The organism is Turicimonas sp. TL08 (assembly GCF_054660695.1).
The window spans coordinates 1-110,046 of the sequence record NZ_BAAGDP010000011.1 but is presented as its reverse complement, the minus strand read 5'-3'; the positions used below and the strand labels follow the sequence as shown (position 1 = coordinate 110,046).

92 protein-coding genes, 5 tRNA genes and 2 pseudogenes are annotated in these 110,046 nt (G+C 44.8%); 50 read left to right on the top strand and 49 right to left on the bottom strand.

Going from position 1 to position 110,046, the window contains the following annotated elements:
- The 4 genes from ACYQ4O_RS07420 to ACYQ4O_RS07405 all read left to right on the top strand — a co-directional run.
- A partial coding sequence (locus ACYQ4O_RS07420) for an RNA-guided endonuclease InsQ/TnpB family protein (RefSeq protein ID WP_460175226.1) occupies window positions 1-788 on the top strand: 788 nt, incomplete at its 5' end.
- A 352-nt stretch (window positions 789-1,140) separates the two neighbouring features.
- Window positions 1,141-2,832 carry an ammonia-forming cytochrome c nitrite reductase subunit c552 gene (locus ACYQ4O_RS07415; protein ID WP_460175225.1) on the top strand — a complete coding sequence of 564 codons (1,692 nt, stop codon included), beginning with the start codon at window positions 1,141-1,143 and terminating at the stop codon, window positions 2,830-2,832.
- Window positions 2,833-2,968: 136 nt separating this feature from the next.
- Window positions 2,969-4,465 (top strand): MocR-like pyridoxine biosynthesis transcription factor PdxR, encoded by a 1,497-nt coding sequence (gene pdxR, locus ACYQ4O_RS07410; RefSeq protein WP_460175224.1) that lies wholly within the window; start codon window positions 2,969-2,971, stop codon window positions 4,463-4,465.
- On the top strand, window positions 4,462-4,968 hold the full coding sequence (locus ACYQ4O_RS07405) for a pyridoxamine 5'-phosphate oxidase family protein (RefSeq protein WP_460175223.1): 507 nt from the start codon (window positions 4,462-4,464) through the stop codon (window positions 4,966-4,968). Before pdxR ends, ACYQ4O_RS07405 begins: the two co-directional genes overlap by 4 nt.
- Window positions 4,969-5,223: 255 nt before the next feature.
- Here ACYQ4O_RS07405 and ACYQ4O_RS07400 read toward each other — a convergent pair whose 3' ends face one another.
- Genes ACYQ4O_RS07400 through ACYQ4O_RS07375 form a run of 6 tightly spaced genes read right to left on the bottom strand, consistent with a single transcriptional unit; the run spans window position 5,224 to window position 10,107 of the window.
- Window positions 5,224-6,252 (bottom strand): aldo/keto reductase, encoded by a 1,029-nt coding sequence (locus ACYQ4O_RS07400; RefSeq protein WP_460175222.1) that lies wholly within the window; start codon window positions 6,250-6,252, stop codon window positions 5,224-5,226.
- A gap of 42 nt (window positions 6,253-6,294) precedes the next feature.
- Window positions 6,295-7,320: an alpha/beta hydrolase gene (locus ACYQ4O_RS07395; RefSeq protein ID WP_460175221.1), complete on the bottom strand. Its 1,026-nt coding sequence runs from the start codon at window positions 7,318-7,320 to the stop codon at window positions 6,295-6,297.
- Between the two features lie 9 nt (window positions 7,321-7,329).
- The gene (locus ACYQ4O_RS07390) at window positions 7,330-7,869 is read right to left on the bottom strand and encodes a flavodoxin (RefSeq protein ID WP_460175220.1); all 540 of its coding nucleotides are present in this window, start codon (window positions 7,867-7,869) and stop codon (window positions 7,330-7,332) included.
- Window positions 7,870-7,885: 16 nt separating this feature from the next.
- On the bottom strand, window positions 7,886-8,509 hold the full coding sequence (locus ACYQ4O_RS07385) for a flavodoxin (protein ID WP_460175219.1): 624 nt from the start codon (window positions 8,507-8,509) through the stop codon (window positions 7,886-7,888).
- The gene (locus ACYQ4O_RS07380) at window positions 8,502-9,110 is read right to left on the bottom strand and encodes a hypothetical protein (protein WP_460175218.1); all 609 of its coding nucleotides are present in this window, start codon (window positions 9,108-9,110) and stop codon (window positions 8,502-8,504) included. The genes ACYQ4O_RS07385 and ACYQ4O_RS07380 overlap by 8 nt, the downstream gene beginning before the upstream one ends.
- Before the next feature lie 10 nt (window positions 9,111-9,120).
- Complete coding sequence (locus tag ACYQ4O_RS07375; protein WP_460175217.1) at window positions 9,121-10,107, bottom strand: cyclophilin-like fold protein; 987 nt, start codon at window positions 10,105-10,107, stop codon at window positions 9,121-9,123.
- A 110-nt stretch (window positions 10,108-10,217) separates the two neighbouring features.
- On the opposite strand from ACYQ4O_RS07375, the gene ACYQ4O_RS07370 reads away from it, so the two are divergent.
- Window positions 10,218-11,108, top strand: coding sequence for a LysR family transcriptional regulator (locus tag ACYQ4O_RS07370; protein ID WP_460175216.1), 891 nt, complete (start codon window positions 10,218-10,220; stop codon window positions 11,106-11,108).
- A 92-nt stretch (window positions 11,109-11,200) separates the two neighbouring features.
- On the opposite strand, the gene ACYQ4O_RS07365 is transcribed toward ACYQ4O_RS07370, so the two are convergent.
- From ACYQ4O_RS07365 to ACYQ4O_RS07330, 8 genes are all read right to left on the bottom strand, one after another.
- Window positions 11,201-11,277 (bottom strand) — tRNA-Val (locus ACYQ4O_RS07365).
- A gap of 300 nt (window positions 11,278-11,577) precedes the next feature.
- Window positions 11,578-13,677, bottom strand: a complete 2,100-nt coding sequence (locus ACYQ4O_RS07360) for a RelA/SpoT family protein (protein WP_308514162.1) — start codon at window positions 13,675-13,677, stop codon at window positions 11,578-11,580.
- A gap of 192 nt (window positions 13,678-13,869) precedes the next feature.
- Complete coding sequence (locus ACYQ4O_RS07355; RefSeq protein ID WP_308514161.1) at window positions 13,870-14,220, bottom strand: RidA family protein; 351 nt, start codon at window positions 14,218-14,220, stop codon at window positions 13,870-13,872.
- Between the two features lie 13 nt (window positions 14,221-14,233).
- Entirely contained in the window at window positions 14,234-15,607 is a 1,374-nt protein-coding gene (locus ACYQ4O_RS07350) for a PFL family protein (protein ID WP_066590592.1), read from the bottom strand.
- 28 nt (window positions 15,608-15,635) lie between these two features.
- Window positions 15,636-16,202 (bottom strand): glycine cleavage system transcriptional repressor, encoded by a 567-nt coding sequence (locus ACYQ4O_RS07345; RefSeq protein ID WP_308514160.1) that lies wholly within the window; start codon window positions 16,200-16,202, stop codon window positions 15,636-15,638.
- Between the two features lie 85 nt (window positions 16,203-16,287).
- Window positions 16,288-17,124, bottom strand: a complete 837-nt coding sequence (locus tag ACYQ4O_RS07340) for a TatD family hydrolase (protein ID WP_308514159.1) — start codon at window positions 17,122-17,124, stop codon at window positions 16,288-16,290.
- A complete protein-coding gene (locus tag ACYQ4O_RS07335; RefSeq protein WP_460175215.1) occupies window positions 17,108-17,800 on the bottom strand; it encodes an ABC transporter ATP-binding protein in 693 nt (230 codons plus the stop codon). Before ACYQ4O_RS07335 ends, ACYQ4O_RS07340 begins: the two co-directional genes overlap by 17 nt.
- Window positions 17,793-19,001 (bottom strand): lipoprotein-releasing ABC transporter permease subunit, encoded by a 1,209-nt coding sequence (locus ACYQ4O_RS07330; protein WP_460175229.1) that lies wholly within the window; start codon window positions 18,999-19,001, stop codon window positions 17,793-17,795. The genes ACYQ4O_RS07335 and ACYQ4O_RS07330 overlap by 8 nt, the downstream gene beginning before the upstream one ends.
- 132 nt (window positions 19,002-19,133) lie before the next feature.
- Here ACYQ4O_RS07330 and ACYQ4O_RS07325 point away from each other — a divergent pair, with 132 nt between their 5' ends.
- Together ACYQ4O_RS07325 and recJ are read left to right on the top strand one after the other, a co-directional pair.
- On the top strand, window positions 19,134-20,189 hold the full coding sequence (locus ACYQ4O_RS07325; RefSeq protein ID WP_460175214.1) for a hypothetical protein: 1,056 nt from the start codon (window positions 19,134-19,136) through the stop codon (window positions 20,187-20,189).
- Between the two features lie 3 nt (window positions 20,190-20,192).
- The gene (recJ, locus tag ACYQ4O_RS07320) at window positions 20,193-21,914 is read left to right on the top strand and encodes a single-stranded-DNA-specific exonuclease RecJ (RefSeq protein ID WP_460175213.1); all 1,722 of its coding nucleotides are present in this window, start codon (window positions 20,193-20,195) and stop codon (window positions 21,912-21,914) included.
- A 589-nt stretch (window positions 21,915-22,503) separates the two neighbouring features.
- Here the strand turns inward: recJ and ACYQ4O_RS07315 are convergent.
- Window positions 22,504-28,500 carry an autotransporter domain-containing protein gene (locus ACYQ4O_RS07315; protein WP_460175212.1) on the bottom strand — a complete coding sequence of 1,999 codons (5,997 nt, stop codon included), beginning with the start codon at window positions 28,498-28,500 and terminating at the stop codon, window positions 22,504-22,506.
- A 333-nt stretch (window positions 28,501-28,833) separates the two neighbouring features.
- On the opposite strand from ACYQ4O_RS07315, the pseudogene msrA reads away from it, so the two are divergent.
- The 6 genes and pseudogenes from msrA to ACYQ4O_RS07285 form a co-directional block, all read left to right on the top strand.
- Window positions 28,834-29,271 (top strand): annotated as a pseudogene (msrA, locus tag ACYQ4O_RS07310) (peptide-methionine (S)-S-oxide reductase MsrA); the annotation flags it as partial.
- A gap of 42 nt (window positions 29,272-29,313) precedes the next feature.
- Entirely contained in the window at window positions 29,314-29,775 is a 462-nt protein-coding gene (gene msrB / locus ACYQ4O_RS07305; RefSeq protein ID WP_460175228.1) for a peptide-methionine (R)-S-oxide reductase MsrB, read from the top strand.
- A gap of 271 nt (window positions 29,776-30,046) precedes the next feature.
- Window positions 30,047-31,151, top strand: a protein-coding gene (prfB, locus tag ACYQ4O_RS07300; protein WP_460175211.1) for a peptide chain release factor 2 whose coding sequence is annotated in 2 segments (ribosomal slippage) — window positions 30,047-30,127 and window positions 30,129-31,151 — 1,104 coding nt in all. Because the reading frame shifts where the segments join, the coding sequence is not laid out codon by codon here.
- A 1-nt stretch (window position 31,152) separates the two neighbouring features.
- A complete protein-coding gene (locus ACYQ4O_RS07295) occupies window positions 31,153-31,920 on the top strand; it encodes an SDR family NAD(P)-dependent oxidoreductase (RefSeq protein WP_460175210.1) in 768 nt (255 codons plus the stop codon).
- Between the two features lie 2 nt (window positions 31,921-31,922).
- Window positions 31,923-33,446, top strand: a complete 1,524-nt coding sequence (gene lysS / locus ACYQ4O_RS07290; RefSeq protein ID WP_460175209.1) for a lysine--tRNA ligase — start codon at window positions 31,923-31,925, stop codon at window positions 33,444-33,446.
- Window positions 33,447-33,448: 2 nt separating this feature from the next.
- Window positions 33,449-34,303 carry an NUDIX hydrolase gene (locus ACYQ4O_RS07285; protein ID WP_460175208.1) on the top strand — a complete coding sequence of 285 codons (855 nt, stop codon included), beginning with the start codon at window positions 33,449-33,451 and terminating at the stop codon, window positions 34,301-34,303.
- Between the two features lie 94 nt (window positions 34,304-34,397).
- Here the strand turns inward: ACYQ4O_RS07285 and ACYQ4O_RS07280 are convergent, their stop codons facing one another.
- From ACYQ4O_RS07280 to uvrB, 11 genes are all read right to left on the bottom strand, one after another.
- Window positions 34,398-35,081 (bottom strand): DUF7424 family protein, encoded by a 684-nt coding sequence (locus tag ACYQ4O_RS07280; protein ID WP_460175207.1) that lies wholly within the window; start codon window positions 35,079-35,081, stop codon window positions 34,398-34,400.
- A gap of 200 nt (window positions 35,082-35,281) precedes the next feature.
- Window positions 35,282-35,476 (bottom strand): Fe-S cluster assembly protein IscX, encoded by a 195-nt coding sequence (iscX, locus tag ACYQ4O_RS07275; protein WP_308514151.1) that lies wholly within the window; start codon window positions 35,474-35,476, stop codon window positions 35,282-35,284.
- A gap of 2 nt (window positions 35,477-35,478) precedes the next feature.
- Complete coding sequence (gene fdx / locus ACYQ4O_RS07270; protein ID WP_277037719.1) at window positions 35,479-35,817, bottom strand: ISC system 2Fe-2S type ferredoxin; 339 nt, start codon at window positions 35,815-35,817, stop codon at window positions 35,479-35,481.
- 2 nt (window positions 35,818-35,819) lie between these two features.
- Window positions 35,820-37,682, bottom strand: coding sequence for a Fe-S protein assembly chaperone HscA (hscA, locus tag ACYQ4O_RS07265; RefSeq protein WP_460175206.1), 1,863 nt, complete (start codon window positions 37,680-37,682; stop codon window positions 35,820-35,822).
- Window positions 37,683-37,686: 4 nt separating this feature from the next.
- The gene (gene hscB, locus ACYQ4O_RS07260) at window positions 37,687-38,187 is read right to left on the bottom strand and encodes a Fe-S protein assembly co-chaperone HscB (protein ID WP_460175205.1); all 501 of its coding nucleotides are present in this window, start codon (window positions 38,185-38,187) and stop codon (window positions 37,687-37,689) included.
- A 20-nt stretch (window positions 38,188-38,207) separates the two neighbouring features.
- Complete coding sequence (gene iscA / locus ACYQ4O_RS07255; protein WP_066595548.1) at window positions 38,208-38,531, bottom strand: iron-sulfur cluster assembly protein IscA; 324 nt, start codon at window positions 38,529-38,531, stop codon at window positions 38,208-38,210.
- Complete coding sequence (iscU, locus tag ACYQ4O_RS07250; RefSeq protein ID WP_460175204.1) at window positions 38,531-38,926, bottom strand: Fe-S cluster assembly scaffold IscU; 396 nt, start codon at window positions 38,924-38,926, stop codon at window positions 38,531-38,533. Before iscU ends, iscA begins: the two co-directional genes overlap by 1 nt.
- A 15-nt stretch (window positions 38,927-38,941) precedes the next feature.
- Complete coding sequence (locus tag ACYQ4O_RS07245) at window positions 38,942-40,150, bottom strand: IscS subfamily cysteine desulfurase (protein WP_277041059.1); 1,209 nt, start codon at window positions 40,148-40,150, stop codon at window positions 38,942-38,944.
- Between the two features lie 12 nt (window positions 40,151-40,162).
- The gene (locus tag ACYQ4O_RS07240) at window positions 40,163-40,636 is read right to left on the bottom strand and encodes an Rrf2 family transcriptional regulator (RefSeq protein WP_308514148.1); all 474 of its coding nucleotides are present in this window, start codon (window positions 40,634-40,636) and stop codon (window positions 40,163-40,165) included.
- 386 nt (window positions 40,637-41,022) lie between these two features.
- Window positions 41,023-41,523 (bottom strand): low molecular weight protein-tyrosine-phosphatase, encoded by a 501-nt coding sequence (locus tag ACYQ4O_RS07235; RefSeq protein WP_066595539.1) that lies wholly within the window; start codon window positions 41,521-41,523, stop codon window positions 41,023-41,025.
- Window positions 41,524-41,699: 176 nt separating this feature from the next.
- Window positions 41,700-43,745: an excinuclease ABC subunit UvrB gene (gene uvrB / locus ACYQ4O_RS07230; RefSeq protein WP_308514147.1), complete on the bottom strand. Its 2,046-nt coding sequence runs from the start codon at window positions 43,743-43,745 to the stop codon at window positions 41,700-41,702.
- Between the two features lie 358 nt (window positions 43,746-44,103).
- On the opposite strand from uvrB, the gene ACYQ4O_RS07225 reads away from it, so the two are divergent.
- Window positions 44,104-44,346 (top strand): hypothetical protein, encoded by a 243-nt coding sequence (locus ACYQ4O_RS07225; RefSeq protein WP_460175203.1) that lies wholly within the window; start codon window positions 44,104-44,106, stop codon window positions 44,344-44,346.
- A gap of 243 nt (window positions 44,347-44,589) precedes the next feature.
- Here the strand turns inward: ACYQ4O_RS07225 and potE are convergent, their stop codons facing one another.
- Window positions 44,590-45,897, bottom strand: a complete 1,308-nt coding sequence (potE, locus tag ACYQ4O_RS07220) for a putrescine-ornithine antiporter (RefSeq protein ID WP_308514145.1) — start codon at window positions 45,895-45,897, stop codon at window positions 44,590-44,592.
- Window positions 45,898-45,963: 66 nt separating this feature from the next.
- Complete coding sequence (gene speF, locus ACYQ4O_RS07215) at window positions 45,964-48,156, bottom strand: ornithine decarboxylase SpeF (RefSeq protein WP_460175202.1); 2,193 nt, start codon at window positions 48,154-48,156, stop codon at window positions 45,964-45,966.
- Between the two features lie 632 nt (window positions 48,157-48,788).
- Between speF and ACYQ4O_RS07210 the strand changes: the two genes are divergently transcribed.
- The 3 genes from ACYQ4O_RS07210 (at window position 48,789) to ACYQ4O_RS07200 (ending at window position 50,259) form a co-directional block, all read left to right on the top strand.
- The gene (locus ACYQ4O_RS07210; RefSeq protein WP_460175201.1) at window positions 48,789-49,991 is read left to right on the top strand and encodes an amino acid aminotransferase; all 1,203 of its coding nucleotides are present in this window, start codon (window positions 48,789-48,791) and stop codon (window positions 49,989-49,991) included.
- Between the two features lie 90 nt (window positions 49,992-50,081).
- Window positions 50,082-50,157, top strand: a tRNA-Asn gene (locus tag ACYQ4O_RS07205).
- A 26-nt stretch (window positions 50,158-50,183) separates the two neighbouring features.
- Window positions 50,184-50,259: transfer RNA gene (locus ACYQ4O_RS07200), tRNA-Asn, on the top strand.
- A 251-nt stretch (window positions 50,260-50,510) separates the two neighbouring features.
- Here the strand turns inward: ACYQ4O_RS07200 and ACYQ4O_RS07195 are convergent.
- The 4 genes from ACYQ4O_RS07195 to ACYQ4O_RS07180 form a co-directional block, all read right to left on the bottom strand.
- Complete coding sequence (locus ACYQ4O_RS07195) at window positions 50,511-51,041, bottom strand: YggT family protein (RefSeq protein ID WP_308513693.1); 531 nt, start codon at window positions 51,039-51,041, stop codon at window positions 50,511-50,513.
- A 79-nt stretch (window positions 51,042-51,120) separates the two neighbouring features.
- Window positions 51,121-51,690 carry a 1,6-anhydro-N-acetylmuramyl-L-alanine amidase AmpD gene (ampD, locus tag ACYQ4O_RS07190; protein WP_308513692.1) on the bottom strand — a complete coding sequence of 190 codons (570 nt, stop codon included), beginning with the start codon at window positions 51,688-51,690 and terminating at the stop codon, window positions 51,121-51,123.
- Window positions 51,680-51,937: a PP0621 family protein gene (locus ACYQ4O_RS07185; protein WP_460175200.1), complete on the bottom strand. Its 258-nt coding sequence runs from the start codon at window positions 51,935-51,937 to the stop codon at window positions 51,680-51,682. Before ACYQ4O_RS07185 ends, ampD begins: the two co-directional genes overlap by 11 nt.
- Window positions 51,938-51,946: 9 nt before the next feature.
- A complete protein-coding gene (locus ACYQ4O_RS07180) occupies window positions 51,947-52,774 on the bottom strand; it encodes a cytochrome C assembly family protein (RefSeq protein ID WP_308513690.1) in 828 nt (275 codons plus the stop codon).
- Window positions 52,775-52,839: 65 nt separating this feature from the next.
- On the opposite strand from ACYQ4O_RS07180, the gene ffh reads away from it, so the two are divergent.
- From ffh to modD, 12 genes and pseudogenes are all read left to right on the top strand, one after another.
- A complete protein-coding gene (gene ffh, locus ACYQ4O_RS07175) occupies window positions 52,840-54,222 on the top strand; it encodes a signal recognition particle protein (protein WP_460175199.1) in 1,383 nt (460 codons plus the stop codon).
- Between the two features lie 2 nt (window positions 54,223-54,224).
- Window positions 54,225-54,827, top strand: a complete 603-nt coding sequence (gene ruvC / locus ACYQ4O_RS07170) for a crossover junction endodeoxyribonuclease RuvC (RefSeq protein ID WP_460175198.1) — start codon at window positions 54,225-54,227, stop codon at window positions 54,825-54,827.
- A 1-nt stretch (window position 54,828) separates the two neighbouring features.
- The gene (gene ruvA / locus ACYQ4O_RS07165; protein ID WP_460175197.1) at window positions 54,829-55,395 is read left to right on the top strand and encodes a Holliday junction branch migration protein RuvA; all 567 of its coding nucleotides are present in this window, start codon (window positions 54,829-54,831) and stop codon (window positions 55,393-55,395) included.
- Window positions 55,396-55,407: 12 nt separating this feature from the next.
- Complete coding sequence (gene ruvB, locus ACYQ4O_RS07160; RefSeq protein WP_460175196.1) at window positions 55,408-56,445, top strand: Holliday junction branch migration DNA helicase RuvB; 1,038 nt, start codon at window positions 55,408-55,410, stop codon at window positions 56,443-56,445.
- Window positions 56,442-57,155 carry a hypothetical protein gene (locus ACYQ4O_RS07155; RefSeq protein ID WP_308513686.1) on the top strand — a complete coding sequence of 238 codons (714 nt, stop codon included), beginning with the start codon at window positions 56,442-56,444 and terminating at the stop codon, window positions 57,153-57,155. The genes ruvB and ACYQ4O_RS07155 overlap by 4 nt, the downstream gene beginning before the upstream one ends.
- Window positions 57,156-57,293: 138 nt before the next feature.
- Complete coding sequence (locus ACYQ4O_RS07150; RefSeq protein ID WP_460175195.1) at window positions 57,294-60,854, top strand: exodeoxyribonuclease V subunit gamma; 3,561 nt, start codon at window positions 57,294-57,296, stop codon at window positions 60,852-60,854.
- Window positions 60,851-64,402, top strand: a complete 3,552-nt coding sequence (locus tag ACYQ4O_RS07145) for a UvrD-helicase domain-containing protein (RefSeq protein ID WP_460175194.1) — start codon at window positions 60,851-60,853, stop codon at window positions 64,400-64,402. The genes ACYQ4O_RS07150 and ACYQ4O_RS07145 overlap by 4 nt, the downstream gene beginning before the upstream one ends.
- Window positions 64,392-66,320 (top strand): ATP-dependent DNA helicase, encoded by a 1,929-nt coding sequence (locus ACYQ4O_RS07140; RefSeq protein ID WP_308513683.1) that lies wholly within the window; start codon window positions 64,392-64,394, stop codon window positions 66,318-66,320. The genes ACYQ4O_RS07145 and ACYQ4O_RS07140 overlap by 11 nt, the downstream gene beginning before the upstream one ends.
- A gap of 384 nt (window positions 66,321-66,704) precedes the next feature.
- Window positions 66,705-67,325, top strand: a pseudogene (locus ACYQ4O_RS07135) (ATP-binding cassette domain-containing protein); the annotation flags it as partial.
- Window positions 67,315-68,037 (top strand): molybdate ABC transporter substrate-binding protein, encoded by a 723-nt coding sequence (modA, locus tag ACYQ4O_RS07130; protein ID WP_308513681.1) that lies wholly within the window; start codon window positions 67,315-67,317, stop codon window positions 68,035-68,037. The pseudogene ACYQ4O_RS07135 and the gene modA, both read left to right, overlap by 11 nt.
- Window positions 68,038-68,042: 5 nt before the next feature.
- Window positions 68,043-68,717: a molybdate ABC transporter permease subunit gene (locus tag ACYQ4O_RS07125; protein ID WP_308513680.1), complete on the top strand. Its 675-nt coding sequence runs from the start codon at window positions 68,043-68,045 to the stop codon at window positions 68,715-68,717.
- Window positions 68,717-69,556 carry a ModD protein gene (gene modD / locus ACYQ4O_RS07120; protein ID WP_460175193.1) on the top strand — a complete coding sequence of 280 codons (840 nt, stop codon included), beginning with the start codon at window positions 68,717-68,719 and terminating at the stop codon, window positions 69,554-69,556. The genes ACYQ4O_RS07125 and modD overlap by 1 nt, the downstream gene beginning before the upstream one ends.
- Before the next feature lie 148 nt (window positions 69,557-69,704).
- Here the strand turns inward: modD and hmpA are convergent, their stop codons facing one another.
- The 5 genes from hmpA to ACYQ4O_RS07095 form a co-directional block, all read right to left on the bottom strand.
- Window positions 69,705-70,868 carry an NO-inducible flavohemoprotein gene (hmpA, locus tag ACYQ4O_RS07115; protein WP_460175192.1) on the bottom strand — a complete coding sequence of 388 codons (1,164 nt, stop codon included), beginning with the start codon at window positions 70,866-70,868 and terminating at the stop codon, window positions 69,705-69,707.
- A 141-nt stretch (window positions 70,869-71,009) separates the two neighbouring features.
- Window positions 71,010-72,824, bottom strand: coding sequence for an ABC transporter ATP-binding protein (locus ACYQ4O_RS07110; RefSeq protein ID WP_460175191.1), 1,815 nt, complete (start codon window positions 72,822-72,824; stop codon window positions 71,010-71,012).
- The gene (locus tag ACYQ4O_RS07105; protein ID WP_460175190.1) at window positions 72,824-74,239 is read right to left on the bottom strand and encodes an ABC transporter permease; all 1,416 of its coding nucleotides are present in this window, start codon (window positions 74,237-74,239) and stop codon (window positions 72,824-72,826) included. Before ACYQ4O_RS07105 ends, ACYQ4O_RS07110 begins: the two co-directional genes overlap by 1 nt.
- Window positions 74,236-75,213 (bottom strand): ABC transporter permease, encoded by a 978-nt coding sequence (locus tag ACYQ4O_RS07100; RefSeq protein ID WP_277041080.1) that lies wholly within the window; start codon window positions 75,211-75,213, stop codon window positions 74,236-74,238. Before ACYQ4O_RS07100 ends, ACYQ4O_RS07105 begins: the two co-directional genes overlap by 4 nt.
- Complete coding sequence (locus tag ACYQ4O_RS07095) at window positions 75,213-77,450, bottom strand: ABC transporter substrate-binding protein (RefSeq protein WP_460175189.1); 2,238 nt, start codon at window positions 77,448-77,450, stop codon at window positions 75,213-75,215. The genes ACYQ4O_RS07100 and ACYQ4O_RS07095 overlap by 1 nt, the downstream gene beginning before the upstream one ends.
- A 243-nt stretch (window positions 77,451-77,693) precedes the next feature.
- Between ACYQ4O_RS07095 and ybgC the strand changes: the two genes are divergently transcribed.
- Genes ybgC through ACYQ4O_RS07070 form a run of 5 tightly spaced genes read left to right on the top strand, consistent with a single transcriptional unit; the run spans window position 77,694 to window position 82,038 of the window.
- The gene (ybgC, locus tag ACYQ4O_RS07090; protein ID WP_460175188.1) at window positions 77,694-78,101 is read left to right on the top strand and encodes a tol-pal system-associated acyl-CoA thioesterase; all 408 of its coding nucleotides are present in this window, start codon (window positions 77,694-77,696) and stop codon (window positions 78,099-78,101) included.
- Window positions 78,102-78,124: 23 nt separating this feature from the next.
- Window positions 78,125-78,805: a protein TolQ gene (gene tolQ, locus ACYQ4O_RS07085; RefSeq protein ID WP_308513674.1), complete on the top strand. Its 681-nt coding sequence runs from the start codon at window positions 78,125-78,127 to the stop codon at window positions 78,803-78,805.
- Window positions 78,806-78,817: 12 nt separating this feature from the next.
- A complete protein-coding gene (locus tag ACYQ4O_RS07080; protein ID WP_460175187.1) occupies window positions 78,818-79,237 on the top strand; it encodes a biopolymer transporter ExbD in 420 nt (139 codons plus the stop codon).
- Window positions 79,237-80,478: a cell envelope integrity protein TolA gene (gene tolA, locus ACYQ4O_RS07075; RefSeq protein ID WP_460175186.1), complete on the top strand. Its 1,242-nt coding sequence runs from the start codon at window positions 79,237-79,239 to the stop codon at window positions 80,476-80,478. The genes ACYQ4O_RS07080 and tolA overlap by 1 nt, the downstream gene beginning before the upstream one ends.
- A 33-nt stretch (window positions 80,479-80,511) precedes the next feature.
- Entirely contained in the window at window positions 80,512-82,038 is a 1,527-nt protein-coding gene (locus ACYQ4O_RS07070) for a mechanosensitive ion channel family protein (RefSeq protein WP_460175185.1), read from the top strand.
- A 44-nt stretch (window positions 82,039-82,082) separates the two neighbouring features.
- On the opposite strand, the gene ACYQ4O_RS07065 is transcribed toward ACYQ4O_RS07070, so the two are convergent.
- Complete coding sequence (locus ACYQ4O_RS07065; protein WP_460175184.1) at window positions 82,083-83,318, bottom strand: M20/M25/M40 family metallo-hydrolase; 1,236 nt, start codon at window positions 83,316-83,318, stop codon at window positions 82,083-82,085.
- A 215-nt stretch (window positions 83,319-83,533) separates the two neighbouring features.
- On the opposite strand from ACYQ4O_RS07065, the gene ACYQ4O_RS07060 reads away from it, so the two are divergent.
- Window positions 83,534-84,079, top strand: coding sequence for a methylated-DNA--[protein]-cysteine S-methyltransferase (locus ACYQ4O_RS07060; RefSeq protein ID WP_308513669.1), 546 nt, complete (start codon window positions 83,534-83,536; stop codon window positions 84,077-84,079).
- 81 nt (window positions 84,080-84,160) lie between these two features.
- Here the strand turns inward: ACYQ4O_RS07060 and ACYQ4O_RS07055 are convergent, their stop codons facing one another.
- On the bottom strand, window positions 84,161-85,906 hold the full coding sequence (locus tag ACYQ4O_RS07055) for a proline--tRNA ligase (RefSeq protein ID WP_308513668.1): 1,746 nt from the start codon (window positions 85,904-85,906) through the stop codon (window positions 84,161-84,163).
- Window positions 85,907-86,013: 107 nt separating this feature from the next.
- Between ACYQ4O_RS07055 and ACYQ4O_RS07050 the strand changes: the two genes are divergently transcribed.
- Window positions 86,014-86,553: an RNA pyrophosphohydrolase gene (locus tag ACYQ4O_RS07050; protein WP_308513667.1), complete on the top strand. Its 540-nt coding sequence runs from the start codon at window positions 86,014-86,016 to the stop codon at window positions 86,551-86,553.
- 16 nt (window positions 86,554-86,569) lie between these two features.
- Here ACYQ4O_RS07050 and proB read toward each other — a convergent pair whose 3' ends face one another.
- The 5 genes from proB to ACYQ4O_RS07025 all read right to left on the bottom strand — a co-directional run bounded on the left by proB (window position 86,570) and on the right by ACYQ4O_RS07025 (window position 91,247).
- Window positions 86,570-87,706 carry a glutamate 5-kinase gene (gene proB / locus ACYQ4O_RS07045; RefSeq protein WP_460175227.1) on the bottom strand — a complete coding sequence of 379 codons (1,137 nt, stop codon included), beginning with the start codon at window positions 87,704-87,706 and terminating at the stop codon, window positions 86,570-86,572.
- The gene (gene obgE, locus ACYQ4O_RS07040) at window positions 87,693-88,796 is read right to left on the bottom strand and encodes a GTPase ObgE (protein WP_302944741.1); all 1,104 of its coding nucleotides are present in this window, start codon (window positions 88,794-88,796) and stop codon (window positions 87,693-87,695) included. The genes proB and obgE overlap by 14 nt, the downstream gene beginning before the upstream one ends.
- 300 nt (window positions 88,797-89,096) lie before the next feature.
- A complete protein-coding gene (gene rpmA / locus ACYQ4O_RS07035) occupies window positions 89,097-89,357 on the bottom strand; it encodes a 50S ribosomal protein L27 (protein WP_277031075.1) in 261 nt (86 codons plus the stop codon).
- 26 nt (window positions 89,358-89,383) lie between these two features.
- On the bottom strand, window positions 89,384-89,695 hold the full coding sequence (gene rplU / locus ACYQ4O_RS07030) for a 50S ribosomal protein L21 (RefSeq protein ID WP_066595037.1): 312 nt from the start codon (window positions 89,693-89,695) through the stop codon (window positions 89,384-89,386).
- A 262-nt stretch (window positions 89,696-89,957) separates the two neighbouring features.
- Window positions 89,958-91,247 (bottom strand): ferric reductase-like transmembrane domain-containing protein, encoded by a 1,290-nt coding sequence (locus ACYQ4O_RS07025; protein WP_460175183.1) that lies wholly within the window; start codon window positions 91,245-91,247, stop codon window positions 89,958-89,960.
- A gap of 775 nt (window positions 91,248-92,022) precedes the next feature.
- Between ACYQ4O_RS07025 and ACYQ4O_RS07020 the strand changes: the two genes are divergently transcribed.
- Complete coding sequence (locus ACYQ4O_RS07020) at window positions 92,023-93,354, top strand: dicarboxylate/amino acid:cation symporter (protein ID WP_308513665.1); 1,332 nt, start codon at window positions 92,023-92,025, stop codon at window positions 93,352-93,354.
- A gap of 49 nt (window positions 93,355-93,403) precedes the next feature.
- On the opposite strand, the gene ACYQ4O_RS07015 is transcribed toward ACYQ4O_RS07020, so the two are convergent.
- Window positions 93,404-94,594: a M20 metallopeptidase family protein gene (locus ACYQ4O_RS07015; protein WP_308513664.1), complete on the bottom strand. Its 1,191-nt coding sequence runs from the start codon at window positions 94,592-94,594 to the stop codon at window positions 93,404-93,406.
- A 259-nt stretch (window positions 94,595-94,853) separates the two neighbouring features.
- Here ACYQ4O_RS07015 and ACYQ4O_RS07010 point away from each other — a divergent pair, with 259 nt between their 5' ends.
- From ACYQ4O_RS07010 to ACYQ4O_RS06995, 4 genes are all read left to right on the top strand, one after another.
- On the top strand, window positions 94,854-95,834 hold the full coding sequence (locus ACYQ4O_RS07010; RefSeq protein ID WP_308513663.1) for a polyprenyl synthetase family protein: 981 nt from the start codon (window positions 94,854-94,856) through the stop codon (window positions 95,832-95,834).
- A gap of 24 nt (window positions 95,835-95,858) precedes the next feature.
- Window positions 95,859-95,935: transfer RNA gene (locus ACYQ4O_RS07005), tRNA-Pro, on the top strand.
- Window positions 95,936-96,007: 72 nt separating this feature from the next.
- Window positions 96,008-96,084, top strand: a tRNA-Pro gene (locus ACYQ4O_RS07000).
- A gap of 111 nt (window positions 96,085-96,195) precedes the next feature.
- Window positions 96,196-96,573 carry a DMT family protein gene (locus ACYQ4O_RS06995; protein WP_066596006.1) on the top strand — a complete coding sequence of 126 codons (378 nt, stop codon included), beginning with the start codon at window positions 96,196-96,198 and terminating at the stop codon, window positions 96,571-96,573.
- 3 nt (window positions 96,574-96,576) lie between these two features.
- Here ACYQ4O_RS06995 and fumC read toward each other — a convergent pair whose 3' ends face one another.
- The 4 genes from fumC to ACYQ4O_RS06975 all read right to left on the bottom strand — a co-directional run bounded on the left by fumC (window position 96,577) and on the right by ACYQ4O_RS06975 (window position 101,205).
- A complete protein-coding gene (fumC, locus tag ACYQ4O_RS06990; protein ID WP_374041565.1) occupies window positions 96,577-97,989 on the bottom strand; it encodes a class II fumarate hydratase in 1,413 nt (470 codons plus the stop codon).
- A gap of 230 nt (window positions 97,990-98,219) precedes the next feature.
- Window positions 98,220-99,416 carry a cation:proton antiporter domain-containing protein gene (locus ACYQ4O_RS06985; RefSeq protein WP_460175182.1) on the bottom strand — a complete coding sequence of 399 codons (1,197 nt, stop codon included), beginning with the start codon at window positions 99,414-99,416 and terminating at the stop codon, window positions 98,220-98,222.
- 77 nt (window positions 99,417-99,493) lie between these two features.
- Entirely contained in the window at window positions 99,494-100,288 is a 795-nt protein-coding gene (locus ACYQ4O_RS06980; protein ID WP_308513660.1) for an ABC transporter permease, read from the bottom strand.
- Window positions 100,285-101,205, bottom strand: a complete 921-nt coding sequence (locus ACYQ4O_RS06975; RefSeq protein ID WP_460175181.1) for an ABC transporter ATP-binding protein — start codon at window positions 101,203-101,205, stop codon at window positions 100,285-100,287. Before ACYQ4O_RS06975 ends, ACYQ4O_RS06980 begins: the two co-directional genes overlap by 4 nt.
- A 273-nt stretch (window positions 101,206-101,478) precedes the next feature.
- Between ACYQ4O_RS06975 and hutW the strand changes: the two genes are divergently transcribed.
- The 9 genes from hutW to ACYQ4O_RS06930 are packed head-to-tail and all read left to right on the top strand — an operon-like array spanning window position 101,479 to window position 109,899.
- A complete protein-coding gene (gene hutW / locus ACYQ4O_RS06970) occupies window positions 101,479-102,870 on the top strand; it encodes a heme anaerobic degradation radical SAM methyltransferase ChuW/HutW (RefSeq protein ID WP_460175180.1) in 1,392 nt (463 codons plus the stop codon).
- A 4-nt stretch (window positions 102,871-102,874) separates the two neighbouring features.
- A complete protein-coding gene (locus ACYQ4O_RS06965) occupies window positions 102,875-105,016 on the top strand; it encodes a TonB-dependent receptor plug domain-containing protein (protein WP_460175179.1) in 2,142 nt (713 codons plus the stop codon).
- A 29-nt stretch (window positions 105,017-105,045) separates the two neighbouring features.
- Window positions 105,046-105,627, top strand: a complete 582-nt coding sequence (locus ACYQ4O_RS06960) for an MptD family putative ECF transporter S component (RefSeq protein WP_460175178.1) — start codon at window positions 105,046-105,048, stop codon at window positions 105,625-105,627.
- Window positions 105,605-106,375, top strand: coding sequence for an energy-coupling factor transporter transmembrane component T family protein (locus ACYQ4O_RS06955; protein ID WP_460175177.1), 771 nt, complete (start codon window positions 105,605-105,607; stop codon window positions 106,373-106,375). Before ACYQ4O_RS06960 ends, ACYQ4O_RS06955 begins: the two co-directional genes overlap by 23 nt.
- Window positions 106,375-107,799 carry an ABC transporter ATP-binding protein gene (locus tag ACYQ4O_RS06950; RefSeq protein ID WP_460175176.1) on the top strand — a complete coding sequence of 475 codons (1,425 nt, stop codon included), beginning with the start codon at window positions 106,375-106,377 and terminating at the stop codon, window positions 107,797-107,799. Before ACYQ4O_RS06955 ends, ACYQ4O_RS06950 begins: the two co-directional genes overlap by 1 nt.
- Window positions 107,800-107,813: 14 nt before the next feature.
- Complete coding sequence (gene hutX, locus ACYQ4O_RS06945) at window positions 107,814-108,317, top strand: heme utilization cystosolic carrier protein HutX (protein WP_460175175.1); 504 nt, start codon at window positions 107,814-107,816, stop codon at window positions 108,315-108,317.
- A 6-nt stretch (window positions 108,318-108,323) separates the two neighbouring features.
- Window positions 108,324-108,821 (top strand): flavodoxin family protein, encoded by a 498-nt coding sequence (locus tag ACYQ4O_RS06940; RefSeq protein ID WP_460175174.1) that lies wholly within the window; start codon window positions 108,324-108,326, stop codon window positions 108,819-108,821.
- An 8-nt stretch (window positions 108,822-108,829) separates the two neighbouring features.
- Complete coding sequence (locus ACYQ4O_RS06935; RefSeq protein ID WP_308513651.1) at window positions 108,830-109,498, top strand: MotA/TolQ/ExbB proton channel family protein; 669 nt, start codon at window positions 108,830-108,832, stop codon at window positions 109,496-109,498.
- An 11-nt stretch (window positions 109,499-109,509) separates the two neighbouring features.
- On the top strand, window positions 109,510-109,899 hold the full coding sequence (locus ACYQ4O_RS06930) for an ExbD/TolR family protein (protein WP_460175173.1): 390 nt from the start codon (window positions 109,510-109,512) through the stop codon (window positions 109,897-109,899).
- The last annotated feature ends 147 nt before the right edge of the window (window positions 109,900-110,046 follow it).

Here is a 110,046-nt window from a genome sequence, read left to right as displayed (position 1 = left end):
CAAGCATATCCGTTGGCGAAAATTGGATCAAGATTCCGAAGTGCAATCCGATAAAAGCCGTTATTCACCGTCCGATTCTTGGCATCGTAAGAAGCATCACGGTAACAAAGGATCGTGTAGGAGACTACTACGCCTCTGTTCTATGCGAAACAGGAGAAAAAGAACCCGAACCTATCAAGGTGCTTAAAGAATCAGCAATTAAAGGAATTGATGCAGGGATTAGAGTATTTCTTACAGATTCGGACAATCAGGAGATTGCGAATCCGAAGAATCTAACCTGTCAGCTGAAAGTACTCCGTAAGCTGAGCAAAGCCGTCTCCAGAAAACAGAAAGGAAGTCATCGAAGAAAGAAAGCAGTAGCGAAACTAAGCAAATTCCATCGACAAGTCTCTCGGAAAAGAGAGGATTTTCAGCATAAGGTCTCGAAGCAAATGGTTGACGAAATCCAAGCAGTCATTGCGGAGAGTTTAAAAATCAAGAATATGCTGCGCAATAAAAGGTTATCTCGTTCAATAGCAGATGCAGCGTGGGGCAATTTTTACAACAAACTTGCCTACAAATGCAGGAAAGCAGGAAAGCTGTTTGTACAAATAGACAGTTTCTATCCTTCTTCCAAAACATGTCCCCGCTGTTTGCATAAATTTGAAGGACTGACCCTTGCAATGAGGCAATGGGTTTGCCCTCATTGCGGACAGCATAACCAACGAGACTATGCAGCTGCATTAAACATCAAGCGGCAGGGCATAGTGCAGTTAAAGGCGGCTGGGCATACCGTCTTGCGGCAATAGCCGCAACTCATGGAGACACTGTAATTCCTTACGAATGTAAGGTTGGAGTCGATGAAGTGAGAAGCCTCGTCCGAAAGGACGGGGAGATGTCACAGGACCTTTTTATCTTCGTTAGTTCAGAATTGAGTTTCATTCTTGGCCAACCGTCCCCAGCCTCTGAATACTAAACTCTCCTCTCCATCACCGATGTCGGCCCTCTTAGAACTTTTTTGAGTATTTACCTTTCCTTCTACGCTTTGAGCTACAGGATTCTGGGAAAAAACCTAAAAGTGGACATAAATACCAGATTCAAAGTGGTATCAGAAAGCTTAACAGGCCTTAATAAAATGGTTTTGTGAACAAGGAGAAATAAATGAAATTTCTATCGACCACTACCTTATTAAGCTTTTCGATGTTACTTGCTACATCGGTTTTCGCTGCCGACAATACGGCAAATTCAAATTTCTTAAAAGAAGTAGACAAGAACCAATGTTTTGGTTGTCATAGCACTGCAATTAAAACGTTATCAACCCGAGGTGCCCACAAAAATTTAAACTGCACCTCTTGCCATGATATCGATGCAAACCACTTGAAGGCCCCTAGCGCAGACAACCGTCCTACGACGCACTTTGAATATGCGGCCTGCAGTCAGTGTCACCAGGAACAGCACAAAGACATTATGGATCCCAAGTACCACTATCAGTGGGCTTTGAACAATAAACCTCAGACGTATTCCGTCATTAGAGATATCGCCGGTGATAATTCCTTCAGAGACATTCAATATCGTTTGCCTAGATTTCACTCAAGCATCGTCACAGATTTAGCAAATATTCGTTCTGACGGTCGTTACGAATACAAAGACTTTTACAAAGACATGTCCAAGCCCGGCGCTCCTATGTGGGAGGCTTTAATTGACACCAGACCTCAAGAAGGTGATGCTATCAAGCCGTCAAAGACTCTGTCCCTAACATGGCGTCCGCATAAAGGAAGAGAGATTATGGGCCGCTCCGACTGTCTTAAATGCAAAACTAGCGACAATATGATGGATTTTGCATACCTCGGGAAAAAACATCCGAAAGCTCCTTTAGCTTTCAATGATCCGGATCACAAAGTATTGAAGACCGTCAACAACAGTTTTAACTGCATTACCTGCCATGATCCTCACTCCGCCGAACCAAGAATTGTTTTTGATCACTTGATAGAGGCCATGACCCATAAGGACTTCAAGGACTACAACTATCAAAAGAATGCCGGCAAGACAGGTTATCCGAAGATTGAAGTTTTCAATATGGGCGTAAGAGGCTATCCGAGAAAGATTGCTATTTTGGAAAAAGCTAATTCAAATTACATGTGCGGACAATGTCACCAAGGCCATAACCGTTCTGAAACTTTCTACAAAGATTCCGATGGTCAGCTTGCCCATCCAAAAGCGGCGATTGATCGAGAAGGATGGTCCGTGGGGACGTTCTTTGCAGCCGATCCAATCGAGCGTTGGAATATTGTCAGAGGCTTAGGACTGCATAATGGTATTGACAAAGAAACCGGTGTAAAAACAGTTTCTACTGACCATTATCACATGGAAACACTTGTTGGTTCTACACACGGTAAAGCCGGAGTGGGATGCACTGACTGCCATTTCGCGAAGAAAGAAAACGGTAAATTAGAACACCAGCCAAGCTTACCGAGCCTCAAATACAAGAACACATGCGCCCGCAGCGACTGCCACGGCAATCCGAATGGAGACAACTGGAGCGAAGGTCAAGCGGCTTATATGGTTGCGACTATCCAGCAAAGATACCGTATCCATAAAGAAAGACTCGAACGATACGGCGCCGCTGCTAGAAAACTGCTGATACAAGCGAAGAATGGCGACGTTAAGATACCGGAAGCTCAATACAAAGAACTTCAAGACGCCTACAGTCTGTATTTACACACTAGAGGTTGGTACTTCAGTGACTATTCCGAAGGAGTACATGATCCGAGGGGGTTTGAAAAGACTTCCTCCGAAGTAATCAAGAAATTAAGAACGGCCACAACCGAAGCCAATAAGGCCATCAAAGGCTAGGTAATCTTTAACTGAAGCGAAGTTTTATGCTTCGTTTCAGTTTTTTCTCACATTGGTGGTAAACAAAAGCATCGAGTGCTTTGATAATATTTTCTGTGCATCCTCTGTTAGAAGTTATTTGCTGACTCAGATTCCTATGACTCAAGCTATTAATCCATGTTTTCAGATTATTCGTATATCCAAAGAGAAAGGATCTCCTGCAGCTTATTATCAACTGTCAAAGAAAATCGAAAATCTGATTTCCGAAGGTTTTTTAAAAAGCGGAGATGAACTTCCATCTTCTCGAGTTTTGAGTTCTATTCTGAATTTATCTCGCACAACAGTCACACAGGCTTACAAGCGCCTATTAGAAGAAGGATGGATATTCAGTCAGAAAGGCCGGGGCTGTTTTGTCAGTGAATGCTCAATTGATTTGGATTTACATAAATCTTCCTTTGCGACGCTGTCCGGCAATATTAAGAAGCCTAAATTGCCAGTTAAAGCTGAAATTGCAAAACAAGCTTTACAGTTCCCAGTACAAAAGGAAGTACCTTTTGCTCTTATTGCGCCTGACATGGAAAGCCTGCCTGGTAAAGACTGGACAACAATCGTGGCAAGAGTTTCAAAAAGCCCTTGGATGCACAATGCCTACGCAGAACCGGGCGGTTATCGGCCGTTTAAAAAAGTCATTGCTGATTTGTTGAGAAGAAGCAGAGGGATCAATTGTTCCGGTTCTCAAGTAATTATCACATCCGGGGTTCAGGAAGACCTTTATTTAGCGTTACAAGCTCTGTTTAGTGAAGGCGCCAAAATCGCTGTTGAAGATCCCGGCTTTAGGCCTCATCGTGATTTAGTTGAATTTTTAGGGCACCGTCCTATTCCTATCCCGGTAAACGAGAACGGTATCAGCATCAATCAGCTTTCTAGCGATAAGGAGCTGGATGCTGTAATCGTCACACCGAGCTTTCAGTACCCGACAGGACATTTGATGAGTCTGGAGAGGAAACTGGAACTTATCGACTGGGCAAATTCTTGCGGAAAGTGGATTTTAGAAGACGGTTACGATACCGAACTTTTTACCGCTGACGAACCAAACCCTGCCATTGCATCCTTAGACAAGACAGGCTCAACCATTTACATGGGAAGCTTTACGAAAACAATATATCCTGGGTTCAACATGGGCTACATTGTTATTCCGGAACAATTAATTCCGGTTGTTGAAGGCATAAAAATGCTGACCCTCAGACATTCGAGTGAGGTCCACTCGGTAATCCTTACGGAATTTATTGAGGGCGGGTTCTATGAGGCTCATATCAGAAGACTCAAAAGAATGTATCAAAAGCGGCGCGAAACTTCTGTCCATTGCATCCAATCTTTTCTAAGCCAGTTTGGATCCCTGGAAGCTAATACCGGCGGTACGCATTTAACCTTTATCTTCAAACCTGAGTTAAAAATAAATGATGTCGAGTTAAACCTCTATTTACGACAAAATTATCATTTAGAAAGCCGACCTTTGTCCCCCTGTTATGTGGAGGATAAACCTCAGTCCGGTTTGATTTTAGGATACGCCCATTTCTCTGAACAGATATTGACTGACAGCTACCGTCGGCTAAGAGACGGCATCACAAACTTTCTTAAACGAGCCTATTTATGAGACAAGACATCGTCCGAAACAAACAAGTACTAAGTATTGAAGAATGTAAAGCCATACTGGATAGGAACATTCATGGCGTTATCGGTTTAAACGGAGATGACGGCTATATCTATACCGTTCCTGTAAGCTTCGTTCGGTATGGTGATCAGATATTTTTTCACGGCCGGCCCAAAGGCTATAAATCTGAGAGTTTTAAGCGAACCACTAAAACCAGTTTTTGTGTAGTTGATCAGAGCTTCGTAGTACCTTCTCTGCGAGCCAACGATTTCAGAAGTGTTATCGTTTGGGGACACCTCAAAAAAATTGAGACCGAAGAAGAAAAAGTCAAAGCATTACGAGCCTTGGCTCATAAATTTTGTTTCGGGATTCCTGACAATGAAGAAGAGATTCAATCTGCAAAGCAATATACAGAAGTGTACGCGCTCGTCATTGAATGCATGACCGGAAAGCAGGCTCTAGAAGAAGTGCGGCTTGCAGGCCAAAAACTCCGCGAGCAGAAATAGCAATGTTTCCATTTCCCGTCTTTGGAACTAACCACGGCCTGAGTGTCTGTAGTTGTATTCGATGCAATGGAAAATCTCTAGTAAAAATACTTCTCTGCTGTTGAACTTTTTGTTTTCTTATTCATAAGTAAACAGTTCCTGCCGGCGAAATCCGTTGTTCGAACCTCCTACCTGATGAACTCGGTTCTCCGGCAGCAACCGAAAAAAAGATTCAGCACTCTTGCAAGTATCCATAAGATCTTTCCTGAAATACGTCTAGCAAACCTGAGCGGCTTCAACTTTTCCGTATCTGCTTCCTACGACAGGCTGGCGCATAATTTCATCTTCGAGAGTTTTCCACTGGCGCTCGTCTATCGAAACGCATACCGAAGCAAAATTCTCTTTCATATGTTCTGTTCGAGTAGTACCTGGAATCGGCACAATCCAGAGCTTTTTAGAAAGAATCCAGCCCAGTTGAACTTGAGCGACGGACAGTCCGTGTCGATTTCCGAAATCCTTGAGCTTCTCGACAATCTTGTAATTCTTGCTAATCGCATCCGGCGTAAATCGCGGCAACGAAGACCGGTTGTCATTGACAGCGGCAAATGTCGTTCCAGGTGTAATAGATCCAGCTAAAAAACCTCTGTTTAACGGGCTGTAAGGAACAAAGCCTATACCTAATTCCTCTAATGTTGGAAATATCTTGTACTCAGCCTGACGCCACATAAGATGGTATTCACTTTGTACAACTGTGACGGGAAAAATCTTATGACTTCTACGGACAACATCTTCAGAGGCCTCACAAAGCCCGAAATATCTAACTTTTCCTTCTTTAACCAGGTCTTTCACCGTCTCGGCAACCACTTCCGGCGGAACTTTCGGATCGACACGATGTTGGTAAAAAACATCGATGACTTCTCTCTTTAGTCGTTTAAGAGAGGCCTCACAAACATTCCTAATTCTCTTAGGCGAGCTGTCCAGCGCTCCGTAAATCGGCTTTTCGTTTACGTCAAAGGCGTGACCAAATTTTGTAGCTACGAAGATGGATGAGTTGTCTCCGAGTGCTTCTCCAACCAACTCTTCATTATTGAAAGGACCGTAGATTTCAGCCGTATCAAAAAATGTACATCCGCAGTCTACAGCCTCCTTAAGAAGACGAACCATAGAAGCTCGCTCCTTGATCGGACCTCTATGGTGTGTCATTCCCATGCAGCCAAAACCTAGAGGACTGACGGTTAGAGCAGCCTCTCCTGAGCCGAGTGTTCTTTCAGTGATGTTTGTTAGTGTTTTAAAAATAACACTCATTTTCTTGACCTTATATTTGGAAACGGACATCTCCGTCTTCTTCTATTTGCTAATCAGGTTCTTCCTAAAGAAATCGGCTAATTTTGCAACAGTAGGCGCCACAAATTCTTCTTTGTCATACATAGCAAAGTGAGAGGCCCCGGGAACCACGACTAGCTCTTTTGGTTCTTTTGCTTTTTCGTAAGCTTCCTTGCTGAAGCGCAGCGTCTGTGCCTTTTCTCCAGCGATGATTAGGACAGGTCTGGGTGAAATAGCTTCCATGTGCTCAAGCGGATAATACCCAGCGAACAAGCCTAACGTTGCAAAATGAAATCTATTGGATGCATTGGGAGAGGCGCCCCGCTTCTCCCGATAGTAACTAAAGGCTTCTTTTGTGAAGTCATCGGTCTTATCCGTCCAGTCCTTTTTATCCGGGAGCAACGGAAAAACCTTCGGCTTTTCGCCTTTTTCAATCCGGCTCCATTCGTCAGCAACCGCGTTCAATGTATTTTGGAACTGCTCAAAGGAGACCTCAGCTCCTTCAATGCCGTGGCGCACGGCCCCTCCGATATCGTAGGCTACAACAGAAGCCGTAGCTTTGACCCGAGGATCGAACTGCGCCTCATGCAAGGTATAGCCGCCTCCGGCGCAAATACCTAAGGTACCCACCGCTCCGGTCCTTACTTCCTGACGATTTTCTAGGAAGCTCACTGCGCTTCTGATATCTCTCAGCCGTACTGAAGGATCTTCGTAATCTCTTGGTGTGCCGGTACTTTCTCCATAATGAGAGGCATCATAGGCCAAAGTAACAAAACCTTCTTTCGCCAATCTTTGAGCATAGAGACCTGCGGTTTGTTCCTTAACACCACCCCACGGATGACTCACCACGATAGCCGGATATTTTTGTGAGGCATCGTAATTAGCCGGAAGATACAAATTACCTGCGATTGTTTCCGGTCCGGATGCGAATTTTACAGAAGTTGATCCCAAAACATTAATACCGTCGGCAACGGTTTGCGCAGCCGCTGCTCCGGCCGCACAGAAGCCCACAGCTGAACAAAGAGCAAAATATCGAAGTTTGTTCCTCATGAATTCTCCTTAGATGGAAAGCCAATGTTTGAATTGCTTGGAAGCACCAAATCCGCTACCGTAAAATGCAATATTGCGATATTGATTTCCCGGCGCCAGTCGCTGAAGATCATCCAAAGTTGAGGCTTCTCCGCTGCCGCCGTGAGATGTGAACAGCATTAGAGTTTTTCCTCGAAGCTTCGTGTCTTGAAGAAACCTCTGAATTGGGTAACACAGATGTCCTCCCCACGTCGGAGATCCGATATAAATTACGTCATAGCTATCTAAATCTTTCTCAATCGGATAAATAGCCGGAAGAGTGTTTGCCGCACGCTCAGCTTTAAAGCGTTCGATTGTTGCGTCATAATCTGCCGGATAGGGAGAGGTGCTTTCGATTCTTATAGTTTCAGCTCCGGTTAGCTTCGCTAAAGTGTGTGCCAAAGTCTCCGTATGCCCAGATCTTGAATAAAAGACAATTAGACTTTTAAGATCTTTTCCAGCGGCGTAAGACGTAATCGAAGCGGAAAGAAAGCCCGTTAAGAAAGTTTGTAAGATACTTCTGCGATTCATTGATTTCTCCTTTGTGCTAGAAAGGTTGCTTTAATGCATACAAGGCCCACTCTTTAACTGTTTGTTCTGAATGTGCTAAATCGTCTCGGTTAATGGAAAGAGTCGGAAGAATTTTGGCATTCCGAGCGCACCGTCTAAGTTCTGCGCTTGTTCGAGCCAGTCCTCCTGTCCCATGAACGCAAAACGGAGCAATGATTTTTCCTTTAGTCGGAAGCATTTCCAGGAAACTGCAGACAGCCATCGGCAGCGTATAGCTCCAGTTAGGAAAGCCAAGAAAAAGGAAATCGAATTCAGGAAAAAGTTGTCGGCTGGATAATGCCGGACGATATTTACGCGTTTTTTCGTCAATGGCCTGGTCTAAGCATTCGTCGTAATTCACCGGATACGGCTCTTTGGCCAAAATAGGGAACACTTGTGCAGCAGTCGCCTCCCCTATCCACCTGGCCGCAATCGTAACTTGACCCGGAGCCTGTAGACTCGCACTCGTTGTTGCGTCGATGTCCGATGGTCTAATCTGTTCTTGGAACGTATTGTCATACCAGGAGTAATAGGCTACGAGAATCTTTCGTCCGGATCCCAAGACAATCGTTGGAAAAGCCGGTATAACTAATGCGGAAAGAATAAAGTGTCGCCTAAACATTGTTGGCCCTCCAAATTGGCAGTGTGTTCAAAAGAAGCCCAAAAAATACCGAGATAAACGGAACAAGGGTGACGAGAAAAAGTTCAGAATCATAATTTCGGAGCAAATCGACCATATTCATATCGAAGTCGCTGTATACAAAGTTCGGCAAACAATGCAAAGCGATGTATAAAGCTAGCATTCCCAAGGCAGCAAGACCGACTTTTACTATTCCTATTGCTTTGATCTTCTCTAGAGAAAGATGTACCCCAAAGTGAAAAAAAGAAAGTAAGAGAAAAACCATGCCCAGGCTATGATGCACGTCGATCATCAGTGCTTGTATTGTTTTGACTCTCAGCATAGGGAGGGCGTACCTGGAAAGAAGAGCTCCTGAGATCATCGTGAACAAAAATACAATCATTAAGGCAATTACAGAAAGGCTTTTAATCCTCAGGACCATGCCAAACCTCGGACAGACAGCAGAAAACCACCACTTCTGAGCCGCAGCGTGACACACGAAAACAGCGGCAGCAAAAAAGGCTAAATATTCATGCGCTTCTTCCTCGACCGCATTCATGCTCACGAGAAGCAGAATTAAAATCAGCATTGCGATTTTGAACATTACGAACCTCTTATTTCGTGAATTCAAAGACTTCGTAGGATTTAAGTTCGTTAAAAACAGACAGATCTGATGTGACTTTGCCCATTGGATAAACGGCCATACTCAAATGCGGCCGAGTACTTTGAGCATAGAAAATCGCAACTGTATCGTTTGTTGGGCAATAGGTTAAAGTGCCATCTTCAAAGGTGTACTGACCTTTAGAAACCGCATTGATTTTGCCGGGCATCGGTCCATAAAATTCCCGTCCGCCAAATTCTCCCATGCGTGCTTTCAGAGGAAGCTGCCGGTAAAACTCCATTGCCTCGGGAGTATTGTTCAGTTCTATGGTTAGATTTCTGCCTCCCACGGTGCATGAAATTTTTCTAAGAGAAGATGCCTGTGCATCCGGAGCAACGCGTTTTAACCAAGCAGAAACTCTAGTCGGAGCTGTATCTAAATCTGCTGAGGATAGTTGAAATCCATCCTTTTCAACTTGGCTTTGAGGCAAGAATCGGTTTAAGGAACCAAAAGCAGATGCACAGCCATAACCGTCATGAGTACAGAACGGAATCACACGCTTACCTTTAAGATCCTCTGTCGCCAAAAAGCTTACAACCGCTTGAGGAATTCTCATATTCCAGACTGGAAATCCTAAATAGATCGTGTCGTAAGGAGTTAAATCAGGTGCGGAAATGAGCTCTGGACTACTACCTCGGTTCTGTTCACTATGATTTCGTTCAATCGTTTCTTCAAAAGAATCCGGATACGGACTCTTCACTCTAATCGGATACACATCGCTTGAGTTGGTTTTGGCAATGATGTTAGCAACATAAGCTGATGAGCCGAGCTTGGAAGAAGGATGATAAGAGGCTTGAGTTACCGAGTCGACGGTTGGACTCACTGTATTCTCAAATTTAGAGAAATATACGACAGCAGTTTTGGCTTGTACCAAAGAACACATAAGAAGAGTCGTTAACGAGAGTACAACGGCTGAAGAGATACAAAGCTGTTTGTTCATGTCCATCACCTTTTAATTTGATAAACAAATTTTATAAATTCTCTTCTTTTATATCCAATACTTATTTATAATAGTATTTAATAAAATCTGTGCATGAATGGAACTTGAATATGGATTTACGTGTCCTCAGGTCTTTTATTACGATCTGCAAGCTCGGAAACATTACGAGAGCTTCCGAAGCGCTTTTTATTTCTCAACCGGCTTTAACTCGTCAGCTACAAGAATTAGAAGAAGAGGTTGGTACGAAACTGCTTAATCGAAGCACTCGCAACCTGACTTTGACTGAGAGCGGCTATCTCTTTTTACATCGGGCTGAAGAAATTCTTGCTCTTGCAAACCAAGCCAAACGCGAACTCTCTGAAAAAGGAGATTTTTTGCGAGGAATTGTTCGAATTGGAGTGGTGGAAACTTCGGCCATGGATTTTCTCACTGAGAAGATCGGAGAATTTACACGAGATTACCCGCACGTTTGCTTTGAAATTTACTCCGCCGACAGCGATGATTTAAAACGCTCTTTAGATGAAAACAAACTTGATATCTGCGTTCTCTTAGAACCGGTGGAAAGTGCCAAGTACATTCAAACTCCAATCCCGAGTAAGGATCGATGGGGTCTTGTAGTCAGAGAAATTGATATCTCTGAAGGAAAAACTCATTTTACTTATGAGGAAGTCAGCCAATTACCTCTCATCCTCCCAAGGCGCTATATCGTATTAGACGAAATCGCCAGTTGGCTTCATGTCCCTGAAAAAAAACTTAAGGTTGCGGCCTACCATAATTTACCTTCTAACGCACTTTCCATGGTGACGGCCGGCTTCGGTTCCCTTCTTTGCGTAGAAGGATCTTTCATCAATCGTGGAAAGCCTGGTCTGAAATTTCTTCCAGTAAAGCCTGAAAGAGCAGCAGGACATGTTGCTGTTAGAAAGAAAAACCGTTCTCTGTTCAAAGCCGCAGAATTCGTTTGGGAAATGCTGAAAAAATCAGGAAATTTTCCAGCGGCTTAAAATTTTTCGAGAAGAGGTTCCCGTCTTGACAATGCTCATTTTGTGCGCATAAGGAAAATCCGCAAGCTCCTGAAAGCCTGCGGATGGAATCTTGGTAGGCACAATTGGACTCGAACCAACGACCCCCACCATGTCAAGGTGATGCTCTAACCAGCTGAGCTATGTGCCTGAAGAGGTTTGAACTATACCAGTAGTTTTTTGACTTGGCAAGTCAAAATGAGAAATTTTTTCTAGACCGTTCATAACTATTTGTTTTATAATTAATGATTTTACATATTCTTGCATTTTAAGGATTGTATAACTGCATCTTTAAGAAATTTTTCGAGGTTTTGAGACAATATTTTCTATTGAATAAGCACAGACTCTACTCCTCCTCTTTTCTTCTCTAACTGTCGGCAGCAAGCCTGCTGTGCGACGGCGCTAAAAAGCCCGCGTAAAGCGGGCTGAAATTAATTCAGAAAATCGGATCCTATTTTCGGCGTGCACTTACCACGTTTTTAATTTCGCGAAGCGCATTCAAGGTTCTCTTCAAATCCTCCGAGTTCTTAATCTCAATAGTAAAGTTGAAATGCAAGTCTCCTTTGTTTCTCGAAGAGTTCATGGCAACTACCGGCTGCTTTTCCTTCGAAAATACTTCGGAAATATCCCTTAGCAAACCGACACGTTCAATGGCAATAATCAAAATCTCGACCGGGTAGCTTACATCGGTATCAGTTGTCCAAGACACTTCGATAAGTCTGTCATGGCCTTCATCATCAAGATTTCTGATATTGGGGCAGTCTGCGCGGTGTACTGTCACTCCCCGTCCTCTTGTCACGAATCCTACAATGGGATCCGGAGGAACCGGATGGCAGCATCTTGCTAATTGAGTCAGAAGAGAATCCACGCCGACAACGAGAACCTTTCCTTTATCGTGATGAGCTGTTTTCTTAGTTGTGGCGACCGTCTCTTCTTGTTTTTCCTCTACTCGCGGCGCCAGGACGTTTTCAATGGCTTTTTGACCTAATTCATCCTTACCTGCAGCTAAGCACAGCTCATCCACGCTGTCAAAGCCTAATTTCTTTGCCAGTTCTTCCAACTTAACCGCTGTTTTGCCTAAACGGGCAAGATCTTTGTCAATCTTTTCCCGGCCCGCAGTAATGGCTTGCTCCATTTCTTGAGCGTTAAACCATTGGCGCACCTTTGTACGGGAGCGAGGAGAAGCTACAAAGCCAAGTTCCGGGTTAAGCCAGTCTCTGCTAGGTGCCCCAACCTTCACGGTTATGATCTCAACCGTCTGACCGCTTTGAAGCTTCGTATTAAGCGGAACCATTACACCGTCAACCTTTGCTCCGCGACAACGGTGACCTAGCTCTGTATGAAGATGGTAGGCAAAATCAATCGGCGTACTGCCGGCAATCAAATCTAAGACCTTTCCCTGTGGAGTGAGCACATAAATATGCTCATCTTTAAGTTTGTCCGGAGTCGGAGTTTGCTGAACATCAGATTTCCAAGCCAACATTTGTCTGAGCCATGCCACTCGGTCTTCTTCATTTTCTCCGGCTTTTCGCTTAGAGCCTTCTTTATAGCGCCAGTGGGCTGCCACACCGAGCTCGGCGAACTCATGCATTGCGCGCGTACGAATCTGGATTTCCAAGGGCTTACCTTGCGAACCGACCACCACCGTATGCAAGGATTGATAGCCGTTTGGTTTTGGTTTGGCAATGTAATCGTCGAACTCTTTAGAGAGAACTTCGCTATTTTCTTGAATGAGAGAAAGTGTTTCATAGCACTTCTCAACGGAGTCAACAATGATTCGAACAGCCCTTACGTCATAAAGCTGCTCAAACTTCAGATTCTTCTTGCACATCTTCTTCCAAATGGAATAAATATGCTTAGGTCTGCCGCTGACGGAGGCTTGAATACCGTTCTTGACTAAAAGCTTTTGGATTCGTTTAACCGCCTCTTGAATGGAAGCAACTCTCTCCTCTCTTGTCTCTTCCAGAGCAGCTGCGATTTGAGCGAATTCTTTTGGTTTAGTAAAACGAAGAGAAAGATCTTCCAACTCCCATTTCATCTGCCAAATACCAAGCCTGTTAGCCAGCGGAGAATACAACGCTAATGTTTCAGCGCCATACTCTTCAGCGCCCGGAGCTTTAGTAGCTGCGAAATAACGAAGTGTTTGGAGTCTTGAGGCAAGTCTGAGAAGAACGACACGCAAATCTTGGCAAAGAGCAAGAAGGAGTCTTCTGACGGCTTCCGGCTGTTCGCTGATTTTTGCTTCACCTTCACGCGAACGTGCTTTTTCGCTCACATCCAAAACAACTTTGAGATTAGTAACCAGCTCACAAACGTGACGACCGAAATGTTTAGTCAGCCATTCTTTAGGATTTTTTAGCTGATCCCAGACAAAGAAAAGATAACCGGCAGCCAACAAATCATCATCGTCTCTAATTCCGCGAAGAATGTCGACTACGCCTTCTGCATGAGACATCACGGGCTCTCCCGTAAAAAGCACTTGCCCCTCGTAAAGCGGTTCAATGATTCTTCTGACTTCAGCCAGAGATAACGGAGGATTCGACTCTTCCATTTTATTTCCTACTTAAAATCTTTTATCAAAAACAGACCTGATACAGAACCTGTCTTCCTCATAATTCGGTCAATTCTAAATTAAGGCCAATTAGTTGTCGAAATCTTTTAAGAACCTCCAAATCAAAATCAATAAAAAAAGAACTCCACAGATCTTCACCTATGGAGCCATTTTCTTGTCAGCCGCCGAGTCTTATAGTGCGGCTTCCGCTGAAACTTGAACTAAGAAGGCAGGACTGGAAAGTTCGCATTGAGCCACTGTCCTTGCGGGCGTACTTCCGGGTGTCACCCATGCTTCCCATTCTTTGTTCATATCTTGAAGATCACCGATATTGGCCAGATAGACAAAAGCGCGAAGCAAGCGGCTTTTATCAGTTCCTGCTTCTTCAAGCAATCCATCAATTAAGGCCAAAACATTTTTAGTCTGCTGGCGCGCTGTGCGGGCAGCAGACAAGTCAACCTGCCCGGAAATATAGACGATGCCGCCATGTACAACAGCCTCGCTAAACCGGTTATTAACTCGAATACGCTTAATTTCGCTCATTTCTTTCTGACCGTTAGTTCTTGAAAGAATGGATCGGGGCAGGAATACGACCGCCTCTGTTGATGAAGTCTGCAGCAGTTCCTTGCTGGACCGGCATAATATCAGCTCCTCCGAGCAGTCCGCCAAACTCCGCTCTTTCGCCGACCGTCTTGCCCGGAACGGGAATCAACCGAACGGCGGTTGTCTTTGCGTTAATCATGCCGATTGCCGTTTCGTCAGCAATAATCGCCGAGATGATATCAGCCGGAGTCGAACCCGGAATAGCAATCATGTCCAGACCAACAGAGCATACGCAAGTCATGGCCTCTAACTTCTCAAGAGTGAGCTTGCCGCTGGAAGCTGCTGCAGCAATAGCAGCGTCTTCACTGACGGGAATAAAGGCACCGGACAAACCGCCGACTTGAGAAGAGGCGAACACGCCGCCCTTCTTAACAGCGTCATTGAGCATTGCCAACACAGCTGTAGAACCCGGAGCACCGATGGAACTTAAACCAACGCTTTGGAAAATTTCGCCGACAGAATCGCCGATAGCCGGAGTCGGTGCTAGAGAAAGATCGGCGACACCAAACGGAAGATTCATTCTTTGGGCGACTTCAGAACCGATAAGCTGACCTACTTTGGTCACTTTATAAGCAGTTGTTTTGATGATTTCCGCAATTTCGGAGATATTGAGATTTTCGCCTTCACGCTTTACTGCGCGATCAATAGCTTTCTTTACAACGCCCGGACCCGAGACGCCTACGCTGATAACGGCGTCTGCCTCGCCTACGCCGAGATAACCACCAGCCATGAACGGAACGTCCTGAGGAATATTGCAGAATACAACCAACTTGGCACAGCCTAAACCGTCACGATCCGCAGTAGCTTCAGCAACATCCAAAATTCTATGACCCATTAACTTCACGGCATCCATATTGATGCCGGCCCGTGTGCTTCCGACGTTAATGGAAGAGCAAACTCGGGATGTAGTAGCTAAAGCTTCGGGCAATGCATCGATAAGATTCCTTTCTCCCGGAGTAATGCCTTTTTCTACAAGGGCACCAAAGCCGCCTAAGAAATCAACGCCTGCCTCTTTGGCACAATCATCGAGAAGCTGGCAAGTTTTAACCATTTGGTCGCGGCTGAAGCCCGCACAGACTGTACCGATCGGAGAAATCGTAATTCTCTTGTTGACGACCGGTATTCCATATCTGTCTCCTACTTCATTGCAAGTAGAGACTAGGTTCTTAGCAAACTTATGAATCTTTGTGCGCACTTTAAAGGAGAAGGTGCCGAAGTCGTCGCTTATGCAGTCAAAAAGATTTAAACCCAAAGTGACGGTACGAACATCCAAGTGTTCGCTTCGCAGCATATCAATTGTCGATATAACTTCGCGTTCAGTAAGCATTTTTGTTCCTAATTATTCTTTAGATTGGTTAAGCGACAGAGACTCTGTGAATAGCTTCAAAAATTTGACGATGCTGCATGCTCAAAGAAACGCCTTGCTCTTTGGCTATGTCAGACAGGGTTTTGTGAAGGGCTCTTCTATCAATATCAAACGGGACGGTAATTTCAAATACCAACAATACTTTTTCAACACCGTCAAAACTGTCTTGATTAATAGAACGGAAGTTGTCGATATTAATTTTGCCTTCAAAGAAGATTCGGGTGAAAGCCTTGAGCAAACCTTTACCGTTTTTACCATCCACGGTCACGACAAACGGTTCGCCATCGGTATGGGAATCAGACCCTGCCTGATAGTCCAGCACGTCCACCCACATATTAAAACCGCGTTTTTCAAAAATTTTGACGATTTCGCTATGCACTTTCTCTTTAGAAACGTCCTTCGGCTTATTTACGATCATGATGGAAGAGAACTGATCGGCGACAGTTGTCTGGCTCATATCAACAAAATTGCAATTCAGTTTGCTGAGAGCTTCAGCTACGGAATAAACGACGCCGGCCCTATCCGGTCCCGCCACGGTCACTAGAATTTTGTCCACTTTATAAATCCTCTTTATTGGCTGTTGTGGATTATCACAAGACTGATTTTGTATATTAATTAAGAAGATAAGCCTATAAATCTTTTCAAGGTACTTTTTTGACAGCTCCGAGCGTCTTAAGTTTCGGGAATGCGTCAAAAGCATTTTGGGTTGTCTGCTCGGCAATTTCTTCCAAAGAAACCCCTCGGAGCTCGGCCGCCACTTCCGCATACATACGGATATCTCTCGGCATACTGTGGGCATCGTCCGGGTTTTCCGCTCTTCTTATGGAGGAAGGCATATCCGGACAGTCGGTTTCCAGAACCAAAACTTCTGCCGGAAGCGCCGAGAGGAGTTTTCTGATTCTGCAAGAACCGGAATAAGTGCATGCTCCCCCGTATCCAAGCTTTAAGCCTAAATTGATGAAAATCTTGGCTTGTTCCAAGCTTCCGTTAAAAGCATGGATTGCACCTCCGCAAATTCCGATGCGTCTAATATGCTTAGCCACAAGATCGATAGCTCCTCGGGCATGTACGCTGACGGGAAGCTGGTAGTCTCTCGCGAGCTTCAATTGGTCGGAAAATACCTTTTCTTGGAACTCCATGGGGATCTTGTCGGTGATAGTACCGTCTAAACCAATCTCACCGATTGCGCTAAGAGTAGAAGTGGCCAAGTGCCGCTCTACGAACTCTCTAATGAGATTATGCTCTGTACAATAGGTTTTAGGATTCAGAGACAGCGGATGAATACCGGCAGCATACCCGGCATTTATTAAAGCAGCGACAGTATGGGTCCGCAAAACACTCCGCCAGTCGCCTGCACAAATAAGCATTTGACAGACACCTGCATCAACGGCAAGTTCGACAGCCGAGGCGAGAGCTTGCCGAGACTTCGTAAATTCGTCAACAAATAAATGATTGTGGGAATCAACTAATCGAACCATCAGAAATTCTCCCGTCTTTCAGTCTTAAAATGCGATCGCATCTTCGAGCTAAATCCATATCATGGGTCACAATCACAACTGCCGTATGCTTCATCCTCGCTAACTTGAGAAGATAGTCAAAAACAGAGAGAGCCGTATCTTGATCCAAGTTGCCTGTCGGCTCATCTGCTAATAGACAAACCGGATCTCCCACGGTGGCTCTGGCAATCGCAACACGCTGTCTCTCCCCGCCTGACAACTGACTCGGTAAATGATCTTTACGATCGGCCAAGCCCATGACTTCTAATAGTTCATGAGCCTTATTCTCCGCATAATCCGTTTTATCTCTTCGGATACGCAAAGGCATGGAGATGTTTTCCAACGCCGTGAATTCCGGAAGCAGATGATGAAATTGATATACGAAACCCAGTTTTCTATTTCTGAGAATCGTCCTTTCTTTTTCTGTTAAATGTCCCAAATCTTCTCCGTCGATTGTGACGGAACCGCTATCAAACACATCCAAACCGCCTAGACACTGCAGCAAAGTAGATTTTCCGGAACCGGAGGTTCCGACAATTGCAACAATTTCACCGGCTCGAACCGATAGAGTCACTCCTTTAAGAACCTCTACCGTAGAATTTCCTTCCGTATAGGTTTTCTTTACATCAACAGCTTCAACTGCCAGTTTCTTATTCATATCTCAAAGCCTCCGCCGGTTGAATCCTTGCCGCACGCCAGCTCGGATAAATCGTTGCAGCCAAAGAGAGAAGAAACGAAAATACGGCAATCGGAACGATATCGTCAGCTCTCGGCTCGCTCGGCATATTGGAAATCAAGTAAATATCCTTAGGCAGGAACTGAACGTTAAACATCGCTTCAATAGTATTTACAATCGACTCGACGTTAAAAGCAATGAGTAACCCAAGTCCCACTCCGATTGCAACGCCTACAAAACCAATAAACATGCCTTGGATCATAAAAATTTTCATAATCGACCCTTGAGACGCTCCTTGGGTTCTGAGGATCGCGATGTCGCTGCGTTTTGAGTTAACCGTCATCACCAAAGAAGATACTAGGCCGAAAGCACCGACCAGAACGATGAGAAACAAGATAATACCCATCATTCTTTTTTCAACCTGAACGGCGGCAAACCAATTTCTGTTTTGTCTTGACCAATCAAAAGCGTAATACCCGTCTTGGAGCTGAGAATTCAAATTTTTGGCTACAGCAGGTGCTTCCTGCATATCTTTCAATTTAAGACGCAAGCCTGTGGGGCCTCCTGTGCGGTAAAGCGCGGCAGCATCATTTAGATTGATAAAGCTCATGGAGCTGTCATATTCATAATGACCGGAAGAAAACACACCGGAAACCGTAAACTGTTTCATTCTCGGAACCATTCCGGCAGGAGTGAACTGCCCTTGGGGAACCATCATAGAAATTTTGTCACCGGGAACGACGCCGAGGCTTCTAGCCAGATCCATTCCGATAGCGATATTAAAAGAGCCCGGTTTAAGGTCAGAGAGTTTGCCGACCTTCATCACGGTCGCCACATTGCTGACGGATTTCTCGGCCTCCGGTTCAATACCGGTGACAGCTACACCTTTAATGTTGGCTCCGCTGCTGAGAAGTCCCTGGCTCCTAACATACGGTGCAGCACCGATAATTTCTTTATTTTTTGATTGAACTGTTTTTGCCAATGCCTGCCAATCCGAAATCGGAGCGGTTGTATGAACAATTTCTGCGTGCGGGAGAACGGAAAGCATTTTGTCGCGTACTTCTTTTTGGAACCCGTTCATAACCGACAAAACAACGATCAATGCCATCACACCGACAGCGATAGATAAAACCGACATCCCGGAAATAAAAGAAACGAATCCGTCCCGTCTGCTCCCGCGCATGGAAAAAGTGTAGCGAAGCCCTACGGCCCACTCAAAAGGGAGCTTTTTTATAAAAGAATTTTTCACAAAAATTTTCCATCTGTAGAGGTGAAGTCATTTTAACTTGCGGAAGGCTGCTATTAGAATGGCGGAATGTCTTCTTGTATATTTTTATTCCCAAACGCACTTCTTTCTGAAGAAGAACGGACCCAGTTGGGCAACGCCGCCGTTCCCGGCCCCCTTCGCGATATGTGCCAAGGATTCAGCGAACCCACGTGTTTTTCCGTTTTCGGAACTGAAGCTCTTCGAGGTACAGCCACTGATCAGTGGATATGGATGAATATTGCCAAAAAAGAGGACCTCATTCCTTACGCTCCTCTTCTTTGGGAAGGTTTCGGCGGACAAAGAATAGCCAAAGAGTTCTGGCAAGTCTCTCCCTACTATCTAGACGCCAAAGGCTACATTGAGGAAGCAGCGGAAGCTTTCGACTTAGATGAAGAGTGCTACCTACGAGATCTTCTGGCCCCTCTTGCCCGGAAATATAAGTTAGAAGTCCAAGTGCTGGACGGAAGGTTCTTTTTTGCAAGAAAAACCGCTTGGAAAATTGAAGTTTGTCCGTGGAAAGCTCAGCTGCATCAAAAACCCCAGCCGGTCTTCGGAGAGGACAAATCCGAGTTTGAAGCTATAAACAACGAAATTAAAAATCTTCTTCAAGGAAGCGAGCTTAATCAATACCGAAAAGAAAACAACCGTCAAGAAGTCCAGGGTTTATGGATAAGCGGCGGCGGATTTGACACTGCTATTAAAGACGTCTCCTTCACCCGAGTGGTTCAAACCAACTCAGTTCTTGTGAAAGGAATCTGCAAAGCTTGCGGAATTGCCAATAATTTCGTCACGGCCGAGGGCGCACCATGGCCGGCAGAATGTCCGGAAGGGGATCGCTTAAGCATCTGTACGGACTTTATGGATCCAGCCGTCAAGAAGGACAAGAGAAAATGGATTGATGCTTGGGAAAAAATTCGCAGACAGGTTGAGAACCATCTGGCTACTGCTAAAGGCCTCGAGAACCTGGAGTTGTTCAATCCTGTCTTTGTTGCCACCGACGGCCTTAGAGTCAGCACGATCACAAAATCATTGAAGAAATCATTTTTTCCTATGTTTGGGAAGAAGCAGGACTTCTCCGAGCAATGGATTTGTCCTAAGGATTAAAGGATGTCACTTTTCAGCGTTAGACGTTTTAACTCCGTTGTTGCAAACAGCTTAGCCAGTGCCGGCTATCCAGCGCCCGTAGCTCGGGCCCTTGCAGCAAGAGGGGTATGTCATGCACAAGATTTAAACGGAGAGATCAAAGATCTGCTTCCTCCGCATCTTATGAAGAACTGCGTTGAGGCCGGAAAACTATTAGCCCAATGCATTCTCGAAAAGAAAAAAATTATCATCGTAGGAGACTATGACTGCGACGGAGCTTCCGGCGTTGCAGTCGGTATTTTAGGTCTCAGACTTTTAGGAGCCGTGTTTCCCGACTTTCTGATTCCGGACAGAGAAAAAGACGGTTACGGCCTGTCTAAATTTCTCGTTGACCGCGCTTTAATGGAAAAAGCAGAGGTTCTTTTGACGGTTGATAACGGCATCTCATCAATTGAAGCGGTTAAATACGCCAAAGAAAAAGGTCTGACTGTTATTGTTACCGATCATCATCTTCCAGCCGATGCTCTGCCCGAGGCAGACTTTGTTGTGAATCCCAATCAGCACGGAGATGACTTTCCGAGCAAAGCACTCTGCGGCGCCGGTGTTATGTTCTATCTTCTTTTAGCGACTCGTAGTGCGCTTCGAGAAATGGGAGTTTATTCCCGTGTGCCTCAGCCAAATCTTTTAACTTTGATTGATTTGGTTGCCTTAGCCACGATTGCCGACGTTGTTCCGCTGGATCGAAACAACCGCATCATTGTTACCAAAGGCATTGAAAGAATTCGTCAGAACAAGCTGCAGTCAGGCCTATCAGCTCTGCTCAAAGTCGCGGGACGAAATTGTTTTGATATTTCTGCCACTGAACTGGCATTTTCCGTAGCTCCGAGAATCAACGCCGCCGGTCGTCTTTCCACTAATGACTTGGGCGTTTATTGTCTTATCAGCGCCGATGCGCCGACAGCATTTGATTTTGCGCAGAAACTAGAGGAACTCAATAAAGAGCGTAAAGTCAAAGAGCGCGAGATGCAGCAAGATGCACTCTCTTCTATCGGTACTTTAGATGATCCCGAAGCCCCTGCCATTTGTCTCTACGACCCTACTTGGCATTCCGGCATCGTCGGATTGGTTGCCTCGCGCATTAAAGACAGCTACTATCGGCCGACTATTGCTTTTGCCCCGAGTACGGAAGAAGGACGGGAAGGAGAAATTAAAGGATCAGGCAGGTCAATCAACGGCATTCATCTGAGGGACACTCTGGATCTCATCAACAAAAACCATCCCGGATTGATTCTCAAATTTGGAGGTCACTCTTTGGCGGCGGGTCTGACAATTAAAGAGAAAGATTTGCCGGTTTTTGAGAAAGCTTTCAAAAAGGCCGTTCTCAAGAATGCTCCTTCCGGAACGTTTGTTAAAAACACTTTAGTCGATGGAGAACTTGCGCCTTCAGACTTCACAATGTCAGTTGCAAACGCCATTGACAGTATTGTTTGGGGACCATCTTTTCCTGAACCGATTTTTGCTAATCGGTTTGTAGTTAAAAATCAAAAACTTCTCAAAGACACTCATCTGAAACTCGATTTAGAGATGGACGGGGTAGCCGTGTCCGCCATTTGGTTTAGAAGGAAGAAACCGCTGCCTGAAAGAGCTTATCTGGCTTACAAGATCTGTGTTAACCAATGGGCCGGCCGCAGAACTCTCCAGCTCGTTATTGAAGACATGGAAGACGAGGAAGAAAGACTTCTGTAGGAGTTGCCCGCACCTAAAACAAAACTCAAGACTGCTGAAAAGACATATAGGCTTTTCAGCAGTTTTTCTTCAGCCAACCTCCTTCTTCTAAGGATTCTTGTCTTCTTTTAGTTAGAGCCACGAATCTTTTCTTCAAAAAGATTTACTTTATCGGCACTGGTTTTAATGCCACAACGATGGCCTCTCTTTCATCCTACGTACGGCTGAGGAAACAAGCTAAAGGAAGTTTAATAGACCGAGATCTTAAGAGAGAGCCCCGTATCCCTAGAAAAGCACACCTCCAGAAAATTAACGCTAATAAAAGTTCAGAGAGTCAACAGATTGTTATAGCGCAGAAAGTTGAGAAAGTTTTATTAAAATCTCTTCTTATAACTATTAAAAATTGAGCCCTAATCTCATTGAAAGATTAGAGCTCCGGCATCGTAATGGACACTGAGGTACTCCATCCGATATTTGAACGCCTAAATACTACAAAGAAAAATGATGCGTTGAAAAATCTCCTTGATTAGTCGGATAACTTGGTAAAGATCCGGCTAATTAGATTCGGGATTAGGCTCCCTATTCAGAGTAGGGAGCCTTACTTTATGGTCTAGAACTTATAGACGACTTTTGCTGTTACACCGTTCCAATGCTGCTTGGAAGAGTACATGCCGTTGTAGTGGACACCAACTGAAATATTGCCCTTTTGGAAGTCAACACCCAGTTTTCCACCAATGCTAGTTCTATCCACAATACGTGTTTCAAGAGTATCGACTGCAGACAAGCCATTGGCCTTCACTTTAGTCTTATCCTTCACATCCCCGGCAGCAAGGATCAATGACAGATCTGCTTGCGGACGGATAGTCCAGTCGCTACGATTTCGGAAGTCACCTTGAACGCCGATACCTACCGGTATAGAAAGAATGTCCTGAGTATCCTTAGCTGTTCTAAAGACTTTCTGTCCCTGCACTTTAGTATCAAAACCTTTAGTCACGAGACGATCCCAGCGAAGTCCCACATGCGGAACAACATTCACACCATTATCAAAAGCGAACTTGTATTCAGCCTTAGCTCCTAAGGAGAAGACATCAGAATTTACTTTGGCCTTTACCTGACCGCCCATTTGCATGCCGGAAGCCAAATCCTGTCTTAAGTCATTTCTGAAATGGGTGTACGAGAAGTTGCCGAGAACATTCCATTTTTCGGTGTCGTAGCCACCGTATAAGCTTATGCCGTAGAAGTCAACATCATTCTTGGTCTTGGAATAATCTCCTCCGCGGCTCTTACTCTTACCTTTGCCTGCTGTGCCGGCAAGACCTATATGAGCCCCGTTTCCGAAACTACGGTCTGCACCGACTACGATGCCGCCAAGGTCAATATCCAAGCCGAAGGAGTTATTACCTGTGCCTGTCTTCTTGGAGTGAACGTCCATACCGTGGTTTCTCTGCATAATGCCGGAAACATCAACCCAAAGGTCAATATGATCATCTTCATGAAGTTTGACATTGTCTTCAAGTCTAACAGTGCGCATCAAGCTCAAATGGTCTTCAATACTTCTATTGAACAAACCGGCTCCTGTGTAAGAGACATTCTTCACACCTCCGATTAAGGCAATCTCTGCAGCGCTATTAATAGTTTTTGCCATTTCTGATTTATTCAGATAGGCTGTATCAGTTGCACGAGATAGGAACTGAATTGCAGGATTAGAACTGTTTGGATCCAGTTTTCCTGACACTTCTTCAATAATGTTCGGAATATCAACATCAGGTAATCCGCTAGGATTAAAGGTTGCGGCAACAACTACAGAATTGTTATCAGTATCTTCTCCCACGCGTTTAAGATTTAACAGAGCTGAACTTGCTTCAAGATTGGTATCAGCCCATGAATCGGCTCCGGCGTCAAGAGCTTTATCCGAAGCTGCAACCAAGTAAGAATTCCCCGCTTGTGCCCCGGCCACCTTAAGTTTCGCGGCGTCTTGAATGACGACACTGTCGGAACCGTGGATAATAGCTTCACTTACTCCTCTGGTTTGCAGTTCGGACATATGATCCACTGCTTTACCAATGACGTTGTTTTCTCCAACAGTCACGTTAGTTTGGGTCAATGTACTCACTTTAATAGCAGATTGCTTAATTGTCGCCGTACTTGCCAGATTAAGCTCACCTTGATTCAAAGCAAAGGTACCCGCACCATCGACACCTCCTTCAAGAGAAGTAGAGTGATGTGTGACTTGATCTGAACCTAAAGAAAGCTCGCCGGCATTATGAATATCATTAAGCTTGTCATTGGCCGTATTTCCCGCAAATACGGTTGTTCCTCCGAGTATTGTCTTTGCTTCGTTATAAATGGCACCACCGAGAGCTTTTCCTTTCTCAGCTATAGCCTTGTTTCCAATGAACTTATTGTCTCCGTTAATCACAAGAAGTCCTGAAGCCTTATCAAGAGAAACTTCAACGGTTGATGCCGGAGACTTATCTTCCTCATTTGTGTCAGTACTTTCTGGGTTTACTGTAGGTCGAACCTTTATTCGAGCCATTTCACCGGCCATATCGGCATCGCGAATCTTACTCTCAGCTGCAGTTAGGTTCTCGCCTACATCTTCATTATTAACAATTTGACTCTCGCTATTTCCGACAAATGCAATAGCACCGCCGTAAGCGTTTTGTCCTTTGGAAAGAGCCGTGTTATTAGAGAAAATATTTGTTCCTTGAACAAGTACTTCAACCGATGATCTAGTCGCAGCTTCCGAAGATACAGGTGTTCCTTCCTCGGCACGGTTTATCTTATAGCCGGAGCTAAGTTTTTCAGAGCTCTTAGAAGCAGAAGATGTGTTCAGAGCAAGTATCCTACCGGCATCGTTAGGAGTTGCATTTTCTGCTTTTGAATCAGAGTTCTCTTTATCGGTCGGCTCCTCTTTAGCTTTTTCAGCCACCTTCATGCCGATGCTTTCTAGATACAAAGCGCCGCCAAATGCATTGGATTGTGTAGATGAGGCAATGTTCTGGTCAAATGTGTTTTTACCTTCGATTATTAAAGTAGAGACAGATGTACCAGACCCTTGTTTCTGCAATCCTTGGATTTGGGTTCTCATTTTTTCAGATACAGCAAGACCTGCTGCATCATCTCCGGCTCTATTAACCGGCTTACCGCTGCTGGATACACTCTTTGCAGAGATCGATTGCGCTGATTGCTGCAAAATATCATTTTTGGTGTATTCAACCATTTCTTCTGCCATATCTGTATCTCTTATAGCAGAGCTAATCTGGCTGGAATTTCTCAGCGAAATTGCACCTCCGTGAGCTGTTCCTTTTTCTGAGTTAGCAGCATTTTTAACGAAATAATTTTCTCCGGTTATCGTTGCTTGAACCACTGAAATAGCAGGTGTTGATATTGTTAGACCAGCTGCATCATCCCCGGCACGGTTAATTTTGTATCCCGAGCTAAGCTTTTCGCTATTTTCAGATAGCCCATTTGTACTAATGTTCTTCTGAGAAGAAGCACTAGAAATTTCTTCAGCAATATCAGTATCACGAATATTACCTTCGGGAGAATCAAGTGACAGGACAACAGTCGGACTAACACCTGCACCGATTGAAATTGCACCGCCATGAGCCGCCCCTTCCTCTGAAGCTGCTCTGTTAGCAAGGAAAGTATTCTTACCTTCAACTACGACTGTAGTGAGATTACCGACAGCTGAACCTACGGTCATTCCTTGAGCTTGGTTGGAACCCAAGGCTGTAATGGTATGTTGAACGACCATACGGCTCGGGCCGCTTCTTAGTACGTCCTGAGCTGATTGGTTAGCTTGAGCAAGCATAGATTGTCCGGCTTGCGTCAATATATTGTTTTTAGAATATTGAGCCATCTCAGTTGCTGAGCCGGCCTCACTGCCAACATTAACTGAAATAGCTCCTCCAAATGCTCCGGCTTTTTTCGAGACGGAACTATTTGAAGCGAATACGTTTTCTCCAGTTACCGTTAATTTCCCAGAGGCAATTCCGGAGGCAGTGTTATCTGCTCTGTTGATTTTATGGCCGCTCGAAAGTTTCTCTGTTGCTTTTGCTTGCGTTGCCAAACCTCTTATTGTTGATTCAGCATCCTGGATATTTTCTGTATCTGTCTTAATGGATTCAACAGCTGCTCCCGGAGCTAAATTGAAAGAGATTGCACCACCATATGAAGCTTTCTCCTCTGAGGAAGAGATATTCTGATTAAATATGTTATTTCCTTGAACCATCAAATGCGGTTCAGAAGAGGAAGAAGAGACAACTTGTGAGCCGCCTGTAGGTTTAATGGCTGTTATGTTGTGTTGAACAACCATACGGCTCTGCAGCAAACTTAAAACACCTTGTGGTTGCTGGTTTGCTTGAGCAAGCATGCTATTTGCGATTGATCCTGCAGCAGCTGCGCCTGAGACTGAAAAAGCAATAGCTCCGCCATGAGAAACACCGGTCTTAGAAGTTGACTGATTTTCCTGGAACAGATTGCTTCCGCTGACTTGCATATAGGCGCTGTTGTTCGCAGCTGTTTCTAACGCATTATTAATAGCGGTTATGTTATGTTTGACAACCATTCTTGAACCCAGCAAGGAAAGTACTCCTTGAGGAGTGTCTCCTGAAGCTAGAGTCGTCACTCCGGATTGGCCGACAAACGAAATAGCACCGCCATGGGAAATTCCTTCATTCGAGGCAGACTCATTCTTTTCAAATCTATTTTGACCGTCAACCAGTAAGAAATGTGTACCAGGCAAATCCTTGGAAGTGCCGATAGACTCAGATGTCGTTGGAGCTTCGTCGGCTCCGGATTTTAATAGGTCAATTGCTCCCTGATTAGTTTGATTGGCTTGCGCCAACATTGACTGTGAGGCCTGGACTAGGAATGTGGCATTTCCACTCGTCCCTGCAAGGAAAGAAATAGCACCCCCATACGCTCCGCTCTTATCTGAATTCGCTTGATTTTCTGTAAAAAGGTTATCTCCCTGCACCATCATAAAGTTTGATGTGCTTGGCAACGAGCCCTCTAATTTTTCTTCAGTAGAAGAAGTTTCGCCTAGTAGCTGCAAAACCGCTTGTACAGTTGCGGGACTGCCCGAGGATGCACCTAAAAATGCGACAGCACCACCATGGGCGGCCCCATTAGAAGAGATCGATTTATTTCTGGAATAAGTATTCTTACCTGACACTGTCAGGTATTCCAATCCACCGGTGGATAAAACAAGCTCTCTTTCCTGAGATTCCTCTCCGGCTTGAAGCAGCTGAAGAACTGCTTGTCCTGCTTGAGGAGTCGCTCCAGAAGCAGCAAATCCTATCGCACCGCCATAAGCATGACCGTTTTCTGATTGAACTAGATTTTCATGAAAAGTATTCTCACCGGTTACTTCCAAACGATTCAGGCTCGGGGTTGCACTCACAACATGCTGGGATGAAACAGGTCCTCTGCTGAAGCCATTAAATTCAGGAAGAGTTGAGGTCCGCGCAACTGCCAGAGCTCCGCCGAGAGCTAAAGTTTTACCCTTTGCACTGTTCCCCTGGAATTTATTTTTCCCAGTCACCGTAAAATGATTTTGAGCATTGACCGTCTCGGAAATCTTCTTGACTGTTGAAGCTTGGTTGTTGCCCTGGTTAGTGTTTTGTTCTTGATCCCCATCATTTCCTGCATCGGAATCTGTTGAATTCCAAGCCGTCAGAAGAGCTGTATGACCAGTCAACATAGTTGAAGCCCCACCAACAGCCATTCCTTTTTCTGAGGAAATGCTATTGTTGGAAAATTCATTCTCGCCTGAAAGCGCCAAAGAATTAACTAAAGAATGAGTTAATTCCGGTTGTTTTCCCTCTGCATCGGATGACAATTTGTTAGGTACATAAGGAAAACTAGCTATACCCGATGAGAACAAAAGAGCTCCTCCAAGTACATGTCCGGTATTGGAAGAGACAGTATTACTGACAAACGAATTATTTTCAGCAGAAACTGAATTAACAAAAGTTAATCCTTCCTTGGTATAAGTGACATCGTTTGCTCGTCCTATCATCTCTGATGGAGAAAAAGCAACTGCTCCCCCGGCTGCTACATGGGTAACTTGACTGCCTTTGATTGGATCACTATTTTCTCCATGAGTTACAGAGTTCCCTTCAAAGGAATTATTCTTTAGAACGAGAATGTTCCCTGTCTCTGAAACATCTGCCAACCGAGAGTTGTACTCAATTGCTCCGCCGACAACGGAACCTGGAATAGAAGAAATTAAAGAATTATTCTTGAAACTTGAACCTTCAATAGAAGCTACGCTGTTCTCATACAGCATAATCAAACTGATACTGCTCCCCCCGGGATATATCTCTTTCTGAAGGATTTTGTTTTGATGAAACTGGGAGTTATATATTCCCAATGAACTACCGGGATTTGTAAGTATTGCCGGTTTTGCGAAGTCTGTTAAATTATTTAAAAAGGATCTGTCAAAAATATCGTATTGGACAAGTGATTCAGAGGTTGAGTCTTTTAGAAGGTCTCCTAAATCACCGGTAAAGCTATTACCCCCCCCAATGGCGGGATTCATGAGTGCTGCGCCAAGTGCTATGACTAATGGGCAAAGCACCATCTTATCGTTTTTCATACATTTCTCCAACGCATCTCTAATTTGGGATTGTTAAAAAATAAGCATTCGGATGAAACTCCGACGAGGCTAATCTAATATGTTTTGCATGGTATAACTATTAGAAATAACCCTCTGTAAACATAAAGATGGCCGTTAAGAAATCTGACCAATTCTCTGATTTTTATCAACAAGATTATTTATCCTCGTACACATGGAAAAAAGATTGACTTTAGTAGCCTTGTTGCTTTTAGGCATTGCATGCTCTCATATTGTGTCAAGTACTACGGCAGCAACTGTTTTGGCGGAAGCTAAACCGTTCATTCAAATTCAGAAGGATATTCAAATGCAAAAATATATCTTGCGGGAGGCTGTTTCTGGGGAGTGGAAGAATACTTTTCTCGCATTCCCGGAGTCGTCAATGCAGTATCTGGTTATGCAAACGGACAAACACCAAGCCCAACGTACCTTCAAGTCTGCAGCGGGCTCACAGGTCATGCAGAAACCGTCGAAGTCCTCTTTGATCCCAAGAAAGTCTCCTTGAAAACTTTGATCCAACAGTATTTACGCATTGTGGATCCTTACAGCCTCAACAGACAAGGCAACGACATCGGCACGCAATACAGAACCGGCATCTACTATACCGATGAAGCAGAAAAGCAGGTAATCAAGGAAGTACTGCAAAAAGCTGAAAAAGATTCTGATCGCAAATTTGTCATTGAGGTCGAACCAATTGCTAGTTTCTTTCCAGCTGAGGACTACCACCAAGATTATCTAAAAAAGAATCCGAACGGGTATTGCCACATCAACTTCGATTCACTTAAAGACTTACCTTTGCAAAAGTCGTCTTATGAAAAACCAAGCTTAGAAGAGATCAAGAAAAAATTAACACCCGAAGAGTATTACGTTACTCACAACTCAGGCACAGAAAAAGCATTCACCGGAAAGTATTGGAACAACAAAGAGCCGGGAATTTACGTAGATATCGTAACCGGAGAACCCCTTTTTCTCTCTTCCGACAAATTTGATTCCGGCTGCGGATGGCCTAGTTTTTCCAAACCGATAGAAGCCTCTGCCGTCACCAATCATCTCGACAGCAGCCACGGGATGCTCAGAACTGAAGTCAGAAGCAAAATCGGAAACTCTCACTTAGGGCATGTTTTTCCGGATGGTCCAAGAGATAAAGGAGGCTTGCGTTATTGCATCAACAGTGCAGCGCTGAGATTCATTCCACTTGAGGACATGGAGAAAGAAGGTTACGGCCAATACATCGATTTGATCAAAAAACCTCAGTAAAGGAGATCTAATCCACTTAAGCGCCGTCCATGCAGGTCTTTAGAAGCCTTTAGGCTCAAGGCCTGCATGAGAATATTTTCTCAAACTATTTGTTGCAACTTCAGGTGCTCTTGACTTGGTTCACCACCAGTAACTACTTGGTTATTTAGAAAATTTTTCGCAAGCCACCAGGCTCGATGTTGTTAAGGAAAAGCCGTTTTTAATGCCTATCATTGGTACAATGTCAGGTTCATTGAAAGTTGTACCACTCTTGATTTAATTGGAAAAACGAATGGATGTTGAACGCCTAAACCTTATTTCTTCCACTGCGGAAGATCTCTTATCCCGCGTAGAAGAACTTCGGGGGTATCTTTGACTTCGACGAGAAAGAAAGAAAACTAGAAGAAGTCAACCGTGAAATAGAAAATCCTGACCTTTGGAATAATCCTGAAAGAGCTCAGGAAATCAGCCAAGAAAAGAAACGATTAGAAGACATCGTCCTCGGTTTGAGAGACCTGCAAACCGGCTTAAAAGATTCCTTAGAACTTTTTGAATTGTCTCAAGCAGAAGATGATGAAGACACTCTGCTTGCGATCGAGCATGACGTCTGCGAGATGCGGAAAAAAGTTGAGCATCTCGAATTTCAACGTATGTTCAACCAAGATCACGATGAAGCCAATTGTTTCCTGGAAATTCAGGCCGGTGCCGGAGGTACCGAGGCTCAAGACTGGGCAAGCATGCTGGAAAGAATGTATCTCAAGTTCTCTGAACGTCAAGATTTCAAAGCAGAGCTCATTGAAGAGACTGAAGGCGATGTGGCCGGCATCAAAGGCTGCACAATCAAAATTACCGGCAATTATGCTTACGGCTGGCTCAGAACTGAAACCGGTATTCACCGCTTAGTCAGAAAGAGCCCGTTTGATTCAAACGCCAGAAGACATACCTCTTTTGCGTCCGTATTTGTGTACCCGGAAGTTGACGAATCTTTTGAAATTGACATCAATCCATCTGACCTTAGAATTGATACTTTCCGAGCTTCCGGTGCGGGCGGTCAGCATATTCAGAAGACAGACTCGGCCGTTCGAATCACACATATTCCGACAGGTATTGTTGCTGTTTGCCAAAATGGCCGAAGCCAGCATCAAAACAAAGCCGATGCGATGGCTGTTCTGAAATCTAAGCTCTACGAAGCTGAATTGAGAAAGCGCCAGGCCGTTCAGCAAGCGGTTGAAGACAGCAAGAGTGATATTTCTTGGGGCCATCAGATTCGCTCCTACGTGTTGGATCAGTCCCGCGTTAAAGACTTAAGAACCAATGTCGAAACAGGCAACACAACAGCTGTCCTGGACGGTGCTTTAGAACAGTTCATTGAAGCAAGTTTGAAGCAGGGAGTCTAAGATGTCGACACTAACCATCATCACCGGTGCCTCCAAGGGCTTAGGCAAGCAGCTGGCACTTCAATGCATGAAGGTAGGCGATACCGTTGCCACCATTGAGCGTCATCCGGACACTGAGCTTGTCGGAATCGCCAAAGAACGCGGCTGTGAGTTAATTCAGCTTCCCGTTGACTTAACAGATCTTAATTCCACAGTTTCGACCGTTTCCTGGCTGATTAACCAAGCCTCGCCGGAGCAATTCTCTTCTGTCAGGCTCATCAACAATGCCGGAGTTCTCGGACCTGTCGGACCGATTTCTGAGGCCTCTGCTCCTGACATCGATCACACGATCCGCATCAACTTTGAAGCACCGGTTCTTATTATTCAGAGATTTTTAGAATTAACCAAGAATTGGAAAGCGCCGAAGAGAATCATGAATATTTCTTCCGGCGCCGCTAGAAAAGACGTTCCGGGCTGGGCCATGTACTGTTCGACCAAAGCAGCCTTAGACAGATTTTCTTCTACCGTTTCCGAGGACGCCAAAATCCACGGAATCGAACTCAAGATTTCCTCCGTTGCTCCCGGCGTCGTTGACACCGGAATGCAAGAACAAATTCGTTCACTCTCTTCGGAAGATTTTCCGCAAGTCGAAAGATTTAAAACCCTCAAAGAAGAGAGTAAATTAACTTCGCCTGATAAGGCTGCCGCCAAACTTTTGGCCTATCTGGACAGCCCTGCTTTCGGACAAGAAACCATTACCGATATCAGAAACATTTCCTTCGAAGGATAAAAATGCAAAATCAAGAAAACGCAAAAGATCAAGTAGAGATCAAAGAGCAGGAAAACCACATTATCGAAGAGAGACTCGCCAAGTTAGACAAGCTTCGCCAGGCAGGTCCCGCTTATCCGAATGACTTCGAGAAAAAAGAAGAACTCGGCGATATTCGTGCCAAGTACGAAAACACTTCTGCACAAGAATTAGAAGCCAATCCGGTTGAAGTTCAAGTCGCCGGCCGCGTCATGTTGAAACGAGTTATGGGCAAAGCCAGCTTTGCTACAGTTAAAGACGTCAGCGGCACTATCCAGTTCTTCATCACTCTTGCAGAAGTTGGTCCTGAAACTTACGAACTCTTCAAGAAGACTATTGATATCGGTGATATCGTCGGTGCCAAAGGCACACTGTTCCGCACACAAAAAGGCGAACTCTCCGTCCGCGTCAAAGTTCTCAGACTTTTGACCAAGAACATCCGTCCGCTTCCTGACAAGTTCCATGGTCTGTCCGATCAAGAAATCCGTTATCGCCAAAGATACGTTGACCTGATCATGAACGAAGACACACGCAAGACATTCAGAATCCGCTCTAAAGCCATTGCCGCTACACGTCAGTTCATGATGGAACACCGCTTCATGGAAGTTGAAACTCCAATGCTTCATCCGATTCCGGGCGGAGCTTCTGCAAAGCCGTTCATTACTCATCACAATGCCCTCGATATGGACATGTACCTCCGTATCGCTCCCGAACTTTATTTGAAGAGATTGGTTGTCGGCGGTTTTGAACGTGTATTTGAATTGAATCGTTCCTTCCGTAATGAAGGTGTGGACGTTCGTCACAATCCTGAATTCACCATGATGGAATTCTATGCAGCCTACAAGGAATACCACTGGCTCATGGATTACACAGAAAAACTTCTCCGCTTTGTTGCCAACCAGACTATCGGCACAGAAATTATTCAGTATCAGGGTCAAACCATCGACCTTTCCAAGCCGTTTGATCGCCTGACAGCAAAAGACGCCGTTCTTAAATACTGCCCGCAGTACACAGCAGAAAATCTTGAAGACGCCGACTTCATGCACAAAGAACTGGAAAGACTCGGAGAGCCACAGAAGAAGAACGTTGGTATCGGCGCCCTTCAAATGGCCATGTTCGAAGCAACAACAGAAGCCAAATTGATTCAACCGACATACATCATTGACTATCCGGTTGAAATCTCTCCGTTAGCCCGCGCTTCCGACAAGAATCCGGAAATCACAGAACGCTTTGAACTTTTCATGGCCGGACGTGAAACAGCAAACGGCTTCAGCGAATTGAATGATCCTCAGGATCAGGCAGCTCGTTTCCAAGCTCAAGCAAAACTCAAAGCAGAAGGCGACGATGAAGCCATGTATTACGACGCTGACTATGTTCGCGCCCTTGAATACGGTCTTCCTCCGACAGGCGGCTGCGGTGTAGGTTTAGACAGATTCGTCATGCTCTTGACTGATTCTGCCAGCATCCGAGATGTTCTTCTCTTCCCACATATGCGTCCCGAGTCATAAAAATGCTGAGTAATTCTGCCAAAGATCTGTTGGTTAACCTTCTTACCACGCTTGGAAAACAAGCTGATGAAAAGGTTCCCGCAACAAGAATTCCTTTATTTTTAAACGATATTCTTGTCGGACATTTGAAGAGCAAAGAAGCCGTTTTTCTCAAGAAAACATTCCGTTTTATTGAGCTTGACGGACCGTGTTCCAGATGTCGGATTTTGGCAGATGATGCGCAGCAAGCTTCTAAAAGAATTGCTGCAATTTCTCAGATTTTTAAACAATCCGGTCTCGTCACAGCGTGGCGAGACGAGTTACTACCAGTGGTTTCTGTCAAAGACTTCGGCAGAACCACGGTATTAGCCGAAATTGAAAGAGCGATGGCCAGACCATTTGCTCTTTCAACCTTTGCCGTTCATCTAAATCCTTACACACAAGACGGCCGTCTATGGGTAGCTCAACGTTCATTTAAGAAGGCAATAAACCCGGGCTATTGGGATAATTGCGCTGCCGGCATGGTACCCATCGGCGAGACATTTCCGACAGCCATGGCACGAGAAAGCTGGGAGGAAGCCGGTATCGAAGAAGGCACTCTCCAATTTCATTTTCTAGAGCGCCATTTGATTTCCAGAGCAGTAACCGAAGGATGGATGTTCGAGCATACGATTATGTTCGATGCTGATGTTAGCGACAACTTTGTTCCTCACAATGTTGACGGAGAAGTCGAGAAATTCGAACTTTTAACACAGGAAGAAGTGATTCAAAGAGCTGCTGTCGGTGCATTCACATTTGAATCTTCTCTGTCTGTTCTATTATCAATTGCCAACAAGAACGGCCTTTCAGCCGATCTCTTTAACTATCAGAAGAGCTAAATCTTCTATCTTGGGATTAGGAATACTTTAATGCTTTCAATACATTACTTCCTACCTTAACGTAGTTTTCATATATCCTCGCAACGATGCCTTCTTATTTATACGGAGGAGCAACATATTCACGATCTGGAAATTCCATAGCAGTCGCTACACCTCTTCCTCTAATAAGTTGAGCGGAAGCGACATTGCTCAATGTAAACTTAAGAGTATCTTCCGGAAAGTTACCTCCACGAGTGTTATGTAAAGGAATTTCTTCTCCTTCGTGACGTAAAAAGGCACTAGGAATTCTCACAGACAGGCTCTGTCCGCTATCGTTATCTACTGTAAGAGTAATCCGTAAATTATCAGGGTCAAAAAAAGTGAAGCCTCGGGCAATTAGCGTTATCTTTTTGCGGATCTCTTCACCTACAAAGACATTCATATTTTGATTATTCTGACTGGAGGCCACGCAAATTTCATTTTTCCTGCAGTCTCTCATACCGACACCACCAATTATGAAAGGCACCTCAAAAGAAACGAAGCTTTCAAAACCTTCCTCTTTACATCCAAGATATTTGGCACCAGAAAAAATATAATTGACTTTTTGTTTGGCTTCCAAAACGGATGAACTTTCCATTTCTGTCGCCTCTTCCTTACAATCGGGAACTTCTATCGAAAGAGTTCCAGTACTCGGCTGAGGCTTTCCAAAAACTTGAGAATATTTCACGGGCAAATCAATCTCAGATTTACATCCAAGAAGAGCAAGAAAGATAATGGAAGATAGAAGTATTTTCTTCAAAATTAGACTCCTGATTGAGATTATTGAATAATTGATTGAGTTTGAATATCTTCTGCTGCAGCAAAAAATCTACCATCTAATAATGCTCCAAATCACCTCGGAGATTCAACATTGGTTATTATTTTTTCCACAAACAAAAACGGCCTTGCGGCCGCTTTTGTTTATGCCGGAAAGTCCAGTTGCTTCCCTAACTGCTTGAATTACTCAACTTCATCAAGCCACGCCATTAAGATCGCTTCAAGGATCTTTTCATTACTGGCCTCAGGATCATCTTCAAACCCGTCAAGTCCACAGATCATCTGATGCATCTGCGGAAAACCAAGCTTCAATGGATCCTGATCGGGATACTCATCCGCTAAAGCAATAGCAATATCTCTTGTATCAGACCACTTCATACTTAAAAAGCTTCCCTAGCGTGGTTTCTGGAGTACTTAGGAATCTCCACGGTAATGTCTTCATCGCCAACTGTTGTTTGGCAAGACAGTCTTGAATTAGACTTCAATCCCCAGGCCTGATCAAGCAAGTCTTCCTCATCGTCCTCAGCTGGAGCAAGGGTATCGAATCCTTTGTCGATATAGCAGTGGCAAGTTGTACATGCACAAGACAATTCGCAGGCGTGTTCAATTGGAACGCCGTTGTCCAATAAAGCACGAGCTAAGTTAGTACCTGCCGGTACTTCAAATTCCTTGCCATTAGGGCAAATAGTTTCATGGGGGAGAACTGTAATTTTTGGCATCTTTATACCTCGTAAACAGACTTACCCTGCAAAGCTGCAAGGATTGTTCGATTCATTCTGCGGGCAGCGAAATCTTCAGTCCCTTTAGAAAGGGCATTGATTGCTTTCTTAATGGCCTCAGTGTCATCTTGCTCCTTAACGCGAACAAGATCCTCAATTAAAGCGTCGATTTGAGAACGTTCCTCAGCATTAAGCAAGTCGGCATCAGTCTTTAAAGCGGACTCTGTAGATTCAAGCAAGCGGGCTGCTTCAACTTTCTGCTCACGCAATTCTCTCAGTTTCATATCCTCTTCGGCATGACCGTGAGAATCTTTAAGCATTCTAGTGATTTCATCCTCACTCAAACCATAGGACGGCTTAACTGAAACGGACGCTTCTGCTCCCGTGGTGTTTTCTCTTGCGGAAACTGAAAGAAGACCGTCGGCATCCACCTGGAAGGTAACGCGGATTCTTGCAGCTCCGGCAACCATCGGAGGAATTCCTCTAAGCGAGAATTTTGCCAAAGAACGGCAATCTTCGACCATGTCCCTTTCGCCTTGAACGACGTGAAAAGACATTGCTGTCTGACCGTCCTTGAAGGTTGTGAAATCTTGCGCCATGGCAACTGGAATTGCCGTATTTCTTGGAATGACTTTTTCTACCAGGCCGCCCATAGTTTCGATGCCGAGAGACAGCGGAGTAACGTCTAACAAAAGCCAATCTTCACCGGATTGATTGCCGGCAAGTAAGTTGGCCTGCATCGCAGCTCCAACCGCAACCACTTCATCCGGATCGATATCGGTTAAAGGCGGCTGATCAAAGTAGTTTTCTACCGCTTCACGAACATTTGGCATACGGGTTGAACCGCCAACTAAAACAACTCCTTTGATTTCGCTGCGTTTCAAGCCTGCATCTTTAAGAGTGTTTTTTGTCGTTTCAATGCATTTATTAACAAGATGAGCGGTGATAGCAGCAAAACCCTCTCTGGAAATAGTCAGATTAACAATCTTTCCGTCGCTCAAAGTTGCGTGAATAACTGCCCTTTCGTGAGTAGTCAAATGTTCTTTAGCTTGTTTGGCTTTTCCCAAGAGAAGACGTGAATCGGATTTGTTGAGGAAGGATAATCCAGCCTGTTCCAAAATCCAGCAATACAATCTTTGGTCGAAATCGTCGCCGCCTAACTGGCTATTGCCGCCGGTGGCAAGAACTTCAAACACTCCCTTGGACAAGCGCAGGATAGAGACGTCAAAAGTACCGCCTCCCAAGTCGAACACGATATAAAGACCTTCGGCTCCTTTATCAAGCCCGTAAGCTAATGCGGCAGCGGTTGGCTCGGCTAACAAACGCAGTACGTTTAATCCTGCCAATTTGGCGGCATCTTTGGTTGCTTGTCTTTGAGCATCATCGAAATAAGCCGGAACTGTTACGACAGCACCGACAAGTTCACCGCCTAACGCTTCTTCAGACCGTGATTTAAGCTTTTTAAGGATTTCTGCAGAAACTTCAACCGGGGATTTTTCCCCGTTTATCGTGCGAAGTCTAAGCATTCCTTCGCCATCTGTTAAATCGTAGGAGATATAAGAGCCCTCTTGTCTGACTTCGTCAGCACTTCTGCCCATTAACCGCTTAACACTGGAAATTGTATTGAGAGGATCTTCCGATGACTTCAGTCTGGCTTCTTCACCGACTTCCACCTCCCCGTTTTCAAGATATCTAACAACGGAAGGAAGAAGCTTTTCTCCCTTTTCATCAACAAGTACTTCCGGTGAGCCATTACGCACGGTCGCCACTAAGGAATTGGTAGTTCCTAGGTCTATACCTACGGCTAACCGCTCCTCATGGGGAGCGGTTGACATACCGGGTTCGGAAATTTGCAATAAAGACATAAAGTTATTTCAAATCTTCTAATTGCCTTGCGAGGAACATTATTTTTTTAATGTTCTCACCGGCAGTTTTTGGATCTTTATCCTCGTCCAAAGAATGTTCGACTTTTTTCAGCAAGTCTTCTTTTTCCTCAGAGATTTCTTCTTTTAGCTGCTTCAGCCGGGCCTCATCATTTGCTTCTTTAGCTGTTGAGATTTCTTCGCGGCGAATCAGCTGATCCATTAAAAACTCTTCATTAATTGAGCCGCTGGATTCTTCATCCACCGGAGACCCCAAAAGCGCACAAACAAGTTTGGCTCTTTGGATGGGGTCTTTCAGAACGGAGTAGGCATCGTTCAAACGAGTTGACCACTGCTGAGCATTTCTCTTTTCAGCCTCAGAGGCAGATGCGAACCTGTCTGGATGCACCATTTTCTGAATCTGGAAGTATTTTTGTCCGAGTTCAGCTTCATCAATCTTGAAGCTCACGGGCATATTAAAAATTTGAAAAGCATTAAAAGCAGTCAACTCATCTCTCCTAAACTGAATTAAACGTGAAAGGATTTGCCGCAGCCGCAGCTTTCTTTCTCGTTCGGATTGGTGAACTTAAATCCGGAGTTCAGCCCCTCTTTCACGAAATCGATGTCTGTACCGTCAATGTAAACAAGGCTCTTCGGATCGACAATGACCTTGATTCCGTAAGACTCGAAAACATTGTCTTCAGGCTCTGCTGCATCAGCAAATTCAAGAGCGTAAGCCATGCCGGAGCATCCGCTGGTCTTCACGCCGACGCGAATCCCAATGCCCTTGCCGCGCTTTGTCAAGAACTTCTGAACGTGTTCAGCGGCTTTTTCAGTCAATGTCACTGCCATTATTTCTTTCCTAATTGTTCTTGTTTCTGACGGTAATCTTCTACGGCTGCCTTAATAGCATCCTCTGCAAGAATTGAGCAGTGGATTTTGACAGGAGGAAGTTCCAACTCTTCAGCAATAGCTGTATTTTTGAGCTGTTGGGCTTCTTCAAGGGTTTTACCTTTGATCAATTCGGTGACCAAAGAAGAAGAAGCGATGGCACTAGTGCAGCCGTAAGTTTTGAACTTAGCGTCTTCGATAACGCCTTGGTCATTGACTTTAATCTGGAGGCTAAGCACATCGCCGCAAGCAGGTGCGCCACGTGTTCCTGTTCCGACATTGGGATCATTTTTATCCAAACGTCCGACATTTCTCGGATGGTTGAAATGGTCCATTACTTTTTCGCTGTATTGCATTACTTCAATTCCTTATTAATGTTCTTTCCACTCGACTGACTTGAGATCTGTACCTTCTTTGTGCATTTCCCACAACGGAGAAAGCTCTCTTAATGCTGCTACATTTTCTTTGAAGAGCTTGATGGTGTAGTCGATTTCTTCTTCGGTTGTAAATCTGCCGATAGAGAAACGGATGGAGCTGTGGGCCAACTCATCATCGATTCCTAAGGCTTTCAGAACATAAGAAGGTTCCAAGCTGGCAGATGTGCAAGCGGATCCGGAAGAAACGGCAACGTCTTTGCAGCGAGCCATCAAAGCTTCGCCTTCAACGAACTCAAAACTCATATTCAAATTGAACGGAGCGCGATGTTCCATGCTACCGTTAACATGAACGGCTTCAATTTCAGAAAGGCCTTTGAGGAGCTTGTCGCGCAATTTTCTTTCTCTTTCGGCTTCCTGCTCTAATTCGAGACGGGCCAAACGATAAGCTTCGCCCATTCCGACGATCTGGTGAGTAGCAAGCGTACCGCTTCTCATACCTCTTTCATGGCCGCCGCCGTGAATGATAGCTTCGATTCTGGCGCGAGGCTTGCGGCGAACGTAAAGAGCTCCCATGCCTTTCGGACCGTAGACTTTGTGAGCGGACAAGCTCATCAAATCAATTTTGAGCTTTTCCATATCCAGAGGGATCTTACCGGCGGCCTGTGTGGCATCGCAGTGGAAGAGGATGCCTCTTTCACGGCACATTTCACCGATCTTTTCGATATCTTGGATAACACCGATTTCGTTGTTGACAGCCATAACGGAAACCAATGTTGTGTCAGGACGCATTGCTTTAGCGAGCTCGTCGAGGTCGATTAAACCGTCTTTGCCAACACCTAAGTAAGTAACTTCAAAACCTTCTCTTTCAAGCTCTCTCATGGAGTCAAGAACTGCCTTGTGTTCTGTCTTGACTGTGATTAAATGTTTGCCCTTATCCTTGTGGAATCTGGCTGCACCTTTGATAGCCAAATTATCGCTTTCTGTTGCACCGCTAGTCCAAACGATTTCTTTCGGATCGGCGTTGATCAATTTTGCAACTTCTGCACGGGCGTTTTCAACGGCTTCCTTTGCATCCCAACCGTAAGGATGGCTTGTACTAGCCGCATTACCGAAATGTTCATTCAGGTAGGGAATCATCTTCTCTACAACTCTTGGGTCAGTTGGAGTTGTTGCAGAGTAGTCAAGATAGATAGGGAATTTCATTATGGACTCCATTTATTTTTTAGAGCAATTAGATTTTGAAGGTTTAACAATCTTTACTTGTTGAATACCTTGATCCTTAAGCAGCTTCTTTTCCGCAAGATCTTTAAGAGAAATGCCATGGAGAAACTTTCGCATTTCTTCATTGAGGCTGTCCCATAAATCAAAGGTGATACATTCTCCCTGGCCGTCGCAACCGGCTCGAGACTTTGTACATTCGGAAGTTTTCAGGGTTGAATCTACGGCATCAAGGATCTCGTCAACTCGAATCTGATCGGAAGATTTAGCTAAGCGGTAGCCGCCTTTCGGGCCGCGATTGCCTTCAACCAAACCTGCCTTTCTCAGTTTTCCGAAAAGCTGTTCGAGATAGGACGGGGATAAGTGTCTTCTAGCACTTATTTCCGCTATAGTGACATGCTCCTGCGGGGCTTGGAGCGCAATATCAAGCATCGCAGTGACAGCAAATCTTCCTTTAGTAGTAAGCTTCATTATCCTATTCCGATTAATTTAGTCGGAAATATACTCTCATCAATTTCCGAGTGCAACTGTCGGAAATATTATTTTTCATCCTGAGCATGAGAACTTTGCTCGAATTTTTAATTATCAGATAAGTAAAACTGCTGGGATTCTTTCCAAGTGTTTGTTAAATAAACGAAACTATTTTGAGTCCAAAAAATAAATGAATTAGAAGCGATTATTCGAGAAAACGATTTTCTCATTCGAAAAGATGATGCTGTTGAGAAGATATTTAATGGTGAACAGGAAATCGTTGCCGGAAAGGTTTTGAGCAAGCAAGTTGTTAGGCGAAAGATTCCTCGGGATAAATCCCAGATACTAAAAAAGGACCTTTTCGGTCCTTTAGTAAGCGCGTAATTTTAGAAGTTTCTTGAAGGCGTGTACATAGAGGCTCTCTTCTTGACAACATCAAGTAGACCTTCACACGCATCTTCGCAATAATCCAACACTGTGTTGAAGCCTTCGTTGCCGCCATAGTACGGATCAGGAACAACAGCCGTGTCGTTTTCGCTCGCATAACGCATCAAGAGAGCCAATTTGTGCTTGTACATAGGAGGGCAAATCTGCTGCATTGCAGTAAGATTTTCCCAGTCCATAGCTAAAATGAAGTCGCATTCGCGGAAATCATCCACCGTTATTTGTCTGGCTTTAAGGTTGGAAAGATCATATCCGCGCTTCCTTCCTGCGATTTGAGCACGAACGTCCGGAGCCTCTCCGACGTGATAGCCATGAGTACCGGCAGAATCAACGATAACACGATCGCTCAAGCCAGCTTCACGGACCATTTTTTCAAAAACCGCTTCAGCAGTAGGGGAACGGCAAATATTTCCCATACAGACAAATAAAACTTTAACCATAATTAATTACGCCAATTTTTAATTTTTTTCTTCAAATCCAGCCAGTTACGTTAAAACAGGCACAGAAATCGCTCTTAAAAGGGACAATGCCTCTTTTAAGGCTGATATATAGTAAGCAAAATTATTGAAAAATAAAAGTATGTATTTTCCTATCTTGCGCTCTTTTGTGACGAAATTTTTTAGATTTTTTCATCAGAGTCGTGGCCGTCAGCACCAAAAACTTGTTTTTTCACGGTGCTTAGTTTGTCGCGAATAGCAGCAGCCTTCTCAAATTCCAAATTCTTAGCACACTCGAACATTTCTTTTTCCAGTTTTTTGATCTCTCTGGCCAGCTCTTTGGGATCCATTCTTTCCCAGTCCATCCCGTCAACAAGATTTGAAGCCGGATCATCAACCAGATCTTTGTAGACTCCATCAATAATGTCTTTGATTTCTTTCTTTACGCTCTTCGGCGTAATTCCGTGAGCCTTATTGAAGTCGCTTTGTTTCTTGCGTCTTCTTTCCGTTTCCTCCATAGCCAAACGCATGGAGTCGGTAATTTTATCGGCGTAAAGAATAGCTTTTCCTTCGACATTACGTGCTGCGCGGCCGATGGTTTGAATTAAAGATCGCTCACTGCGCAGGAACCCTTCTTTATCTGCATCCAAAATAGCCACAAGAGCGACCTCAGGAATATCCAAGCCTTCACGAAGCAAGTTAATGCCCACTAACACATCGAAAACGCCGGCACGCAAATCTCGGATGATCTCCACTCTTTCAACCGTGTCAATATCAGAGTGCAAGTAACGAACCTTAACTCCGTTATCTTCCAAGAACTCAGTCAGATCTTCTGCCATTTTCTTGGTAAGTGTCGTTATTAATATTCTTTGTCCTTTGGGCACCCGCTCTTTGATTTCAGCTAAAACATCATCCACCTGAGTGCCTGCCGGACGTACTTCTACTTCCGGATCGATCAAACCTGTCGGGCGAACCACTTGCTCAACAATCTGCGACGAATGTTCAGCCTCATATTTGGAAGGGGTAGCGGAAACAAAAATCGCCCTTCTCATCTTCCGTTCAAACTCATCAAATTTAAGCGGACGGTTGTCTCTAGCACTCGGCAGTCTGAAACCGTATTGAACAAGAGTGTCTTTTCTTGATGCGTCGCCTCGGTACATTCCCCCTATCTGACCCAACAAGACATGTGATTCATCAAAGAACATCAAGGCATCTTTCGGCAGATAATCAATTAACGTCGGAGGAGGTTCTCCCGGTAACGCACCCGATAAATGACGGCTGTAGTTCTCAATGCCTTTACAGAAACCGAGTTCATTTAGCATCTCGAGGTCGAACTGAGTTCTTTCTTTAATTCTCTGAGCTTCCAGCAGCTTTCCTTCGCTCAGAAATGTGGCTTCTCTTTCTTTAAGTTCTTCCTTAATCGTGTCAATAGCCCGAAGAATGTCATGGCGCGGTGTTACATAGTTAGAAGTCGGATAAATCGAGAAACGATCCACTTTATGTCTGACCTTCCCTGTCAGCGGATCGAAGAAATACATTTCCTCAATTTCATCATCAAAGAGCTGAATTCTCAATGCCAATTCCGAATGCTCGGCAGGGAATACATCGATAGTGTCGCCACGGACGCGGAACGTCCCTCGAGTGAAATCCATATCATTTCTCTGATATTGGATTCTGACCAAATGAGCAATCAAGTCACGCTGATCAATTCTTTGTCCGCGCTTTAAGATAAGCCGCATTTCCGTGTAGGACTCCGGTTTCCCGATACCGTAAATTGCACTGACGGTCGCCACAATAATGACGTCACGTCTTTCCAGCACACTCTTAGAAGCGGCCAAACGCATCTGTTCGATGTGCTCGTTAATTGAAGAATCTTTTTCAATAAAGAGGTCGCGCTGGGGAACGTAGGCTTCCGGCTGATAGTAATCGTAGTAGCTGACGAAATATTCAACGGCATTATTCGGGAAGAAATCTCTCATTTCCGAGTAGAGCTGTGCAGCCAAGGTTTTATTCGGAGCCATGATAAGGGTCGGCAGCCCTGTTTTGGCAATTACATTGGCCATGGTAAAAGTTTTACCGCTGCCGGTCACCCCTAATAGGGTCTGTGCCGCAAGTCCGTCTTCTACGCCTTCCACTAATTCTTTAATTGCCTGCGGTTGATCGCCTGCCGGCTCAAAAGGTTGGTGGAGTTCAAATGGGGAATTTGGATAACGAATAATATTTGCCAACTAACTTCTCCTAACTACTCGGATAATCCTATCACTTGCAGTCAATTCCAAAGAGTATAGATTTTCAATTTGAGATGAGAAAGATAATTTCCAGCGTTTCGGTAATCGCTTTAATGAAAAATATCAAAGAGAAGAACTCGACTGTATCATTCTTTCCACAACATATTGAAGTCATTAATTTCGTCTCTTTCCTCTTCATCGATTTTCCGCGACGGCCGTCCTGCCTTGTACCAAAAGAATTTAGTTAACAAAAAATTGTGAAATATTTCCTTGTCGACAAAATTCCCTGGGGACCTAACCCTAATACCTCTCTTTCAATTGACGTGTTAGGATGATCTCAGAACAAAGGAGGGGAAAAATGAAGAAAACTTTCTTGATCTTAGCCGCTGGTCTTTTCGTTTTTGGTACTGCAAACGCTAAATTCGTTCATCGCTGGGATGCAGACTCTCTTTCTAAAGGAAAGTTTGTACCGGTTAAAACAGCTTTCGTCAAAAAAGAAGTGAAAGTTGAAGGAATCCAGATAGAAAACAAACACATTCTGGTCAAGATCGACTACACAGGAAAAATCTTCACAGAACCGAGCCTTATCGCTAAAAATTAATTTGTCATAGAAGTTTTAAAAAGTTGGACCTGGGATTTCAAGTTCTCTTGGTCCAATTTTTTTGTACTTAAAACATCTGGACTTATTTGGTTGACATTGTCGTCATGTCACGCAACTGAGAAGGCTCATCCTTCTCCACCATTCTTTTTTCCATAGCGAAATCAACTTCAAAACAGACAGTGACACAAAGACCGCCTTACGGCGGCCTTTGCGTACCCTGGAGAATTGCTAAGTTAGGATTTATTAAGCTTCATTTTTACTGAACTTCGGTGCGATAAAGCCCCAGAGAGTCCAACCGAGGAATGTGGCTAAAGAACCCCAGAAAACTTCGTTGATGCCGGTGGAGAACAAAGCGTAGAAGCTGTAAACCGCACCGATGAAACCGATGAAGACATACACTTTAGCTTTGGTGACTTCAACATGAGCTGCCTTCATGATGACCGGCAGAGCTGCCATAGACAGGATGTAAGGCATGATGTTTGTCACAACGGCGAGGTCAACGAGTCTATTGAACTGCTTGAACAATTCCGGGCTGATTGTCATGAAGCAGAAGCCTGTTTGGACTGCAACAATAATCAGCATACCGAGAACCGGTGCTTCCCATTTGTTAACCTTAGCAAAGGCTTTCGGGAAGAAACCGTCAACTGCAGACTGCTGGAATACTTTAGCAATTGTGAACTGCCAGCCAAGAGTGGAGCCTGCACAAGACAGAACCAACATGAACATGACGATCTTACCGATTGTGGAGTTGAACATCATGGTAAATGTCAAACCGAACGGAGCATTAGATTTCACGAGTTCTGCGTTAGGAACGATACCGGCGATGATGTTGGTGGAAACAATGTAGATGATTGCCACACCAATCGTAGCAGCCAATACTGCGATTGGAACATTCTTTTCAGGATTGTCAACGGCGTCAGAGTTTGCACAAGCACTTTCCAATCCAAGGAAGGCCCACAAAGTCATGGAAATCGAAGCACCGACAGCGCTGAAGAACGGTTCGTTATGAGGGTTCCAAGCTTCGATGTACATTGTCGGGCTGAACCAGAACCAGCCGATAACGGACAAGCAAAGAACCGGGAGAATGGCACACCAAACTGCAACCGAGCTGAATTTGCCGGTAATAGAGGCACCGGCGAAGTTTGCTACTGTGCAAAGCCAAAGCACGACGATTGTAGAAATACATACGGCTACCGGGCTTAGTTCCATTTCCAGGAATTCGGCTCCATAACCGACACATGTAATAGCAATAGCGATATTAGCGAACAGCAAAGATACACCGTACGTGTAGTTTGCCATGAAGTTACCGGCCTTACCGAATGCGTATTCAGTATAGCCGCCCATACCTGGACGTTTACTGAACATTCCGCACTTAGCAAATGCATAAGCCAAGCACAAAGAACCTAAAGCGGTAATTAACCAAGAGAGGATTGAGATAGTTCCCACTTCTGCCAACTTTGTAGGAAGCATAACAATTCCGGAGCCCATCATGTTAATAGCAGTAAGCAGTGTCAACTGCGTGACGGACATCTTTGCACGATTTTCAGACATGATATTTTTTTATCCGAATAAGTAAGTTGATCCCCGGAGCCTCCCGGCTCCGGGCGTTGGAAGAAATTACGCTTTAGGCTGAGACAAGCGTTTTGCAACCTCTTCTTTGAGGACGTAGCAATAAACTCTCTTCTTGCCGTCTTCGTTCTTGAGGTATACACCCTGCAGCTCTGGAGCGAATCCAGGCATCCGGTTAATAGCTTCTTCCCATGCTAAGAAGTACTGCAGAACCGGACCACCCCAAACTTCGCCCGGGAAGCAGCAAAGAACTCCCGGTGGATAAGGAAGAGCTCCTTCAGCAGCGACTCTGTCTTCTGCCTGATCCATTGGAATGAGATCAGTTTGGCCGCGAAGGAAGGCAAAGTGAGCTTCTTGCGGATTAACAACAGATTTCGGGAAATAGTCAAAGCGGAACATTTGCTTTTGAATTTCCTTAATGTTTCTCTCTTTGTAGAAATCGTGCATTTCTTGGCAGAGCTGTCTGATTGTATAACCCTTGTAACGTTCTTCGTTGGCCTTGTAAACGCTTGGCAGAACATCTTCAAGAGCTGCATTTTCGTCAAGCAATCTTTCGAAGCGGGCAATCTGTGTAACTAGATGGTCCATCTTTTCTTTGTCTTCGGCAGGAGTCATCAAGAACAAAATGGAGTTCAAATCGTTCTTTTCAGGAATGATGCCGTTTTCACGCAAGTAGTTGGCCAAAATAGTTGCCGGAACACCGAACTCTTCGTATTCACCTGTTTCAGGATTGATACCCGGAGTTGTGAGCAAGAACTTGCATGGATCGACAATGTATTGATCCTGACCGTATCCTTCGAAGGCATGCCATTTTTCACCGGGACCGAACTTGAAGAAGTTCAGATCTGTAGCAATCTGTTCTGTCGGATAATCCTGCCATGGAGTTCCGTTAACCTTAGTAGGAATAAACGGCTTGATGTAGTGGCAAGTTGCCAATAGAAGTTTGCGAGCTTCAATAGTTGTTCTGACGCAATCGGCCCACAATCTTCTTCCTGCTTCACCTTCCTGCATCTTGGCATTAACGTCAAGAGCGGCAAAGAGAGGATAGAACGGGCTTGTAGAAGCGTGCATCATAAAGGCGTTGTTAACGACTTTATGAGGAATGTATCTGTCTTGACCCTTAATATGGGAGTCTTTCTTGTGAATCTGAGAAGTCTGTGAGAAACCTGCTTGCTGCTTATGAACGGACTGTGTAACGAAAATACCTGGGTCTTCCGGTCCCAAATCCAAAAGCAATGGAGAGCAGTCTCTCATCATTGGAATGAACTGTTCATAACCAACCCATGCGGAGTCAAACAGAATGTAATCGCAAAGATGGCCGATCTTGTCAACTACTTGACGGGCATTGTAAATAGTACCGTCATAAGTACCGAGCTGAATAACGGCAAGTCTAAACGGTCTCTTAGCATTTGCTTTTTCAGGAACTTTTTCGGCAACCAGCTTTCTTAAATAAGCTTCGTCAAAGCACTTTTCATCAATACCGCCAATGAATCCATAGGGGTTGCGTGCAGTTTCCAAATAAATCGGTGTTGCACCAGCCTGGAGAAGAGCACCGTGATTAATGGACTTATGGTTATTTCTATCGTAAAGAACCAAGTCTCCCGGTGTTAAACAAGCATTCAGCACAACCTTATTAGAAGCGGATGTACCGTTCAAAACGAAATAAGTCTTATCAGCGTTGTAAATCTTGGCAGCTGCTTTTTGAGATTCGCATGGAGCTCCTTCGTGAATCAAAAGGTCGCCCATAGAAACGTCTGCGTTGCAGAGGTCGGAACGGAAGATTTCTTCACCGAAGAAGTCATAAAAAGCGCGGCCTGCCGGATGACGGCGGAAATAAGAACCACCTTGGTGTCCCGGGCAGTCAAATTGTGCTTTACCCTGTCTTACATAGTGTGTAAGAGCCCCAAAGAACGGAGGAAGAACTTTGCTTTCGTATCCTCTAGCGGCTTCGTCGATTTGACGGCCATAGAGACGGCGGTTTGTTGGGTCGTCATTGATAACACCAACGATACGGCCGATCAATTCTTTAGGTGTTTCCTGATCGGAATCCATCATTAAGAAAATTGGAAGACCGAATGCAGTTGCATCAACTCTCTTCAATTTACCGTTACGGTAGTCGTCAAGGCTAATAACTACTGCAGAAACTTCAGTTAAATCAGCTGTGACAAGGTCTACAACTTCGCGTTCAACTTGAAGCATGTCTTTAATTTTCTGGGAAGCAGCAATTTTCATTTTATGCATAATAGTGTCCTCTGGTTTTATTACTTAAAGTAATAACTCCATCAAAAAATTTTTAAGCGAATTTTGTGCCCAAGTTTATGAACGGCAATAGTCGACCAATCTCTTCCCACTGAGAGATATAGAGAATCACAAACTTGAACTTAACCGGAAATGGTTAGGATCCAGGAGGGCTAAAAGCCGCTGGAGCAGAGGACTAGCGGCCCGTGCCGCTGAATTTATCGAATGAGAAGCAATCGCGCATTGAAAACTGCGTCAGATGACGAGTGCGGCGCATGCCTATGTTGAATAGGCACTTGCCGATGTTGAAGATGCACATGGCAGCACTCCTAATAAAATTAAGATTGTCTTAACAGACGTAGAGAAATCTATATATCTCTAAGATATTTGTCAATAAATTTTCTCAATTTGGGTTTGGTTTCATTCACCCCTGTTGCTTTTGTGGTCACACGTATTTTTGCTCTCTATCTCTCAGAAAATTGTCTTTCCTTTTCAATCAAAAAAATCTCTACATGTCAACGCTCCTATGAGCTACAAAAAAGCTCTCTTGATTCGGATTTCCATACAAATTTTGGATTAGTCTTATAAAGTTAAGTTTCAAATCTTCACAATTAGTAACTTTTTAAGGAAAAACGATGAGTACCTCTGTTTTTGATGTCGTTGAAATGGCTCCGGACGATCCTATTCTGGGATTAAACGAAGCGTTCAAAACTGACCCTCGTAAGGAAAAGGTTAATTTAAGTATTGGCGTCTACTGCACAGAGGAAGGAAAGGTTCCTTTACTTAAGGTAGTTGAGCAGACTGAAAAGAAACTTGCTGAAGCTGGTGAGCCTCATACTTATTTACCGATTTCCGGTATACCTGCCTTTACTTCAGGCGTTCAGAAATTAATCTTCGGGCCGGATTCCGAGGTTGTTAAGACTAAACGTGCTGCCACCGTTCAGTCTTTAGGCGGAACAGGTGCTCTTAAAGTCGGCGCCGATTTCTTGGCCACAGTCCTTAAGAATCCCGAAGCTGTCGTCAGTGCCCCAACTTGGCAAAACCACGTTGCCATCTTTGAATCCGCCGGTTTCAAAGTAGGTTCTTATCCTTATTATGATAAAAAGACAGGTGAAATCGACTTCCCTGCCATGCTTGAATGCCTCAAAGGCTTAAAGAAAGATACTGTTGTTATTCTTCATGCTTGCTGTCACAACCCGACCGGTGTTGATTTAACCCAAGAACAATGGGCACAAGTCGTTGACGTTTGCCGCGACAAAGGCCTCATTCCGTTCTTAGACATCGCCTACCAGGGATTTGGTGCAGGACTTAACGAAGACGCCGGCTCCATCAGACAGTTCGCTGATTCAGGCATTCCTTTCTTCGTCTCCAACTCCTTCTCTAAATCCTTCTCTCTCTACGGAGAAAGAATCGGCGCTCTCACAGTCGTTTGCAAATCCGAAGAAGAAGCTAAGAGAGTTAACTCCAAACTGAAGTCCGTCATTCGTGCAAACTACTCTAATCCACCTGCTCACGGCGCCAAGATTGTTTCTGCCGTCCTTAACGACCCGGTACTTCTTCAGCAGTGGCATGAAGATTTGAAAGGGATGCGCGAACGCATTAAAGAAATGCGTCACCTCCTGGCTGAAGCACTCAAGAAGGAAGGCGCAAAGGTTGACTTCTCCTTTATTGAGGATCAGAACGGGATGTTCTCCTTCTCTCGTTTGACACCTGAACAAGTTCAAAGACTTAAAGATGAATTCGGCGTTTATGCTGTCAAGTCCGGGCGTATCTGTGTGGCTTCTTTAAATAAGGCTAATGTGGACTACACTGCAAAGGCTATTAAAGAAGTGTTGTAAAAAAAGGACATCCTCGTAGAAAAACAAATTTTTTCTTATTTTTGATTTGCACGGAGAAAAAAACTCGTATATAGTTACGTTCTCATTGATTCCCCGATAGCTCAGTCGGTAGAGCGACGGACTGTTAATCCGCAGGTCGTTGGTTCAAGTCCAACTCGGGGAGCCAAAGATTAAAAATTGAAAAAGTTTCATTCCCCGATAGCTCAGTCGGTAGAGCGACGGACTGTTAATCCGCAGGTCGTTGGTTCAAGTCCAACTCGGGGAGCCAAGTTAAAAGCCCAAATTTCGGTTTGAGCTTTTTGTTTTTGAGGAAATTCCTTTGCTAGATTTTCTTCAAAAAATACCCGAGACCTCTCCGACGGCGCGTCCCAGCATCAGAGCCGCTGCTTTGCTTTCCTCATTTGCCACAATGTTTAGCTTAGAGAGCAGGTGAAATATTTTTCCAGTTGCATTTTTTCTCAACAAAAAATCTTCCTTTTTGGAGAGGAAGATTTTTTGGTCCTGGCAAAGGAAGAAATGTTAAGTTAAGGGAGCTAATACAGCTAGGGCGATATTTGCCAAAATAAAAAACGCTAAAGCCGATAAGTCGAGGTTGCGCCAGTTCGGAATAAATTTCTTGAAGGGAGCCAAGAACGGATAAGACAAGAAACTTGTGACTCTGTAAATCTGACCGGAAGGATTCACCCAAGAGAAAATGCAGAAAGCCAAAGCAATCCACATGGCCAGCTCAATTGCCCAATAAACAACAAGTACAGCCGAGCCCAAGATAAAGGGAAAAATACCGAAGGAGCCGCTTCCTACAAGCCAATGGAAGAATTGGTAGAGGACGGCAACGAGGTAGCAAACAAAAATTGAAGGCCAGTCAATGTTTCCTCTTCGTTTGATAAAAGTTGAAGCGGATCTAACTGCCCACTCGGTTAAAGAGTAGCAGAATGCGTACAAAGGATCGTTAGACGGCGTACACATAAAACGCATGTATGCGCGTAAAAGAAGCAAACATCCGAATGCGGAGCAAACTAATTTAAGCGTAAATAAAAATAAACCAAACATCTCTAACCTCCTCTCCTTCCCACAATGTTATTACAGTTTTGGTTCTCTGAGCATCGACGAATACTCTCAAAGAACTCTTTTACTTCACATACGGAAAGGAGATTATTCTGCCATTTTCACAAAGCCGTATCAGACGCAGCCAACTAAAACAAGGACCCGGATCAGTTTTTCGATTCGGAGCTATGTCGCTGTGTCCGGCCACGGCTTTAATAGGATATACATCTGCAATAGCATCCAGCAACGCTGCCAGCCTTTCATATTGAACACTTTCGAACTTGGTGTTATCCGTTCCTTCCAACTCAATACCGATGGAAAAGTCATTGCAGTTCTCTCTGCCTTGAAAACAAGATACTCCTGCATGCCAAGCCCGCTCCTTGCAAGAAACGTATTGCTTGAGTTCTCCGGTTCTTGAAATAAAGAAATGAGAAGACACTTTCAGATCTTTCAAGTCTTCGTACGAAGGATCTTTGTGACAGTCCAGACATCCCAGAAAAAGAGCGTCTACATCGCCCGTACCAAACTTTCCGGCGGGCAAACTGATGTTGTGAATAACGACTAAGTCGATCGACTGCTCCTCGGGTCTTTCATTGAAAAATGGCGACGGAAGAACTTGCGCTGAATCACACCAGCCTGAAGGACTAATTTTCATTATTCTTCGGTCCGGCAATCATATGCTGCTTGCAGCAGTAATAATGACCATCCTTATGAATAGCCTCGGCTTCATCCAAATACAACCCGCAATGGTCGCACTGAACCATTTTGTGACCCGGAGTCTTCGTGATGGGATGAGGAGCTCTGTCTTTCTGAGAGTTCTCTTGAATTTGCTTGACTCTCCACATCCTCCAGCCGAAATAAAGGGCGGCTGCGATAACTACGAAAAATAGAATTCTTCCCATAACGCCTTCTTACTGAATCACTTCCTGCACAAATCTAACACCGAAGTAGGAGAGCATGAGAAGCGTGAACCCAATAACGGTCCATCTGGCCGCAAAACGGCCTCTCCATCCCAAGAAGTGGTGTCCCAACAGGAGAATACCGAAAATCATCCACGCCATGATGGTCACAATCGTCTTGTGATCAAGACGGAAAGCTTGTCCGAAAAGTTCCTCTGAAAAAACCAATCCGAAAAGAATAGCAATGGTTAAGGCAATAAAACCGGCCCATATTAAACGGAAAAGAATTTTTTCCATCTCAATGACGCTCGGCATTCTTTCGAAAAGGCTCACCTTGCCTTCTTCCGGTTCGTCACTGAGCTTCTTTTGATGAAGTAAGTTATGAGCCGAAACCAGCAAAAGTGCTTGAACCAATGCCATTGTCATTAAGCTGTAAGCCAAAATAGCCAACAGTAGATGCATGCGGAAAGAGAAACTGGCAGTTTCCGGACCTAACGGCGTTCCCGGAAGAATGATAGGAAGCACCATCGAAACCGCGGCAAGCGGGAGAATGAAAATCAACATCGCTGAAATCTTTGAGAACAAGGTCTCAATCAGCAAGATCAGCGTGCATGTAAAGAGAGTGATAGAAAGTGCTAAAGCCAGACCGAAATGAGGAGTACCGTGAGTAAATAAGGCTTCGTAAATAAGAAAAGCCTGAATCATCAATCCGCCTACAATAACCGGCCGAATCCAAAAGGTATTTTCAGGAGTTTCTGCTTGAAAACTTTTGTAAATACCAAAGGCTGCCGCTAAATACAAAACAGCTGCAAGCACGTAAAATATGGCATAAATTGTCATCTATATGTCTCTTATTATTTGATGACTGTATTGTAAGGCGTAACCATTTAATTAGAATTAAATTCATGCTCGATTCACTGACACAAAGACTTAGCAAAGTTGTTAAGACCATCACAGGCCAGGCCCGCATTACGGAGTCCAACACCCAGGAAATGCTCCGGGAAGTTCGAATTGCCCTGCTTGAAGCAGATGTCGCCATCCCGGTCGTTCGAGATCTCATTAAGCGCATTAAGGAAAAAGCGCTGGGCGAAGAAGTCGTAGGTTCTTTAACTCCGGGGCAGGCTTTAGTCGGCATCGTTCATAAAGAACTCACTGAAGTTATCGGAGGCAGCGACACTCCGCAGCAAAGAGAACTTAATCTTGCCACTCAGCCTCCGGCCGTACTTTTATTGGCCGGCTTACAGGGTGCAGGTAAAACAACTACGGCAGGTAAGCTCGGCCGTTGGCTCGTCAAAGAAAAGAAAAAGAAAGTATTAGCGGTCTCCACCGACGTCTATCGCCCTGCCGCTATCGAACAGTTGAAGACGGTTTCTGCTCAGGCAGAGATTGATTTCTTCCCGAGCCAGCCGAACGAAAAGCCTTTAGATATTGCCGAAAGAGCTTTGGACTATGCCAAACGCCACTTCTACGATGTTCTGATCGTCGATACCGCCGGCCGCTTAGCTATCGATGAACAGATGATGAACGAAGTCTCTGATCTGGAGAAAAATCTTCATCCGATCGAAACCTTGTTCGTAGTTGATGCTATGGTCGGTCAGGATGCCATCAATACCGCAAAAGCCTTCGGTGAAAAGCTTCCGTTAACCGGCATCATCTTAACTAAGGTTGACGGCGATTCCAGAGGCGGCGCTGCCCTTTCCGTCCGATTTGTCACAGGCAAACCTATCAAGTTCATCGGTGTCGGTGAAAAACTCACCGGCTTCCAAAGATTCGAACCGGAAGCGATGGCAGGCAGAATCCTCGGCATGGGAGACATTGTCTCCTTGGTTGAAGACGTTAAAAATGCCGTCGATGTCCAAAAAGCTCAGAAGTTCGCTGAAAAAATCAAAAAAGGCGATGACTTCGACTTGGAAGACTTCAAAGAACAAATCGCACAGGTTAAAAATCTCGGAAGCTTCAGTTCTCTTATCGAAAAGCTTCCGGCTCAATTCGCTCAAGCTGCGGGCTCCATTGATGATGCGCAAGCTAATAAGATGGTTGCTCGTACCGAAGGCATCATCAACTCAATGACGCCGAAAGAAAGACGCAAGCCGGAAATCATCAAGGCCAGCAGAAAGAGAAGAATCGCCGCAGGTGCCGGTGTTAGTGTGCAGGAAGTCAATAAGCTGCTGAAACAATTTGAACAAAGCCGCGATATGATGAAAATGATGAAGAAAGGCGGCATGGCTAAGATGATGCGCGCCTTTAAGAGCTTCGGCGGCCGTTTCCCGGGCATGGGAGGCTTTTAAGCTTGGAAACGCAGGCTCTTAAAATTCTGGGGATTGACCCTGGCTTGAATCACACCGGTTACGGTGTGATTGCCTATCTGCCCGGAAAGATAACCTTAGTAGACTCCGGTGTACTTAACGTCCCGAAAGGCGAACTTTATGAGCGTCTGGCCTACATCTATAAAGGGTTAGCCGAGATAATTGAAAAAAATCAGCCTGCTGTTTCCGCTATCGAAAAAACTTTTTTGAATACAAATGCTCAGTCGAGTATGTTGCTGTCACACGCTCGCGGAGCGGCTATCTGCGCAGCAGCTGTTCAAGGTTTAGAGTGCCGTGAGTTCAGTACTCGAGAAATCAAGAAATCGGTTACGGGTTACGGCGCCGCTGAAAAACAACAAATCCAGGAAATGGTCGCTCGTCTCCTGCGCTGTGAGGATAAGAAATTCTCAGAGGATGAGGCGGACGCTATTGCGGCAGCGATCTGCTACGCAAATACAAAAATTATTCTTGGAATGCTTCCCGCACAGAAGAAACTTGGTGTCAGCGGCACTGCAGTTGCAAGAAAGGGATCGAGCTCCTCACGTGTCAGAGGACAATGGACAAAATTAGTCGGAGGATTGAAATAAATTGATCGCATCGTTGAATGGTAAGTTAAAAGAAAAGAACCCTCCTGAAGTGGTTGTTGAGTGCTGTGGTGTGGGTTATCAGGTCGATGTTCCGATGTCGACTTTCTACAATCTTCCTGAGATCGGAGAAACTGTCCAGTTATACACAGCTTTCATTGTCAGAGAAGATGCTCAGCTTCTGTTTGGCTTCTTGACCAAAGCTGAAAAGGCACTTTTTCTTCAGCTGTTAAAGGTCAGCGGCATTGGCCCCCGCACTGCTTTGGCCATGCTTTCCTCCATGTCCGTTGCCGATCTCGGGAACGCCATCGCCAATGGAGAAACCGCCTTACTGACCAAGATTCCGGGCATCGGCAAGAAAACTGCCGAGCGCCTTGTTCTTGAGTTAAAAGATAAAATCGTCGCATCCGGACCGGTTACAGCTCTAACTTCTTCTCAGGCGGATATTCTTTCTGCCTTAACGGCTCTCGGCTTCAACGAACGGGAAGCAAGGGCAGCCCTGAAGAATCTGCCTGAAGGAGTTGATACCTCTGAGGGTATCAGACTAGCCCTTGTCCAACTCGCAAAATAGATTCGTTAAAAGATGACAGAACAACAAGACAGAATCGTTTCCTCTGAGAAAGTATCCAAGGAAGACGTTGTCGACAAAGCCTTACGTCCCACGCGCTTAAAAGATTATGTCGGGCAAGACGCCATCCGTGAACAGCTGGAAATTTTTATTACTGCAGCAAAGAACCGCGGGGAGGCTCTCGATCACGTTTTATTATTCGGTCCTCCGGGCTTAGGCAAAACAACGCTCTCCAATATTATTGCTAATGAGTTAGGTGTGAATCTGCGTCAAACCTCAGGGCCGGTCCTGGAAAAGGCCGGTGACCTTGCGGCGATGCTGACCAGCTTAGAGCCGCATGATGTCTTGTTTATTGACGAAATTCACAGACTTTCTCCGGTAGTGGAAGAAATTCTTTATCCCGCCTTAGAAGACTTCAAGCTCGATATCATGATCGGGGAGGGGCCGGCGGCCCGCTCCATCAAAATCGACCTTCCCCATTTCACATTGGTAGGTGCCACAACACGAGCCGGCTCTCTGACAAAGCCTCTGAACGATCGTTTTGGAATCCGCTCTCAGCTTCAGTACTATTCTGCGCGAGATCTGACTTCCATTGTTCTTCGTTCCATGAAGCTTCTCAATATGCCGGCCAATGAAGAAGCCGCTGCTGAAATTGCGAAGCGTTCCCGCGGAACTCCGCGAATTGCCAACCGACTTCTCAGGCGCATCCGCGATTATTCGGAAGTACGCCACAACGGACAGTTATCCGCAGAAATTGCTAAAGCAGCTCTCACTATGCTGGAAGTCGACCCTATCGGGCTCGACAGCCTGGATTGCCAGTTCTTGCTGTCCATTATTGAAAAGTTCCAAGGCGGTCCCGTCGGCATTGAAAACTTGGCATCTTCCGTCGGAGAAGATTCCGAGACACTGCAAGATATGGTAGAACCATACCTTATCAAGGAAGGTTTTGTGCAGCGCACGCCTCGCGGAAGAATTGCAACCGCAAAGGCATACAGCCACTTTAACCTTACTAAGAACGTTCGTTCCTATTCTGATTTATTTGACAACTTATGAGCATTAATCCAAATTCCGAAGACGTCCAACTCAACAATCTGTTGAACGCAAATAAACCTTATACATTCTCGGTCAACCGCTCAACGCTTGTTGAACAGGCCAGACAAGTATGGAATGATGTTGCTGATTTAGAGGCCGATTTCTGTCCTGACAATTTTGCTCAGGCGTCCATTACCATGCATCCGGCCTACTCTTCACGAACAGATTTTCCGGACAAATTCCTTCAGCATTGCGGATTGTTCTGCGTCGGCACACGCAAAGTCTCTGTTTTCCCTCGCATCTCAATGATTTCCGATGACCCGCAGGAAGAAAACAGTATCGCTATTATCGTTTTAGCGAAGAGACAGACTTACCAAGCTCTTGCCGGACAGTTAGAAAAAATTGAAGAACCGAGTTTGGTCGGACAGCAATTCATGACGATAGAAAGCATCGAAGCCGTCACCGCTTACGATCGCATGAATGTACCTAATGACTACTTCACCAACATTTATTTAGTCGGGCTTTATGTTCGTCCCGGTATGACCGTAGACGAAAGCCGCAAGGAATTTGTCGAATATGCCAAGAAAAACGGCTTTGAAGTAAACCCTGACTTTAACTTTGAAAAAGACGGTCTTTACTACACTCTCATCAAAGGAGAGAGATATAAGCTGGACTGCATCTCTGAGAATCCCTTTGTTTCCTGCATTGAGGTACCTCCGTTAAAGGCTTAAAGTCTTTCTTCAGACATACTTTGACGCATTAAGGCGTAAAAAGAAAGTAGAGATCGTCCGTTCATCTTTGCGGATTGACGACTCTGCTTTTTTCTTATTTGGTTCAGCATCAACAGAAGTCTTTAAAAAGGTTTCTTTATGATTCACACGATTTACTGCAATGTTTACGAAGGGTTAGAAGCCGCTTTGGCAGAAAACGTCTTTCAAGACTTAGAAGCAATGGCTGGAGATCCATCTCGCATATTCGAGAAAATTGAAATTATCCCGGCTTCGTCGGCCATTGAAGACAGACTCGCTCGCAGTCTTGCAGATAAATTTTCTATTCTTCCGGGAATCAGATTTTGCTCAATTTTTGATTGGCTGAAACCTTTCATGGGTGCAACCTTCCGTCCCGGCTCCATCGGCACTTCGTTGGACTGGCAGATTTGGAATATCCTCAAAAACCCAAAATTCTTTGAAGAATTAAAAGCAGTAGTTCCAGAGACCTCCTATGCGCGGCTTGAGGCCTTTCTTCACCGTAACGCCGAGCCTGAACTCCGAAACATTAATCTGATTGAATTTTGTTATCAAATGAGCCGGCTTTATGCCACCTATGGCTCATTCCGCATGGACTGGTTATTAAATTGGATTGATGAGAAGTCTTTTCCTCTGCCCGCAGACAAAGCCCTCGCCATGAAGGAACAACCTGACTATTACTGGCAGAAAAATCTCTGGGAGAGAGTCGCCAAGGCTGGAAAGACAAAAGATCTTCACAACCTGTTAAAAATAAAAGATACTCTGCAGCACTTCCATTTCGAACCGAAAGACAAAGGGAAATCGCTTCATTTCTTCATGCCGTTTTCTCTGCCTCCGATACTTCTGCCTTTCTTGAAAGCTTTTGCGGAAGACAAAAATGCTCCTCAGCTCTGGCTTTACATAATGAATCCTTGTGCGGAGTATTGGTTTGAGTCCATGCCAATAGAACTGTTCGACTGGAGCAGCAAAGAGGATTGGGATGAAAAAGCTCAGAAGTTTCTTACTGCCAACAGTCCGTCTACCCGAGCGATGATCGATCGTTTGTATCGCTTCCTAAATGTGGATAACGGAGAAGTCATTGAGACGGATGCTATCGAGGAGCAAGAGGTTCCTAAACCGACTAAACCGGCGATTAAACGAAACCGGGCAAGAATCGAAGACTTAAGCAAAAAATTTGATCCCCTCTCGCCCGAATTAAAACTCTTCACTTCCGAAGATGTTCAGGCCTACTATTTCCAGCAGCCGCAGGACAGTTATCTGCACAAATTCCAGAACTCCATTCTATTTATGGACTCCTCAAAGCTGCCGACAGAAGCAGATCCTTCTGATGAGTCTTTAAAGGTATTTAAAGCTCCCTCTTTTCCACGAGAAATTGAAGGAGTAATCGATTGGATTCATTATCGGTTATCGTCCGAAAATAAAGACGGCGAGAAAAAGCTCAACCTCTCCGACATTGCCGTTATTGTTCCGGACATTGAAAAGGCAACACCTGCTATTGAAGCTGTAATGGGAGCATTGCCCAACAACCTTCGACTGCCTTATAAGATTATCGGCAATTCCATTGCAGATACTTACCTCTCTCTGGCAGCTATCTTAGGGTTTGGGAAATTATTAAACTCCCGATTCAATGCTGCAGATTTAGAAGAATGGCTTGAACTGCCGATTAACTTAGAAAGATGGGATCTTTCTCTCTCAGACATTTCCGTTTTATCTACCTGGCTCAAGGCAGCCGGATTCCGCTTCGGCTTATCTCAGGAGCATTTAAAAGATTTAAATCTGGATGCATCCGACGGAACATTAGATCAGGCCGTCGAGCGTCTGACCATGGGCTATTTCATTAACCCTATTGAGAAAAATACTTTCGGAGATGTTCTTCCTGTATTTGGAGATGAGAAAGGCGGTTTTGACTTAGTCACAGATGGTCGCGGCAAGCTCTTCAAAACGATTGTAGCTTTGTCCGAATCTTTAGAAGAGACAAGAAAAGAATTATTCCAGGACGGCGGTTTAAAGACGCCTCAAGAATGGCATGAAATCATTTCCGGTTGGCTGAATCAGTATTTCGTCACAAATGAAACCCCGCAGGAAATTCTCAGCTTCCGAAGCAGTCTACAAAGATTATCAGGCGCTATGCAGGAAGGCCTCGAGGAAGGGACAAAAGTTCCTTTTTCCGTTATCTGGAACGTTATCGAAACTCATCTGAGAAACACTCCAAGTCTTGCTCAACCCACTGGTTCCATTACCTTCTCGTCCGTACAGGAATTAAGAGGGTTGCCTTTTAAAGTTATCGCACTTTGCGGCTTTGATGAAAACAGCGGTTTCCCGGGCAGTTCTTCCCATCAAGAGTTCGACCTCATGGGAGTAGACCAGCTCAAGAGAAGAGCCGACAGAGACAGCCGAGAAGACAATAAAGCGAGATTTTTGGATATTCTTTTAGCTGCGAGAAAGAATTTAGTTATTTCTTATACGGTTGGAACAGATCCAGTAACCGAGACAAATCCTTCGAGCGTTGTTCAAAATTTCAAGAACTACTTCTTATCGAACGCTCTTACCGGAGAGAAGGGAAAGGACAAAGCGAAAGAACTATGGGAGTCTGTTGAAGTCAAACTTCCTCTGAATTCCTTCTCTGAAAAAAATTTTAAGAAGACTTCTTCACGTTCTTGGCTCAGTCCAAACTCCTCAATGCTCCAATCCATTTTGAAAGCAAGGAGCGCCAATTATTCTTTACCTCTTCCGGCTATCGGAGGAACTCCTATTCCCGATACCTGTCTGGGTCTATCTATCGTTCATAAAGGGAGCTTATCGGCCTCCGAGCTTATTAAGTTCCTCTCTGATCCGGATAAGTATGTGTTGAAGAAACACAAGCTCGATATTTATTCGGGACAAGAAGAAGAGGAATTTTCCTGGTTTGCTCCGAACGATGCGTTATCTCTCACCCTAAGGAAGCGGAAGTACTTGAGAGAATTAGAAGAAGGTTATAGTGATGATGAACTGACTCGTCAACGTTCATTAGATCCTTTAAATGGAATTAAAGATGTGCGTCTTTCAAGTACAAACGATGCATGGAGCAATGCAGAAGTTGTTCATGCCAAAAAACTTGAAAAAATTCATAAATTCAAACTCTTTCCGGTTACCGAGGGAATTGTTCTTAAATTTGATGAACCTTCTTGCAGAATCACGCAGGTCACGGATTCTCCGCTAGAGGTCTATACAGATCACCAAAATAGATATGTGATTTTTGATGACAATTCTTCAGCCAGCCAAACTGACAGGCTGGAACTTCGTGCGAATGTCTGGACAGCTGCAAAGAAACCAACCATGGTGATGAGTTTAGTAGCGGATCCGAAAACGGAAGCAGCGCAGGAAGACTATTTTCTTTTAGCTCTCGATCAGCTTCCGGATGTAATTTTCGAAGAAAATAAAGAAGATGTTAAGCAAATGGTGCGTCTCTTTGATCTTTCAAGGCGTTTTTCTCTCGGACTGACACAAGAAAAAACACAGACTCTCTTATGGACAGGATTTGATCATACTGCGGCCTGCGCGTGCTCAAAACCTATTTGGGCGAAACTATTTCCTAAGTCCAGAAATTCCAAGAAAACGGCAACGGACGTTGGCCGCTTTTTTGAGGAAGACATTGATGAACTTCAGCAGATCATCGAATCTCAGATTTTGAAGGAAGAAAGATGAAAACATTAAATGTCTTTGACCCCATTCATACTTCTCTTACAGAACCTATTCTGATTGAGGCTAGCGCCGGAACCGGGAAAACCTATTCTTTGATGCATCTTCTGCTCCGATTAATCGTTGAGAAGAGAATTGATATTGAAAGAATTCTCATTGTTACGTTTACGAAAAACGCAACTTCTGAGCTAAGAAACCGTCTCCAGCAGGCTCTTCTGAATATCTTAGAAATCTTTCAAAATGAAAGCAGTTGGAAGCAAGAATTAGACAAACTTGAAGATGAGACCTTAAAAAGCCAAATTGAATTATGGGTTCAAACCGGTGCAATTACTCCGGAGTCTATCCGTGAGACCGTGACCGAAGCTTTATCCAAAATCGAAGACGCTTCAATCTTTACCATCCATAGCTTTTGTCAAAGAATGGTAAAAGACTGCTCTTTCTCTTCCAGGTCAGACTCGGATGCGGAAATCGGAGATACTTCCGGCCTTATCTCTGAAGTGGTTGACACTTTTGTCAGGAAAGAAATAAAAAACGTAAACCTGATAGATCAAGTTGGCTTCCTAAAATACCCGGGGTTTTCAAAGATTTTAGAGAGAGTTTCAGCTTTGTCAGTGAGATCTCCCTGCTCGCAGTCCATTATCTTTGACAATACTATTTCTTTTAAACAGCATCTCGAAAAGTTTAGAGACGAAGCTCCTGCACTTCTTAAAAAGCTTAAAGCAGCAGCTAGAACTGTCACTTATGATGATCTCCTCGTGGAGATGGAGGCTAGACTTGATAATCCTGAATTCGTTAAAGCTGTAAGAGAGAAGTTTGATGCCGTCCTCATTGATGAGTTCCAGGATACGGACCCTCTTCAGTACACTATTTTCTCTGAACTATTTCTAAAAGCTCCGGAAAGGCAAATTCCGGTAGTATTCGTGGGCGATCCTAAACAATCTATCTACGGCTTCAGATCTGCCGATTTAGACACTTATTTGGATTCGAAGAAAGACATCAAGAATCACCTTTATCTGAAGAAAAACTTCCGTTCTACCCCGGGTCTCGTGGCCTCAATCAATACTTTCTTCGGCCTTAATTCTTCAGCTTCGGGCATCGGCAGCTTCTTAAACAGCAAAATTCAATACACAGATGTTGAATTCAACTCATCCAAACTTCCTCTTTTCGAGCGCACGTCCGATGGGAAATTTATTCCTCTCTCTTCCTTTGAAGTTTGGCGCTGGTCATCGCAAGAGATCGACCCCTCTAACGTCAATGTATTAGAAAAGTATGAAGATTTCTTTCTTGCCGAAAAAATCAAATCACTGTTGGAAAAAGATATAAGAGTGGGATCCAGCCTGCGTAAATTAAAACCCAGTGACATCGCAATTTTGGTTCGAAGAAGGAAAGATGCTGACGGACTCATGGAAGAGTTAACCAAGCGTCAGATCCGTTTTATTATTCAAAGCGACGAACGAGTTCTAGAGAGCCAAGAGGCTCAAGACATTGCAGCTATTTTGAGTGCAATGGAGAACCCTAAATCCTTGTCGGCAATGACGAAAGCCCGAGTAACCCCAATCTTCGGCCACTCTATAAAACTTATTGAAGAAGATGTCCAAGCAAGTTTGCTTGCACGTGAAAGAATCGAAAAAGCCAATGAGAGAGCAAAAAAATACGGTGTACTCGCTGCTTTTACAGAACTTTTTAAAGAATTCGAAGTTGAGGAACGCCTGCTGCCTCAAATTAACGGCCAAAGAGCATTAACAAACTATCGCCATATCCTTGAGCTTCTCCATGAAGAAAATAGAAAAATTAAAACTGTCTCAGGACTTTTGCGTTGGCTCGACCGAAAAGCCTCAGATGGTGCCGATCAAGAAACATTAAGGCTTGAGTCTGACTCTGATCTCGTCAGGATAGAGACCATTCACAAAAGTAAAGGACTTGAATATCCTGTGGTCATCCTTCCGAGAACTGTTTTTATGGCAGGGAAAAACGTAGTTTCTGAGGTAAATGAGATTGTTAATGGCGTTAAAGTTCGAAAATTTCTCGCCGAGGCAACCCAAATCCGTTCTTATTTAGAAGGTAAAAGCTATGCCTACGAGGAAGAACAAATGGAAAGGGTACGGTTGCTCTATGTTGCTATGACTCGGGCCTCCTCCTTGTTGGTACTTCCTATGTTTTTTAAACAGACCTCAAAATACTCAAAGCTAAAAGGAGAAAAGGAAACTTTCCCAGGTTTGCACGGAAATTACACCAAGTCCTCTACCCTCCAGGCTTTGACTGGCTCTTTTGAGCCGGATAAATATATCGGTCCCAAAACTCTGTTTAAAACCCTTGATGAAGAGTTAGAAAAAAACAATGTTCCCGTGAGAGATGCATTATTAGAAGGAACAAAAAAACTTTCCGACGACTTTATTATTCCGGACGATTATTCCGCTTCCTTAATTAGAAATTTCTCAACCCTGCTCTATCCGGATTTGATACCTTCGCCATCGCGTCAGGTTCAAACCAAAGAACTTACGGAAGAACTGACCGCCTCAGACCTATCGGTCGGTCAGGCGTATCCCATTTTCTCAGCAGAATGGATCCGGACAAGCTTCTCTGCTTTGTCCAGAGGTATCGAGGTTCTGCCTGAAGAATCTCCAGCCATAGACGAACTTCCTTCTAAAGATGAAATCGAAGAAGAAGTTCAAGTCATCGAAGCTCAAGATAATCTGCGTTTTAAAAACCCAAAACTTTCGGCAGCTGCATACGGAGATTTTCTGCACCGTTTGCTTGAAGAATTAGATTTCAGAACCGCAGATATAAGCAATCCTGAACGTGAAGATGTCTTAATTCCGTTCGTCAAAAATCGTCTTCTTTCCAATGCGATTGAGACAGAGGTTTCAGAAGGTGAGAGCCTAGAATCTGCAGTTGATGCCCATACGGCAGCTTTAGTCGAAATGATCACCGACGTGATGAACGTCAAAGGAATTCCCGGGCTGGAAAACTTTAGTCTGTCGCAGTTAGAGTCGGATAAGAAGATAGCTGAAATGGACTTCATTTTATCTAACCCGGCAATTTCGGAGGACAGCCATCGTCTTACCGGCAAACAGCTCGGAGAGACTCTACGCCGCTTGGATCCTCGATATCCCGGACTGAACTTAAGTGAAGAACAGATTAATGGTTATTTGATTGGTGCGATTGACCTAATCTTTTTCGCTAAAGGTAAGTTCTGGGTTATCGACTGGAAAAGTAATTTCCTAGACGAGAACCCGTCTAACTACACTAAGTCTCTCCTTGATCAGGCGATGGACAAAAAGCACTACAAACTTCAATATCTTCTTTATCTTGTAGTTCTTAAGCGATACCTGGAGACTCGGTTTAAAAGCAATGATGTGTATGACCTCATAGGAGGAGCCGCTTATTTCTTTTTACGCGGCATCAAGGCATCTAATCCTTCTCAGGGGATCTACTTCGATAGACCCAAAAAAGAAGTACTTGACTGCTTGGATGAAATCCTGCGGAACGGATACAGCGAAGAAATAGTTCAAAAATACGAAATCGAGCTCAAAGGAGGAAACCATGCAGAATGATTGGACACCCGAAGAAGCTGCTCTTCAAGGCATTAAAAACGCCCTTTATCGAGTTGCGGTTAGAAAAAATCCCTCTAAGGACGCCACACTTTTGAAGGACACTTTAGAGAAGTTCCTTCAGCTGTGGAAAATGGAAGAAGAAAAAGGAGGCGTATGTGTCGCCCTGTCTCCTACACAGGAAAAAGAACTCGGTGTCCACATAATGGAGGACTTCGGTCTGGCATATAACGTTTCGGGTTACAGCGGTAATCCTCATCGAAACTTCGGTATTCCTGCCGTCCCGTTTCTTATAGACAGAAGTGAAAAAAAGCAAACGAGAATCTATTCTCACACCAACTTCTTTCATGAAGCACTTCTAGGACGCAAGCTAATTCAATTGGCTTCCAGAAAGGTCGAAATCCGCCCAGAATCCAAAAAACTTGCCGACTACTTTCAAAGCCAGGACATTTATGACCGTCCTAACAAAGAGCAATTTCAGGCTATTCAAAAAGCTTTAAGCAATAATCTCAGCATCATTTCGGGAGGTCCGGGCACCGGCAAGACCTCGTCCGTTGTCCGAATTTTAGAAGCTCTCTTAGAGGGGCAGCCGGAAGCTAAAATCTATGTTACAGCGCCAACCGGTAAAGCAAAAAGCCGATTAATTGAAAGCTTAATTGAGAGGCCGAAGATTTTCCCGAACGTTGATCGAGCTTATAAAGATAACCGGCTTCTGGCAAATACCATCCATATGTGGCTTAGCTCGCCTACGGATGAAGGAAGCCGTCCTGATGAGACGCATTGTTTAGAGTGCGATATTCTCGTCATCGATGAAGCTTCCATGATCGACAGTGAGATCGCATTCAACTTATTCAATGTTATCGATACTAAGAAAACCAGAGTCATTATCCTTGGCGATATGTACCAGCTGGCTGCGGTCGGACCAGGTGCGGTGTACGCCGACATCTCTTCTCCCGACAATGCTCTTAAAGACATTCTGACAGAGTTAAAAGAAAGCCATCGATTCAAAGGAAGCTCCGGAATCGGATCTTTATCAAAACTCATCAATCAAAATACCGAAGACGAGGAGCACCAAATTTCTGAAATTCTTCGTCTTCTAAACAATCACGGCCCCTTTGTTAAGAAGACTGGCGATGCAGGTTCAGCCACAACCGAGGATATTTTTCTCAGCACTGACTTAAAGCTGAATCCGAAAACGGCCTTAACTTCGGAAGCTGAAAAATGGATTGCAGAGAACATGGGCCGATATTCGGATTCCGTTCAAAATATTCTTTTATCTGAGAATGTTGTAGAAGAAAAAGAATTAGAAAACTTATGGCATGTGCTCAATTCTTTCAAGCCTATTGCCGCCGTGAGAAAAGGCCCCATGAGCGTTCAAGCAGTCAATAATTACTGTCAAAAGTTACTGCTTTCAAGGCTGCACTGTCCGGATAACTCTTCTGAGTTTTATCCGGGAAAAGTAATTATTGTCAGAAAAAATGACCTCTCCTTAGGAGTTTCCAACGGAGATATTGCAATTATTTTTGAAGATAAAGAAATTCCCGGGCAATGGAATGCTTACATCGGCGATACTAAAAAGATTTTGAAGGCTCAGCTGCTGCCGGAGTACGACGTTGGCTTCTGCATCACTGTCCATCAGTCTCAAGGTTCCGGATACGACAATATTGGTGTATTTATGCCGTTCATCGACGGAGATAATGCAGAAAACACGCAAGCAATCGGACTGGCAACCAGAGAGCTTCTTTATACGGCGGTGACCAGAGCAAAAACATCTTGTTGGATTTTCAGCAGTATTGAAGTCCTTTCTCGTTCCATTCGTACGCGAACTAAGAGAAACGGGGGTTTAGCTTACAGATTGAAGGAGTTTTCGACAACGGCGGCTAAACCTCTTGTTACTGAAAATCTACTGCTGGATCTTTGAGTCCTTTGCTAGTTCCCCTTCGATTCCTCCTTTCTGTAAATAGGTGCACCGAGCTGTGCACCTATTCTCTAGATTTACCGCCTCGGCAATGCTCATTTAAGAAATATGACTGCTGCCACTTTGCCTTAACTTTCTATCAGGACGTACTTTTGAACAGCGTTTTCCAAGATTAGACAGAACGAGCAGAATTTATATGCTCTAATTCATAAATCTTCCAGCGGAATTGACGTCATCAGTTATAATCGTTATTCTCAGCAAGAATAACGACAACCTAGGAGGAATCGGAAACTCTCCGCTTGATAACTGAGCATGATTTTCTTTGATATTGATAAGACACTCGGGACCAACAAGTTCACTTTTCAGGCAACGCTGACGCGACCTGTCACAACTGTTGTTGGAAAAAGCGGAGCAGGAAAATCCACGCTTGCTCTTCTGATTGCCGGCCTTTCCTCTCCCGATAAAGGACGCATTCAGGTTGAGGATACGATCTTTTTCGATTCTGAGAAAGGAATCAACTTACCGTGTGAAAAAAGAGGCATCGGGATGGTATTCCAAAATCACCGCCTCTTTCCTCATTTCACTGCAGAAGAAAATATGCGGTTTCCTCTCAGTCACTGCAATAGAAAATCCATAGTGAAGTTTGACGAACTCGTCGATCTACTTGATCTTGGGAGCCTTCTTAAAAGAAAGCTAGGTGAGCTGTCTGGAGGCGAGGCTCAAAGGGTCTCTCTCGGGCGAGCTATTTTGGCAAGCGAACAACTTTTAATTCTTGATGAACCTCTAAGTAGCCTTGATATCGTCAGAAAAAAGGAACTTCTGGAATACATCGGAAGAATTCCACGTGTTCTCAGAATTCCTATCCTCTATATCACCCACAGTCCCAACGAGGCCAAAAAAGTTGGCGACGAATCACTTTTTATCAATGCCGGGCAAATTGAAGCAATTGGTTCGCCCGAAGAAATTTTTCAAAAACTTCAGAATCTAGGAGACCAAAATGAAATTTAACACTCTCATGATTGCAGCTGCCTTTCTTTGCACCAGTGCTTATGCCGAAGTGAGCATCACAACCGGCGCAGGTTACATACCAATGAGCAAGGAACTTGCAAAGGCCTACCAACAGGCAACCGGTCAGAAAGCGGTAGAAAACTACGGAGGCAACATTGGTCAGATGTTGGCACAGGTTGCCGCTGGCAACGGCGTCAATATCGTAATTTCTGATCTCGGTACTCTCAAACGCATTAAATCTCCGGTTCAATTCTCAAAGATTCAAAAGCTTGGCAATACTCCTCTTGTTTTTATCTGGAAGAAAGGAAGCGCTATTACAGGACCGCAGGACCTTACTACCGACAAAGTCAAGACCTTTGCCTATCCCGATCCCAAAGCAGCTATATACGGCCGTGCAGCTAAAGAATATCTTGACGGATTAAACATCCCTTCTCTTAAAGACAAAACCATGCAGATTGCTTCTGTTCCTCAGGTCATGGCCTATGTGAGCAAAGGTGAGGTAGACGCTGGCTTCCTCAATCGCACGGCCGCCAGACAAGGAAAAGATAAAATCGGCGGAAGCGTTGAAATCACCCAAGGTTACGCACCGATTGAAATGGTTGCTGCAGTTGTAAAAGGTCAGGAAAACGATAAAGATGTTCAGGCATTCCTGAATTTCTTGAATTCTGAAGGAGCCAAGAAGATTCTCGTCAAACACGGCATCGATAAATAACTCACATGACCGCAGAAGAACTCTCCTTTCCAATTTACCTAACGCTGAAAGTTTGCGGATTCAGTTTTGTATTGTTTCTGCTTGTGGGAACCCCTTTGGCTTTTTGGTTCGCCAGAAGCCGGCACAACATCGTCAAAGCCGCGGAATTCTTAGTGACGCTTCCGTTGGTTTTCCCGCCTATTGCGCTTGGTTACTTGCTCCTCTTAGTACTAGGTACACAAAGTCCGCTAGGAGGGTTCTTCAATGAGATTTTCGGGATTAAATTGATCTTTTCTCAAACCGGAATTGTGCTTGCAGCATTCATCGCCGGCCTCCCGCTTTTCATCCGTCCAGTTCAAAGTGCTCTCAAGAGCGTGAATCTAAAAGAAATCGAGGATGCAGCTCGACTTTGCGGAGCCCCACCTCTCAAGTATTTCGTTTTCATCACACTGCCGATCATCCGCAACAGCATTGCAGCAGGTCTTCTTCTCGGCCTTGCGCGTGCGTCCGGAGAAGTGGGAATCACGATGATGCTTGGAGGTAATATTTCCGACCGAACGAACACTCTTTCGTTGGAAATCTTCAATTCCGTTTCGAGAGGAGACTTTGAAACCGCGACTTTTCTCTGTCTTCTTCTTGCCGGATTCGCCTGTTTTATATATGTCGCTTTGTACCTTGTCCAATCTAAAGAGGTTATTTAATGTTTTATCTTTCCGATGCTTTTATCGACAATGTGCTCACTGAAGATATTCCTTTGAATGACTGCACCACAGAGTCTCTTGGGATATCAAAAGAACCGGGTCGTCTGCGCTGCTATCCGAAAAAAGACGGTGTCGTAAGCGGAGTTACTATGGCAGCTCGTCTCTTAGAAAAGGCAGGAATGAAGGTCCTTTTACAGGCTGAAGACGGCGAAATCAGAAAAGCTAGAGAAGTCGTGCTGGAAGCTACAGGTAAAGCAGACCAAATCCATGCAGTCTACAAAACCGCTCAGAATGTGATGGAATACTCATCCGGCATTTCGGGCCGTGTACGAGCTATGGTCGAAGCCGCAAGAAAAGTTAATCCTAATGTTATGGTTGCCGTAACAAGAAAACACTTTCCGGGAACCAAGAAAATATCTCTAAGTGCCGCGCTTGCCGGAGGAGCCATCGTGCATCGAGCAGGTCTCTCCGAATCGATTCTGATTTTTGATCAACATCGGGTGTTTTCTCAAGACTTTGAAGAGGATTTTCGGAGAGCCAAAATTCATGAGCCGGAAAAGAAACTGGCTGTAGAGGCTGACAATTACGAAGATGCAATGAAATTTGCAGAATACGGTGCCGATATTGTTCAGTGCGAAAGATTCGATTTTCCGACATTGGCTAAGTTTGTCACGGAAGCTAAGAAACGTTTTCCAAATCTCGTTATCAACGCTGCCGGCGGAATAAACGCAGATAATGCTGCAGAAGCTGCGGCAACCGGTGTAGATGTATTAGTCACTTCCTGGGTTTACTTTGGAAAACCGTTTGATATCAAGATGGAAATTACAGCTTGCCGATAAGACGAGCAATTGCGCTCATAAGACCAAAAGGTTCAGAAATAGCCTTCAAACCACTAAAAGGTCTGAAGGCTATTTCATTAATTAGGTTGGAAGGAGGTATGAGTTGCAAAGTTACTGTTTTATCCTCCACCTCGTTAATTTAAGAGAACTAGATAGCACCGGTGCCGAATTTTTCAGTGAAGATGTGCTCCTTGGCAACGTTGGCCTTTTCCAAGGCTTGAGTTGCATCCTTCATGAAATCAACAGGACCGCAGACTAGATATTCTGTATTCGGTTTTACTAAGGAAGTGAAGAAGGCCTCGTCCGGACGACCGGATTTAGAAGTAACGCATGTCACTAATTCAACAGGTCCGGATTTGGATAAAGCTTCGACTTCATCGAAAAGCGGGTAGTCTTTTTTCTCTTTGCAGATATGAACGAAAGTAACCTGACGTTGAGGATTATGAGCTACAGCCTCCTTCAGCATTGCAAGCATCGGCGTGATACCGATACCGGCACTGATCAAACAAAGCGGATTATTGCCTTCCGGAACATTGAACTCGCCTGTCGGGAAAGAAACTTCGACCAAGTCACCCTGGTTAATATCCTGATGCAATGCGTTGGAAACCATACCGGCAGGAGAATTATCTTCAGCGACGATCTTCTTAACGGAGATACGCAAAGAATGCTTCGTAGCATCAGTAACTGTGTACTGGCGGGGCTGAATCAGATTTTCTTTCTTGACGTAAACACGGACTGACACGTATTGACCAGCCTTTACCTTCGGCATCTTGCCGTGATCAACCGGGACCAATGTGAAGCTGGTAACTTCATCAGTTTCAGTTTTTTTTTCTTCGACTTTGAAGAATCTCCAGCCTGACCAGCCGCCTTCTTCATTAGCGTGCTTGTCGTACAAAGCTTTTTCAGCATCGATCAGAACATTGGCCAACTGCCCGTATGCTGCAGCCCAAGCATCAATCAATTCCGGAGTTGCAGCCTCACCGAGGACTTCTCTAATAGATGCCAAAAGATGTTTTCCAACGATTGGATAATGTTCTGCGCGAATACCGACAGAAACATGCTTATTGGCAATGTGTTTGACAGCGTTCAAAAGTACGCCCAAATTTTCAATATTTTCTGCGTAAGCAAGAACAGCCCCGGCCAAAGCTTGTTGCTGAGCGCCTACTCTTTGGTGACCTTGATTAAAAACCTGCATCAGCTCCGGATTATGACTGAGCATCCTCTTGTAAAAGTGAGAAGTAAGAGCGACTCCGTGTTCTCTAAGGACCGGTACAGTAGCTTTAACGAGTGCAATTTGTTCTTGTGTAAGCATAGAATTCCTCTAGTAGGTTATGATTTTCTAATGGTAAACCAGAACCTTTTTGCTACCCTTAAAAAATTGTTAAGAGCGTTACTTGTCACTTCACAGGTAGAAACATATGCAGGAACCTCCCAATTCGCATATTGAAAAAGGTTATCCCACGCTTGGCCTGAAGTGAGGTACTGCTTCAAGGAGTTTCTGAGTATAAGAATGCGCTGGAGAATTTAAAACCTGAGAGGCTGGTCCTGTCTCTACAATTTCACCCGACTTCATCACCACAATCTCGTCCGATAGATATTGGACAACACCAAAGTTATGCGTGATAAACAGATAAGAAAGCCCACGCTCTTTCTGGATATCATTCAAAAGATTCAAAATTTGTGCCTGAACGGAAACGTCTAAGGCTGACGTAGGTTCATCACAAATCAATAACTCCGGTTCCACGACAAGGGCCCTGGCTATCGCAAGACGCTGTCTCTGTCCTCCTGAGAACTCATGCGGATAACGATAAAGAGAGTCGGTCCTTAAACCGCATTTCTTCAGCATCTCGGCAATTCGGTCTAAGTTTTCACCGCGGGTGTGCTCCGGATGAAGACTTTCCAGCCCTTCTAAAAGCACTTCTTGAACTCTCATTCGAGGATTCAAACTCGAGAAAGGATCCTGGAAAACAATCTGCATTTTTTTACGCAGTGTTTTCAGTTCCTGTTCATTGACCGCACCGAGATCGACGCCCTCTAACCTGGCCTCACCGGAAATGAATGCTTGCCCTCTCAACAGCTGCAGCACACCTCTGGCCACAGTAGTCTTGCCGCTGCCGCTTTCCCCGACAAGTGCCGTGGTCAGACCTTTCTTCACAGCGAAATTAACGTCTTTAACAGCCTTGAAATAAGACTTCTTTTTAAAGATAGAGCCTCTGTTCGGAAACCAAACGTTGTAGTTTTGAAGCTCAAGGACCGCCGGCCTTTTCTCCAACCTTGTTTCTACTGCAGAAGCCGGCAAAGGCAGTACAACTTTTTCCTCAATAGGGAATAAGCAGCGAACTCGATGACCGGCTAAATCGTGCAATTTAACCGTTTGTGTTTTGCACTCTTCCCTTGCCTCAGAACAGCGCTCAGCAAAGCGGCAGCCTTTAAAGTCAGTGGTAAGCGGCGGAACAACCCCGGGAATAGCATCAAGCCGTTCAGTTTTGCGCTTTCCGTCTGGAAGAGCGCGCAGCAAAGTTCTTGCATATGGATGGAAAGGTCTTTTAAAGAAACTTTTGGCCTCTGCTTCTTCAACCATTTCTCCGGCATACATTAGCCCGACTTTATCGGCAACCTGCGCCACCACAGCTAAATCGTGAGAAATTAAGAGAATTCCTATTCCTTCCGAATCTCTAATTTCTTTTAAAAGATTCAAGATCTGTGCCTGAATAGTCACATCCAAGGCGGTTGTGGGTTCGTCAGCAATTAAGAAACCGGGCTCGGCCGCTAAGGCAAGAGCAATCATCACTCTTTGCTTCTGACCTCCGCTGATTTCATGCGGGAACATATCTATTCTTTTTTCCGGCTCCGGTATTCCGACTTTGTTCAGCCAATCCAACACTTTGCTTTTAGCACTTTGCCCACGCAAAGAAGTGTGAAGATAAATCGTTTCAAGGATTTGATCTCCGATTGTCATGACAGGGTTCAACGACAGCCCGGGCTCTTGAAAAATTAGACTAATCTTGCTCGCACGAATATGTCTCATCATGGATTCGGGCAACCCCATGATTTCAGTCCCGTCAACGGTCACAACACCGGATGACACTCGGCCCGTCTCCGGCAACAACCGCAAAAGAGAGAGCGCCGTCATTGACTTTCCGCAGCCGGATTCTCCCACGAGAGCGTAGATTTCTCTCGGAGCAATAGTCAGACTTAAGTCATCAACGGCCCTGATGGTTCCTTCTTGGGTTTCAATCTCGGTGACGATATTTTTGACTTCCAGCATTACTTGTCTCTCTTTCTTTTCAAAGCCAAACGCGGGTCAAAGGCATCTCTTACCACTGACGCAAACAAATTAGCTGATAAAACCAGCGTCAGCATAAAAGTAAACGAAGCCGCCAAGTTCCACCAAACGACCGGACTGCGGGAGAGCTCAAGTCTTCCTGCATTAATCATCGAACCAAAACTATGCGTCGTCGGATCAACGCCGACTCCCACGTAAGAAAGTACGGCTTCATAAAGAACGATTCCCGAAAAATCCAACACGGCTACGATAAGAACAATGTGAATTAAATTAGGAAGTACATGGCGTCTCATGATTGTCCAATGACTGACGCCGAAAGTTTTAGCCGCCTGAATATAGTCCAATTGAGATATACGGAGAGTCTCTGCTCTGAGCAGCCGCGCTAGGGTTGCCCAACCGGTAATTCCTATAATCAAAGAAAGCATAAACAGCCTTAGGTCAGCCCTCTCCAATCCGGTTTCATATAAGTCCGGATGGCCGTCGATAAAGACTTGTATCATCAAAACCGCCGCAGCAATCAATAAGACGCTCGGAATAGAAGACAAAGTCGTGTAGATGTACTGAATCAAGTCATCCACCCAACCTTTAAAGTATCCGGCGCAGATTCCGAAAATAATGGCAAACGGCAGCGTCGTTAAAGTCGCCAATGAACCGATAACAAGGGCTGTTCTCAAAGACTTTAAAACTTGGTAGAGGATGTCGTTTCCCGTTTGATCCGTGCCGAGTACGTGGTAAACCGGCCAAAGAAATGAGACTAGGCAAATCAAAATAATAAATACCGTCAAGGGAAGCAGAACATATTCATACGGAATCGCATCTCTGCGCTTAAAGAACTGCGACAGCTCTTGGCCTAAGGTCACGGACTTTCTTATTGCCGCAACTTTGGCAACCAAAAGACATAATAGAAGGCTCAAAGCGATGCCGGCGCTGAATCCAAAAAAGACTCTTTTACCAATATCAAAGGCTTTGGATTCCCCTTGAGCTAAATGGGCCCCTCCTGCGGCTAAGGGTTCGTAATCGCGTACGGGCTTGCCGTTTTCTATGCGTGAGATTTTTTCAAATGTCTTTGTGGCAAAAGGCTCGGAATATGTTTTTTCCTCGGCTGAAGCCGCTTTTCCTAAACTTTTATCCAAAAGAGAGTTTGTCTTCACATCGTAAACAACCTGACCGCCGTTTGTATCGATAGCGCTTCTGAAATGAACGGAGTCAATCATAGCCACTACCAGAAAAACAGTGAGAATCGTGCAAGTGCACAAAGCCGCCGGAGAATGGAACACATAACTCCATCTCATTTTTAGCTCGTCAGAGCGGCGAACGTGAAAAATATAAAAAATCAAAGCCGCTATTAGGCAGAAAAGAACGCAATCGGTTGCCAGAAATACAGGTTTGAACATCATTTCAATCTAATCCTCGGATCGGCAATGGTGTAGGCAACATCAGTCAAAATCAAACCAATCACGTAGAGCACCGTACCAACGAACACCATAGTTCTGACAATGGCAAAGTCCTGAGCGTTGATCGCATCGATAGTAAAACTTCCAAGGCCCGGGATACCAAAAAAGCTTTCCATAATCAAAGAACCGAGAAACAGCATCGGCAAAACAGCGACCGTCGAAGTAATAATCGGCAAGCTGGCATTTCTAAGAACATGCTTAAAGAGAACCGCGGTTTCCGAAAGACCTTTTGAGCGGGCAGTACGAACATAGTCCTTGTTAATTTCTTCTAAGAACATGGAACGGTACAACAGCGCATCACCGCCGATGCGGGAGAACACGCCAATCGCAATCGGAAGAATCAGAAAAGTGATCATCGCCGTTCCCGTTTCAAATCCGGAGATAGGAAACAGTTTGAAGACTTTAGAAAACAGCCACTGTCCGAAAATGATGTAAAAGAGCGAGGAAATAGACATCATCACGACGGCCAAAATGACTCCTCCGTATTCGAGTTTAGTCCTTCTAAAAAACACCAGCCCCAACGAAAAAGTCACAATAACGATCACTCCCAACAAAAATGTCGGCAATGCAAGAGCAAGCGAAGGCCACGCTCTCTCCTTAATCTCATAGGCAATATCTCGGCCCGCATCTGAAGATCCTAAATCGCCGACCATTAGCCTTGCGCTATGAGTCCAAAAAATAGTATCTGTCGCTTTTTCCGTTCCTTGAGCCTTGGAATTCCAAATCAGAGGCTTATCGTAGCCGTGAGCCTCTTTCCAATTCTGAATGGCTTCGGCTGTGACGCGCTTGCCACCGATGTTTAGGCGTGCCATATCATCGGGCGTATTAACCGCAAAGAACAATAAGAAGGTCAAGAGATTGACGCCCAGCAGGATGAGGAAGCCGTAGCCTATTCTTCTTAAAAGATACCTCAGCATTAAGCTTTCTCCTTTCTTGCTGTCATTGATTCTCGTTTCTTATGAAGCAAATACATCGGAACAATGATGAGAGATAAAAGCACAACAATTCCAAACAGAGGCCAGTAAATCGGCTTATTCCATTCTTTGATTTTTTCGGTTCTCAGTTCCGGATTAATTTTCAAATACTGAATATGATTACGGACAATTTGAGTCGGCTTACCGTTATAGACCCACTGATGAAATGCCGCCGCACTTGTCGGAAAATAGCCGAAAGTCCAGGGAGCATCTTTCTGAGCAATGGCAATTAATTGCTCGATAGCTTTAGCTTTTTCCGGTCCGTCACTCATATAACGCATCTTCTCGAAAATGCGGTCGTATTCTGCGTTTTGATAGTTAGAGGCATTCTCTCCGGAACCTCCGGTCTTAGATTTAGCGTTCGGTCCGTAAAGCAGAAAAAGAAAATTCTCTGCATCCGGATAGTCTGCCAACCATCCCCATAAAAAGAGCTGGTGACTGCCGTTAATCACTTTATCTTGGAAACGGTTATAGTCCGTTGCTCTAATATCAAGCTGGATACCGAGTTTAGCGAATTGTTTTTGATACCAGTCGAGAACGGCTTTTGTTCCCGGAGAGGCGGCTGCCTGGAAGTCCAAATTCAGCACCAACGGTTTTCCCGTTTTCAGATTCCGGCCGTCAGGGTAACCGGCTTCCGTCAATAACTTCTTGGCCTCTTCCAAAGATTTACGGACAACGGTCCCGTCCTCAAGCTTGTTATACACATACGGATTGAAGCCAGCGGAACCCTCCGGATTATGACCGAATAGACCGGGCGGAAGCGGGCCATGAGCCGGAGTTGCCAAGCCTTTCTCAAAAATCTGAATATATTCTTCCCAATCCATCGCAATCGCAATGGCTTGTCTGAGTTTTCTATTCTTTTCTTTTTGTTCCGGGGTTGAGCCCTCCCCTATCACAGGGTCAAGCCAGTTGAATCCGAAATAAGTGTTGTGAGCTTCAACAGTCTTCGGGAACTGAAGTTTTTTACTTTTGTATTCTTCTTCCTTCTCTTTACTGTCGGCCATCCCGATTAAAAAACCTTGGCCGTTGTCCAATCTCTCGATTTGCGGAGAATCGTAGTAGCCTTGTAAAAACTTTGTCCTAAGAGGCACACTTTCTTTTTCTGCGGAAATCTCGATACGATCGATAAAAGGCAGCGGTTTGCCGCAATCTTCTAAGTAACCTTTTTCCTTGTCGCCGGGCTCTCCTTCGCAGGGATACAGCTCAGTCTTTCTAAACAGAGGATTCCTCTGCATCACATGCCGTCTATTTTCAATTGACTCAACCAACTGATAGGGTCCTGTGCCCACAGGCCAGTAATTCAGAGAGAGGTTGTTTTTGGCCATCCCCTTTTGAGAATAGAACGCTTCCGCCTCCCATGGGATCGGAGCAAAAAATGTCATCGCCAGCCAATTCGGAAACTGAGGATATTTTCCCTTGACTTCTATTCTGAGTAAGTGAGATTCAGGGGCAGATACCCCTTCCAGTTCAAATTTGCGCAGATCCAGAAAAGGCAAGTCACGCTGGCTCGCAGGAAGATTGGCTCTGAGCTGCTTATCGTATTCTCGAACTTGTCCGGCCAATTTTTCTAACCCCGGCAAATGAGACACAATCGTTCCATAAATCGGAGAAATGATCCTTGGATTGGTCAGACGCTTGATGGAATAAACATAATCTTCCGCGACTAACTCTCGGGTTCCTTTATTCGGCAAATCCAGAGGATTACGAAGGTTTTTCGTGACCTCTTCGGACAAGTGATGATTTACATAGTTGCCCTTTTCATCTTTTGCAAACGCCGGATGAGGAGCAAACAAGATCCCTTTCTTGATAGGAATTTCGTAAATGCTCAAGGCGACTTTATCTGCCGGCGCATCCTCCGGAAGTTCATTGCCCTCCTTATCCAAAAAAATCGGAGTAGGGACTGCAGCTGCCGCGCGGGGAATTAGCTGGTAGGGGCGTTTCAAATAATGATATTGATAAAGCGGCTCATAAATACTGTAAGTAAACGGCGTCTCATCGGAAGAATAAGAACTGGTCGGATCCAGATGCTTCGGACTGCGGCCGGAGAACGGCGTAAACAATGTGTTAGAACTTAATTCTTTAACGGAATGCACGGAATTTGGAATTGGACCGCAAGAGCTAAGCATTAATACAGCTATCGCACACGCTGCAGCTAAGGCTAATAGTCTTTTTCTGTCCATCTTTTCCTTTGAATTAAGTCTTTGGTTAATATACTGCCTACTTTGAGGCTATCGATTTTATCAAGAACTCTTTGATTTTAATGAGTTGGATTAACTTCTGATACAGCTTCAAACAGGTTGTATCAAAGAAACCCGAGATAATATTCCTCTCCATTGTGACCACCCAGACTTAGCAAAAAGTTAGGAATCTCTCTTTAAGATTTCTACAATTTAGGCTTCAAAATATGATTTCTAATAAACGCAATGGAATTAGTACAATTTGAGTGGCCGGCGCGTGTTTACTACGAAGACACGGATTGTGCCCGAGTGGTTTACTACGCTAATTATTTAAAATTTCTTGAAAGAGCCCGCACTGAATGGCTCAGAAGCCTCGGTTGGAACCAAGATCAAATGCTCAAAGAACTCCATTTGATCTTTGTGGTAGCCGGTGTAGAAATCAAATACAGAAAACCGGCAAGACTCGATGACCAGTTAACAATCAAATGCCGCACACTCAATGTAGGGAAGGCCTCTATCGTTTTTGAACAAGAAATATGGCGCAAAGATGAATTATTAATCTCTGCACAGGTAAAATGCGGGTGTTTAGACTCAGACACTTATAGGCCTAAGTTAATGCCAGATGCCTTGGCAGGAAAATTTCATCAAAAATAGGATTTGGATAAAAAAGGATTGCAATGGAAGCTACTGCAGATTTATCAATTATCACGTTAATTACTCGTGCGAGTATTGTCGTCCAAATCGTCCTAGCTATTCTCGTCATTTTCTCTTTGGCGAGCTGGACTGTAATTTTTCAGAAATGGTTCCAAATCAGCAAAGCAAGAACTGAAGCAAAAAACTTTGATAAGCGCTTCTGGGGCGGTGCTGATCTGAATCAGCTTTATGAAACAGCTTCTGACAATAGAAGCACCATCGGTCCGATGGAAGGAATCTTCTATTCCGGTATGACCGAATTTCTGCGCTCCCGCTCCAGACCTGACAGTGCGAACGGAAGCTTCACCCTTATCGACAGCATTGCCCGTGCAATGAGAGCCCGATTCCAAAGAGAGTTAGACGGTCTTGAATCCGGTCTCAGTCTTTTGGCAACTATCGGTTCCGTTTCTCCGTACATCGGTTTGTTCGGAACGGTATGGGGCATTATGGACGCCTTTACCGGTCTCGGAAACTTAGAGAGCGCCTCTCTTGCGGTTGTTGCCCCGGGTATTGCCGAAGCCTTGGTAGCTACTGCTATTGGTCTTTTTGCTGCTATTCCTGCTGTTATTGGATACAACAGATTTGCTTATTCTATCGATCGCTTATCCATCCAATACGAAAGCTTCATGCAAGAATTCCAAAACATTCTCAGCCGTCAAAACTAGTAGGAGTCTGCAATGTCCAGAGGAAATAGCAGACGCCGCCTTTTAGCGGAAATGAATGTGGTTCCGTACATTGACGTAATGTTGGTGCTTGTGATCATTTTGATGGTGGCTGCTCCATACGTTAATCCGTCAATCGTTGACCTCCCGAAGGTTCATAAAGCCGCAAAAACACCGGACACCATTGTCGAGGTCGTTGTCGCTCCTGACGGTAAGCTTTCTATCAAAGACAAGAAAAACATTATGCCGGTTGACTTCCCGGCGCTTGTTGCAACTATTGAATCTTTGCAGAAAGACGGAACTCAGGTCCCGGTTGTCATTGCCGCAGACAAAACGGTTGCCTACGAGAAAGTTATTGACGTTATGAGAGAGCTCCAAAAAGCCAACATCAATCGAATTGGACTTTCTCTAGAACTTGAGCCTGGTATACGTTAATGAGCACATCCTTACCAAACAAACCGAACGGATCCTCTGAAGGATATTGGGGAGTCTCGTTTATTTTGGCACTGATTGCCCATGGACTTCTCTTCTGTTTATTGTTTGTAGCCTTCCAGTGGAAATCACAGCCGATTGGGCCTGTGTACGCGGAGTTGTGGTCGCCTTCTGCAATGAATGCCGCAGAAACTTCTGCCGCTGAAGAACAGGCCGAGCCGGAGCCTACGCCGGAACCGGAACCAACCCCCGAGCCTCAACCGGAACCGGAGCCGCAGCCGGCCCCTGAACCTGAACCTCAACCTGAGCCTGAGCCCGCTCCGGAACCTGAACCTCCGGCAGAGCCCCCTGCACCTGCAGTACCCCCGATTGCCAGAACCGACTTAGATACTCAAGCTAACCTTCTTGAAGATCCAGAAATCGTTCAGGAACGTCTTGACCGTGAAGTCAAGAAGCAAGAAGAGGAACGTCAGCGTATTCTCGAACGAGAAAGACAACTTGAAGAAGCTCGCCGTGCTGAAGAGCAAAGAAAGATAGAAGAACAGAAACGGGCTGAAGAAAGACGTCTTCAGGAAGAACAGAGAAGAATCGAGGAACAAAAGAGACTCGAGCAACAGAAGATTGAGGAAGAAAAGCGCCGTCAGCAGGAAAAGATCGAAGAACAAAAGAGACTGGAAAAAGAACGCCAACTTGCTGAGGAACGCCGTAAACAAGAACTTGCGAAGCAGCAGGAAGAACTCAAGCGTCAGGCACAAGAGCGTGAAAAACGCATTGCTGAAGAAAAGGCAAAACGCGAAGCTGAGCTTGCTGAGAAAAAACGTCAGCAGGAAGAACTCAGCCGTCAGCACGCAGAAGCTGAAGCTCAACAGAAACGCAGAGCTGCTCTTCTTAACAGATTGTCAGGGCAATCCGGTTCAGCAATGGGCCAAGGAAGCGGCATGACCAGCTTTCAGAAGGCTCAGTATGAGAACCGCATCCGCAGCTGTATCCGTCCTCATATTACATTTAACCCTCCTGCTAGTGCAAGAAGAGGACAATACGTTGCTAAGTTTGAGGTCAGTCTTTTGAGAAACGGCAGACAAACCGGTCAACCTAAGATGTTGCAGAGCAGTAAGCTCGGAGCCTACGATAAAGCCGTTGAAAAAGCTATTCTCAGCTGCAATCCTTTCCCGAAACCAGCAGTGGGAGATATTCCGTCAACGATCATTCTCAACTTTGACCCTGTTGACGATACTTCCAACTAAAACTAAATCTAATTAAAAGTTGAAGGTGACAATATGCCTACCGCAGCTGAACTGGAACTACAAAAGGTAGCGAAAGCTACGCATTCTGCAGAAGATTTATTGGCGGGAGACCATAATATTCTGGACCAATTCATGGTGATGTTTGAAGAAGGACTCTTCAAACCCATCATTTATTGGCAGCTTTTATGCGTAATCGTTCCAATCTTTATCGGCTGGTTGGTTTTCTATTGGCTGAGGAAAAGATCTCTGAATGCCTATGCGCAAAAACTTGCGATGGAGCATTTAGAAAAGACTCAGAGGATTGAAGAAATTAATGACGAAGAAGGCTCAGCAGAAAAAGCCAAGACAAAAGAAGAACTTTTCTGGTTAGGCATTAAGCGCGGTCTCTTTAGCCTCTTCATGAGCATCTGTTGGCCGCTAGTCAGCTTAGTTCTAATTTTCGCCAGTACGGTAACGGCAAGGTTATTTAAGCTTCTGCCGCAACAGCCGCTGCCAATCGAATCTGTGGTTTGGTTGATTCTATGCGCTTTCGTTGTAATTCGAGTCTGCGTCTTTATCATTCATCACAGTTTCCGTGCAGGACGTGCCGCCTCAAGCCTCGAAAACTTTATTTCCTTTTCTTTATGGATCGGGGTTGCACTGCAAGTTGTCGGCGTTCTTCCAAAGTGCCGAGAATGGCTGGAGTCAACCAAGTTTGCTTTAGGATCTTCGGATGTTTCCCTTTGGTCCATGCTGCTGTCGTTCTTTACGATTGCGTTAGCCTTATTCATCGCAAAATGGCTCGGACAGTTAGCAGAAAAGTGGCTCAACTCCATGAACGGACTGCATACGAACCTCAAAGTCGTTTTGATTCGCATCCTCAAGGTCGCTTTAATGTTTATTGCGATTTTGATTGGTTTGTCATCGGTAGGTATTGACGTCACGGTTCTCGGTGTATTCGGCGGTGCGGTCGGTGTGGGTCTCGGTTTCGGCTTACAGAAAATTACGTCGAACTACATCAGCGGATTCATTATTCTTCTGGATCGCAGCGTAAAAATCGGTGACTTAGTTACCGTATCCGGTGTTGAAGGCATTGTTGCCGATATCAAAACACGCTATACCGTGGTTAGAGCTTTTGACGGCAGCGTCACGATTATTCCGAATGAGTCGTTTGTTACCGGCAATGTGAAGAATACTTCTTATCTCTCCGGGCCTGGCCGAACAACGGTAGCGATCAGCGTCGACTATTCTTCCGATATCGATGACTGTATCAACACGATGAACGACATTGTCCGCAGCCAGCCGCGTGTTTTGATTAATCCGGCCCCCTACACCATTCTTACTAACTTTGGCAATGACGGAATTGACTTGACCTCATATTTCTGGGTAGCAGATCCGGAAAGAGGAACAGCTGTTTTACGATCTAATATCAGCCGTGCGATTCTCAAAAAATTTAATGAAAAAGGGGTCAATATTCCCTTTCCTCAGCGAGATCTTCGGATTCTGCAAATGCCGGAAATCTCCTGCAAGTTTGAGACCGGCACGCCTGCTAAGCCGGCAACTGAGTCGAAGGATAGTTAGAAATTTGAGCCTCTTCACGAGGCTCTTATTTTTTCTTGGTTATCTTAATAAATAGGCTTTGACACATCAGTCAAACCGGCAAGAAGCATCAACATCAAGATTGATTTTTGTTCGCACAAATACACGCCTTTCGGATCAAACCATTCAGCCAACGTATGAGTGCCGAATTCTCGGCCACCGCGTCCTAATGTCACGGCAGGTATTTCTCTGGCAATCGACATATTGGTGTTAGTGCATCCGCCGGGCTTAAAATTGGCTTCCATTCCGACAGCCGCAGTAACAGCCTTCGTCGCTTGGATAATTAAGGCGTCATCATCCTGATTTCCAGCAGGAACATCAAGAATTTTTTCATAGCTGACCTTAACCTCTTTCTCGTTACTGTATTTTGCATTTTCTTGTTCACAGGCCAAATGGAAGATTCGTACGAGCTCTTCGTTGAGCTTATTCAGTTCAACTTGGCTATTGGAGCGAGCATTGATTTTGAAGCTCGCCTTTTGAGCAATACCATGAATAGCTTGTCCACCTTCGATTAAGCTCACTGTAATGGTAGTCTTCGGATCTTCCGGCAAGCAAAGATCGCTAATCATCGCAACGGCTCGGGCTGCAGCATGAATAGCACTCGGAGTTTTAAATGCCGTCCATGCATGTCCTCCCGGCCCAGAGAAAATAACATCCCAATCTACCATTCCGGTAGCGTTAGCGTAAAAATCTACTGCTGTAGGACCATCGATAGAAACAGTTGCAACAATATGGTTCGTCTTAGAGAGATCTTCCAGAATCCATTTCATGCCGCGCATACCGCCTAGACCTTCTTCGCAGACGGTAGCCCCGATAACAATGTCGTAAAAAGGTTTGATTCCGGAATCAATAAGAGCTTTAGCTACAGCCAAGTTTGCAGCAATCGCCCGCGTATCATCGCAAATTCCGGGACAATGGAGTTTGCCTTCTTCATCTTCAATAATTTCTTTGACATCTCCGAAGGAGAAAACAGTATCCAAATGACCTTCTAAGAGAACACAGTTTCCTTTTCCTTCACTACCCCGAATCCAACCCCAAACATTGTTATGCTCGTCGGACTCTACGTCAGTCACGCCGACAGATTCGAGCAATTCTTTATATCGTTTTGAACGTGTTTCTTCGTGGCCTGTCGGCGCTTCAATGAGCACAAGCTCTTTTTGGATTTCGATAGTTTCAGGTAAGTTAGTCTTAACCGCATTCAAAGCACTTTTGACTTGCGGATTTTCAAGAACTTCTTTCAATGTTTGGCAAATTTCACTCATTTGTTTTCTCTTGGTCTGTTTTTGGGAATGAATTGAAGTAAAGGCTAAGACCCCAGCCATTGACTGTCAATCATTATGCATTATTTCCATCCATGAGTCCCAAAAGAAATCTGCAGGTTTTCGATAAACCAAATCTAGAGACTTCCTTCTAAAATGGAAGATTACTGGCTTTTCATCTCACCTCAACTTCTAAATAAAAATTTATAGGTCAGACAATGCAATACACCAAAACGTACGACTCACCTTTAGGAAAAATTCTTTTAGCAGCCGACGAGCAAGGACTAACTGGCTTATGGTTTGACAAAGAAAAATACTTCGCACGAAACCTTGATCCTGAGCACAAACCGGCTGACCTCCCGGCGCTAAAGGAAACCTGCCGCTGGTTGGATATTTACTTTTCGGGAATTGAGCCAACATTTACGCCACCTTTACATATTATCGGCACGCCTTTCCAAAAAGAGGTTTGGCAAATCCTTCTTCAGATTCCGTATGGAGAAACGGTAACCTACGGTGATATTGCACAGCAAATCGCATCCAACAGAGGAGTGGAAAAAATGTCAGCCCAAGCGGTGGGAGGAGCTGTTGGACACAACGAAATTTCGATCATCATTCCTTGTCACCGTGTAGTCGGAGCCAACGGATCGTTAACAGGATACGCAGGAGGAGTTGATAAAAAGAATTTTCTTCTAAGATTAGAAGGAGTAGATGTATCGAGATTTTCTATTCCTACAAAAGGAACAGCGATCAAGTCCGAATGGTAAAACAAAAAGAGGCTCCGGATTTTCCAATAGCCTCTTCATTCAAATATTTGAGAACTGGCCAGTAGCAGGCCAGTTGATTTTTTAATTTTTCAGTTTTTCTTTGAGCAACTCTTCGGCTTGCTCGTAAGGTACTTTTTCGGTATTCATGTCGCGGCGGTTGGTGTATTCCACTACCCCGTCTTTAAGCCCTTTGTCTCCGATGGTGATGCGATGAGGAACTCCGATAAGTTCCCAATCGGCAAACATCACGCCCGGTCTTAAGCCACGGTCATCGAGGATAACATCAACGCCGTCGGCTTTGAGCTTGTTATACAGAGCATCGGCCTTTTCTCTGACGGCTTCGCTCTTGTCGTACCCCAAAGCGCAGATAACAACTTCAAAAGGCGCCATGGCTTTCGGCCAAATGATTCCTTTGTCGTCGTGGTTCTGTTCAATAGCAGCACCTAAAAGGCGAGAAACACCAATTCCGTAGCATCCCATGTGAATAATCTGAGGCTTGCCGTTTTCGTCCAAGTAAGTAGCCTTCAACGGTTTGGAATAACGTTCGCCTAAGTAGAAGACGTGGCCGACTTCAATGCCTCTCTGCATAGTCAGTTTACCTTTTCCGTCCGGAGACATATCGCCTTCAACGACATTGCGAAGGTCAACAACTTGGGTCGGTTCAGGCAGATCACGACCCCAGTTAACACCGGTAATGTGATATCCCTCTTTATTAGCACCGACAATAAAGTCGCTCATGTTGGCAACGGTAAGGTCAGCAATAACCGGAACATCTTCAGGCAATCCGACCGGTCCTAAATAACCCGGCTTGCTTCCGAAGGTCTTCATGATTTCTTCGTCAGTGGCAAAACGATAACCGCCTTTAAGAATATCTATTTTGCCTGCTTTCACTTCGTTCAAAGAGTGATCGCCGCGGACTAACAAAAGCACGACTTTAGCCGGAAGTTCTTTACCTTCTTCATCTTTCTGGTCAATAGCCAAAACGATGGCCTTGACGCTCTTTGTCAAAGGAAGACCAAGGTACTCGGTCATGGTTTCGCACTTTTCTTTACCCGGCGTAGCAACCATCTTCATTTCTTCAGTTGGTTCAGCTCTCTTTTCGATAACGGATAAAGCCGGAGCCAATTCAATGTTGGCTGCGAAATCGCTTTCCGGGCAGTAGACGATGACATCTTCTCCGGTATCGGCGATAACTTGGAATTCTTGAGACAAATTGCCGCCGATAGCGCCGGAATCGGCTCTTACCGGTCTGTAGACCAAACCAAGTCTGTCAAAGATCTTGCAGTAAGCGTCGAACATCTGTTTGTAGCTCTTTACAGCCTGTTCTTCATTGCGGTCAAAAGAATAGGCATCTTTCATGACAAACTCACGACCTCTCATCAAGCCGAAGCGAGGACGTCTTTCATCTCTGAACTTGGTTTGAATTTGATAGAAGTTGACAGGCATCTGCTTCCAAGAATTGATTTCCTGTCTAGCAATATCAGTTACTACTTCTTCAGAAGTTGGCTGGAGTGCAAATTCTCTTCCATGTCGGTCTTTGAGGCGAAGCAATTCATCGCCGTATTTCTGCCAACGGCCGCTTTCCATCCATAATTCAGCGGGCTGCACCATCGGCATAACGATTTCCAAAGAACCGGCTTTATCCATTTCTTCACGGATAATTTTTTCAACTTTCTTTAATGTCCTTACGGCCAACGGCATATAGTTATAAATACCGGCGGCTTCTTTACGGATCATTCCTGAACGGAGCATGAGCTTCTGGCTCACAATCTCAGCGTCTGCAGGAGCTTCTTTCTTTGTCGAAATATGAAACTGACTTGCTCTCATTGTGTGGACTCTAATATTTTGAGTAACTTTAAACCTGAGCAAAAATCACATCGGAATGCCTTTATATATAATGCTCAGGCGCAAAGTGTTTATTTTAATTTAAGTTTATGCTCGATAGAGAAGGATATCGGCCGAATGTCGGCATCATTTTGGCCAATCCGCTTAAACAGGTCTATTGGGGGAAAAGACCCCGTCAACATTCCTGGCAGTTCCCGCAGGGCGGCATCAACAGAGGTGAGACTCCTAAAGAAGCCATGCTCCGAGAACTATGGGAAGAGCTGGGCTTAACTTCTGACAAGGTAAAAATTATTAACAGCACCAAAGACTGGATTCGTTATGACGTTCCGGAACGCTGGGTTCGTCGAGACCTCAGAGGCATCTATCGCGGACAAAAACAAATCTGGTTTTTACTTGAGCTTACCGGTAAAAACATCGATATCGACATCAACGCCACCAATCATCCTGAATTTGAAGCCTGGAGATGGAACAATTACTGGGTTCCTTTAAGAGACGTTATTGAATTTAAGCGCGAGGTATACAAGAAAGTTCTGTTAGAGTTCGCGCCCTCTTTGTTTACTTCTCATCGAGATCTGACGCCCCCTGAGAATTGGGGAAAAGTTGAAGGCACTTCCCGTTTCCGCAGATAGTGCCTTCCAATTAAGATTAATTCGCTGACTGGATTACGACCATATTGTCGTGGTGAATAAGTTCCTGCCGTTCGATATAACCAACAGTCTCTTCAATTTCGCTACTATGTTTTCCTTTCAGCTTTCTCGCTGTCTCCGCAGAGAAATTCGAAAGGCCTCTGGCAACCTCTTTGCCTTCTTGGTCAAAACAAGAAATTACTTCGCCCTTCAAAAATTCTCCTTGAACGGATTTCACACCGATTGGCAGGAGGCTCTTGCCTTTTCTGATGGCTTGAACTGCGCCTTCGTCGATCACGCAGTAACCTTTGAACTGAAGGTGGTCCGCCATCCATTGCCGGCGCGCTGAAAGAGGTTCTGATTCGCTTACTAACAAGGTCCCTAAGGATTCACCTTCAGACAAGCGAACCAAAACATCCGGAATTCTTCCGCTGACAATAACGGTTGAAGCCCCGCTTCTAGCGGCACGCTTTGCGGCTAAAATTTTAGTCAGCATTCCGCCTTTCCCGATAGAGGATCCAGCTCCCCCTGCCATCGATTCCAAATCGGCAGAGCCGGCTGCGGCACGTGAAATCAGTTCTGCATTCGGATCATTGCGGGGATCAGCGGTAAACATGCCTTCCTGATCAGTCAAAATAACCAGAATATCGGCATCTACCAAGTTGGTCGTCAGCGCCCCTAAAGTATCGTTATCTCCGACCTTAATTTCGTCAGTAATGACCGTATCGTTCTCGTTGATAATTGGAACCGCTTTGAGTTTCAAAAGGGCAAGAAGCGTGTGACGAGCATTCAGATAGCGTTCACGGTTAGCTAAGTCAGCATGGGTAAGAAGCAATTGAGCTGCGACCAGATCGTGAGCAGCAAAACACTTCTCGTACGCGTGGGCCAAACCCATTTGTCCTACTGCTGCACAAGCCTGCAATTCATGAATTTCCGTTGGTCGCTTTTCAAAGCCTAATCTAACGACACCTTCAGCAATGGCGCCGGAGCTCACCAGAATCACTTCCTTACCCTGTTCCTGGAGATGTCGGAACTGACTGACCCAACGATTAATAGCCTCTTGGTCCACTCCTTTCCCTTCATTGGTAACAAGAGAGGACCCGATTTTGACTACGATTCTTTTAGCTTTTTCCCAGATCTCTTTATTTTCTTTCATCGCCTTCGATTTCTTGAGCATTCTCCTCATCTTCATCGAAATCATCGATGACAGGCTCGGAGTCTTCGATTAGCATCTGCCGCTGTTGCTGCAAATCTTCGGAGATAGCTTTAACTAAAGTGTCGCAGCCTTCTCTGGTAGCAGCTGAAATCGGGAAAATAGGTGTTTCATCACCAAATTCCCTGCGGTACTTGGCAATGACCTCTTCTCTCTCGTCTTCGGGCACTAAGTCCATCTTATTAAGCACCAACCAACGAGGTTTATCAGCCAAAGCCGGATCGAAATTATAAAGTTCTTTCACGATGGCACGGGCTGCTGCTATTGGATCAGTAGTTTCATCAACAGGAGCAACATCAATAACATGCAAAAGCAGGCTGGTTCTAGATAGGTGTCTTAGGAAGAGATGTCCCAAACCGGCACCCTCGGAGGCACCTTCGATTAATCCAGGAATATCTGCAATAACAAAGCTTGTTTCCGGACCAACTCTGACAACACCCAAATGCGGATGCAAAGTAGTAAACGGATAATCAGCAATCTTTGGTTTTGCATTAGAAACTGCGGAAATCAAGGTAGATTTTCCTGCATTCGGCAAACCCAATAGGCCGACGTCGGCAAGAACTCTCAGCTCAAGGTTGAGTTCTCTTTCTTCACCGGGTTCTCCCGGTGTACATTGGCGAGGAGCGCGGTTTGTTGAAGATTTGAAATGCAAATTGCCGAGACCGCCTTTTCCTCCTTTTGCAAGCAGAGCTCGCTGCCCGTTTCTATCTAAGTCAGCAATGACTTCACCTGTGTTTTTATCCGTAATAACCGTCCCTACAGGAACCTTCAGTTCAATATCAGGTGCGCCTTTGCCGTAGCAGTCACTTCCACGACCGTTTTCTCCGTTTTTAGCTAAGAATTTTCTGGTGTAGCGATAATCAATAAGAGTATTGATATTTCTATCTGCAACCGCGTAAATGGAACCTCCTCGGCCTCCATCTCCACCGTCCGGACCACCTTTCGGAATAAATTTCTCTCTTCTAAAAGAGGCAACGCCGTTGCCGCCCTTTCCGGCTTTAACTTCTATTCTTGCTTCATCAACGAATTTCATGATTTAACAAATTTTCTAATATGCTTAACGATTTCTCAATGATAGTCAAAAAATGAGACTCGCCTCCTAACTTTTGCCTACTCTAGTGCACACAGGTTCCGGAAAAAGAGGAGAGGCAGCGGTTTGGAGAAAGATCTATAACAGTCCGAAGCAATGCCGCTCGAATGGTCCAAACAAGATTATTGCAGCACTACCAAAAAGAAATAGTGGAAAACAAAAAGGAGGCCTGTAAAAGAACCTCCAAGAAAAACAAAAACCTCAGACCAACTAAGGAATGAGGTTTTAGAGTCGAACCTGAGATTAAGCTACAGGAACAACATTCACATAATGACGGTTAAGGCGACCGTGAACTACGAATTCAACCTTACCTTCAGCCTTTGCGAACAAAGTGTGATCACGGCCCATGCCTACATTTTCACCAGCATGGAAATTTGTGCCGCGCTGACGGACGATGATTGCGCCCGGCTTGATCATCTGTGAACCGAAAACCTTAACGCCCAAACGCTGTGCATTGGAGTCGCGACCGTTTCTTGTGGAACCGCCACCTTTCTTATGTGCCATTTCAAATACCTCTTATCAAAAATCAATTAAGCAGAAATCTCATCAATCTTGAGTTCTGTGTAGTTCTGACGGTGACCGGCACTCTTGATGGAGTGTTTACGGCGACGGAACTTGAAAATACGAACTTTTTCATGACGGCCATTGGCGACAATAGTTGCTTTAACTGCTGCGCCTTCGATTGTAGGAGCGCCAACTTTCATACCAGCGTCATCTTTAATAGCGAGAACTTGTGTAAGTTCGATCTGGGAACCTACTTCTCCGGCCAAGGACTCGACGCGGAGCTTATCGCCAACAGCAACAGTGTACTGTTTGCCGCCGGTCTTAATAATTGCGTACATAAAAACCTCTTCACTTCAATGCAGTCCACGATCTGCTGAAGCCTTTTTGTGTGGTAAAAGAGTAATTCGTGGAACGTGCGATTATTACACAACTTTCCTCTCAAATCAAACAGTAAAGTAAAAAAATAGAAAAAATCCTTAGCAGCTCGAGAAATCCACTAGAAACAAAATAGAAGAAAATCTGACTTCGTCCATGTGCAAGAGCCTTTTGAAGAAATCAGTCTGTCTGCGGCTTATCGAAAAGGCTTCTTTCTGCCAACAGTTAAATGTCGCGCCAGTTGAAGACTTCATGTTTGATTATGAAATTTTTAGAAGAATTTTCATTCCTCAGCTGCTTTTGAAGCAATGCAAGTCCGCAAAAGGCTACAAACTCCGGTTTATCCTGCATGATTTGCTTCACCGTAAGTCTGGCCTGACTTTTGTCAATCAGCATTAGATGAACGTCCGCGTCCTCTGCTGCCTTGCGCACAGCCTCTGCAAAAGGCGCAGTTCTTTGATCTTTTACGGTCCAAAAAAGTGTGATCGAACCATGTTTGTTCTTGGCTGCTGCTTTGAGCCATGCATTAAAAGGCGCAATTCCTATTCCGGCGGCACACCATGACTGAGGCTCTTTCGAAAAAATCGGGATGAACTCTCCCCAAGGACCTTCAACCTCGACAATATCTCCTGTGTGCAACCTCTCTAGGAGGGACTTGGTAAAGTCGCCTGACTTCTTAATCCACAGTGTTACTTCGTCATTGTTAAATTCCGCAATAGAAAACGGATGGCCTTCCTCCCCCGCAAGATGCAGAAACATAAACTGTCCCGGCAGAACTTCTTTTCCCAAAGGAGTTTTCATTTTAAGACGAATGCAGTCGCTGCCAACTTCTAAGATGGAAGTAACGCTTGCTTTTATCTTTTTTTGCCAACCGGGTCCCTTTCTTAAGAGGTTGATGCTTGCCCATAATCCCACGACCGTAATCGCAACGATACTTAGACCAAACGGCATGTAAAAATCGGACACTTTCATCAAGCGCAGAGAATGCAAACTCAGAAATATGAAAACCCAAGCAAAAATAGAGTGGATTTTTAGCCAGCGTTTATAAGGAATCTTCTTCGTTAGACAAAGAAGCACAAGAATCAAAGCTATCCAAGTAAGCCATACGGAAGACTCTTTTGCCACAGTTCGGCTCATAGACCACACCAAATCCCAAAAAGCTGGATCGGCGAGCACCTCTTTTTTCGGTGGTTTTGGAAGCGTCCAGATAAGTCTTAAGATCGGACCAAAGATGTCTTTCACAAAGTAATGTACAAAGGCCATTGCAACGGCTGCAAACCCGAGCCATTTGTGAAAAACATACAATCTGTCGAGCGGTAAGCGAAAAACCTTTTCAATCCAAGACGGCCGAGCAGCGATGACAAGGCAAATGGCCATCCACAACCAAGCAATTGCGCCGGTAATATAAAAAATCTCATGAGTATAGGAGCGGGCGTCAAAGTTCGGCGGAAAACACCACAAGCCAAGAATCCAAAAAATGAAAAGTGAAATGGTCAGGATTGAAGTAAGTATCATTTTTCTTTCCTTGCAAAACGTCTTCAATTCAAGTTTAAGAATGGGAATCCTTGAATTCAAAGTCTTTCATCAGCCATTTGTTTGAAAATTTTAAAATTGTTTGGTTCCGTAAATTTTCCAAGCAAAACAATTAAGGCAATTCTGATACTTAATAATTCATACTTTGATGATTCACGTTCAATCCAATAAGCAATTACGTGTATTCAAAAATCTTTCAAACTCAAATTAATGTTTTGCCTCACGGAAATTTACGAAAGACATTGTTCTCTCACTCCGGAGCTGACAGTATTCTGTTTTTCTTCCAGTCATCAGAGAGTTGGACACAGCAGGCGGTAAAGGAATGACGGCAAAGTAATCTGATGAAATCTGCAAAATCCGGCTGAGGAATAACTATTCAAACAGAGTGTTCTCCAGTTATGTCCACTGAATTTTTTTTACTTTATATGCAAAACATTTTGTATAGAAGAAATATTATTTCATAATATAAAAACAATTTCACAATAAGCAAGATTTAACAACTAAACACAATTTTAAAAGAGCCTAAGTTCTTCGTTTTGACGACCAGACCATTTACTTAGAAATTAACTGAGCGTCAAACCATTTCAGGGAGTTTTTTAAATTATTTGTCAGGGTAAACCTCTACAACTATTATCTAAAAGAAGTAAGAAACTATTAATTTTTTATCTAACCCATAGAGGAGATACCTATATTTTCTTCTATTATTTTTTTGAAAGCGCAACTTTCAACCCCATCAACTTAACGAAAGAAGGGCTATATGAGAAGTAAAAGACCTTTATATAAAACCCTGTACTTCCAAGTTATTTGCGCCATCATTATCGGCGTACTTTTGGGATATTTTTACCCCGAGCTTGGTGCCCAGATGAAACCTCTTGGCGACGGCTTCATCAAATTAATCAAAATGATCATTGCTCCGGTAATTTTCTGTACCGTTGTTATCGGTATTGCCGGAATGGAAGACATGAAAAAAGTCGGTCGTGTCGGTGGCTATGCGCTCCTGTACTTCGAAGTGGTATCTACCTTCGCTCTGATAATCGGCTTATTGATGGTCAATCTCCTCTCCCCCGGCTCAGGGATGCATGTCAATCCGGCCACTTTAGACATGTCGGCTGTCTCTGCCTACACCCAGCATGCTTCTTCCCACTCTACCGTTGACTTCTTTATGAACATCATTCCGTCAACAGTAGCAGGTGCCTTTGCATCAGGAGACATTCTCCAGGTCTTATTCTTCTCTATCCTTTTTGGCTTTGCCTTACAGAAAATGGGAGGCCAGAAATCTCAGCTTTTCCAGTTAATTGACAAAACCTCGAAAATTCTTTTCTTGATAGTCGGCTGGATCATGAAAGTTGCCCCTATCGGCGCATTCGGCGCAATGGCTTTCACGATTGGCAAGTATGGTATTTCTTCCCTGCTTCCTCTGGCCAAACTAATGGGTGCTTTCTATTTCACCTGTTTCATCTTCATCTTCGGAGTTCTTGGAGCTATCTGCCGAAGCCATGGTTTCTCTCTTATTAATTATTTGAGATATATCAAAGACGAACTTCTCATCGTACTCGGCACTTCCTCTTCTGAATCCGTCCTTCCGAGAATGATGGTCAAAATGGAGCATGCCGGCATCAGCAAGTCCGTCGTCGGCTTGGTTATTCCGACCGGCTATTCATTCAATCTTGATGGAACAGCTATTTATTTGACAATGGCAGCTGTGTTTATCGCTCAAGCCTGCGACATCCAGATGACGCTCTTCCAGCAGCTGACTCTTCTTGCAGTCCTTCTGTTGACAAGCAAGGGTGCAGCCGGCGTCACCGGCTCCGGCTTCATTGTCCTTGCCGCTTCTCTTTCCTCTGTCGGCGATGTTCCGGTTGCAGGATTGGCGTTGATTCTCGGCATCGACCGTTTCATGAGTGAAGCACGTTCCATTACCAACATGATCGGCAACGGCATTGCCTGTATCGTAGTCGGCAACTGGGTCAAAGAGGCTGACATGGAAACCGTTAAGAAACACACTCACCCGGCTTACATCCATCTAGCTGAACAAGCATTGGAAGCTCTCGAAGGCAAAAAAGCACAAAACCTAGAACCTACCGCCTAATATTTATTCAGCAAAGGCCGCTTTCGCGGCTTTTGCTGTATACGAAACCTTAAGAAGCTGCGCGATTTAGCGCGATTGTAAGTAAAGTTGCTGCACCTACAGAAATCGCCTTGTCGTTAAAGTCAAACATAGGATGGTGAACACTGGCAGAGTGCTTCTCATCTTTCATACCGAGACGGAACAGACATCCTGGCCTAGCTAAAAGCATAAAGGAGAAATCTTCTCCCCCGCAGGTTCTATGCCACTGCTTCACGTGCTCTTCGCCCAATAATTCTTTAGCATAACCGGAAGCCTTTTCGACCAGCTCAGGAGTATTAAACATCGCCGGGTAAAGCTTGGTGTACTGAACTTCGGCCTCCATATCATTTGCAAGAGCAGTTCCTTCTGCAACCTGCTTCATTCTCCTAATAATTGTTTCCTGAACTTCCGGTTCAAAAGATCTGGCAGTTCCCGATATCTTTGCCTCTTGTGGAACGACGCTCGGACCATCTCCAAATCCGCTTTGAATGCATCCGGCAGAAACTACCGCGGTTTTCATCGGATCCACACTTCTAGCTACAATCGTTTGGAGTGCCAATACACATTCACAAGCTGCCACCAGCGGATCTTTTGTCATATGAGGACGAGAGCCGTGCCCGCCTTTTCCTTTGAAGGTGATTTCAAACTTGTCGGCATTTGCAGTAGCGTATCCGGGAATAAAACCGACATCGCCGAGATTAAGGCTTGGCTCGGCATGAAGTGCATAAAACTCATCGATACCAAATCTTTCTACCAAGCCGTCAGCAATCATGTGTTTTGCACCGGCAAAACCTTCTTCTCCGGGCTGAAAAATAGCGATTAATGTTCCAGCAAAATCTCGATGCTGGGCTGCATAATGGCAAAGCGTCAGAAGTGTCGCGACATGCCCGTCATGCCCGCAAGCATGCATTTTTCCTTTGACTTGACTTGCCCAGGGAGCACCGGTTTTTTCTTCTAACGGAAGTGCGTCGGAGTCTGCGCGAAGTCCGATGGTTTTACCTGGTTTTGTCCCGTGGATAACAGCAACTACGCCGGTCACATCTTTTCCTCCAACATACTCATACACTTCATTCAAAGAAAAAGAGGCAAGAGCTTTCGTTATTTTCTCTTGAGTTTTATGTAAGCAAAGACCAAGCTCCGGTTCTTCATGAATTTTGTGACGGATATCCATGCCGATCTTTGCGCTCTCTGCCATTTGTTCCGGCTTAATTAATATTGTCATTAGTCGTGCTCCTAGAGAAAAAAGGTTTTGAGAATTCGAAGTGTAGCAACCGCCAGAGCCGCATATTCATATTTGATAGATAGGTGATTCCCTTCGATTTTAAGAAGATAAAGATTTTGTTGATTTCAGAGTAACAAATTTTTGTCTGCGATATTTTCTGTTTCCAATCTCAAACTTAGACTCAAAACCTCTTTTTTACCTCTTCACTCCCAGAAAAAATTCGGTAATATGCATTGGTTGAGAACTAGGAGGAGGAGCAATGTCACACGTTGCAGAAACAGTAAAACAGATAATTGAACCCGTCGCTTCTGATTTAGCTGAAGTCGAGAAAGCGGTACTTAGCGATCTGCAAAGTGATATTCCTCTGATAAAGAAGATAAGTGATTACATTGTTTCTGCCGGCGGCAAAAGAATGCGACCTTTGATTCTTATCCTTATTGCCAGAGCACTGGGCTATCAAGGAAAAGAACATATATTCCTAGCGACGATGATCGAATATGTCCATACTGCCAGCCTGCTGCATGACGACGTCGTCGACGAAAGCGATCTCAGACGGGGAAAACCAACAGCTTGCTTTAAGTGGGGAAATTCAGCTGCGGTTCTGGTAGGCGACTTCATGTACTCCCGCGCTTTCCAATTAATGGTCAAAACTAAAAACCTCCGAATCTGCGAAATCGTCTCCGGTGCCGTCAATCGAGTCTCCGAAGGCGAGGTAATTCAGCTTCTTAACATTCACGACACCACTGTAGACGAGAAACGCTACTTTGAAGTCATTGAAAGAAAGACCGGCGTTCTATTCGAAGCAGCAGCCCGGATGGCGGCAACGATTGGAGGAGCAACCAAAGAAGAAGAGGAAAAGCTCACCGAGTACGCCTTAGCCTTAGGAACAGCCTTCCAAATTATTGATGATGTTTTGGATTACCGAGGAGACGAAGGAAAAACCGGCAAAGCCTTAGGTGCAGATTTGCGTGAAGGCAAAATGACGATGCCCTTGATCTATGCATTAAGGAAATGTTCAGAGGAGCAGGCCAAAGAAATTAAAGAAGCAGTTAAACGAGGCGAAGGAGATCTCAACTCCATTACTCGCATTCTTGAAGAGACAGGAGCAATTGAAGAGTGCGTACTCACCGCAAAACAAATTGTTTCTTCCGGAATAGATGCAATTTCTTTCTTAAAACCTTCCCTTTATAAAGAATCTTTGATAAAATTGCTCTCCTTGACTGTGGAGAGAGATTTATAATTCCCCTAAACAGTTAAAAAATGTCGGAGTATAGCTCAGCCCGGTAGAGCACTGCGTTCGGGACGCAGGGGTCGTAGGTTCGAATCCTGTTACTCCGACCATTTTTATTTATTTCTAAGAATTTTCGGAACTTAATCAATTTGAGTTTCTTGGAATTCCTCTTGGAAAAGCGTCGGAGTATAGCTCAGCCCGGTAGAGCACTGCGTTCGGGACGCAGGGGTCGTAGGTTCGAATCCTGTTACTCCGACCATCCTTTCCTAACTTCTTTTACGAACCTGTCTGGTAAAAAAGTTTCTTTCTATCTGCGATTCTTAATTTCTCCAAATTACACTCTCGCTATGGCTTAACTATTCGAAAAAGAATGGAAACATTAATTAATTTATGGCACTCGATGCCGCCGGTCGCTAAAACGGTTCTCCTGCTTCTGATTTCTAACACTTTCATGAGCTTTGCTTGGTACGCTCATTTAAAGAATCTAGGCAGCGCTCCCCTTTGGGTGGCAATTGTAACCAGTTGGCTTATCGCTTTTTTCGAATATATAGTCATGATCCCGGCTAACAGAATCGGGTTCGGCTCTTTGTCCCTCGGCCAACTGAAGATTCTCCAGGAAATCGTTTCTCTGTCTATCTTCGTTCCGTTTGCAGTGCTGTATATGAAAGAGCCGCTCAAGCTGGATTACCTCTGGGCGGCTCTTTGCATGTTGGGTGCGGCTTACTTTATTTTCCGCGACCACGTTTAAAAATTAGTATCCGGGCTGAAGCATATGGCTCGGATTAACGAAGCTATCGAATTCCTCGGCGGTACATACTCCCAAGTCAAGAGCGGCTTGTTTAAGAGAAATATTGTCGTGGTAGGCTTTCTTTGCTACTTTTGCCGCATTTTCATAACCCACTAGCGGTGCCAACGCTGTAATTAGCATCAAAGAGCGCTCAACATTCTCTTTTAATTTATCCGGGTTTGCTGTTATCCCCTCAACGCAGTGAACTGCAAAAGAATTCTGTGCATCAGAAAGCAAACGAATGCTTTGATCGAGGTTATAAGCAATCAACGGCAAGAATACGTTGAGCTCAAAGTTACCTTGAGAAGCTGCAATGCCAACTGCATTATCGTTTCCCATCACCTGTACGGCGACCATAGTCATGGCCTCACTTTGTGTCGGGTTAACTTTACCGGGCATAATGGAAGAGCCCGGCTCGTTAGCAGGAAGATTGATTTCACCTAAACCGCAGCGAGGTCCTGACCCTAGCCAGCGGATATCATTGGCAATTTTCATCAGATTAGCCGCTAAGGACTTCAGCGCTCCATGCATAAATACGGCACCGTCCTGCGATGTAAGGGCATGGAATTTATTCGGTTCGCTGACAAACCTCTCGCCTGTCATTGCGGTTAATTTTTCACATACTTTGGTCCCGAATCCAAATGGAGAATTCAAACCTGTTCCAACAGCCGTCCCCCCGATAGCTAATTCACGGCAAAAACGCAGTGCGGCGTTGATTTGTTCAGCATTATGGTCAAGCATCGAAACATAGCCGCTGAATTCCTGACCTAAAGTCAGAGGTGTGGCATCCTGCAGGTGAGTCCTTCCGATTTTGATTAAATCTTTGAATTCCTCAGCCTTACGATTTAAAGCTTCACGGAGTGTTTTAACCGCAGGCAACAAGCGGCCAGTAACTTCCAGAACCGTCATGATGTGCAGTGCGGTCGGGAACGTGTCATTAGAAGACTGAGACATATTGACCTGATCGTTTGGATGAACAACTTCATCTTTGCTCAGTCTGTCTTTAAATCGAAAATCTCCGTTAAGAATTTCGGTAGCACGATTTGCGACCACCTCATTCACATTCATATTGGTTTGCGTACCGGAACCCGTCTGCCAAACGGCTAAAGGGAAATTCCCGGGCAACGCGCCGGCAAGCAATTCATTGCAAGCCTGGACTATGGCATTTTTGCGCTTTTCATCCAGCTTACTAAAGTCATAATTAACTTCTGCACAGGCTTTCTTCAAATACAGCATGGAACGAATCAGAGATTCCGGCATCTTTTCGATACCAATTCTGAAGTTCTCAAAACTTCTTTCCGTTTGGGCTCCCCAATATTTGCTGTCATCAACTTTTATGTCGCCTATGGAGTCATGCTCAATGCGGTAATCTATCATTTTGTTCTCTCTAACAGGACAAATTTCAACGTTGGACTCAATCTCCAAACGCCTTTAATGTTTTTCTGAGTCTACCTTGGTCCGGAGTCTTCGATTAAATAAAAAGTCCAAACTTGGTACCTTTATCGGACCGATTCTCAACCAGCCCAGGTGTTTATTGCGAATTTGAGCATCGCTATTGCAACTAGTCCATCAAAATGAAAATTAGAAACATTATTGAGATGAGAGAATCAGTTCTTCTGCAAGAGCTTTTGATAGCTCCCATCGATTGCGATGGTTCCAATGAAGGAAGTAAAGAAAATTCCAACCACTGCAACGGAAAGTACCAGATGCCCGCAAGGAAGTCCCATTGCTAACGGGACGGAACCGATGGCAGCTTGCACGGTCGCTTTCGGAAGATAAGAAAGAACGCAAAACAGTCGTTCGTTAAAATTGAGATTGGTGCCCAGCAGGCTCAAAACAACCCCTAAAGAACGGAGCAATAACCCAATACACACAATCCAAAGTGCCGCGAGTCCGGCGTTTAGGGTATAGCTGATGTCAATTGCAGCCCCTACCGTCACAAATAAGATGACTTCAGCTGCCAACCACAATTTGCTGAACTTTTCTGACAGTCTTTTGGTGACAGCAAATGAAGCTTTGAAATTCAAAGTGCACGCCATGCTCATCACTGCAAAAAGTCCCGAAACGCTGACAATTTCTTTGGTCCATCCTTCCAGAGCAATAAGGATAAAGGCTACCCCTAGGACTACCATTACTTTAAGGCTGTTCCGGACGTAGTGCTTTACAGCGTAAGCGGTTTCAAAGAACCAACTGAGCAGCAATCCGGCCCCGACACCGACCACCATTCCAAGAACCAACGAAATCGGCACTTGAATGAAGTTCCCGAGTTCCGTATGTCCGGCCTGAGTAAAGCCAAGAAATGTGGAGAAAAGCATGATGACGAAAACATTATCCAGCCCTGCTCCGGCCATAATCATTTGAGGAATGCTTTTCTCCGTTCCGTAGGCACGGTTGGTCAACATCACCATTCGAGGAATAACTACTGCAGGTGAAACGGCAGCTAATACGGAACCCATTACCAACGCTTCGAGTTTCGAAATGCCGAAGAAATAAGGTGCAAAAAAGAAAAAGGCAGCAATTTCGAAAAGTGCCGGAATGCAGCCGAGCAAGAAGAGCGGACGTTCAACCTGCTTAAGTTCTGAGACTTTTATGGACAGTCCTGCTTTGATAATGATGATGACCAACGCCAACTTCCAGAGGTCCGGCGATATGCTGAGGATTTTAGGATCCAACAAATTGAGAGCCTGCGGTCCGAGCACAATACCTGTAAGCATCATGCCGATGATTGCAGGTACTCTTATCGCTTTGCAGGCAGCCCCGATTGCCAAACCAAAAAGAAAAATAAGTGCCAGTGAGGTAAGCATCTATCCTAAAATCTCAGAAGTGAACGTTCATCTCAAAAAATTCTACTCGCTGCCTTATTTCTTTTTTGCAAAAAGACCTATTTTTGAATCTTATATCCACGCTGCATAAGCAAAACCGCAAAAGCCGCAGACCCAATTGCGCATACGGAGACAACACTTAGACTTATCCATGGATTGAAATCGCTTTGCGAAAAGAAACCATAGCGGAATCCGTCAACGATGTAGAAAAACGGATTGAATTGGGAGAGAGTACGCAAAGTTCCCGGTAATTGCTGGATGGAATAGAAAACCCCGGATAAGAAAGTCAACGGAAGAATAACGAAACTTTGAAAAGCTCCGATTTGATCGAACTTATCGGCCCACAAACCGGCTAACAACCCCAGAGAGCCCATCAGAACCGCACCCATAAATCCAAAGACTACGACCCATAAAATATGATCTACAGGAGGAGCTGACCAAAAAACGGAAACCAGCAACACTCCGGCTCCCACTATCAGTCCTCTGGCGACGGAAGCTCCTATCATCGCCAATCCAAGCTCCCACCCTGCAAAAGGAGGCAGTTGAATGAAAATAAGGCTTCCCATAATTTTTGCCGAGAGCATGGAAGATGAGCTGTTGCCGAAAGCGTTCTGCAGCAGAGACATCATGACCAGGCCCGGAACTAGGAAGTGAATATAACTTACGCCTTCGAAAGTCGGCATACGTCCTCCAAGCACTTGCCCGAAAACGACCAAATACAGTGCTGCCATAAGGATCGGTGCAAAAATCGTTTGAATCGCAATCTTCTTAAAACGCAGGACTTCTTTTTCCAACAAGGTAAGGAAAGCGGCACCTCGGCTGTATGGTTTTGGGTCTATTTTGAATTGTGTCATTTGCCTGTAATCCTTATGAAGGCTTCTTCGAGATTTGCTTTTCCAATTTCAAGTTTTTCCGGCATTAAGCCTGCTTTTGAAAGCTCATTTAAAAGCGAGTGCAAGTTTTCCGGACTGCCGTAGGCCGTACAGTAAGACCCGTCAGAAAGCTTCGTACAATTGATAGAAAAATCCTTCGGCAGTTCACTTGGCAAAGAAAACAAAATGCGTTCTTTAGAGTATTCCTGGAGCAAACTTTGAGTGTTCTCTAAGGTCACAATTTTTCCATGATTAAGCAAAGCGACATTACGGCAAAGCTTCTCTGCCTCTTCCAGATAATGTGTCGTAAGAATAATCGTATGGCCCTTTCGGTTAAGGTCTACCATGAATTCCCACAGACGATGACGCAGTGCGATATCCACGCCCGCCGTCGGTTCATCGAGCACAATCACCGGCGGCTGATGAACCATGGCCTGGGCAATCAAGACGCGTCTTTTCATTCCACCCGAAAGGCTCATCACACTGGAGTTTTTCTTATCGGATAGATCCAAAACATCCAACAGCCGTTCAATCCATTTCTGATTGCCGCGAAGACCGAAATATCCGCTCTGCAGACGAAGCGTGTCGTAAACGGTAAGAAAAGGATCAAATGTGATTTCCTGAGGGACGATGCCCAAGCACATTTTGAATTGACGCCATTGCGTTTCTAGATCAAAACCCAACGCCTTGATTGTTCCTGAGTTCGGCTTAACCGTCTTTGCAAGAACTCCGATAAGCGTACTCTTGCCGGCACCGTTCGGTCCTAACAGACCAAAAAAATCGCCTTGTTCTATTGTGAAGGAAACTTCACGCAAGGCTTGTTTCGGCTCGTTTCCTCGATAAAAGGTTTTTGAAACTTTTTCTAACGAAAGAGCCGGTAAAAGAAATTTTTGACTCATATACAAAACAAAATTAACCCCGCCTTAAGTCTTAGTTGAGTAAACGAGGAAATAATTGGAAATAACTTTTTTCTAAAATTTAAAAATTCACTCTTTATTCTTGCCTAACTAAATTTAGTTTAAGAATCATATAGTTGTCATTATCAAAAATACACCACCTTTTCGTTTACTAGGGAAATCTCTAATGAGAATGATAATTACTTAATAGAATTGTTCAATTAATATTGCTCTTAATGATAATCATTCTCATTCAGTTTTAAAAGCAGAATCTATATGACAGTAATCAGCGGCGTCTCATCGGACAAAACGAAGATCGTTAAATTTAACAAGATGATGAGAACAGACTCTGACTCTCCTTCTTGGAAAGCCAACATATCTGACAATCCACTTGTCGAAGCATTTCCTGAGTCTATCGATATTCATCCCGGCCTGCAAAGCAGTCCGATTGCCCCGGCTCAAGTTCAGTCAACTCTTTCCGATTTGACTTCCCGCAAACGTACCAGAAGGACAGTTGCCTACATCAATGTACCTTATTGCGAAACAAGGTGCCTATACTGCCTTTTTTATATCAAGCCTTACAGAAACAAAGAAGAAAGCAAGGCCTACGCCGACACTCTTATCAAAGAACTTCAGCTTTGGGCCGACAAACCAATTCAGCAAAACGAACCTGTGCATGCGGTTTATTTCGGCGGCGGTACGCCCACAGCTCTTGAAGCCGCTGATATCGAACGCGTCATTAAAGCGGTTCGTCAGTACCTTCCGCTGGCTAATGACTGTGAAATCACTTATGAAGGCAGATTATCCGGCTTCGATGCGGAGAAGATGGAAGCGGCGGTACAAGGCGGTGCAAACCGTTTCTCCTTAGGCGTACAGACTTTTGACACCAAAGTTCGCCAAGCTGTCGGCCGCCGTTCGACTAAAGAACAGCTTATTGCTCAACTAAGCCGCCTCACCCGCTTCAACCAAGCAGCTGTCGTTATCGATTTGATTTACGGCTTCCCTTTCCAAACCATGGGAACTTGGAAAGAAGATCTCGCCATCAGCCGTGAATTAAACCTAGACGGGGTTGACTGTTATCAGCTTCGCGTTTTTGAACGCTCTCCGCTGTTTAAGTACATTGCCAACGGAAAACTTCCGGCCGGTCCGAATCACGAGCTTCGTGCCCATATGTTCGCTGAAGCGGTGCAAAGCATGAGAGAAGCGGGATGGAGCCGTCTATCCATCAGTCATTGGGCGGCAAATACAAGAGAACGCAACTTCTACAACTATTACGCCAAAACCCGTTCTGACTGTTTAGCTTACGGTCCGGGAGCCGGCGGCAATATCGACGGCTATGCATACATGATGGACAGAACTCCGGATACTTGGAAAAAAGCGGTAGAAGAAGGCATCAAACCGGTCTCTATGATGCTTGAGCCGGCTCCGCATTGGCAATTATGCCGAGCCGTTGCAGAACAGCTTGAACTTAACTTCTTAGATCCGTCGAGATTAGCTGCTGAATTCACTCCTCAGCTCCTCTACGTTTTTGAACCGCTGGTAGAAAATTGGACCCATGCAGGATTGCTTAGCCCAATCGGAAGCCGCTATGAGTTGACGGTTGCCGGCCAATTCTGGCAAGGCCGCATGAACCAACATCTTCTTAATCAGATTAAATCTCTTCTCTAATATCATGAAAAACATTGTCAAACTAAGCGTTCTTTGCGCCGCTACTTTAAGCGCATACTTGTCCCTGTCTCATGCCCAAGAAGTGCATAAGACCGGTGAAGTCAAGGTTACAGCAGGCCGAGTTGAACAGCAGCTTCTTGATATTCCGATGAGCGTTTCCGTGCTTACCGCGGAAGAAATTCGTGATTCTTCCGCAAGAAATATCGGAGAACTGTTAGCAGACGTTCCCGGCGTAGAGGTTGGAGGCGATGGTTCCCAAGGTCTGAAACGTATCAAAATCAGAGGAGAAAACGAATACCGCAGCCTAATTCTCATCGACGGCCAGAAAGTCTCCGAACATAAGTCTATGTCGGGCCCTGCCCTTCTCATTGACCCTTCCTCCGTTGAAAGAATTGAAGTGATTAAAGGCCCTGCCTCAGTACTTTACGGGTCGGATGCTATCGGCGGTGTTATCAATATCATTACCAAGAAAGGCTCTAAAAAACCTTTTGAGGCGGAGGCCTCTGTCGGCTGGAACGGTGCAGGACACGGCTGGAGCGAATCCGTTTCCCTAGGCGGCAGTGCAAAAGGATTTAAATATCAATTGGATGCCGGCTATCAAAGCCACGGCAACATCAAAACTCCGAAAGGTTATCAAAAGAATACCGACTTCCGCCAAAAGAACCTCGGTGCCTTCTTGAGCTATGACCTGACAGATAATTTCACGGTCGGCATGCATGCGGACATTTTTGATTCCAAAATCAATTCTTCCAGCTGGACCTATGTGAACGACCCGGATTCCGACTTCTTCGTCAAAATTCCGAAATGGAGAAGAGACAAAATTAGCCTGTTTGCCGAAGTCAAAGATGTCAACGAGTATCTGACTAGATTGCGAGTTGACGGCTACTGGCAAAAAAATCACAAGCTGATGCAGAACTACGTGAGCCAATCTTCGAAGAGCCCGAAATCTTCTACAAACGTCATCACAGATTCTCATGCTGACAACAGGATTAAGACTCTAGGAACCAGCCTGCAGGCGGATTGGCAGTTAGGAGACAACAACTTTCTTATTACCGGTTATGAATTTGCTCAGGATCGCTTGACGGCAAATACCGAGGCTGATTTTACAATGTCCATGAGAATGACCGGAATGCCTCGCCCGATGCTTGATCAAGCTTACGTTACAGACCGTTATGTAAAGGGCAAAGAAACGACTAACGCGATTTTTGCCGCGATGGAAACCACGCTGCCCTATGACTTATCTTTGAATTACGGGGTACGTTATACCTGGGTCAGTTCTGAACTTTCCAAGGCAAGCTCTTTCCGAAACGGTTATAAAACTACTCCGGCGGGAACCACGATTTTCAACAACACTCCGGTCAATGATTCAGGGACTCCCGGCAGCGAAAACAACAGCCGTCCTGTTTTCAATTTAGGCGTGATTTGGAAAGGCCTGGACAACACTTCCCTGCGTGCTCAGTGGGCCCAAGGATTCCGTGTCCCTAACCTGCAGGAAAAATTCTTGATTAACAGCATGGGAGGCGGTACCGTCTACGGCAATCCAAACCTCAAACCCGAGAAGTCCAATAATTTTGAAATCGGAGCCCGCTACAGCACTGATTTGATGGATATCGATGCGGCTTTGTTTTACAACCTCTCCGATGACTATATTTCCACAGAAATCGTCGGTGATGCTGATAGTGGTATCAGTCGATACGTCAATGCCGATAAGGCAAAGACATTCGGTTCGGAACTTTCTCTTAACCTGAGAGCAACGGAAAATCTTAATCCGTATTTCTCTCTGTCCTGGATCAAGAGAAAAACCGAATGGGCTGACGGTACCTCAACCTACGCCTCGGGCACCCCTGAATTCACCGCTCGTTACGGTCTGCGAACAAATTACCCGCTCTTTAACGGCAAATGGACAACGGATACTTATTTGAGAAGCAGTACCGCGAAGAAGTCGTACTCACTCTCGACTAAAGAAACCACTCGTATTGCAGGCTACACCACCTTGAACTTTGCAACCGCTTATCACTTCGGTCCTAAGCAAGCCTATAGCGCAAACTTTGAGGTCCTCAATATTACTAACCAGCTTTACGGTTATGAGACCTCCATTTACGAGCCGGGCAGAAGATTCAACTTCAAGCTGACAGCCCGTTATTAATAAAGATGTAATTTATTCCGCTGAAAATCATGACAACAATGACTTTAAAAAAGGCCCGAACATCGCGCCTAGCAGACTTCTGTGGGAGGTGGTCTGCCCGTGAACTTATCATCATCGGCGTTTTTGCTGCGACGGCAAAAGTCTCTACCGTGCTAATTGCCATGGTTGGAGGCGGAATGAATCCTCTTTCGCTGCTGCTAAAGAATATGGTTTTTACCACTTTGCTGGTGGTAATGCTCTTCAAAGTCTGCAGACCCGGCACTCTCTGCCTTTTTGTCATCGTCAGCTCAGTGGTGAACTTTCTGCTCCTCGGCGGAAATTTAACTTTAATTCCGCCGATGCTTTTAGCAGCTGTTATTGCTGAGCTTTTGATGCGTTTGATTCAAAAGAACAACCTTCCGGGAGCCGTTTATTGGGGTGTCGGCTGCTTTGATTTACTTTGCAAATTCGGCTCTCTCGGCATCTCGTTTTTAATGATGCGTGAATCTCCGGCCATGATGGCTGCGGTAGCACCCATAGTCATCATCGGCTATATCGGTTCTTTAATCGGCCTGTGGACAGGCAGCAAATCAATTAAGGAGTTGCGACATGCAGGCCTCATCCGTTCCTAATTTATCTCTGCTTAACTCAGTGGACATCCGCGTCAAGATGATAATTACGGCTCTGGCATCCGTGATGACAGTAGCCATCTCTTCCCTTCACGCACAGTGCTTTCTTTTTGGAACGTCATTTTTGTATTTATTGATGATCAGAAGGCCTAAGCTTGTCCTTGTGTCATACCTTCTGTTCTTGATCATGATGGCCATTGCTTGCGGGTTCGGTTTATTGTTAGCGCATTTTGTGCCTATGATGGGAAAAGGCATGGAGCTGAAATCTTTGGCCGCTCCGTTCATGAGAGCGTTCACAATGCTCAATGTCGTACTGCCTCTGGCCTTCACAGGCAGACTCCAGCAGATTCTGAATTCGCTGCAGAAGCTTAAATTGCCCTTCGTCATTTATCTTCCTGCCGCCGTCATCGTTCGTTTTATTCCAACGTTTACTAACGACATTAAACAAATCTGGGAATCGCTCAAAATCCGTGGTTACCGCATCAATCCTTGGACAATGACGATTCATCCCTTTCAGACGACTCGACTTCTTTTTACACCGCTCTTAATCAGAGCCTTAAAAACAGGAGATGAACTCGGCATTGCCGCAGAACTCAAAGGTCTTAACGCAAATACTTCTGCCATCAAGAAGGCTCCGCAGTCTTTCACTAAGAAAGACTACGCCGCCGTTTCTTTGACCGTGGCTGTCCTTATTGCCGCCGTTATTCTGCAAATTTATTTTCCGAACACTTCACCGGCCCTGATGAAATAATGATTGAATTAAAGAACGTAACTTACACCTATCCGCACAGCGACAGACCTGCCCTGAGCAACCTTTCTTTTATGGTCCGTCCCGGAGAGGCAATTCTCGTCACCGGTGTCTCCGGATGCGGCAAATCGACGCTTATCAGGCTGATTAACGGGCTGTGTCCTCATTATTACGGAGGCAACGTAGAAGGCACCATTTGCATCGATGGAAAAGACAATCTGCGGGAAAAGCTCTGCGATATTTCGCACCGAGTAGGAACTTTGTTCCAAAATCCGGAAAGCCAATTTTTCGCTTTAGGAGTTGAAGAGGAGATTTCCTTCATTTCGGAATGCAAAGGGCTGCATCCGGAGGAAATCCGAACAAAACTCTCACAAACCGCAGAGCGTTTTAGTTTAAAACCGTTTCTTAAAAACACTATTCATGAACTGTCGCAAGGGCAAAAACAGAAAGTTGGCCTTGCCTCTCTCATGATGGAACCTCTGAAGGCCTTAATCCTGGATGAACCCACAGGGAACCTGGATCCGGAAGCAACCCTGGAATTGGCCGAAGAAATCAAAAAACTTAAAGCTCAGGGCGTTGCCATTCTGATTGCAGATCACCGTCTGTACTGGCTCAAAGATGTTGTCGATAAAGTGATCGTCTTGGAAAAAGGTAAAGTGGTTCGGGAAGGCATCTTTTCGGATTTAGATACTGAATTTAGAGAAAAATACGGCCTGAGAAAACTCGAAGTCACGGACAAGCGCCGTCTTCTACCGGCCAAAATGTCTTCGGGCAAACCTATCATGAAGATTTCTAAGCTGAGTTTTTCCTATCCTCGCCAGCCTGAAATCATCATGGACGCTTCTCTCGAGTTCCAGCAAGGCATCTGTGGAATTTTCGGAGACAACGGTGCAGGCAAAACAACTTTGGCACGGCTTATTACCGGCCTGAATAAAGCCAAATCCGGCACTTTTCAGGTTAAAGGGAAGACAATCCGTCAAAAGGACTGCTTAAAGCACGTCGCGGTTGTTTTACAGAATTCTGATCATCAGCTCTACATGAGAACCGTCTTCGAGGAATTGAGAGCCAGCTTGGAAGCAGCCGGATGCAAAGGCGGCAACGATGCAGCCGAAGAGCTTCTTGGCATCTTCGATCTGCAGGAGCTAAGAGACCGCCACCCGCACTCTCTTTCGGGAGGTCAGAAACAAAGACTCGTTATCGCTTGTGCATTTGCCAAAAAACCAGATGTCATTATTCTCGATGAGCCCACTAGCGGCTTAGACGGAGCCAATTTAAAAAGGATTGCCGGCGCCCTCAAGAAACTGTCTTCAGAAGGCAAAGCCGTCCTTGTGATTACCCATGATTTAGAGCTGGTAGATCTTATCTGTGACACTGCTCTACATTTACCGCTGTCAGTTCAAACTGCCAACCAACCTTTTATTAATTGATTTATAGGATTTTTATGACAAATAAAGGCCCACAGCAAGTTATTCAAGAAGTTATCAACTCCGGCCGTCCGGTTACTTTGGACTCTTTGGCCTCCGCACTGAACTGCTCGGCCCTTGAAGCGGCACATCACCTGCCTAAAGAAACTTGTACTTTTGCTCCGGGAGAAGATTTTGAAAAAGTTTGGGAAAGCATTTCTCAGTGGGAAAAAGCAACATTTATCGTGATTGCAGGAGAAAACGTCATTGAAGTAGAAACCAAAGTGGCTTGCGGCAAAAAAGCCATGGGTTACTACAACTTGATGGGCGGTAAAAGCCCGCTGCAAGGCCACTTCAAATACGAAAACATTATTGAGATCGGGTTTATCACCATGCCGTTTATGGGAAGAGAAAGTCATTTTGTCGCCTTCTTTGATAAAGACGGAAAATGCGCTTACAGCTTTTATGTCGGCCGAGAAAAGCATAAATTAATCGAATCTGCAAAAGAGCAGTTTTTAGCTCTTCAATCTTCTTTTAGGTGATTCGATATGAAAGTACTCGTTGCATATTCCAGCATTACAGGCAATACGGAAAAAATCGGTAAAAGTATTGCGGAAGCCATTCCTAATAACGAATGCGTCAAGCTTCCTACCGACAAAAAAGCTGAAGACTATGACTTAGTATTCTGCGGTTTTTGGTGCGACAAAGGGGTTCCCGACAATGATTGGAAGCAATTCTATGAATCCACTGGTTCGGTTCCGGTCGCTGTTTTCGGCACCCTCGGAGGCGATCCGCACAATGAAGGCGGAATGAGATTCCTTCAGAAAGTCAAAAATGAAATTCATAAACCGTCTTTGCTTGATCTGCGTTTGTGGCAAGGAAAAGTCGATCCGAAAATCGTTGAAATCATGACTCGTATGTCAGGAAAACCAATGACCGAGGAACGCAGACTGAGACTGGAAGAAGCAAACAAACATCCGGACAGCAAAGATTTAAGAGAAGCCGCTCAGTGGGCATTTGAGATTTTCAAATCCCGACAAGCATAGGAAAGAAGATGAACTTTAAAGAGATATATGACCTCATCGGAGGCGCCGGAGTGATGTTGATTTTGGTCGGCATCGCCGCTTGCTACATTACCATCTGGAATGTGATTTATCTGCAAGGCGTCTTGCGCCGGTTCAAGAAGTCCAAGATTGGAAAAGACCGCTCTTCCTCTCAGGAACTTCATGACAAATTCGGAGCTAGCACAAATCCGTTGATTTGTATTGTGCGCGACATCGTCACAACTCACAGTGCTCACTCTGAAGATATCCGCGCCGAGGTCTCTTATCTCTTTCATAAAAACTTCAAGCCGGTTAATAATGCATTGACATGGCTCAAGCTTTTCGCAGCCATCTCCCCGCTGCTTGGACTACTCGGTACGGTCCTAGGAATGGTTCAGGTTTTTAAAACCATCGCCGCAAGTGCCTCACCGGATTCTGCTCTCTTAGCTGCGGGGATTTGGACAGCTCTCATTACCACAGTAATGGGCCTTGTGGTTGCCATCCCGGCTCTTATGGCCTACTACTATCTTTTCCTTAAAGTTAAAGAAATGAGGATTGAAGCTGTGGAATACAGTTATCGAGCTATTGAACTGGCCAAGCCTGTTTCTCCAGCTTCCGTTGTTTGCGAACATCCGAAGGCTTCCTGCGTACTCCGTGGAAAACAGGCCCTCTCTGCCTAGGAACAAAATTCATGTTTGATGATTTAGATGAAGAACCGAAAGTCGATTTGACGCCTTTAATTGACGTCATTTTCATGCTTGTTATTTTCTTTGTCATGACCATGACTTTCAGCAGGCCAGTCATTGATTTGACATTACCAGCCGCTGAAAATTCTTTGGTTCAGAAAAGCAATCAGGAATTGGTTCTGCAGGTCAATGAAGCAGGAACCATTCTCTGCAATGACAAGGCTCTTTCTAAGGAAGAGCTGCCTGCCTTTCTTGATGAGCACCCTGAAGGGCTTCTTACTCTCATGATTGACGAAAAAGCCCCTTTCCAAAGCTTCGTCTGGATCGTAGATGTTGCCAAAGTAAAACGGGAAGGACGTTTCGTTATCGGCACCAGAAAAAATACTAGCGGCTAATGGTCAACCACCCCGGGCTAAAAGCCCGAGGCTTGCAAAAGTCTGGTTGACCAGCTTCAGTCAGCAATGCTGACTACGTTGCAAAGAGGTTCAAGACTCACTCCGGGGTGCTTCCTCAGCTCCGGACCCTGAAAGTTCCGAAAGCAG

Coding starts and splice junctions, on each gene's coding strand:
- ACYQ4O_RS07415 (WP_460175225.1), top strand. CDS start 1,141: ATGAAATTTCTATCGACCACTACCTTATTAAGCTTTTCGATGTTACTT.
- pdxR (WP_460175224.1), top strand. CDS start 2,969: ATGACTCAAGCTATTAATCCATGTTTTCAGATTATTCGTATATCCAAA.
- ACYQ4O_RS07405 (WP_460175223.1), top strand. CDS start 4,462: ATGAGACAAGACATCGTCCGAAACAAACAAGTACTAAGTATTGAAGAA.
- ACYQ4O_RS07400 (WP_460175222.1), bottom strand. CDS start 6,252: ATGAGTGTTATTTTTAAAACACTAACAAACATCACTGAAAGAACACTC.
- ACYQ4O_RS07395 (WP_460175221.1), bottom strand. CDS start 7,320: ATGAGGAACAAACTTCGATATTTTGCTCTTTGTTCAGCTGTGGGCTTC.
- ACYQ4O_RS07390 (WP_460175220.1), bottom strand. CDS start 7,869: ATGAATCGCAGAAGTATCTTACAAACTTTCTTAACGGGCTTTCTTTCC.
- ACYQ4O_RS07385 (WP_460175219.1), bottom strand. CDS start 8,509: ATGTTTAGGCGACACTTTATTCTTTCCGCATTAGTTATACCGGCTTTT.
- ACYQ4O_RS07380 (WP_460175218.1), bottom strand. CDS start 9,110: ATGTTCAAAATCGCAATGCTGATTTTAATTCTGCTTCTCGTGAGCATG.
- ACYQ4O_RS07375 (WP_460175217.1), bottom strand. CDS start 10,107: ATGAACAAACAGCTTTGTATCTCTTCAGCCGTTGTACTCTCGTTAACG.
- ACYQ4O_RS07370 (WP_460175216.1), top strand. CDS start 10,218: ATGGATTTACGTGTCCTCAGGTCTTTTATTACGATCTGCAAGCTCGGA.
- ACYQ4O_RS07360 (WP_308514162.1), bottom strand. CDS start 13,677: ATGGAAGAGTCGAATCCTCCGTTATCTCTGGCTGAAGTCAGAAGAATC.
- ACYQ4O_RS07355 (WP_308514161.1), bottom strand. CDS start 14,220: ATGAGCGAAATTAAGCGTATTCGAGTTAATAACCGGTTTAGCGAGGCT.
- ACYQ4O_RS07350 (WP_066590592.1), bottom strand. CDS start 15,607: ATGCTTACTGAACGCGAAGTTATATCGACAATTGATATGCTGCGAAGC.
- ACYQ4O_RS07340 (WP_308514159.1), bottom strand. CDS start 17,124: ATGGTTCGATTAGTTGATTCCCACAATCATTTATTTGTTGACGAATTT.
- ACYQ4O_RS07335 (WP_460175215.1), bottom strand. CDS start 17,800: ATGAATAAGAAACTGGCAGTTGAAGCTGTTGATGTAAAGAAAACCTAT.
- ACYQ4O_RS07330 (WP_460175229.1), bottom strand. CDS start 19,001: ATGCGCGGGAGCAGACGGGACGGATTCGTTTCTTTTATTTCCGGGATG.
- ACYQ4O_RS07325 (WP_460175214.1), top strand. CDS start 19,134: ATGTCTTCTTGTATATTTTTATTCCCAAACGCACTTCTTTCTGAAGAA.
- recJ (WP_460175213.1), top strand. CDS start 20,193: ATGTCACTTTTCAGCGTTAGACGTTTTAACTCCGTTGTTGCAAACAGC.
- ACYQ4O_RS07315 (WP_460175212.1), bottom strand. CDS start 28,500: ATGAAAAACGATAAGATGGTGCTTTGCCCATTAGTCATAGCACTTGGC.
- ACYQ4O_RS07295 (WP_460175210.1), top strand. CDS start 31,153: ATGTCGACACTAACCATCATCACCGGTGCCTCCAAGGGCTTAGGCAAG.
- lysS (WP_460175209.1), top strand. CDS start 31,923: ATGCAAAATCAAGAAAACGCAAAAGATCAAGTAGAGATCAAAGAGCAG.
- ACYQ4O_RS07285 (WP_460175208.1), top strand. CDS start 33,449: ATGCTGAGTAATTCTGCCAAAGATCTGTTGGTTAACCTTCTTACCACG.
- iscX (WP_308514151.1), bottom strand. CDS start 35,476: ATGAAGTGGTCTGATACAAGAGATATTGCTATTGCTTTAGCGGATGAG.
- fdx (WP_277037719.1), bottom strand. CDS start 35,817: ATGCCAAAAATTACAGTTCTCCCCCATGAAACTATTTGCCCTAATGGC.
- hscA (WP_460175206.1), bottom strand. CDS start 37,682: ATGTCTTTATTGCAAATTTCCGAACCCGGTATGTCAACCGCTCCCCAT.
- iscA (WP_066595548.1), bottom strand. CDS start 38,531: ATGGCAGTGACATTGACTGAAAAAGCCGCTGAACACGTTCAGAAGTTC.
- iscU (WP_460175204.1), bottom strand. CDS start 38,926: ATGCAATACAGCGAAAAAGTAATGGACCATTTCAACCATCCGAGAAAT.
- ACYQ4O_RS07245 (WP_277041059.1), bottom strand. CDS start 40,150: ATGAAATTCCCTATCTATCTTGACTACTCTGCAACAACTCCAACTGAC.
- ACYQ4O_RS07240 (WP_308514148.1), bottom strand. CDS start 40,636: ATGAAGCTTACTACTAAAGGAAGATTTGCTGTCACTGCGATGCTTGAT.
- ACYQ4O_RS07225 (WP_460175203.1), top strand. CDS start 44,104: ATGAAGAAAACTTTCTTGATCTTAGCCGCTGGTCTTTTCGTTTTTGGT.
- potE (WP_308514145.1), bottom strand. CDS start 45,897: ATGTCTGAAAATCGTGCAAAGATGTCCGTCACGCAGTTGACACTGCTT.
- speF (WP_460175202.1), bottom strand. CDS start 48,156: ATGCATAAAATGAAAATTGCTGCTTCCCAGAAAATTAAAGACATGCTT.
- ACYQ4O_RS07210 (WP_460175201.1), top strand. CDS start 48,789: ATGAGTACCTCTGTTTTTGATGTCGTTGAAATGGCTCCGGACGATCCT.
- ACYQ4O_RS07195 (WP_308513693.1), bottom strand. CDS start 51,041: ATGTTTGGTTTATTTTTATTTACGCTTAAATTAGTTTGCTCCGCATTC.
- ampD (WP_308513692.1), bottom strand. CDS start 51,690: ATGAAAATTAGTCCTTCAGGCTGGTGTGATTCAGCGCAAGTTCTTCCG.
- ACYQ4O_RS07185 (WP_460175200.1), bottom strand. CDS start 51,937: ATGGGAAGAATTCTATTTTTCGTAGTTATCGCAGCCGCCCTTTATTTC.
- ACYQ4O_RS07180 (WP_308513690.1), bottom strand. CDS start 52,774: ATGACAATTTATGCCATATTTTACGTGCTTGCAGCTGTTTTGTATTTA.
- ffh (WP_460175199.1), top strand. CDS start 52,840: ATGCTCGATTCACTGACACAAAGACTTAGCAAAGTTGTTAAGACCATC.
- ruvB (WP_460175196.1), top strand. CDS start 55,408: ATGACAGAACAACAAGACAGAATCGTTTCCTCTGAGAAAGTATCCAAG.
- ACYQ4O_RS07155 (WP_308513686.1), top strand. CDS start 56,442: ATGAGCATTAATCCAAATTCCGAAGACGTCCAACTCAACAATCTGTTG.
- ACYQ4O_RS07150 (WP_460175195.1), top strand. CDS start 57,294: ATGATTCACACGATTTACTGCAATGTTTACGAAGGGTTAGAAGCCGCT.
- ACYQ4O_RS07145 (WP_460175194.1), top strand. CDS start 60,851: ATGAAAACATTAAATGTCTTTGACCCCATTCATACTTCTCTTACAGAA.
- ACYQ4O_RS07140 (WP_308513683.1), top strand. CDS start 64,392: ATGCAGAATGATTGGACACCCGAAGAAGCTGCTCTTCAAGGCATTAAA.
- modA (WP_308513681.1), top strand. CDS start 67,315: ATGAAATTTAACACTCTCATGATTGCAGCTGCCTTTCTTTGCACCAGT.
- ACYQ4O_RS07125 (WP_308513680.1), top strand. CDS start 68,043: ATGACCGCAGAAGAACTCTCCTTTCCAATTTACCTAACGCTGAAAGTT.
- modD (WP_460175193.1), top strand. CDS start 68,717: ATGTTTTATCTTTCCGATGCTTTTATCGACAATGTGCTCACTGAAGAT.
- hmpA (WP_460175192.1), bottom strand. CDS start 70,868: ATGCTTACACAAGAACAAATTGCACTCGTTAAAGCTACTGTACCGGTC.
- ACYQ4O_RS07110 (WP_460175191.1), bottom strand. CDS start 72,824: ATGCTGGAAGTCAAAAATATCGTCACCGAGATTGAAACCCAAGAAGGA.
- ACYQ4O_RS07105 (WP_460175190.1), bottom strand. CDS start 74,239: ATGATGTTCAAACCTGTATTTCTGGCAACCGATTGCGTTCTTTTCTGC.
- ACYQ4O_RS07100 (WP_277041080.1), bottom strand. CDS start 75,213: ATGCTGAGGTATCTTTTAAGAAGAATAGGCTACGGCTTCCTCATCCTG.
- ACYQ4O_RS07095 (WP_460175189.1), bottom strand. CDS start 77,450: ATGGACAGAAAAAGACTATTAGCCTTAGCTGCAGCGTGTGCGATAGCT.
- ybgC (WP_460175188.1), top strand. CDS start 77,694: ATGGAATTAGTACAATTTGAGTGGCCGGCGCGTGTTTACTACGAAGAC.
- tolQ (WP_308513674.1), top strand. CDS start 78,125: ATGGAAGCTACTGCAGATTTATCAATTATCACGTTAATTACTCGTGCG.
- ACYQ4O_RS07080 (WP_460175187.1), top strand. CDS start 78,818: ATGTCCAGAGGAAATAGCAGACGCCGCCTTTTAGCGGAAATGAATGTG.
- tolA (WP_460175186.1), top strand. CDS start 79,237: ATGAGCACATCCTTACCAAACAAACCGAACGGATCCTCTGAAGGATAT.
- ACYQ4O_RS07070 (WP_460175185.1), top strand. CDS start 80,512: ATGCCTACCGCAGCTGAACTGGAACTACAAAAGGTAGCGAAAGCTACG.
- ACYQ4O_RS07065 (WP_460175184.1), bottom strand. CDS start 83,318: ATGAGTGAAATTTGCCAAACATTGAAAGAAGTTCTTGAAAATCCGCAA.
- ACYQ4O_RS07060 (WP_308513669.1), top strand. CDS start 83,534: ATGCAATACACCAAAACGTACGACTCACCTTTAGGAAAAATTCTTTTA.
- ACYQ4O_RS07055 (WP_308513668.1), bottom strand. CDS start 85,906: ATGAGAGCAAGTCAGTTTCATATTTCGACAAAGAAAGAAGCTCCTGCA.
- ACYQ4O_RS07050 (WP_308513667.1), top strand. CDS start 86,014: ATGCTCGATAGAGAAGGATATCGGCCGAATGTCGGCATCATTTTGGCC.
- proB (WP_460175227.1), bottom strand. CDS start 87,706: ATGAAAGAAAATAAAGAGATCTGGGAAAAAGCTAAAAGAATCGTAGTC.
- obgE (WP_302944741.1), bottom strand. CDS start 88,796: ATGAAATTCGTTGATGAAGCAAGAATAGAAGTTAAAGCCGGAAAGGGC.
- rpmA (WP_277031075.1), bottom strand. CDS start 89,357: ATGGCACATAAGAAAGGTGGCGGTTCCACAAGAAACGGTCGCGACTCC.
- rplU (WP_066595037.1), bottom strand. CDS start 89,695: ATGTACGCAATTATTAAGACCGGCGGCAAACAGTACACTGTTGCTGTT.
- ACYQ4O_RS07025 (WP_460175183.1), bottom strand. CDS start 91,247: ATGATACTTACTTCAATCCTGACCATTTCACTTTTCATTTTTTGGATT.
- ACYQ4O_RS07020 (WP_308513665.1), top strand. CDS start 92,023: ATGAGAAGTAAAAGACCTTTATATAAAACCCTGTACTTCCAAGTTATT.
- ACYQ4O_RS07015 (WP_308513664.1), bottom strand. CDS start 94,594: ATGACAATATTAATTAAGCCGGAACAAATGGCAGAGAGCGCAAAGATC.
- ACYQ4O_RS07010 (WP_308513663.1), top strand. CDS start 94,854: ATGTCACACGTTGCAGAAACAGTAAAACAGATAATTGAACCCGTCGCT.
- ACYQ4O_RS06995 (WP_066596006.1), top strand. CDS start 96,196: ATGGAAACATTAATTAATTTATGGCACTCGATGCCGCCGGTCGCTAAA.
- fumC (WP_374041565.1), bottom strand. CDS start 97,989: ATGATAGATTACCGCATTGAGCATGACTCCATAGGCGACATAAAAGTT.
- ACYQ4O_RS06985 (WP_460175182.1), bottom strand. CDS start 99,416: ATGCTTACCTCACTGGCACTTATTTTTCTTTTTGGTTTGGCAATCGGG.
- ACYQ4O_RS06980 (WP_308513660.1), bottom strand. CDS start 100,288: ATGACACAATTCAAAATAGACCCAAAACCATACAGCCGAGGTGCCGCT.
- ACYQ4O_RS06975 (WP_460175181.1), bottom strand. CDS start 101,205: ATGAGTCAAAAATTTCTTTTACCGGCTCTTTCGTTAGAAAAAGTTTCA.
- hutW (WP_460175180.1), top strand. CDS start 101,479: ATGACAGTAATCAGCGGCGTCTCATCGGACAAAACGAAGATCGTTAAA.
- ACYQ4O_RS06965 (WP_460175179.1), top strand. CDS start 102,875: ATGAAAAACATTGTCAAACTAAGCGTTCTTTGCGCCGCTACTTTAAGC.
- ACYQ4O_RS06960 (WP_460175178.1), top strand. CDS start 105,046: ATGACAACAATGACTTTAAAAAAGGCCCGAACATCGCGCCTAGCAGAC.
- ACYQ4O_RS06955 (WP_460175177.1), top strand. CDS start 105,605: ATGCAGGCCTCATCCGTTCCTAATTTATCTCTGCTTAACTCAGTGGAC.
- ACYQ4O_RS06950 (WP_460175176.1), top strand. CDS start 106,375: ATGATTGAATTAAAGAACGTAACTTACACCTATCCGCACAGCGACAGA.
- hutX (WP_460175175.1), top strand. CDS start 107,814: ATGACAAATAAAGGCCCACAGCAAGTTATTCAAGAAGTTATCAACTCC.
- ACYQ4O_RS06940 (WP_460175174.1), top strand. CDS start 108,324: ATGAAAGTACTCGTTGCATATTCCAGCATTACAGGCAATACGGAAAAA.
- ACYQ4O_RS06935 (WP_308513651.1), top strand. CDS start 108,830: ATGAACTTTAAAGAGATATATGACCTCATCGGAGGCGCCGGAGTGATG.
- ACYQ4O_RS06930 (WP_460175173.1), top strand. CDS start 109,510: ATGTTTGATGATTTAGATGAAGAACCGAAAGTCGATTTGACGCCTTTA.